The sequence below is a fragment of the Gilliamella apis genome (genome assembly GCF_002142155.1).
GTDB classification, from domain to species: Bacteria; Pseudomonadota; Gammaproteobacteria; order Enterobacterales; family Orbaceae; genus Gilliamella; species Gilliamella apis.
Genome location: NZ_NASD01000007.1, coordinates 1 through 115,343, shown reverse-complemented (window position 1 = coordinate 115,343; position 115,343 = coordinate 1). Strand labels below are relative to the sequence as shown.

Sequence of the window (115,343 nt, the reverse complement as noted above, 5' to 3'; positions counted from 1 at the left end):
GAAATTGCAGTTGTTCTGAATAAGGATAATCAAGGCATTTGTTTAGTTGACTGGCTGAGGAGGTAGTATTAGCAGTGGAGGTGTCTCCAAAGGCTTCTAGTACGCTGGGTTGTTTACCTGCATGGCGTATTTCTCTAATTAACCAAGGCTGTTCAGTATCAGGTAAAGGATGATTAGAAAGGGAAATAAACACCCCCGCATGTAACCCTATCACATCACTATCAGCTTCGGCTAATACTTGACTGGCTCTGAGTCGTTCTATTTCTATCAGGGATAGTCTATCACCTTCTTTTTTATTGAGATGCCTATTAGGGTAGTCGTAGCTTTCTAGTGAAGGTTCTGTGGCTTGGTTTTCTTTTTGACTCTGGGTTCCTTTGGCATTGCCTTCAGGGATTTTCATATTTTGAAAATTATAATTTCTAAAACTGGCTTCTGTGGTGCAACTAGATACACCAATATCAAAACGTCGAATAATGCGTTGGTCTGTATGCAGTCCTGTATCAGCTTGATACCTAATAGCTTCTGCTAAGCTAGCAAAGAAAGGATTAGCATCAGCAAAAGTTAATACATGTCGCTCTTTACTATGGGTAAAGAAATAAAACAAGCCTTCACTTTCGGCTAGATGATGAATAAAGTCATAATCCGATTGGTCATATTGGGTAGTATATTCCCTTATGGTATAAACACTACTATCTTTTAATTTAAAGGCAAAGTCTTGGCCTTCGGCTAGGCCATATTCTGATAGGATGGTGCTAATGATCTGTGGCACGGTTTTTGTTCTAAAGACGCGCTGATTGACTCTTTTTTTCAAGTGGGTCAAGGTTGGGGTTAGGATGACTTTGAAGGTGGCGTAGTGGTTGCCTACGGCGGCTCTTTTAACGGACTGCACTATTCCGTGAATACCTGTAGAACGCTCGCCATCAAAGGATAAGAAAGCAGGCTTTGAGAGTAGCTTGGTTATATCGTAACGTAGATGGTTACAAACAAGCGTGATTTCAACCGCATAATCACTAGAGATAGCTTCTAGCCCTTCAAAGGATAATACTTGCAGTTTAGCTGTACTATCTACTCCCTGTACATCAAAATAAAAGTGCGTATTATTAGCAGGTTCAAACATCCTATTAACCTCTATTATCTTTATTAAGTCATATCACAATCAAGTTACAAGCCGTTTGATTAAGCCATTTTTCCTTCTATATTGGTTCTTTTAAATTAGTTTATTAAGTTATTGGATATTTATGCTTTGAACAATTTATCACCCCCCAAAAATATTAACAAGCTTTTTGATTATTAGATAAAAATCTAATGCTTTCTATAACTGACTGTAATTGTTTAGGTTTGAGCAGCTACTTGCATAGTCCTCACGCGCACGCGCGCGTTTTTGCCTTAGATCAATAAAATAACGATTAACTAACTAGGAAAAGGGCAAGATCAAAAATAACCTAACACTATGCCTTAAATGACCAACGTTTATAAGGTTAGCTTTTAAACCTCGTTTGCTTTTTTAAGGTGTCAATTATTGTTGAAAAGTGCACCATCTAAGAACGATGTTTAAATCGATAAGAATCATTTCCCGTTTCAATAATGTCACAGTGATGTACCAAACGATCCAGTAGAGCATTTGTCATTTTTTCATCCGCAAATAAAGTAGCCCATTCCGAGAAGGCTAAGTTAGTGGTCATAATAATACTCACCTTCTCATGAAGTTGACTGATTAAGTGGAATAATAAGGAGCCTCCTTTTTGACTAAACGGCAAGTATCCCAATTTATCGAGGATGATAAGATCGTATTTAATCAGTTGGTTGGTCAATTTGTATTGCTTGGTTTCTTTATCAAGCTCTAATTTGTTAACTAAATCCAATACATTCCAGAAACGAACACGTTTACCACAAGAGGCGGCATTAATACCAATGGCTGTGGCTAGGTGTGTTTTTCCTGTTCCTGGGCCACCTACGAAGATAATATTACGTTGACTCTCAATAAACGTATTATCCATAAATAACTCGATAGCCGGTTTATTCAATGGACTTAGCTTAAAATCAAAGTCAGCTAAATTTTTAGATTGAGGGAATTTAGCCTGATTAATCCGATATTCAATCTGGCGTATCTGACGTTCTGTGAGTTCAAGCTTTAGTAGTCGATGCAAAATATCTAAGGTTGATCGCTTACGTTTAATGCCTTCTGTAACAATTTCATCAAAATGGGTACTGATAGCATTTAACTTAAGTTGATTAATAATAGCTAGACACTCAAGACGTGGCATGACTAACTCCTTTTAATAAACTGTTATAATGCTGGCAGTTGCTTTGTGGTGGATTGCTAAGGGGTATCTCTTTTGCTTTAAGTACAGGGATAGCAGGTTCTAGTAATCGACTAATAATATTTTGAACAGCTTCTACTGTGGGTATACCTTGTTCTAAAGCAATAGAAGCTGCCGTAATACCTACATCCTCTCCATGCTCATGGATCAACATAAGAAGCTCTACCATTGTTCGATCTCCTTTAGGCTTATCTTGTAAATAACGTTGTAATTGTTTTATTGGTTCTGGTAATGGCCAATCTTTAAAAGGCTCCCCATTACGCAATGCACCTGGTTTATAAAGAAGTGCTTTGAGATAATGCCAAGGATTATAAGTAGTTTTATTTTTGATAAAACTTCGCTTGTGAGAGGCTACGCAATCCTTTTGATAAATAATATGGATCTGCTCTGCTTGCACCTGCAAAGTAACCACTTTATTAGCTAAATGGCAAGGTACGCTATAACGATGATTTTCATAACAGACTAAGGATAAACGATTCACACGCATAGGTTTATCTTTATACCAAGGGTAAGGGGTAGTCGTTACTAATAGTGGTTGCTCTTTTTTTAAAGCTTGTGAAACGCTTATTGTTTTATTATCAGGATGTTTAAATTCATCCATCAGTAGTCGGCATCGTTCATGTAAATAACTGTTAAGTTCATCCATGCTAGCAAAAGATAACATAGGTTCAAAAATTCGTTTGCGAAGCGTTTTTACTTGACGCTCAACTTGTCCCTTCTCCCACCCTGAGGCAGGTGTACAAGCCACAGGCTCTATTAAAAAATAGTTCATCATGGCTAGAAACTGCTCATTAAACACTCTTTCTTTACCTATACCAATGGTCGTGACTGCTGTTTTCATGTTGTCATAAATACCACGCTTACATGTACCTCCTAAAAACTCAAAAGCACAGTTATGGGCATCAACCAGCATATCCATTCGCTGATTGGGATAGGCTTTGATAAAGAAAGCTCTACTGTGACAAAGTCTAAAATGAGCAACATTAATCTTTACCACTTCACCCGATAGTTTGATTGTCTCTATACTCCAATCAAATTGATAAGCATCGGCCTCTGGAAAATACTGAGGAATAAATACGTCTTGTCCTTTAGCTTCATATTGAGCTTTGAACTTCCTTACAAAGCAAGCAAGACTGTTGTATTGTCCTTGATAACCCTCACTACGTAATAGCTCAAATAAACGACGAACACTTAGTCTTTCATTTGCTCGCTTGGTTTGTTCTTGTGTCAAAAATGTTTCTAGGTAGGGAAGAAAGGAGCCTAGTTTGGGGTAATGATAAGATTCGCGTTGATAGGTGGGAGGGTTTAGGGTGGTTAGGTATTTTTTAACCGTTCTACGATTTAACCTTAATTGCCTAGCTATTTCTCGTACTGATAGCTTATCGTTATGGTACAGCCTTCTGATTTTTAATATTGTTTCCATGCATAGCATCCAAATTTTGCTCCGCTAAAGTCGGAGAGTTTAACAAACTACACAAGAATATAACTGGTGCATTTTTACACCATATTCTTATGTAAAACTGGTGCACTTTTACACAATATTTAACAGCTTAGAGTTTGTCTTTACCTTTGTTTTCGTTTTAGTACTCATTTTTACTTTTATTGATTTCATCCTATTTTCCCTTTTCCTAACTTGTTAGTTGCTACCGGTATTACTTACTACTCATAAAAAATAAATTATTAAAAACGATTACTACTACAATAAAACCCTCTCTGGTGTGTGCTACAAAATGACAAAGCCTCTGCTTTGTCGTTGACGATACCTATGCACCAGAGCGAAACGGTGTTGAGGTGTTGGGGTTTGGTGATGTACTCAGTACAGCCGCCTGTTATTAAAAAACAGGAAATCCCACTGGCGGTGACCAGCCGTCGGTATCGGTCAACATACTTCTAAAATAAAAGTCAACGATGACTTACGCGTCAATAGCGTAGTAAGGTGTTAACTAAGGTTAAAAAGACAAATGAGCAATCAATCTTTTTTCATTAAAAAAAGATTAACCACCCATTAAGATTGAGGATTATTAGCTTAAAAAGCTTAAAAAAAGGTGTGTCATTTATTCAATAAGCTTTAAATCGCTTGTCAGCAAAGACTTAGCTTGCGGTGTTTACGTAGCGTCACTTTCTCATGTTTCATGGTAAAGTGACGCTACGACCGTTTTTTGCTTGCAAAAAAATTGCCGTTAAGTAGCAATTTTATGTGTTAAGTGGATTGTCCATTGGCGTAAATTAACAATGGTTAACTTAGAGATGAAACGCTAACGTATGGTTTAAACGTTATCGATGTTATCGCGCAATAACCTAAAACGACGTTTCAGTGCTAAACACGTTGGATTGAATCAGGCGGCTTAAGCAAATAGGTAAACGAACTTGTCTTGCGTTAAGCAGTAGGTGTGAGTTATGTGATAGCTAGGTAAAGACCCATATAGCTAATAGAATAGGTATCTCAACTGACCAATCGGTGAGTGAGTGCAATGACATTGATTGACCGATAACGAATAAGTATTTATCGCCTCTTTTCATCAAGCCAATGTAAAATAATACAACCATGCCAATTAAGGCTAATTTTAAATCCGTGTATCCTTCACGGTGATATGGGTAACCACTGTAATCCCCCCAGCAGAACGGAATACTAAATGGGGTATTTTTCAACCTGTAGGTTCAAAGACCTACCGCCAACTTAAAGGTTGTGCCAGCCTGGGTCATGTTACTAACCACGTTAGCTAAACATGGCTTGATTATGGCGTGCCTTTTTAACAAAATCAACCTTTATTTTGGCTTCATGCGCCTGTTTGCAATGGATTAGGATAGGTCTATACACGTCAGTGGATGGCTATACGCTTCAATGGAATCAGTTAGCTTTTTTCTTTGTTATCATTAGCTATGAGAATTTATTCATTAATCCAACAATGCTTTTGCATTTTATTCAATTAATCATTTTGTTATTTAGCACTTATCTATTTATTTGCATCAATAATTGTTAATAAAATAATGAAACTATTTTTATACATATGAAACAAAACTAAGCCAACATCTAAAAAACCAGATTAACTTTGTTAAGTCTATATACTATCATTCATTCAAGCTGATATTCCGTTTGAGAGGCTATTAGCTTAGCTCCACAAGCTGTTTTCATGCCTTCAACGGCTGGGTATTTGCCATGAACAGAGGTAGACTCAACACCTTCAACGATAGGGAACGTTCCTTTGCATAACGGACATAACACCATATGAGATTTACAGGCGACAGGTTTATCATAAACCAAGTAATCCTCTATTCCCTCTATCACAGTACCGCCATGAGTTGTTTTGTCTCCTTTACGTATGACAGGTTTTAAAGCCATATGGAATACTCCTTTGTTAAAATATTTGATGCTTATATAAATACACCATAATTTTATATACCACAATATTTTTACTTGAAATAAAACTAATAGATGTTATATTAAAACTGTTGTTTATGTTGATAGAGGCTGTACGATGTAAACATATCATAATGTAATAGATTTTATAATCATGGAAAGACAGCTATGTTTAGTTCAGCCAATGAAACGCATTTTTACTTAGCAGTAGAGGGTTTAGAAAACTCCCCCCTACAAGTTCTAGCTTTTGATGGTATTGAAGGACTCAATGCTGAATATGTATTTGAGATTACGCTAGTCAGTGAGTACCTTCGATTTGACATCACCCAACTCCTCAGCAAACCTGCTTATTTGTCCTTTATCCATGATAAAACCCAAGGTGTACACGGTATTATTCATGAGGTGAAACGCAGCAATGTAGGAATTGATTACGCCGAATACAAAGTAGCCCTTGTTCCCCGCTTTACCCATTTACATAAACGCCGTAATCATCGAGCTTTTGTCGGTAAAACAGTACCAAAGATCATAAAAACTATTCTAGAAGAACATGGCATCTTAGAAACCAATGATTTTGAGTTCAAATTTAAAGACCCTAGTATTTATACGCCTCGCGAATTTTGTTGCCAATACAATGAGTCCGATGCCCACTATCTTTATCGACTCTGTGAAGAGTGTGGTATAGCTATTCATTATGAATTTACCCAAACCAGTCATAAAATGGTTTTTAGCGATGCTCAGCCATTCTTTAAAGATCTACCTAATCCTTTAACTTATCGTTCAAATACGGGCTTTGTGGCGGATGAACCTGTTTTAAAACGGTTTGATGTAGGGCTTGTTAGCAATCCACTAACGAGTTCTGAAAGAAACTACAACTTTAAAAACAAAAAAATACCCGAATCATCTTTTGATGGGATACAAAGTAGTAAGGCCAATCAAGCCTCAGAGCCAAATCTTGAACACTACCATTTTCCTGGTAGGCTTGACAATGAAGCGACTGCAAAGCAACAAGCGCAACTCTCCATTGAACGATTAAGAACCAACCAAATACTCGCAGAAGCTTATAGCGATATTCCAACGCTGCATGTTGGCCTATGTTTTACTGTAAAAGACTTCCCGGCATTAAATACGATGGCAGCTGATGAACTTTGGCTCATTAAACAAATTAAACACCAAGGCAGACAGCCCCAGGTACTTGAAGCATTAGGTAGTCAATCATCTGCAGATAGTAATTTTGAACTAACACTTCTCCCTAAATACTTTAAACAACCTATTGCTAACGAACTACAGTTCCCGTCAAAAAGTTTACAACAAGGCTATCGCAATTGCTTAATAGCGACACCTAAAAATATTGCTTATAGACCGCAACGACTACACTTCAAACACAAAGTTATCGGTACCCAAACAGCACTGATCACGGGGCCTGCTGGTGAGGAAATTTACTGTGATGAATACGGACGTGTCAAACTGCAATTTCATTGGGATCGTTTAGGCAACTATGATGAACATTCAAGTCATTGGGTACGGGTAGCTAATATTTGGGCTCACAACAAATACGGTGGTATTGAAATACCGCGTATTGGTATGGAAGTCATGGTCGATTTTATTGAAGGCGATATAGATAATCCAATTATACGCGGCGCGGTACACAATGGGGTTAACCAGATCCCTTATGACCTACCCGGCATCAAAACCCAGAGCACCCTAAAAAGTAAAGAATACAAAGGCCATGGTTATAACGAAGTCCTGTTGGATGATACAACAGGCGAAGTCAAAACACAAATTCATAGCACTCCTGGCACAAGTCAGCTAAATCTTGGATTTCTCACCCACCCGAGAAAATCAGATGGTGGAGGACAAGCTAGAGGCCATGGCTTTGAGCTAAGAACCGATGATTGGGGGGCTTTACGTGCTGGTAAAGGCATTTACCTAAGCGCGGATGAAAGAAACACCGCAAGCAGTACGCAACTGGATCTAGAAGAAGCCATTGATCAACTCAAATATGCCTTGCATATTGCCGAAGAACTGGCTAAATCAGCCCAAAAATCCGATGCGATTAAAGCCGATATTACCGACCAAAAAGAACAACTGCTCGAAGTTTATACTGACCTTAAAAAACCAGGCATACTAACCAGTGCCCCCGAAGGTATCGCCATGGTCACGCCAAAAAGCGCCCAAATAAGCGCTCAAGCTAACATAACCGTAACCTCAGGAGAAAATACTGACATCAGTGCAGTCAACGACTTTAGAGTAGCGGCGGGTGAATCTATTTCCCTTTATACCGTTAATAACGAAATGAAACTAGTAGCGAATAACGGGCAAGTGAAAGTCCAAGCTCAAGCCAATACCATGGAGCTTATTGCCGATAAAACCCTCTCGATTATCTCTACTGAAGCCAAAATCACAGCTGCTGCTGAAAAAGAAATCATGCTCACCTCAGGCGGTGCTTATATCAAAATAACTGGAGGTAATATCTTTTTACACGCGCCAGGGACTATTGAACATAAGGCAGCGGCTCATCCTCATTTGGGACCTGCGAGCACCAATTATTCCATGCCTAACTTTGTAAGAGCCCCTATCTGTATCGAGTGCTTAAAAACAGCAGCTGAAAATGCCGCTAATATGTTGGAGGCTTGATGATGGAAAAACAGCGCCTACCCAAGTTACCGATAAGTGAAAGTAAAAATGAAAAAAATACTAGCCTAAAACTTTACGCTATTATTGATTGTGCTCATTTTGATAAAGACTTTTATCAAAGCCTGATACAAAATCCTATGCTTACAGCCGAGTCATTATTTATGCGAACCCTTGATGAAGAATCGGCTGAAGCAGGGCCATTACTTATCAAACTAAATCCTGAGCAAGACCAAGACCTAATCGAAAAGCTCCAAGACATAGAACAAAAAAAGCCAGCGATAGTTTGGTTATGGAGTGACAAAAGCTTCTTAAAACTAGCTGATAACATTCTAAAACCGCTGCTCTATGGAGAGCTAGAGGATGGTCAGAAAATACTGATTCGCTACTATGACCCGAGATGTATCAAAGGCATATTAGAAGTACTCAAAGAAAATGAAGGCTCTGCCAAGAAACTAGCACATATCAAAGCGTGGGCGTTTAAATATAACGATGAATATAGTTATCTCGTTTAGGGATAAGGATATAGAAATGGCGATACAAATAACCAATGAGCAGCTAAAAAAACTTGATGAACAAGCATTTGAGTTATATGTAGGGGAACTTATTGAACATTGTGAGTTATGTTACCCAAAACGGGTTGATTATATTACCGTCAAAGAACTTAGAGTAATTTTAGCGAATGAAGTCAAGAAGATAAAACAACAAGGCATTAATCAAAGAGCATCAGTACGCTTTCAAATTGATTTAATGATTATTTTTGGTGTAGGTTTTAAAACAGACCCTCAATACGAATGGATTAACCAATGGCTAGTGCAAAATGCGCACTATAGTCAATTAGAACAAGCAGACTTTTTATTTGAGGACTGTGTGGATTATTTACAAGCAGTTTACGGCGAAAACAGCCGCAATAAGTATCTGGTGGACAGTAAATTGGAATGCTTTGATTTAACTCACTACAATCTGACTAAAGAAAATTTTGATAGAGACATTTTAGCTATTATACAAGATATTTATCCTAAAAAGGCAGAGTTAGCAGGTGATAAAGCGCTACAAAATCTTATTACTCAAGCTAAGCAAACAGCGTCTACACAATTTTCATGTACGTATATTGATCAATATGCCTATTTTATTATCGTGAGTTATTTATACGGACATCAATTTTATGATGACCCCTTCTTACCCAATCTAACATCCATCGAAAACAGCAATGACACAGAGTTTGATTATGCAAGTCATAACATAAACACAAAACAACACTATACTAATGCGATTGAGCATTGGGGTGTTTTAAAAAGTCTTTAAATATAAAAGGATATAAGTCAACGAAGGAAAGAATATGCCAAATGCCAACTTTTATAGAACAAGACCATCAAAAGTGAATCTACCCGAAGCAGAGGCAGGTCGTGCTGTCAACCAGTGTACTAAAAGCAGCGTCGTGGTTGAGTTTAGGCCGCTCAATAATTGGGATGGGGAATTTGGTTTTGATTGGCTGAGAGTCACCGAAGCAGAAGCTAGAGACATCGAACAATCTTACATCAGAAATGCTGATAATCCAACCGCCGCCTTTAAGCCTAATGATGTAACGTTTGGTTTAGTAGAGAGTGGATATGCTACACCAACAACCGATTTAGATGCTGATCCCGCACAAGCGCAAATAAAAACAGAGTATGCAGTACATCCTATTAGTGATAAAGGAAGAAATAGTAAAAGCAGGCATTTAACCTACTATGTGCCCTATTTAAATTTATATCCACAAACAGGATTAGCTCCCTTGCAAGCGTTAGCTGCTGGTCTGACTGAATATGCCGCCACAGAACCTCGTCCTTGTGAAGCGAAATTACGAATGATCGTGGATATTAAAGGCCAATCACCCGAAAGTATTGAGATTGAATTTAATAATAAAGACTTTGCTATTACCCTAAATATTGCTAATGCTGAGACTGAAATAGATGGTGATACAAGTTCATTAAAAATTCCCGTTCCTAAAAACTATACTCCTACACCTGACACTGCTGCCACTAGCCGTAAGTTAGTTGCGGGAGCCAGTGAGCTTATCGTTACAATAAGGTGTTTACGTAGTTTAACCAGTGATAAAGAGATCAATGTTTATGCTTATCATGAACAAGACGATACCGCAGCTAATAAAGACGCGAAAGATGATCTTAAAAAAAATAATGCATTACATAATAAAGCAAACCCTGGAACACCAAATGATCCAACAACCGTTATTTTAACAGAAAGAAAGTTAGCAGGTCAGTTGAAAGTTTTACAAAATGACGCACCCAAACAAAAAGAACTAAACGTCATTCTTATTAAAGTTAAAACAGAGGTTAATGTAGGTACTAGACAAACAGGATCTTATAATCCAGCAGAACTAAAAAAATTCAGTGATGTTTTACATCAGGCTCTCGTTCATCCTCGAATTATTACACAGTTAAATAATAGTGATATTATTTTAGATTTAACCAGTGATAATAATTTCAAAAAAAATTTACCCAATGCAGCAAGACCGCGTGGATTAAATAATGGCTACTATGTTTTACCCATTGGAAACATTAATAAAAATGAAGTGGGTTTTGGTGATTATATCTATAATCAATTTATTAATACGGAAATAAATACAGGCGGTACTATAACCAAACCTTATAAAAACTTGACAAGGGCTAACGGTTATTTTTTAGTTTTTATTTTTAAGGATAAAGGAAACGGCGATGGTAAATTGTTTGGCAATGTATTAAAGGATCGTACTGGCAATTTTGTAAAGAATGTGGTTTTATATCAGATACATGCAGGTGATACAGCGACTATTCCACATGAAGGATTACATGGGCTAACATTACGTCATACGCATCGTGATGAGCATCCATTAAAGTACCCTAACTGTAGATATATATTTCCTAACTCTCTTTTTTATGGGGCGGACTTAGCCACCTCGAATATTATGGGTTATAACACTAATGCAGAAGCTTATAGTACATGGCGATGGCAATGGGAGAAAATACAAGCTAATGTTTAAGAAACTACTAACAATCATTTTATGTTGCACTACTTATGCATGTTTATCGGTCAGCTACGTAAACAGTGCTCCAATACCGTCAAAGGGATCCCAAATGAACAAGCAAGAGATAAACCATTTTTTTGATATTAATAAATTTGAAAAAAATAGAAATGGTAGTGAATGGAATTTTACGATTTCCAATGGAACACAGGTTAGACAGATTAAAGAAAGTGATGGGTATACCGTTGAGATGAGACCTGTAAACTCCGCTTATGTTTATTCAAGTGGTTATAATAAAAAAGGTGAAATAACAATAACAGGTGTAAGATTTTATGGTAACGGCGTTAAAAAATGGATTTATTTTAATGATAAACAAGAAATTATTAAAGAAATTGATAATGACCAACCATACCCTTTTTCAATAGAGGCACTTGCCGAGTTATTAAAAGATAATTATGGCATAAACTTATACGACCCACGTCAAATACTGGTGATGCAGCGTTATATAGATACTACAAATACCCACAAACCTGTTTATGTCGTTTACGCTTTCCAGAAAAACTCAACGAATAAACTGGATGGTTTGTTAATTGATGGCGAAACAGGTAAGGTTCTTTTCCAAATGGAAAGCTATCTGCGTTCAGAAAGTAGTGTATACGATGAATACATTAAAACAACGGAAGAATATAAAGAGGGTCTTTACAAAATAGAAGATTAATAATTTGCACCTTTTCCAGATAGTTGCTATTTCGTTAGAAATGGCTTCTCTTAATTTAATACCCTTCCCTTTTTTATTCCTCTTATACTTTTTTCTTTTTATATCTTTTTCTTTTGTGCTTTTTAGGTGATTTGTGTTGATTAACCGCCATACCACTATTAAAATGGGTATCTAGTAAGAAGTGGTACATTTAAAATGGGTATCTAGTAAGAAGTGGTACATTAAAAGGTACATTCTTACTAGGTAGTATTTTTTAACTCATGAGATTTCAACGAGTTAGCACTAAAAACAAGAGAACGTTTCCCGCTCCAAATTCTTCAAAAATAAATAAATTCATTTAAATTCAAATAGTTAATCACGTAAATAAAGTTCTAAAATACGACTCGAATTCGGTTGTTTTTTGTTTGAATTATTACTTAATTAATTGATATTAATTGATTTATTTTTAAACCCCTTCCTTATTACCTTTTATAACCACTAATTATTTAGTCCAAAAATCAGTACATCTGGATTTAGGTAGTACATCGTTTTTTGTGCTATTTATGGCCTGATTTTTAAACCTATCGAATTTGACAGGTTTAAAATTATGTATTTCTTAATTTGCTTTTTTATCCATCAATATTATTGTAGATATATATTTTTCTTTGTCAGTTGCTAACAAGGAGCAATGATGCCATTAGTGGATAAAGTTGTGCATTTTGCAAGACCTGATAATAAACCTTATACGCTTTGTGATGGGAACGGCTTATCATTATTTGTCGCTTGTAACGGTCGACGAAGTTGGCATTTCCGTTTTTCTTGGCAAAAGAAGCAGTACCGGATCTCGTTAGGGGTGTTTCCTGAGGTGAGTCTGGAGGAAGCAAGAGCTTTGTGTCGAGACTCGAATGAGCTGCTTGGGAAAGGGATTGACCCTCGAGTTTATCGCCAACAAACTAATTCACCGGCTGCTGACAGTCGGCTATTTCGTGTGTTTGTTCGATCTTGGTTGGCATTCAAGTTGAAACGACTAGATTCAGTGTTTTCTCGGGAAAAGAAACATGTAGGTGGTCAAGTAACAGCTATCCAGATTGAACGTTCATTGAAAAGGGATATTTTACCGTTTTTGGGTGATCGAACATTAAGAGATATTTCTCGTGAAGATGTGTGGGCAATTCAGCAGCGTATTGAACAGCGAGGTACATTTGCTGTGGCTAAGAAGGTGCGGACTTGGCTTAAAGAGATGTTTGCTTATGCGGTGGCATTGGGTGAGTTAGAGTTGAATCCAGCCAGTTATTTGAATGAATTAGCATTACCTTGTTATGGCAAGCGGATGGTGAATCCTTTCTTATCTCTGGAGGAAATCCATGAGTTATTATCTTGTCTTGCCCGTTATAGAGGTAATTTGCAAACTAGATTAGCGATTCGCTTACTATTGTTGACGGGGGTTAGGTTAGCGCATTTGCGCTTTGCACAGGTGCAACATTTTGATTTCAAGCTGTCGGTTTGGCATGTTGATGTGTTTAGAGGTCGTAAGGTATTGGAGAATTCAGATAGGAGTCGTCTTATTTATCCTGCTTATGTTGTTCCTTTATCTTCCCAAGCATTAAGTATTGTGAAGAAGTTGTGTGAGTGTGCTTTTCCTGGTCAAAAGTATCTTTTGTGTCATCGTCTCGATCCCCAGCAAACAATTAGTGAAAATACATTGAATATGGCATTGAAGCGTTTAGGGATTAGTGGTCGTTTAACCAGTCATGGGATTAGAAAGATGCTTTTTGCGGCCTTTAAGGACTTGGGCTATGATGATGATTTGATTAATACACAGTTGTATCATTTTAGTTGTGAAGAGATCCGACGTACTTATAATCATGCGCTGTATATTGAGCAGCGTAGAACGATGATGCAGGAGTGGGCGGATTTATTGGATGCGTGGGAGAAAGAAGAACAATTTAAAGTAGTTTACTAAGAATTTTGGTTTATCTTAGCCAGAAGTCGAATTAATCCCTCAAAAATAACCATAATAATTAAAATATAATTCCATATGTTTTCTAAAATATTTACATTAAAAATCTTTCGACGATAACTAAATATTGAATATAGGATTATTATTTTTTTACTGTACAATATTTTCAATTATAATTTTACAGAAATTAGAGATCTAAATGAACGCGGAACAACTAAAACAATTAGAAGACGATCTATGGGCTGCTGCCGACAATCTACGAGCAAACAGCGACCTTAAATCTAGTGAATACGCCACACCAGTTTTAGGGCTTATATTCTTGAAATTTGCTGATAACAAATATGCAGTAGCTGAAAAAGCCATTCTTGATGAGTATAACAAGCTAAAAGGTACTCGCCGAGAAAAACCAATCAGTGATGTTGCTATTGAAAAATGTGGTTTTTATCTACCCGATCACGCTCGTTATGACTATTTGCTAAATCTTCCCGATGAAGAAAATGTTGCTAAAAAAATCAAAGAAGCAATGCAAGATATTGAGCGTTATAAGCCTGAATTGGATGGGGTATTACCTAAAGACGAGTATTTTCCTCTTGCCCGAACCGATAAAACATTACCTTCGCAACTATTAAAGGCATTTTCTAATATTCCTCGTGATGCAAGTGGTGATGTTTTAGGCAAAATCTATGAGTACTTTTTAGGTAACTTTGCCTTAGCAGAAGGCCAAGGTGGTGGCGAATTCTTCACACCTACCTCAGTGGTTAGATTAATGGTTGAAATAATCGAGCCCTATAAAGGTACAGTATACGATCCAGCTTGTGGCTCAGGTGGTATGTTTGTTCAATCACAGCATTTTATTGATGATCATCGCCGCGAACTTATAGCTTTAGGGCAAAGCTATGAGCAAGATCAATTATTTGTTTATGGTCAAGAAAAGACTTTAGATACTGTAAAATTAGCTAAAATGAACCTTGCAGTTAATGGATTACGTGGTGATATTCGCCAAGCTAATAGCTATGCGGAAGATCCATTTAATAGCTTCGGAAAATTTGACTTTGTGATGGCTAATCCTCCATTTAATGTTGACGATGTGCCAATTGCTACTGTAGAGAAAGATGAACGTTTTAATACTTATGGTATCCCACGTAATAAAACCAAACCTAAAAAAAGTGAAGAAGGTAAAGAAACTGTACCCAATGCCAATTACTTATGGATTAACCTATTTGCCACCTCATTAAAAGATAAAGGACGTGCAGCATTAGTTATGGCTAACTCCACTAGTGATGCACGTCACTCGGAAGCTGATATAAGACAAACCTTAATTGAAAATAATTTAATTTACGGGATGCTTACTTTACCGTCCAATATGTTCTATACGGTAACCTTACCAGCAACATTATGGTTTTTTGATAAAGCTAAACAAGATAGCCGTATTCTATTTATCGATGCACGTAATATCTTTACTCAAATTGATCGTGCCCACCGTGAATTTAGCGAAGAACAGATTCATAATATTGCCATTATTAGTAAGTTACATAAAGGTAATCGTACAGCATTTATTCGTTTAATAGACAGTTATTTTGGTAAAGGAATGCAGCTACTGCTAATAAGTGAACAACAAATTGTTCCTATCAGTGAAAAGCTACTTGAAGTATTAGGAGAACAAATAGGTAAAGATACTGTAGATGAATTAGTTGAAAACTGGCAAGAAATAGCTCAATTACAGAAAGAATATCAAAATTACCAATCCCATATAAAAGGAAAGCTTACTGATAACAAATATATTGATAAAGTAAATCAAGCACAACAAGAACTATCAAATACTTTCCAGCCGTTCTTTAAATTATTACATAATAGTTTAAAGCAACTAGATAAAAATGTACGTCAACATGAGAAAACACAACAAGATATAGCTCATGCTGAAGGTAAACGTACTACAACCGACCGAAAAACTAAGCAATTAAAAGAAGCATTAGAACAACTACACCAAGCTTTAAAAAATGCAGAAAGCTTTTTTAAGCATATTAACTGGTTACATGAACGTTTTCCAAATGCAGAATATACAGATGTTATTGGACTTTGTAAGTTAGCTACACCTGATGAAGTTAAAGAACAGGATTATTCACTTAACCCTGGACGATATGTGGGGGTAGTAATTGAAGAGGATGGGAAAACTGAAGAAGAATTTATCTCAATGCTTCTTGAAACACAAGATGAATTAGAACAATTGACTGCCGCCGCCCAGACTCTTGAAATAATCATTTCAAAAAATATTAAGGCTCTCTGCGATGAATGAAACAAAACTATTTTTAGAACAGTGTTTTGAATTTATTAATGGTGGCACATGGAATGAAAATGAATATTCCCTAGAAGGTATTCATGTTGTTAAAGTTACGAACCTAGTGAATAGTGGCGTTGAAAGAAAAAAAGATGATAGCTATTTGCCATGGTCTAAATATGAAAAATACCAAAAGCATAAATTATTTGAAGGAGATGTTGTCATTGCAACAGTAGGGTCTCATCCAACACAACAAGGGTCAGTTGTTGGACGCACATCGAGAATTCCTAAAGACTTTGACGGTTCTTTTTTAAACCAAAATGCTGTGTGCCTCAGAAATAAAGATACTAATAAAATTAATTCCAGATACTTTTTTTATCTGACAAAAACAATACTATTTAAGGGATATATTGAAGGAAGAGCAAAAGGTAGTGCAAATCAAGTAAGGATGGCTCTTAGTGATTTAAAAAAATTTAATTATTATTTCCCCCATATTTCTTATCAACGCAAAATTGCTGCAATTTTGTCTACATATGACGATCTTATTGAAAATAATAATAAACGTATTGCATTATTAGAAAAAATGGCTGAAGAAATTTATCGTGAATGGTTTGTACATTTTCGTTTTCCAGGATATCAAGATATCAAATTTGAAAAAGGTATTCCAAAAGGTTGGTCTGTCAAATCCTTGGGTAATATTTTCGATACTGCTTCAGGGGGAACACCCTCTAGAAAAGATATAAGAAATTATAATGGAAAAATAAACTGGCTTAAAACAGGAGAGTTAAAAAGCATATTCGCATTTGAAAGTGAAGAAAAAATAACCTTATCTGGATTAGAGTCATCATCTGCGAAAATTTTCCCAATAAATACTATTGTGATTGCAATGTATTGCGCAATGCCAGATATATCAATTTTAGCTGAACCTGCAGCAACTAATCAGGCTTGTTGTGCCTTCTTACCAAAATTGGATTATTTTACATATCATTATAATTATTATTTAATTAAGTATGCACAACCCCATCTTATACAATACTCTCATGGTGCGGCTCAACAAAACTTGAGCCAAGATTTAATTAAACGATTTGAAGTATTAATTGCTAATGAGTTTATTATTAAAAAATATACATCAATAGTTGATCCACTATTTCAAGAAATAAAGATTATAATGAAACAAAATAAGATTTTGAGAGAATATAAAAATATGTTACTCCCACGTCTAATCTCAGGAAAACTTTCAGTAGAAAATTTAGATATCGCATTTCCTCCTAGTATGCAGCAAGAAGAAGGTAAAGTAGATTAGATAAAAAAGGAACTACTTATGGTAAAAGGTAAAGTAAAAAACTTCATCAGTGAAGACGATATAGAACAAGCATTATTGCAAAGCCTACAACACCTTTATGGCTTTGATATATTAAATTGCTTTACACCTAACCCTGAAACATTAAATGATGGTTCTAATCGTTCTGATAAACGTGATGTAGTACTTATTGATCGTTTACGTATGGCATGCCTTACCTTAAATCCTACAATTCCTATCGATGTAATTGAGGCTCAGGTACTATCTAAAATCATTGATCATCGTAATATGATGAGCCCAGTTATAGCTAATAAAGAACTCGATAATTTTATTCGTAACGGCGTACCGGTCATATATGAAGACAGTAAAGGTATAAAACAACAAGAGTTTGTTAAACTTATTGACTATAATCAGAAAGAAAACAATAGTTACCTAGCAGTCACTCAATTATGGATTAAATCAACTGTACAAGTTCCTTTTGCTGCTTATCGTCGTCCTGATATTATCTTATATATTAATGGGTTACCCTTAGTATTTATCGAACTAAAAAACTCTAATATCAAGCTTCGCTCAGCATATGAGGATAATTTAACTAGCTATAAACACGATATTCCCCAATTGTTTAATTATAATGTCTTTTGCCTACTTTCTAATGCAGTTGAAACCAAAATAGGCAGTTTTACTGCTGGTTGGGAACATTTCTTTAATTGGTTACGTGTAGATGATGAAAAAGAAACTATTAATCGTAAGGATATTGCTGAAGCAGGTACTAGCCTAGAACGTGTTATCGATGGTTTATGTAACCCCAACCGTCTTTTAGACTATATAGAAAACTTTATTCTTTTTCATAAAGATAATCTAAAAATTATTGCTCAAAATCATCAGTTTATGGGGGTTAATCAAGCATTTAATCGCTTTTTAAAACGTGATGAACTAGACGGTAAGCTAGGAGTTTTTTGGCATACTCAAGGCTCAGGTAAAAGCTTTTCCATGATATTTTATGTACGTAAGATTTTAAGGAAAGTAACGGGTAATTTTAGCTTTGTAGTAGTAACTGATCGACAAGATTTAGATGGGCAAATTTATCGTAATTTCTTAAATACGGGTACAGTAAATGAGAAAGACGCTGCTCAGCCTGCCAATGCAGAAGAAATGCGTAAGTTTCTTGGTCAAAATAAAAAAGTGATGTTTACCCTCATTCAAAAATTCCGTTTTACTAAGGGTAAAACTTATCCTCATTTATTTGATCCCGTCAAAGAACAGCGAGAAATTATAGTTATTGTTGATGAGGCACATCGTACTCAGTATAAAGACCTCGCTGAAAATATGCGTAGGGGATTAAAAGGTGCACATTTTATTGCTTTTACAGGTACTCCTCTACTAGGTAAGAAACGGAAAACTAGTGAATGGTTTGGTGACTATGTATCAGAATATAACTTTAAGCAAGCTATGGAAGACGGTGCAACAGTGCCCCTTTACTATGAAAAACGTGTTCCAGAAATGCTTATTCAAAATGATGATCTCAGCGAGGATTTTTATACATTATTAGAAGAAGAAAAACTTGATGACGCCCAGCAAGAAAAATTAGAAAAAACATATGCTAAAGAAATACAGATAATTGTTCGAGATGACCGTCTAGAAACACTAGCTCAAGATATTGTCTACCATTTTCCTCGTCGTGGCTATCTTGGTAAAGGAATGGTTGTCACACTGGATAAGTTCACTGCTGTCAAAATATACAATAAAGTTCAATCTCATTGGAAAGCAGAAATAAAGCGATTACGTGGTTTAGTTAAAACTACAGCCAATGAGATTGAAAAAGCTCGTTTCAAAAAAATTATCGACTACATGAAGCGGGTTGAAATGGCTGTTGTTATTAGCGATCCAAATGCTGATATAGAACGCTTTGAAAAAGCAAAGCTGGATATTAAACCGCATATTAAACGCTTAGAGCAGATTGATGAGCATGGGCATGATATTGAATATAATTTTAAAGACCCTGAACATCCTTTGCAGTTAGTATTTGTCTGTGCTATGTGGCTCACTGGTTTCGATGCACCAACTTTATCAACATTATATTTAGATAAGCCAATGAAAGATCATACGCTCATGCAAACTATTGCACGGGCAAATCGCGTAGCTGCTTATCGTATTAGAGGCTATAACGGGGAATTAATCGAAAAACGTAATGGCGAAATCGTCGATTACTATAATGTATTCCGTAATATGAAAAAAGCGTTACGCGATTATGCCTTAGGAGGGGATGATACAGAACCTCCTGTACAAGAGAAATCAGTACTTTTTAGCTTATTAGATAGTGCAATTTTACAAGCAGCTACTTGGTGTAAAACCTGCGATATTGATCTTTATAGCATTATTAACACAGAAAATACTTTCAAGAATATTACTCTATTTAAACAATATGCCGATATCTTGTTAAGTAAAGATGAATGGCGAAAAACTTTTTATGTATATGACAATACTATCTCTTCACTTTATGAAGCTAGTAAACCTGAAGTATTAGATCAAGAGCAACGCCCTTTAATTGCTATTATCCAATATTTACGTGGGATTGTGGACACACATATTAACCAAGCTGATATTGATGATGTTAATGAAAAAATTGCAGAACTATTAGATGAAAGCATGGTTGTTGATAACGGTGAGAAATTTGCTGTTAGGGAACACCAAGCCGAATACAAGATAGTGCAAAAGAACCGAGTGTGGGATCTCAGTAAGCTTAATGTCGAAAAACTTAAAGAAGAATTTGCTGAGACTCAATATAAACATATTGAGATTGCAGAGCTAAAAACATTTATTGAAGATAAATTACGACGAATGTTGGAAGCTAATCATACTCGAGTAGATTTCGCACAAAAATTACAGCAAATTGTCGATCGTTATAATGCTGGTGGCTCTTCTACAGAAAATTATTATGATGATTTGATGGCATTTACTGAAAGTATGAAGCAAGAAGATGAGCGCCATATAAGTGAAGGCTTAACGGAAGATGAACTTGAACTTTATGATTTACTCAAAAAAGATAAACTAACTAAAGCTGAAGAACAAAAAGTTAAACTTGCAGCAAAAGAACTGATTATAAAATTATTAGAACGTCACCCTAGAGTTTTAGTACAAGATTGGTGGAAAGATGGTCAAACTCAATTAAAAGTAAAAACAGCCATTGAAGAAGTACTTGATCAAAATTTGCCAGAAAGCTATAACCGTCTTGAGTTCAAGGAAAAGTGCGATAAAGTTTTTGAGCTTGTTATAGAGTTTGCTGCTCATCATAAAAAATGGGCTGCATAATTTGTGAGTGTTTTAACCACACATAACTCCAACTGATATACACCTTGATATGTTAAATTATATGAAGGACATTCAATTAAGTTAATTGATAAATATGACCTTCACTAAATTGTAATGACCTTCCAGAAAAATCGGAAGATAAATGTAACTGAGTTATTATGACTCCACGCTGTTAGTACCAATTATGGAGATTATATTATTGAAATATTTTCTTTTTGTATAAAATAACTTAGTATTATTTACGACTCTTTGTAATCCATTTAAGTATATAAATAAAATTATTGTAACTAAAAGCTATTTAGTCCAGAATATAGTCCAAAGGATAGCTTGATCAATAATAAATATAACTTATTCAATAGATTGTAGAGGTAATATGGATTACGTTTTCCGCTCCAAACTCATTCCAAAGTGAAAAATATTCAAATTCGAATTATCATTTATAAATTAGAAAATTCTAAAATTATAGACTAATGACAATCTTTTTATTGTTTCTTTATACCTATCTATTTTATCGTCTTATCTACTCTTATTGAGATCAGAAGTTTGGTATCGACTACACAATTTAAAAGAAGTAAGTCCCAACTATGAACCGGTTATATTTCTACTATAGAGTCGAATAGTTTTTTTATTTAATTATATATAACCTTATTTTGTTATGCTCATATATTCTATTAAACTATCAACAAATAACCTTACATTCAGCGGTAGGTATTTGGCATACGGATATAATAAAAAAATGGCCGTGTTGCGCCATTAAATTCCGTTAATACCTCAACGGGTGTTTGGTAGAAAAATAACTAAAATTAAATAAAACTGCAAGTAATAACTATTTATATGTTATTGATTGATAAATGTATAATCTTACTGCAAAATTAGCTAATAATTTTATTTACTTGCCAATTGAGTTAGTGATGGATGCTAAGAAAACAAATATTATTAATAAATTAAATAGTTTATTAAACCATCAGGTAACTTTAATTGCGGAAGATATTGATTATTTAAGTTATCAAACAACCTCTATTCCTTGTGATATTTCTGCTTATGATTCTTATAGAATAATGACTCAATCTCAACCTAAATGGCTTAAAATATTGTTTCAGATGAGGGATTTTTTAGCCAGAATGGTAGGAATTAGAACAATAAAAGGTTTTGAACAGTTAAGTGAAAATATACCTAATATTGGTGATATAGTGCATTTTTTTAACGTGATGGAGTTAGAAAAAAATAAATTAACTTTAATCATTAGAGATCATCATCTAGATGTTTGTTTACATCTTTGTTTAATTGAAGATAATGATAAACAAAATAAATTATATGTAATTACATCAGTCAAAAATCATAATTTTATCGGCAAGTTATATATGGCACCAGTGTCTGTACTACATCCATTGATAGTTAATAGATTATTGAAAAATCTTAAAGCTAAAAAATGAATTTACTAGTAAATCCGGATTGATTTTTTGATTGCACAATTAAACATCGTTAATTTTTTATGATTAAAGATCATAATAAGCCAAACTTTTTAGTTCTGAAAAATTTAGCTAAAGATTTACCTAAATAATTTAAAATATATAAGGAATATATAATGATAATTGTAACTTTTAAGTTTAAAAAACCTTTGGAAGAATTGTTAGCTAAATTTGAAGAACATAATAAATTTTTAGATGAGTATTTTGCCAACAATAAGTTTATCGCGTCTGGTCCTTTAGAGGATAAAACAGGTGCGATTATTGTAGTAATGAGTGATTCACTTGAAGAAGTTAAAAATATGATGAAATTAGATCCGTTTTGTATTTATGATCTTGTTGATTTAGAATTTACTTTATTTCAAGCGAATAAAATTTCTTCTAACTTATTAAGTAATTAAATTTACATTATCTGATTTAATGGGTTAAAAGTAGGTTGCATTCAATGCACCTACTTAATCGAATAATTTAGGAAATATTAAAAAACTTACTTCAATAAAACTAATTTTTTCTATCTAAAAACTATCCGTAGTACGATATCCCCCACCACCTGATGAAGAGCTCGATGAATAACCATTCCCACTGGATGAGGAGCTTGAAGAACTTGATGAAGTTCGACTACTACTGGATGACCAGCTTGATGATGAGCTACTTGAGCGCCTAGAAGATGATGAACTTGAGCTACTAGATATCGACCAGCCACTATCTGTACTTGAGGAAGTTGTATTATTTCTTAGCACGCGTCTAGCTAGAAGCTCCATAACGATTTTTTCAGGAGAATCACCATATTCTATTAAATTATTTAGTAGGTTATTAAGTGTTTTTGAAGAAATTTTATATTCATAAAAAGAACTAGGTATATTATTTTGCCTAAATAAATTCAATGTTTGATTAAAGCGAATAAAAATATCTTCAAGTTTGCCAATTGATTGTTGAAAATGAGGAATACGTTGTTCAAGTTGTTTTATTTGTTTACCTAATTCAGGAATTCTTTTAAGTAATATATCATCTTCTTTGGATTTAGTTTGTAAGGTTAGCTGTTCAAGTTTTTTAAGTGACTGATTTTGCAATAATTTACCCAGTTTTGAAGATAAATTTTTAAACTGAATGCTGTCTCCTGATTGTGTGTCATTTAATGTATTATAAGCCTCTTGCTTTTGGCGCTCAGCTTTAGCTAAATCATGTTCAATTTTTGCTAATTCAGTTTTTAATTGCGGCAGCTTCAAACTGTTTTCAACGTGTTGTTCTTTGCTATTTTTTTGTTTTAATGCCAAATCGTATAATTTTTTCTGATTATCGTATTTAAATTGCGATTCTTTCATTAAGGATTCAAGTATTTTTTGGTTTTTATAATTTTTATTGAAATGAACAAAATCAGCTAGCGATTCATCCAGATGTCTAAAAATCCAACGACCCTTATAATTATCTTCGCCATAGTTTCTCTTGATTAAATAATTGTAATAGCTATTTTTACTGTACTCGGCTAATTTTTTTGAGAACTCCTTTTGGCATGCTTCATAATCTTTGGTTACTTTTTCTAAACTTTCTTGTTCGATAGTAAAACGATTAAACGATGAAACGTAATCAGGATCGCTTTCCAGTTGTAGCACCTTTTGGGTGGTAAGTTCATCTAACTTTGCAAGAGTATTTGTCAATTGCTGTTGATATTGACTAGTTTGTTTTTCTAATTTACTAAGCTTGCTATTTAAGTCACTATATAGTCCTTGCAATTGCTTAATAATATTTTGGACTTGAAAATCACCATTTTCCGGTGATTCTTTTAAATAGATGGCAGCAATTTTTTGATAAATAATAGCCTGTTCATTCTTTAAATTCAGAATATTATCAAGGGTATCTTGCCTTTCTTGATAAGCCATATCTAAAGTGACTTTAATCCCTTGTGCTTGTTCGTAAATGTTATTTTCAACTATTTTGGTCTGCATGGTTTACCACTCTAAAATCCTACCTGATTTCACTGATTTTGGACAATTGAAAATTAAACGTCCTTTCGGTTTAGCACAGAGTTTATTGTTATCAATATGCCCATCTTGCATTTTATCGGCTTTAACACTGTTATATTTTTCTAAAGTGACTTGTTGACCAAATGTATTTACCAATTTTGATTCTCCAGTTTCAATACTTTGTACCCATAATGAATCTGAATGGTTATTGGTTGTCATTGGTCTGACAATCAAGTACCAAGATTTACCGTTAGTATTGTCATGAGTACGCTCTACTCCTGATTTATAATTTGGATGATCAACAATGGTTAACGTTAAATTGGTTTGTGCCAGTTTAATATAATAAGCCATCATTTCTTGATAATGCTCGACATGCTCAAAATTCAAATTTTTTAAATCAGAACTTAAGGCATTTTGTAAAGCAATAACCTCACTCATATCAGAGTTAGGTACGTTTAATGTTTGTAGTTGTTTAGTATCAGATAAAATTTTATTTTCAAGAGCTTCAGCACGCTCAACGGAATGATAAAGTGTTTCTATTGGTTTAACATCAATATCTTGTTGTCCTTGATTAAGATTATCAAGAATTTTATCAACAGAAATTTGTAAAATAGGGTATTTTTTAGTTGCCACTATAAACTCTTCACTTTGAATTAAGTTGGCTAATTTTTTATCCTTTTCAAGTAATTCACTTAATTCTGTTATTTGTCTGGTGATCTCAGGTAAAGAAGAAGCGATTGAGTTATCAAGTTCTTTCAGATCATTAAGTGTTTTCTGATTCATCTCAATCGTTAGCGATGAAATCTGTGTTGATTCAGTAACAGGAAGATTAATCTCTTGATTGAGTAATTGAGTGATTGATTTTTTTAATTTTTTTACAGGAACTTGTGCAAAGTAAACTGGAAGTTTATCAATTTGCAAAAATTTATTGTTAAGATCATTTAAGGTATTTTTTTGAGATAAAAAATGACTATAAGTCGTATCGATATTATCATAAATTTTAAGAATATTTTTTAATATGCTGAAGTTGATCAACAATAAAATAACTAAGATCGTCCCAATAAAAGGATAAAGTATATTTCTTTTTATGTAACAAAAAGCAAAAAAACGAATTAACCAACTACGTTTAGGTGCAATAAATTGTAATCTTTTGTTAAACCAAAGATTAATTCCCTTCTCAATGATTTCATCATTAACAATTTGCCCCTTAGCTTGATAATAATTTTTTATATTTTCTGCTAAGTTTGTACGCAAAGCGTTATGATCAAGGTGCTCAAGTAATAATTGTTGCTTTTGATAAAGTTCGTCAATGATTGCCATTGCACCTAGTTGGTCACTAAGCTTAATATTTGACATTAATTATTAGCCTTTAAAATAATATTATTAAAGCGTTGTTTACCGTCTTCAACAATACGATCTATCTCTTTCGCATTATCAATTGATTCATTACGTAATTCGATAATTAACTGCTGACTTGATTCTTGATAATTGACAATTGCATCGACCAAAGCACGTAACGAATCCGCTTTAATGGTTGAGCTATATCCAGCACGTAAACTTTCTTCTAATTGCTTATTACCCGCAGAAGCAATGCTTTCAATACCTTTATTCATGCCATCTTTCATCGCTTCTAACGTTTTAGTACTTTCGCTTAAACCAGTTAAGGAAGTGATTGATGCACTTAATGCAGTAAAGACAATTTCATTGGTGGAAAAAAAGCTAACACTTTGTTGATAAACTCTTTCTTTCACTGAAGTTGTTTGTTGTATACGGGCAAAAACGGCTTCTGCTGAATTATAAGAAACGGTTAAATTATTGGCTAAATCCAATATTATTTGATAACGGTTGTCTTCTTGTTGGACATTACGTAATGCTTCATCTCGGATAAGCTCTAAACGCGCTTTTGCCACATGATCATCTTCTTTAAAATTATCCACATCGTTAATGGCTAAAGATAATTTATCTTTACATTCTTCAAGACGAGCAGTTGCTATTTGAACTAATTCTTCGGCGGTGATTTGAGCTTGTTTCAATCCAAATCGAAAGTCTTGATAAGCATTTAGAATAATATGTTCACGTTCAATTTGATTGCCAGTTTCTTGTGATACTTGTAAATATGTCTTTTTTATAAGGTTGAATCGATCAGGAATAGAACCTCGTTGTAGTTTCATCCAACCTATTTTTATTTTTTCAAAAAAATCTAATCGACCATCATCCAGCCAACCTAGCATCTTTTCCATATCCGTTCGGATACTATCAAAATGATTAACAATTTTGGTATAACGTTGTGAAACTTCAACGCCATCAATTTGTTCACGAACTACTTGGTTAAAAGCACTTTGTTGTTGTAAAGTTCGTGCTATTGCTATAACTCGATTTTTATCAATCTCTGCAACATTATCCAATAACTTTAAAATTGGGGCATCGGCTTGTGGTTTAATAATAATTCCGATTTTATTTAATAATTGTACTGCTCTATCAATATAAGGTATGACCTGACTAGACATTTCTAAATCCTTTAATGTTTATTATTACATCGGCAAATTGGCTAAATTATATCTTAATATATTGTTTACAACAATTTATCTCAATGACCTTTTAGATTATTAAAATAACCATCAAAGACGATAGTTTTAAATATAAATGGCCATTAATCATGATTTAGTTTACTAGATGTGAAGGGTTTTCTTTTGCCTGATTTTCTATTTTGATTTTTACGTAGCGTTATTGATTTCGAATTCAAGTTATTGCAAGTGGCTAAAATTTCACCTAACTTATTAAATAATTAAGTTTATATTATCTGATCCGAGCAGATAAAAGACTGTTGCGTATAATAGATTGAATAATTTAGGAAATACTAAAAAAATTCACTCGTATAAAACTCATTTTCTTTTTTAGACGCATTAATATATTTTATTCTTTTAATTGCCAATTTACCTACTATGTGGTAAAAATGGCACTCTATTCCCGTCAGTTTTCTTTTTGTAAAATTTAAATTATTCATAATATAGTTTTTCTTTTTCTTTTTTAATTATTTACTAATTTAGTCTTATTGTTATTGATAAATTAAGTCTTTTTTTATTTATTCGAAATTTTGCCCGCTCCACAGTTGTATTGATTTCTTAGCTGTAATAAGCAAATTGCCATGCACTTAATAGCACTACTTAAAAATTCTCTATTAGATTTTTCAAATAAAAATGTTGTTTTACCAATATAGATTTATTTTGGAGAGGAAATAATGAATAAAGTATTTAAGTTAGTTTGGAATGCACAACGTCAAGCCTACATCGTTACATCAGAAAAAGCACAATCTAAAAGTCGATTATTTTTACTTAATTTATTACCAGCTATCAGTTTAATATTAGTTATGACACCAATGAGTTATGCTCAGTGTGATAATTCATTACTCGTTAATAATTGCAGCCGAAAAGTTACTAATAAGATTGCCAATAAAAATTTATCTAATAATCAATTATCTAATAAACAAATCAATGCTTATATTAACTCACTTTTTGGTGCCACTAACTTTAACAATCCAGTAGAAATATTACTATCCAGTCATATTGAATCTGATGATGATGGTTATAACTATACTGGTGATAATAGTGTTAGTGACATTACTTTATATCAATCTGCTGGAGATATTATTGGTGGCAAAAATGGTATTAATATTAACCATAATGGTAATGGTTCAACAGGTATTACGATTTCTAGTGATGTCACGGGTAAACAAGGTGATGGAATAAGAACTATAAATAGTACCTCTACTCAAGATCTAAACATTACCGAACTTGTTGGTGCTAATGTTCATGGGCAAGCCAATGGAATTAACGCCGTAAATAATGGACATGGTATAACAATAATTTCAACTGCGGACTCGGTTATCGGTGATGAACTTGATGGTATTTCGGCGGTAAACGATGGTGATACTCAAGGTTTAAAAATAATTCAATCAGCAGGTAATATTCATGGGAAAAAAAATGGTATTAATGCTGATAATAGAGGTAAAGGAAGAACAAATATTACTACCAATGGAGAAGTGGCTGGTGATGAAAATGAAGGTATTAATGCCGTTAATGAACAAAATGCCGGTGATTTACTGATTTCACAAAATGGTGGTTCTATTACTGGTGGACTTAATGGTATCAAAGCTAATAATCAGGGCAATGGTTCTACCTCAATTACGGTTACAGCTAATATTATTGGTCAACAAAATGATGGCATCAATGCCAATAATAGCAGCAATACGCATGATTTATCGGTAACTCAAAATTCAGGGGTTATTAATGGTAAATTAAACGGTATTAATGCTGTTAATAATGGCAATGGATCAACTATTGTCACAACTTCAGGCACAGTTACTGGTAATGAAAAAGATGGGGTAAATATTACTAATCAAGCCAATACTAATAAATTAACCTTTAATCAATTAAAAGGTGAAATTACGGGTAAAGAATACGGCATAAATATAGTTAATAATGGTAATGGTATAACTTCGATTTCAAGCCATGGAGCGATCGAAGGACAACAAAAAGATGGTATACAGGTTACGGGTAGAGCCAACACAACTGATCTAAACGTTAATCAAACCGATGGTAGTATAAAAGGTGCACTTAATGGAATGAATTTGACTAACCAAGGGACAGGTTCAACTTTAATTACTACTAATGGTGAAATCAGTGGACAACAAAATGATGGCCTTTATGCAATTAATCAAGCTAATACCCACGACATGACGGTTAATCAATCGGCAGGGACTATTTTGGGTCAATCTAATGGTATTAATATTCACAATGGTGGCAATGGATCTTCTATTATTGGTAGCTCAGGTAATATAACCGGAGAAACTAATTATGGTATTGTCGCTGTTAATGAGACTAATACCAAAGATCTTACAATTATCCAATCATCAGGTAATATTAATGGTAAACAAGATGGTATTAATATTGAACATAAAGGGACTGGGTCTACAACGATTTCAACTGCAGGACAAGTATTAGGCTATCAAGGTAATGGTATTTATGCTGTAACTCAAACAAACAGCCAAAATTTAACTGCAAAACAATCATCTGGCCGTATCTATGGCAAAAAAAGTGGTATTAATTTTAATAATAATGGTAATGGATCTACATATGTTAATACTTTTGGTGATGTCATTGGCGAAGAGAATGAAGGGATCTTAGTCAATAATGACATTCATAGCCAAGATGTCAATGTGATGCAGACATCAGGCCAGATTAAAGGTAATGCTAATGGGATTAATATTACTAATAAAGGTAGAGGTAAAACAACAGTAACTTCATCAGGTGATATTATCGGTAGTCAATATAATGCCATTACATTACTCAATGATCAAAATAGCCAAGATATCACGGTGTCACAATTAGATGGTAATATGCAAGGGGAGTCATACGGCATGTATATTACTAATAATGGCAAAAGTACCACCGCGATCACAACTTCAGGCAATGTAACTGGTGATCAGAATGATGCAATCCGTGTGATTAACAATAATAGTGCTACGGATTTAAAAATCAATCAATTAAAAGGTAATATTACTGGTAATCAAGATGCTATAAATATAGAAAATAATGGCCAAGGATTAACCAATATTACTACTTCAGATAACGTTATCGGTAAACAACGTGATGGTATAGCAGTGAAAAATGGTACTAACTCTAAAAATCTTACTGTTATCCAATCAGCAGGTGAAATTAATGGTAATCGCTACGGAATATATGCAGTCAATAGTGGTCAAAACTCAACGGTAATTAGTATTGCAGGTAAAGTCATAGGTAATAATAGTGACGCTATTTTTGCTGTTGCAGAGTCTGCTACTTATAACTTACTTTTTAGTCAAAATAGAGGTAGTGAGATTAATGGTAAGCTCAATAGTGTCAATCTTACCAACAATGGTCAAGGTTCAACGAATATTAAAGTTGCAGGTAAAATCATTAGCCAAACATTAGATGCTATCATTGTAGCTAATGATGCCAATACTAGTAGTCTATCCTTTAAACAAGAAGCGGATAGTAATATTCAGGGAGAGATAAATGGCGTTAATCTCACCAATAAAGGACGAGGGTTAACTAATGTTATAGCTCAAGGAGTTATTAGTGCTAATCAAGGTTCAGGCATATTAGCCGCTAATGGTGATACCGCAACAGATTTATTTGTTAAACAATCCAATGGCATCATCAGTGGTTTTGATAACGGTATTATGATGACCAATAATGGTACAGGTATGACTGAACTTGATATATCAGGAAAGGTAGTTAGCCAAAATAATATCACGGGTATAGGTATTAATACTTCTGGTAAAGAAGGTCTTAAAACTTATATCAATTTAAATCAGGGTGCTGATGTATCCTCGGCTAGTGGTATTGCGATTAAAAATGAAACAACTGATTCAATTATTTACCTTAATAATGGTTCTAAAGTTAGTGGTCAAATTAGATTGGGTACTGGCAATGATACCTTATTTATCAATGAGGGTGCAGATATATCACAATTGACAGTCGTTGATGGGGGCAATAAATTATTTCGCGTAGATGGATCGTCTGATGTTGATAGCCTTAACCTTAATACTCATCTTATTGGTTCATCAACCTCTAATGGTTCGATAGGTGATGTGGCTATTATTGGCTGGGAAAATATTAATCTTAGTAGTATTGCTAGACTAACACTCACTGGTGATTTAAATACTGATAAATTAACTATTAATTCAGGTGCTATGGTGGATCTTAAATCTGGTCTGCACCAATCTAATATTAGTGGTAGTGTTTATAATAGTGGTGTGATTACCCTCGGTAATCAATTTGCCGGTGACCGTTTAACGATTAATGGTGATTATATTGGGGATGATGGTAAGTTAATTTTTGATACAGTTGTACAAAATAGTGATAGTCCAACTGATCGATTATTTGTACAGGGTAATGTTTCGGGTAATACTTTTATAGAGATTAATAATATTGATGGTTTAGGTGCTGATACTAGTAATACAAATGGTATTGAATTAGTGCATGTTGATGGATCAAGTAGTAATGATGCTTTTAAAATGCGACAAGAGCATCTAGATGTGGGTGCATATGAATATTATTTACATAAAGGTGATCTTAACAATCAAAATAATAACTGGTATTTGCGTTCTTACTTGCCAAATAATCCCAATAATCCCAATAATCCCAATAATCCCAATAATCCAAATAATCCAAATGATCCCAATAATCCAAATAATCCAAATGATCCCAATAATCCTAATAATCCCACAGACCCAACTCATCAAAGTGATCCACAAGAACCTACAGATCCAACTATAAATCCCTTTCCTGAACCAGAAAAACCAGCCAGAATAAAAACTTATCGTAAAGAAGTATCGATGTTTGGTGCAATAGCTGAACAACTTCGTTTAGCAGATAACCTTATGCAAAGTAATTTACATCAACGTATTGGTAATGCGCCATTGTTGGATTCATCAATAGGGTGGGGAAGAATTATCACTAAACGTATTAATGTAAAACAGAATGGTACAGCAAATGCAAACAGTAAAGGCAACTACTCAGGTTTCCAATTGGGTAGTGATATTTGGCAAAATGACGATTGGCGAATTGGGGGATATTTCGGTTATCTACATGGTAATTTAAGTGTTGATGGCTTTGCTAGTGGTAGATATGGGCGTGTAGGTAGTAATGGTATTAATTCATACTTTATGGCTGCTTATGGTACCTATATGCAAAACGATGGAGGGTATTTCGATATGGTCTTACAAGCTGCTCGTCACCGAGCTGATGTAAATCCAAATAGTAATAAAAATAGCAAACAAAAAGCAAATAGTTTGAATGCCTCCATTGAAACGGGCAAACCATTTGGGTTATTCGATAGTAATTGGAAAATCGAACCTCAAGCACAAGTGATTCATCAATTGTTAAACTTAAAAGATAGTCATATCAATGGTAAAACTACAGTAAAACATAGTGATAATAATGCTTTGCTATTGCGTATTGGGGCTAGATTTGAAGGTGACTATAAAGTTGATAATGAATTATGGCGCCCTTATGCACGGGTAAACCTTTTCTATTCACCAAGTGGTGCTGATCATGTCACTTTTGCTAGTAAAAATGCTACTACTAAGTTTAGTAATGGGGTTAAATCATTTAGTTCTGAATTAGCCATTGGCGGTAGTTATGAAGTTAATAATCAAATTAATGCATATAGTGAAATTGGTCACACATTGACTCATGGTGGCGATGCCAGAGTTAAAGCTCCAATTAGTGCTTCTGTAGGTATACGAGCTAAATGGTAAGTGTAAAAAAATCACAATAAATTTGTAAAGCCGATATTGTATGTTAAGTATCGGCTTTGTTTAGATTTTTCTATATATAGTGAATTTTTTAAAACTAAATATTTGGTCGACGTTGAGTCAACCACTCTACAATGGCCGGATCGCTATGTGAAAAAAATGCACTGGTTGCAGTATCAATCGCGGTGATATCGATCATATCCTTATCTGAAAGTTGAAAATCAAATAGATTAAAATTCTCCATCATACGCTCTTTTCGAACTGATTTAGCCAAACTGACAATTTGCCGTTGAATTAACCAACGTAAAATAATTTGACCTACCGACTTATTATATTTTTGGCCAATTGCGGTTAAAATTGGATGATTGAAGATATCATTCTTTCCTTCAGCAAATGGTGCCCATGCTTCCGGCTGAATAGTCTTACTTTGCATCCAAGGGGCTGCTTGTAATTGTTGATTAAAAGGGTTAACTTCAATTTGATTTACGGCCGGTTTTATTTTATTAAATGCCATTAAATCGGCTAAACGATCCGGACTAAAATTACTAACACCAATTGCTCTGATTTTTCCTTGCTCATAAAGTTCTTCCATCGCATGCCAAGCGCCATGAATATCACCAAAAGGTTGGTGGATTAAATATAAATCAATATAATCTAGTTGTAGTAAATTTAATGATTGTTCAAATTGGATTTTAGCACCTTCATAGCTAGCCCGATTTAACCAAAGCTTGGTAGTAATAAAAAGATCTTTTCGGTCAATTCCACTAACTTTAATCGCATTTCCGACTTGGCGTTCATTTTGATAGGCCGTTGCGGTATCAATCAGACGATAACCAACATCAATTGCATCCAACACCGCTTGCTGACACTGCTTTTCATCAATTTGATAAACACCAAAGCCTAGAATAGGCATTTCAATGCCATTATTTAATTTTGTGCTTTTCATAATGGGCACCTCTAACATTAGAATTAACTGAAAATATTAACGGTTGTCTTTTTGAATGATTATTTATTAATCTCAATATCAAGTAAAGCGGAAATGTTATCTCATCAGTCAACAAATAACCTGTTTTATAGTAGTTTTTCAAGCTATTTACCTTTATGTTTATCTTTAAAAAACCCCTTTCCTCAAAATTTTTTTACTATTAAGTAAATTATTATGAGTTATTAAAGTGATTATTATTTGAATAAACTTTAATCATTTGATAAGCGTATAAAATAAGATAGATGGATTATAAGTGGAAAGATAACAGTGTTAGTTGCCCAATTATAGTGCAATGGTGATTTAAATTAATTTACAAATTATTATAAAAATAACTATCTTTGAAAAAAATATAATATTTATTTTTAAATTATTAGTAATTATTATTTAGTTTTTTGCTAACTTCATTAAGTTATAGCATGATTATTAAATGATTTTAATTATCTCTATAAGTTTATTCTTTGCACATCATTAATCATTATAATTTTTTTTAATTAGTTTTTTGTTAAAAAAATAGTAATTATATTTGCTATTGTTTTTTGAAATATGTTAGAAATATTGGCATAGTAATTGCATATATTGATATCAGATTAATCATAATTATAGAGAAGTTTAGTAAAGAGGAACATGCGTATGGAAAATCATAGCAGCAGTACCGTTGCTTTTGTAAAAAATAGGCGAGCATCGCTGATTAGTGCAATCTTTTTGATGGCAACTTCGGCAATTGGTCCTGGTTTTATCACTCAAACAGCTACTTTTACCGTGACACTTGGCACTGCTTTTGGTTTTGGTATTTTGGCCTCTATCATTATAGATTTTGTGGTTCAGCAAAATATTTGGCGAGTAGTTGCATTAACAAAAATGAACTCATCAGATATCGCTAATAGTACTATACCTTTTAGTGGCTATATATTAGCAATATTAGTTATATTTGGTGGTTTAGTTTTTAATATAGGCAATATCGCTGGAGCCGGTTTAGGTTTAAATGCATTAGTTGGCCTTGATCCTAAGTGGGGAGGAGCAATCAGTGCTCTAATGGCGGTTTATATATTTTCATCACGTAAAGCGAGTAATTTTATTGATCGCCTAATGATTGGTTTAGGTTTATTAATGATCATTTTGACGCTCTTTGTTGTCTTTGCTTCTCATCCACCTGTCGGCGAGGCTTTAAAAGAGACTGTTATACCATCAAAAATTGATTTTGCTTCAATTACAACTATTGTTGGTGGTACTGTCGGTGGTTATATCTCCTATGCTGGTGCTCATCGCTTACTTGATAAAGGTATGGTTGGCGTAGAACATATAGACTATGTATCTGGTGCAGCAACAAAAGGGATCATGGTTGTTGGTTTAATGCGTTATATTTTGTTTTTAGCCATTTTAGGTGTAGTAGCCAGTGGTGTTAAAATCGATATTTCGAGTTATGCCGCTAATCCTGCATCACAAGCATTCCAGGCGGCTTTAGGCGAATTAGGTTTGCGTATTTTTGGTTTGATATTATGGGCAGCTGCCATCACGAGTATTATTGGTGCCGCTTATACCTCGATGACTTTTATTACGCCGTTTAAACGTAATATCAGTGAAAAGCAACGCCAATTTGCGACTATTGTTTTTATTGTTGCCTCGTTGGCGATTTATTTAATTATGGGTACCGCTCCGGTATCATTGCTGGTTTTTGCTGGTGGGTTTAATGGTTTAGTATTACCGCTTGGTTTAACTATCTTTGTTTACATAGGATGGAAACGGGCTGATTTAATGTCTGGTTATCATTATCCTAGATGGCTATTGTGGTCAGGACTTTTGGTCTGTGCTATTACATGGTATATGGGAGCAATGTCTGTTTTCACTATTTTTAATTATTTAAAATGAAGGGCATCATGACTACTAATAAGATTATTGATTTAAACAGTGATCTTGGCGAAAGTTTTGGTCAATGGCAAATGGGTAATGATGAAGCAATGCTAAAAGTTGTTAGCAGTGCCAATATTGCCTGTGGTTTTCATGCCGGTTCGCCAGAAGGGATTTTAAAAACATTAAAAGCAGCCAAGTTAAATAATGTAAGTATTGGTGCTCATGTTGGATATCCTGATTTAGTTGGTTTTGGCCGACGAAATATGGATATTAGCTCTGAAGAATTAATTGCTGATGTTATTTATCAGATTGGCGCATTAACTGGATTAGCAAAATCTATTGATGCTAAAGTTAGTTATGTTAAACCGCATGGTGCTTTATATAACACGATAGCGCATGATAAGCGCCAAGCAATGGCAACGATTGATGCTATTCGACTGATTAATCCTCATCTTGTGTTAGTTGCTTTGGCTGGATCACCATTAATCAGCTGGGCTAAAGAAAGTGGCTTGAAAGTTGTTGCTGAGGCATTTGCTGATAGAGCGTATCATACCGATGGTACATTAGTCTCTCGTAAGGAGGCTGGTGCAGTCTTACATGATCCAGATATTGTTGCCAATCGTATGTTACAACTTGTTAATGAAGGCGGTTTGATATCAATTGAAGGCGAGTTTGTTGAGATTGATGCTGGATCAATTTGTGTTCATGGTGATAGTATGGGCGCTTTAGCGATGGCGCAAAGAGTTCGCCAACAATTACAAAATAATGGCGTTAAAATTGCTTCATTTACCGATGTTATTAATGAGTAATTTGCAGTAGGTATTGCAACAATATAATTCAATTATTTGCCGTAATTTTCAAATAAAGATTTACTTATAATCAATCTTTTTTGCGGTGTTTAGAGGTGTATAATGCGTTTTTTACCAGTTAATATTGATGCTCTGCTTGTCGAGTTAGAGACTCTAGAACAAGTGATGGCATTAACTGATGCATTACAATATAAAAAAGATGTATGGAATATAAATGAAATAATACCAGCCGCTCGGACTGTGTTAGTTCGATATAATTCCATTATTATGGATGGAAATAAATTAGCCCAATATATAGCGCAATTAGATGTATCTTCAGGGGAATTAAGATCAGGTGAATTAGTTACCATTCCAGTTAGTTATAATGGTGAGGATTTAGGCTTTGTAGCAGAATATTTAGGCATTAGCGTTGCTGATGTTATTTCTAGACATACAAGTAATGAATATCAGGTTGCTTTTTGCGGATTTGCACCTGGTTTTGCTTATATGGTAGCGAAGGATATTCAGCTTAACGTTCCTCGCCGTCAATCTCCCCGGGTTCGTATTCCAGCTGGCTCTGTAGCCTTAGCTGGTGAATTTAGTAGTGTTTATCCACAAGCAAGCCCCGGTGGTTGGCAACTGATTGGTGTTACCAACGTTAAAGTCTGGGATATTTATCGTGACGAGCCAGCACTCTTTAAACCAGGTACACGAGTAAATTTTATTGATGCAAGTAAGACTGCTACTAAATATAGCTTACCACAATCGAAAAAAGTAACTCTACCGGTTGAACAACAAGAGCAATCGCAAGATATTGAGATATTAGCCACTGGAATTCAAACTTTATTACAAGATAATGGCCGCATAGGACAAGCTGAATTAGGTATTTCAGAATCAGGTGCAATGGATAAAGCAGCTTTGCATAGTGCCAATCGTATACTAGGTAATCCAACTAATGAGGCTGTTTTAGAAATAACTCAAGGTGGTTTTAAAGCTCGTATTAATAGCGCTATGTTAATTGCTGTGACAGGGGCGTCATGTGAGATTAAAGTTACTACAATTAGCGGTGAAAGCTATTTTGCTAATATGTATCAACCGATCCAGTTAGAACAAGGTGATATTGTTCATTTAGGTAACGTACAGTATGGCGTACGTAGTTATGTTGCTGTGCGTGGCGGTTTGCAAGTTCAGCCGATCTTAGCTAGTTGTTCTTTTGATACTTTGGCGCAAGTCGGTCCGAGTCCGCTAAAAGTTGGTCAAACATTGACCATCAAGAATGGTCAAACTTTTAACGCGCTTTCTTTAACAGAAACTCCCGCTATCTCTTATCCATGTAAAGATGATGTTGTCGAATTGGATATAATGTTTGGCCCTCGTACCGATTGGTTTACACAACAAGCTATACAACAACTAACTTCACAATTGTGGCAAGTGACCCCGGCATCAAATCGTATTGGTTTACGTCTTTTGGGTGAAATTCCTTTAGAGCGTGAAAAACAACAAGAATTACCAAGTGAAGGCACTTGTATGGGGGCAATACAAATTCCTGCTAATGGTCAACCGGTACTATTTTTAAATGATCATCCTCTAACAGGTGGTTATCCGGTTATTGCAGCAGTATGTAATTATCATTTGGACTTGGCTGGTCAAATTCCAGTTAATGCCAAAATAAAATTTAATCCGATTGGAGTTTTTAAAGAATTTGAAGGGAGCCATGTTAATCATGTCTGAAATTAATAAACAAGTTGCACACAAAGTATTGATTGCTAATCGTGGTGAAATTGCCGTTCGGATTATTCGTGCTTGTCGAGATATAAATTTCGCATCAATAGCGATTTATGCCGATGTTGATATGGATGCACTGCATGTGCAAATGGCTGATGAAGCTTATGGATTATCAGGTAATACTCCGAGTGATACCTATCTAAATATTGATAAGATTATTGCGATTGCGCAAAAATCTGGAGCAACAATGGTTCATCCCGGTTATGGTTTTTTGTCTGAACGAGTTGAATTTGCCAAAGCGGTACAAGATGCTGGTTTAATTTGGATTGGTCCTAAACCTGAAACAATAGCTATTTTGGGCGATAAAGTAAAAGCGAGACAACTTGCTGTCGAAGTAGGGGCACCACTGGTTACCGGTACGGATAAGCCTGTACAAAATTCCAAAGAAGTTGTTGAATTTGCGCGTAAGCATGGATTACCAATTGCAATTAAAGCCGCATTTGGCGGAGGAGGTCGAGGACTTAAAGTTGCTTGGCAAATGGATGAAGTAGAAGAACTCTATGATTCAGCTGTGCGTGAAGCAACGGTAGCATTTGGTCGTGGTGAATGTTTCTTAGAACAATTTTTACATCATCCTCGACATATTGAAGCACAGGTTATCGCTGATGCACATGGTAATGTTGTTGTAGTTGGTACTCGTGATTGTTCTTTACAGCGTCGTAATCAAAAGTTGATAGAAGAATCACCAGCACCTTTTTTAGATGAAAAAATAGAAAAACAAATAGTTAAAGCATCAATCGATATCTGTGCTAAAGCAAATTATATTGGCGTTGGTACCGTTGAATTTTTACTGAGTCAGGATGGTAAACTGTCTTTTCTAGAAGTAAATACTCGATTACAAGTTGAACATCCAGTGACCGAAGAAACAACAGGAATTGACCTCGTTATTGAACAGTTACGAATAGCGCAAGGATTACCTGTTAGTATTAAACAAATGCCTCAACCGCGAGGGCATGCTATTGAATTTCGCATAAATGCAGAAGATGCTGCTAATGGTTTTTTACCTGTGGCCGGAACGATAACTCATTTTGATATACCGACAGGTCCAGGTGTTCGCTTAGATAGTGGCGTTAATGCAGGATCAGTGATCCCTGCTACATTTGATTCGCTCATGGCTAAACTTATTATTGTTGGTAATAATCGCCAACAGGCTTTGGCAAGAGCTCGTCGTGCATTAGCTGAGTTTACCATTGAAGGAGTTGCTAGTGTGCTACCATTTGATCGAAAAGTGATAGACCATCCTGATTTTTGCCAGCAGTTTAATGTGCATACTCGTTGGATTGAAACGGATTTTAAAGCAGAACTTGAACCAGCAAAAAGGCAACTTCCGCAGCAAGAAGATTTACTGACCCATACCTTTATTGAAATTGATGGTAAACGTTGTAAGCTTGGTTTACCAGCGAAACTATTTTCTGGATTATCTATCAGCCAGACCAATAGTGAAGCCCAATCAGTTGTAACCACTAACACAAATCTTGATTTAATTGTTCCAGCTCCAGTGTCTGGCAATTTGTTTAAATGGTTGGTTGAGGATAATCAAAAGGTTGAACAAGGTGATATGATTGCAATTATCGAGGCAATGAAAATGGAAATTCAAGTAATAGCTCATCGTGAAGGTATTTTGAAACATTCTCATATCGAAGGTACGTATGTTAATGCTGATGATCCTATTGCTGAAATTATTTAGTATTAAAAATAATTTATAAATTAATAATAACAATATGTTTTATTAGATTCTTGCAGTTGGTAAAACATATTGTTTTTTATATTAAGATTATTAGTATTGCCTTTTCGAAACAGTTATATCGGCGATTAATATGTAATTTAAATTTTTGATATTAACTTCCCTAATCTTATTGTTGAGCTCTTAACTTATAAATTAAACGATATAATCACGAATATTCATCTCGAATTTGAATTAATTATCCAATGCTATTCTCGTTTTATCATTCTCAAAAACCCCTTTCCTCAAAATTTTTTATTGAATGATAATAGTTATTGGCGACTCTTTCTAACCCTTATATAGATTCAGGATAATAATTAAACTTAATAATTGAACAAAGTAATATAAAAAATAGTTATCATGATAATTTTTTTATAGTTTTAGTTTTAATTTATGATAAGGTTGCCGTTTTGTATTTTATACATAGGGAAGCTCTATGACACATTCAACCAATAAATTGGTTCGTTTTTATTTCAAAGTAGGATTAATACCACAAATTATTTTGGGGTTAATCTTAGGTATTGCTTTAGCGGCAATTTCAAAAGATGTTGCATTAGATATGTCCTTTATTGGATCACTTTTTATTAATGCTTTGAAATCAGTAGCCCCAATCTTGGTACTTATTTTAGTTATTGCTTCAATATCAAATCACCAACATGGTAAACGGGCCAATATGGGAGAACTATTGGCTCTTTATTTTGCAGGGATGATGTTAGCGGCATTATTAGCAACTGTTGCCAGTTTTATTTTTCCTTCTGATATCTCTTTAGGTGATACAGCTAATCAAACTAAGTTAACACCGCCTGGTAGCGTTATTGAAGTATTAAAAACTTTATTTTACAAGATGATCGACAATCCAATTAATGCGCTGGTTAACGCTAACTATATCGGTCTTATTATTTGGGGTGTTGGTATTGGGATTGCATTAAGACATTCAAGTGAAACCACGAAAACAATGATGAATGATCTTTCTGTAGCTATTTCATTTATCGTTAGAATTATTATTCGTTTTGCGCCATTAGGTGTATTTGGTTTAGTCGCTTCAACGCTTGCAGAAACAGGATTTGGTGAATTACTTAAATATGCCCATTTAATTCTTGTGTTGGTATCTTGTATGTTAGTTGTGGCATTGATCATTAATCCTTTATTGGCGTATATGGTCATGCGTAAGAACCCGTATCCATTAGTTTTAACTTCATTAAAAGAGAGTGCTATTCCAGCTTTCTTTACTCGTAGTTCGGCAGCAAATATACCGGTTAATATGGAAATTTGTCGAAAACTAAAAATGGATGAAGATACCTATTCCGTCGCAGTACCACTAGGGGCGGCCATTAATATGTCAGGTGCAGCTATCACTATTACTATTTTAACCTTAGCAACTGTTAATTCATTACATATAGAAGTTGATGTCCTTTCTGCGGTATTGCTTTGTATTGTAACGAGTGTTTGTGCTTGTGGAGCATCGGGTATCGCTGGTGGTTCATTACTGTTGATTCCTGTTGCTTGTAGTATGTTTGGCATACCTAATGAAATTTCAGCAAAAGTTATTGGTATCGGTATTGCAATTGGTGTAATTCAAGATTCAGTTGAAACTGCACTTAATTCATCTAGTGATGTGGTATTTATTGGCGCTGTTTCAGAGAAAGTACAGCGTAATAAAGCAAAATAGAATCAATTTATTCGTTAGCCAATTTATAATGACTATTAAGCCTGATAGATATCAGGCTTTTTTTATGAATTGAAAACACAATCAATAGCTCAATGATTGCATTTACGCTAATGACTATTTATCATGATTTATATATTAAATACATCAAGGAATTATCATGTCATTCAATGCAATTATATTAGGGAAAGATGAGGTTACTGGATTTTCAAATTCCTTAAAGACAATTACTAAACAGCAGTTATTGCAGCAGCCGGGAGATACTTTAGTTCAAATCCATTATTCAAGCATCAATTATAAAGATGCATTAGCCTTGACAAATAAAAGTCCTATAGTTCGACAATGGCCAATGGTGCCGGGTATTGATGGTGTGGGTACCGTCATTGAGAGCCATAGTGGCCGTTATCAAGCAGGTGACTTAGTTATTTTAAATGGCTGGGGTTGTGGAGAAACTCATTGGGGATGTTTAGCACAATATGCCTATCTAAAATCAGATTGGTTAATCCCTTTACCTAATAACCTTACTACTTATCAATCAATGGCTATGGGTACAGCCGGTTATACCGCTGCACTTTGTGTAAAACGCATTATTGATTTTGGTATTAAACCACAAGATGGCAAAATTTTGGTAACCGGTGCTAGTGGTGGTGTCGGTTCTGTGGCCATTTCCTTATTGTCTAGATTGGGTTTTAACGTTACAGCATCAACAAGTAAAACTTCTGATAAAGAGTATTTATCAAAACTAGGTGCGGTTGATATTATTGATAGTCAATCATTAAAAACGCCGAATAAACCGTTACAAAAAGAGTTATGGTCAGCTGCAATAGATGTCGTTGGTTCAAACACATTAGCTAATATTTGTGCTCAAACTCGATATGGTGGCATAGTCGCATGTTGTGGTTTGGCGCAAGGTATGGACTTACCTGCAACCGTGGCACCATTTATTTTACGCGGCGTAACACTATCGGGAGTTGATAGTGTGATGGCAAGTTATGATAAACGGGTTGCAGCTTGGCAATTAATAGCAGAAAACATGGACGAGCAACTGTATACTCATATAGCTAAAACCATTACATTAGATCAATGTTCTGAGATAGCAAATAAGATGATTGCTGGTGAAATTAAAGGACGTTTTGTGGTTGATGTGAATAAGTGATTTCATATTAATTAGCATCACAATATATAGCGGTGTAAAAATACACCGTTATATAAGTGTCAATATTAATTGAGATGAAAATTAATACTATCAATTGCGTGATAATGCTTGTATTTCGGGTAAAATAAGGCTAAATTCAATCCAACTTAACTATTTTTCAGTGATGTTCGCAATTACCAATCAAAGTTATCAATAATCTGTGATTAATTTCGAGGGGGAATGTGATATGCCATATCAAACAAGAGAAGATTTACCTGAATCAGTCCGACATGTTTTACCTACCCATGCTCAAGATATTTTTAAAGAAGCTTTTAATAGTGCCATAAAAGAGTATCAAGATCCGAAAAAACGACGCGATAAAAGTGATGCCGAACAAGTTGCTTTTCGTGTTGCTTGGTCAGCGGTTGAAAAGGTCTATCATAAGGATGAGCATGGCAAATGGGTAGCTAAATAAAACTTAAAACATTATAGATAGCTTGTTTTATTATTGAATAATGTTATAAATAATAAGTAAGAATAAACGCTAAGCCGACATGGATAGTCGGCTGAATTAACTTTCATTTCCGCATCGGTTAGAGCAGGGGCAACTATGGCTCATGGTTTATTAGCAACGCGATTATTGCACAAAAAAATGGTTAACACTTTAGTATTATTGTTTAACTGACAGTTATTTAGTTATAAATTAGCTGGCAAATTTTTATTTTCTTAAGTTTAAATTTACAACTCCCTGTTTTCTTCCTAATTCTCTTCGTTATCCAAATTTAAGATAAATTTTCCTTATTCTATTTACAATTTTCCTTATCAATACGGAAAAAGTTGGTTAGTAATTATTTATTTTTCCTTTTATACTAAATTTGAATCATCAATAAACATAGGTAATTGATTATGAATAATAAAGGTTTACCAAAAGATTTTTTATGGGGCGGTGCTGTTGCTGCTCACCAATTGGAAGGTGCTTGGCAAGTTGGCGGCAAAGGTATGAGTGTTGCTGATGTGATGACAGTCGGATCGCCGAAAAGTTATCGCAAAATCACTGAAGGTATTATTCCTGGTGAGTATTATCCTAATCACGAAGCTATCGATTTTTATCATCATTATAAAGATGATATTAAGTTATTTGCTGAAATGGGGTTTAAGTGTTTTCGAACTTCAATTGCTTGGACGCGAATTTTTCCAAAAGGTGATGAGCTTGAACCAAATGAAGAAGGTTTGAAGTTTTACGATGATTTGTTCGATGAATGTTTAAAATATAACATTGAACCTGTAGTCACTCTTTCACATTTCGAATTACCTTATTATTTAGTAACCGAATATGGTGGTTTTCGTAATCGTAAATTAATTGATTTCTTTGTTCGTTTTGCCGAAGTCTGTTTTGATCGTTATAAAAATAAAGTTAAATATTGGATGACCTTTAATGAGATTAATAACCAAGCTAATTTTAACGAAGATTTTGCTCCTTTTACTAATTCTGGTATCTATTATAAAAAAGGTGATAATCGTGAGGAAATCATGTATCAAGCCGCTCATTATGAATTAGTGGCTAGTGCAAAAGCAGTTCAAATTGGTCATGCAATTAACCCTGATTTTCAAATTGGCTGCATGATTGCATTAGTGCCAATCTATCCTGAAACTTGCAAACCAAGCGACATCCTAATGGCACAAAAAGTTATGGAACGTAAGTACTTCTTTACTGATGTTCATGTGCATGGCAAATACCCAAATTACATTAAAAAATATTGGCAACGTAAAAACATCAAGCTAGATATTACTTCGCAAGATTTAGAAGAGTTAACAAAAGGAACCGTAGACTATATTGGCTTTAGTTATTACATGTCGAATGTGGTTAGACACAATAAGGGTAATGACCATTTTGATTATAATGAAAAAACTGATTTAGTCGGCAATCAGTATGTCAAAAAATCCGATTGGGGCTGGCAAATTGACCCTGAAGGCTTACGTTATACATTAAATTGGTTAACCGATACTTACCGTTTGCCACTTTTCATTGTTGAAAATGGTTTTGGTGCCTATGACAAAGTTGAGTCTGATGGTAGCGTTCATGATAATTATCGAATTGAATATTTACGTGAACATATAAAACAAATGAAGTTAGCAGTTATTGAAGATGGCGTTGACTTGATGGGTTATACACCATGGGGTTGTATTGATTTAGTTTCAGCCGGTACCGGCGAAATGGAAAAACGTTACGGTTTTATCTATGTAGATAAAGATAATAAAGGCAATGGTACCTTAAAACGTAGTCGTAAAGATTCTTTTGCTTGGTATAAAAAAGTCATTGAGTCAAATGGTGAAATTTTATAACGATTTAAATTCATTAGGAGAAATTATGAAAAAAGCGTTAATTATTTGTGCAGCAGGTATGTCATCATCACTTATGGCTAAAAAAGTTACTGAATTTTTTGCTAGCCAAAATAAAGCCATTGAACTTGATGCGGTATCAGCAACTGAAGGTAGTAATAAGATTAAAAATAGTGATTTTTCACTGTTCTTAATTAGCCCTCAAACCATGATGATGTTTGATAAATTAAAAGCGTTGGGCGATGAAGTAGGAAAACCAGTGGTGAGTATTCCTTTTCAAGCATATATCCCAATACCGTCTGGTATTGAACAATTAGCTAAATTAGTCGAGGATAATATTAACTAATATTCAAGAAAATCTTTGTTCTACCGATCTTAATATGATGCGAATCTTTTATGAAGGCTCGCATCATAAAATGGCTTAAGTTTAATATTGCCATTTTAGTAACTTAACCCTTTGGATAAATTTCATTAATAGTTAAGGTGTAGTAGATAATGATAAAACAAAAACAACGAGAACTAATTAGTTTACTTGTTCGTTCTAAAAATGAATATAAAAGTAGTCAAGAACTAGCTACGCAATTATCGTTATCTGATCGTACCGTACGTACCTACCTTAAAGATTTAAAAACTATAATTGAAAGTAATGGCGGCAATATAATAAGTAAACAAGGTTACGGTTTTCAATTACAAATTGAAGATCGAAATGCATTTAATTTATTTTTAATTGAACACCATTTATTAGATAAAAATGTTGAACAATTTCAATGTCGAGAAGCGAGTGAACGAAAACATTATATTTTGAATTTATTGTTATTAGAGAGTCAAAAAATTGATGTTGAAGCATTATCAGAACAACTATTTATCAGCTCATCTCAATTAAATAAAGATATTGCCGAAATTAAATCTCAATTACTTCCTTATGAACTAACGATTAAAAAGAATCGTTCTCTAGTTTTTGTTGATGGTGAAGAAAAAGCTAAACGTCATTTTATAATGAGTTATTTTTTTCATGAAGATTCAATTAATTTTCTACATCATTTGTCCTATTTTAATCAAGCTTGTGAAACCATTAGTTTTGATTCATTAACTATTATTATTTTAGATGAATGTCGTGAGGCAAATATTAAATTATCAGATGTGATGATACAAAATATTGTCTTGCATTTATCATTAAGTATTAAGCGTTTACAATCGGGACTTTCTATTCAAAATCTTGATTTGCCTGTTTCAACAAATTCGTCACTTGAATACCAAGTTGCCGAGCGAATTATCACTCGCATTGAATCGATTATTGGTTTTCATTTTCCTAAAGAAGAACAGATGTACCTTACTCTACATTTGATGAGTAAATCTAATTTAATCCAAGATGATCTGGATGATGATTTGGGTTCGTCACTAACAAATTTGCTATTAAAGATCCAACAAGAAACAGGCTATCCTTTTTTGCATGATGAACAATTAAAAAATGGATTAATCCAACACTTAAAACCAATGTTAGTACGTTTACAACAGAATATTAAATTAGATAATCCATTAATAGAGGAAATCAAACACCAATACTGTGAGGTCTTTGGGTTAGTTAAGCGTTATTTCAATCAATTACCCAATTTACAACAATATGAAGTGAATGATGATGAATGGGGATATTTAGCACTGCACTTTTTAGCATCACTAGAAAAACTAAAAAATGAACAGAAAGCCAAAGTGTTAATTATTTGTGCAACCGGTCTTGGTAGTGCTCAATTACTTAAAAATCGAGTAGAAAGTGAATTTGATGAAAGAGTGAAAATTGTGGCAACGCGGGGGTATTATGAAATTGATCCAGAAATGTTAAATGACATCGATTTTATTATTTCTTCGGTCGATTTATCGTCAAAAATATTTAAAGTTCCAGTATTTCATGTTTCAGTATTTTTTTGTGAAGAAGACGTACAAGCGATTCGCCGTTATCTTTCCCATAGACAAAAACCTAATTCATTGCCAAAAAATTCATTTGTGACAACATTTGATGATAAACAGCAAAATCATTCGCATTATATTAACCAAATCTTTGATGATATTGCCGCAGATTATTTTTATTTGTGCTCAAACAAACCATCTAAACAAGCTGTTTTGGATCATTTGCTTGATCTCTTGTCTATTAATGAGGCAAAAAGCTTTAAACGTGAAATGCAAAAGCAAATGGAAAAACGGATGGTTATTGGTGAAATACTTTTTAGTCCAACTATCGTGGTTCCTCATCCAGCCATTCCAGTAGGTAAAATAGCTAAAATAGCGATTGCCATTATTCCAGAAGGGCTTTGTTGGGATGAAAACTACCCAGATGTAAAATTCGTTTTTATGATTTCACCGTCAATTTATCAAAATTCTCATTTAGCAATGATGACTAAAGCAATTGTCAATTTAATCGATGATTCGGTCATGCAACAAGCCATGTTAAAAGTTGCAAATTTTAACCAGTTTAAATCACTTTTTATCCAACTTATTGAAAAAGGAGCGTAATAATGAATGACCAAATGAGCTCAGAGGATATTCAAATTACCGCATTTAATATTATTTTACATAGTGGTAATGCCAAAACCAAAATTCATGCTGCTTTCAAAGCAATGAGAAACGCAGAATTTGATACAGCAAATCAGCTCTTAGAAGAGGCCAATGAGGAGATATTAGAAGCACATAAATCGCAAACCGATCTTCTACAATCTTATGCTAATGGTTGTAAAATTGAGATGGAAATTATCATGGTGCATGCTCAAGATCATCTAATGACAACAATGACGTTACGCGAAGTTGCCATTGAGATGTGTTATCTCTATCAAAAAACCTATCAGTTATCAAATCAATAAAGAGGTTAGCGATGAATACTCCACTAGAAAGCCAACTTAAAATGCATAAAAAAGTCAGTTTGACTAATCTTTATTTTAATCGCTTTTTAGCGGTTCGTTATGCGACAGCCTTCTTTCTATTTATTAACCTTTATTGGGCTGTCTTTCTGTTGGGGAGCTTATCAATTGCTATAGTACTACCACTGTTGCTTATCGTGATGGCTACATTAACCAGTTTTGAACAAATTAAGCTTTATCGTAATCATAAAAATCATTTACGTTATGCCAGTTTATTGTACCGAACATTATTAATATCCATTATCGTGTTAATGGTTTTGATTTATACCCCATTGTTTCACTTTTTCTTTCCATTTCTAAAAAATTCACCGGAGGCGGTAAATATTATATTAGGCATTTTGGCAGCAAGTTTAGTTTTTACTATTTTTATACTGATAAAACTAAAAAAAATTGAGCGTAATGAGGATAAACATTTTAAAAGAATCCAAGCTTATCAAGAAATCATCAATTGAATGAGGAAAACAAAATGAATACCGGATTTGTGTTGTTACAAAAGTATCTAATGACTCCGATGGCTAAAATATCGCAGTTTAAGATTGTTCGAGCAGTAATGGCAGCTGGAATGGCGTCAGTGCCTTTTTGTATAGTTGGATCGATGTTTTTGGTGTTTAATACTTTGCCGATGACATTTACTGGCTTAGAAACAGTATTTGAAAATACTGTTTTCAAAGTAAGTGATCTTTATATGATAGCAAATACGGCGACAATGGGGATATTAGCACTCTATTTTAATATTGTTGTCGGTTATGAATTAACTAAAATTGAGGAAGAAGAAACTGGTTTAAAAGTAAATGCACTTAATGGTGCTATGTTATCGGTATTTGCTTTTGTTATGACTTTACCAGAATTGGTAATGCAAAGCGGTGCAATGGTTTTACTTAATGACCAAAGTGAATTAGTTTTTAACGGATTACGTTTAAAGCCGTTTGTTTATCGCTTAGGTACATCTGGTATCTTTATTGCCATTGTTATGGCGATTATTGCAACACAGTTGTATTTCCTCTGTGTACGTCGTAATTGGGTGGTTAAAATGCCGGAAACCGTTCCATTAGGCGTATCCCGATCATTCACTGCATTAATTCCAACTTTTGTTATTGCATTCACAATTCTTATTCTAAACGGAATTTTGGTGTATTTTGGTACGGATATATTTGATATTATCGGTGTTCCATTTACCTTTGTAACCAATTTAACTAAAAGTTGGCTTGGTATAATGGTGATTCTATTCTTAATCCATGCGCTTTGGGTTGTTGGTATTCATGGTGCTAGTATAATTGGGGCATTTATTACGCCTATAATGCTTAGTAATATGAATGAAAACGTTGGCGGCGCACATATTCCATTTGCTGGTGAATTCAATAATTCATTAGTAATTTTAGGTGGTTCAGGTTCAACGTTACTTATGACATTCTTTATTGCTTTTTGTGCTAAATCGAGTCAATTAAAAATTTTGGGTCGAGCTTCAGCTGTCCCGGCAATTTTTAATATCAATGAGCCAATTATTTTCGGTATGCCGATAGTGTATAACCCATATCTTGCCTTACCGTTTTTATTAGCACCGATGGCATGTGGTACTTTAGGTTACTTTGCGATTAGTAGTGGGTTTATGAATCCAATTATTGCATTAATACCATGGCCATCACCAATGGGATTAGGGGCGTTTATTGGTACTGGTGGGGACTATCGAGCTATGTTTGTTGCGATACTTTCAGCAATTTTAGCGTTAGTAATTTACCTACCTTTTGTCAAAATGTACGACAACAAGCTTTATAAAGAAGAACAAGTTAAATCTGAAAGCAAAAGTCAAACAGAGGAATAAATTGCAGGTTGGTGTCGAATCTATTCTTATTTAGGCCAAAAACAGTAAAAACATAATAGATTCTTGAGGTAATAAAAAACCCGTTATAAAAACGGGTTTTTTGTTACTGTTATTTGATGATTATTCAGGAATAATATCAACAATAACTTTTGCAAAAGCTTCGCTGTGTACTTGGAATAACACTTCGTGTTCACCAGTAGTACGCAATACACCATTTGGTAAACGAACTTCGCTTTTTGATACTTGAATACCACGAGCTTTAACTGCATCAGCGATATCACGAGTACCAATTGAACCAAATAAACGACCTTCATCACCTGCTTTAGAAGTAATAGTTACTTTACCTAAAGCATTGATTTCAGCAACGCGTTGTTCAGCTGCTTTTAATGTTTCAGCTAATTTTGCTTCTAATTCAGCACGACGAGCTTCGAAGAATTCAATATTCTTTTTAGTTGCTGGTACTGCTTTACCTTGTGGAATCAAAAAGTTACGAGCGTAACCCGCTTTAACATTAACTTGATCACCTAAGCTGCCTAAATTAGCAACTTTATCGAGTAGAATAATTTGCATTATATGTTCCCTCTGTTGCTAATTACTGATGATTGTCAGTATATGGTAATAATGCCAAGTAACGAGCGCGTTTGATAGCGCGAGCTAGTTGACGTTGATATTTTGCGCTAGTACCAGTAATACGGCTTGGTACGATTTTACCACTTTCTGTGATATAGCTTTTTAATAAAGAAACATCTTTATAATCAATTTCTTTAACGCCTTCTGCTGTAAAACGGCAGAATTTGCGACGACGGAAGTAACGTGCCATTTGGCTATTCTCCTAATAGTTTAACTTGGTCAGCATGTAAAACTATTTGACTGGTTTTATCTCGTTTAGTATGTGTACTAATAAAGCCACTTACCAAAACTTTGCTGCCTTTTTTAATACTGTAACTTAACTCTTGTTGTCCACTGACAATAACCGGCATTATGCACCATGCTTGTCTTGGGAGTCCTGCTTCAATTTGTTCAGAAACATGTTCTAAATAAAACTGACAGTGTGATATCCCACTTGGACTCATTTTTTTAATCGGGGTTTTGGTAACCAATCCCGATAAAACTAAACGATTATTCTTCCGAATCATCGTCCATGTTTGCATCGCTAAAATCTTCTTCAGAACTACGACGTTCATCTTTAGCTTTTAGCATTGGTGATGTTTCAGTTACAGAATGTTTAGTACGCATAATTAAACTGCGAATTACTGCATCATTAAAACGGAAGTTATCTTCAAGCTCATTTACTGCTTCTTGAGTAGCTTCAACATTCATTAACACATAATGTGCTTTATGCAATTTTTCGATAGGATATGCTAATTGACGACGACCCCAATCTTCTAAACGATGGATTTTGCCACCATCAGTGGTTAACGTACCAGTATAACGTTCGATCATACCAGGTACTTGTTCACTTTGATCTGGGTGAACCATAAATACAATTTCGTAATGACGCATTATCGCTCCCTACGGATTAATCAGCTTTCTGTCGGGGCAACCGCAACCCATTGAAAGCAAGGAACATGAAAATTAAGCGGTTGAAATCGACGGCGCATTATATATCAAAATAATTACTTTAACAAATGAATAAATATTAAAAGTGTTATTCGTTTTTTATAATAAAAATAATCTGTTAATCATAACTAAAAATTTTAACTAAAAATCGATTATAAATAGAATAAAAAAACTTTTCGGCAAAGTTTTTACTTGAATAAGTGAATTAGGTGTAAAAATGTAACGATATCTATACATCTTTGTTATTAAAATATGTTATTCTTTATAAAATAAAAGTTTAATGTTAATAGCTATTTTTAAAGGAGTGCTTATATGGCTGAAGAAACCATTTTTAGTAAAATAATTCGCCGTGAAATTCCTGCTGATATTGTTTTTCAAGATGATCAGGTCACAGCCTTTCGGGATATTTCTCCTCAAGCCCCTACACATATTTTAATTATTCCCAATAAATTGATCCCAACCGTAAATCATATTGCAGAGTCTGATGAAGCTCTGCTTGGTCACATGATGGTTGTTGCGGCTAAAATTGCCAAGCAAGAAGGGATTGATGAAAGTGGTTATCGTTTAATAATGAATTGTAATAAAGATGCAGGACAAGAAGTCTTTCATATTCACATGCATTTATTAGGTGGTAAAAATTTAGGGCGATTAATAGGTTAACTTATATGAAACAGTTTAAACATATCGTTGGAATGGGTATGCTTGCTTTTAGTTTAGCTGGATGTCAACTTCTTGGTTATAATCAAAAAACTGAAGTCAATCCGCCAGTAGAAATCCCCGATAACACTGGGGTGGTAGATACTCCGCCACAGATAGTTAAAACAACTGATTGGAATGATATATTATCTCCAGTTGTTAATAAAATATTGCAATCTTCATCAGCAATTGAAGGTAATAAACTGTTGTTAATTAGTGATATCCAAAATCGTAGTGGCGATTATTTAGCAACAAATCAGATTGATACAACGTTACATAATATACTGAATAAGCAAAGCATTTTCTCTGTGGCTGATAGACAATCGATCAGTCAAGCTAAACAAGCGTTAGGTATTTCTGTTGATGATAAACTTGTTTCTCGCAGTAAAATGATCGGTTTGGCTAAGTCAATAAATGCAGGCTATGTGCTTTTTACCACACTTTATAAGTTACCAACCGAAAATGAAGATGCCAATTTATCTATGGAGTTACTTTCAACCCAAACGGGTGAAATTTTACAACGTGTAACAACAAAAGATATCCAATCCAAAAATTCTGCTAATCCTGATAATGCTCAAGGAGCTGCTGAATAATGGGGCCTTTATTGATCGATGTACCAAGTACATCATTAACTAATGATGATATGGCGCTTTTAAAAAATCCAATGGTAGCAGGGATTATTTTATTTAGTCGTAATTATCAGTCGCCTGAGCAATTGACTGACTTGATAAAGCAAATTCGTTCGGCGACATCAGAACGTTTATTAATTTCGGTTGATCATGAAGGTGGTCGAGTTCAACGTTTCAAACAAGGTTTTACTCTTATTCCTCCTGCGCAATCTTTTGCTTTGCTTAATGATTTAGAAAAAGCGAAATCATTAGCATTTGACGCGGGTTGGTTACTAGCGATGGAATTGATTGCCTACGACATTGATTTAAGTTATGCGCCTGTACTTGATTTAGGTCATGATTGTTTAGCCATTGGTAGTCGGTCATTTCATCAAGATAGTTATATTGCTTATCAAATTGCATCGTCAATGATTGATGGTATGCATTCGGCAGGCATGAAAACAACTGGTAAACATTTTCCTGGTCATGGTCATGTTATTGCTGATTCTCATAAAGAAACACCAATTGATTATCGTTCGAAAGAACTCATTGAAAATGATATGCAGATTTTTGCTAAATTAATCGCTGAAAAGAAACTTGATGCCATTATGCCTGCTCATGTTATTTATCCTGAATTTAATGATAAACCTGCCAGCGGGTCAGCGTTTTGGCTAAAAACAGTGTTACGTGAAAAGTTACATTTTGATGGTGTTATATTTTCTGATGATTTATCGATGGAAGGTGCATCTGTTTTGGGTGATCACGCTGAACGAGCTAAAGCAGCGCTTAATGCTGGTTGTGATTTATTATTGGCTTGTAATAATCGAAATGGCACATTAGCTATTTTAGATGCATTAACTCGTTTAAATGAGAAACAGCCATTATTAACCGATAAAGCAAAACTACTATTAACTAATAACAAAGTAAATTATGCCGATTTGATAAAGAGTCATGATTGGCAGAATCGTCATCAAAATTTAATGAAGTTGAATGAAAAGTGGGAAGATTATCATGCAAGCAGCCATCATTAAAATCGACAATAATACACAATTAGTTGCTTATAATGATGCAGCAAAAGCATTATTTTCTAGTAATTTATTAAGCTTAGATCAGCCATTTGATTATCGAAATGCATTTAATTTAGATGCAACATTCGATTTATCCGAACATGATGATACGATTATTGTATTAAACTCGCAGTATTTTTTATTGCAAAAAATTAATGAATCATCCCTTATTACCTTTGTTTTGCAACCAGTTGAATATCTAAAAAAACGGTTAGCAAAAATTAATGTTGTTGGACATCATGCTTTTGATATTTTTGCTGTTAAAAGCCAACCAATGCAAAAATTAATTGCTCAAGCTAAAGCTTTTTCAATGCAAAGGGAGCCACTATTGATTACCGGTGAAACTGGCACAGGTAAAGATTTGTTGGCTAGTGCATGTCATCAATATAGCCCTAGGGGGGATCAAACCTTTTTAGGTCTTAATTGTGCTGCTATGCCTGATGATGTTGTTGAAAGTGAGCTTTATGGCCATGCCGCAGGGGCTTATCCAGGAGCACTTGAAAGTAAAAAAGGTTTTTTTGAGCAGGCTAATGGTGGTTCTGTTTTGCTTGATGGCATTGATGAAATGTCATTTCAAATGCAAACCAAATTATTGCGTTTTATTAACGATGGCTTTTTTAGACGAGTCGGCGATGATAACGAAGTTTATGTTGATGTTAGAATCATCTGTGCAACTAAAGTTGATTTAGCTGAATTGGTGGAACAAGGAAAGTTTAGGAAAGATCTTTATTATCGCTTGAATGTGTTGTCCTTAAATTTACCTTCACTACAAGAGCGTCAGGATGACATTGCGGCACTGACAAATATTTTTATTAATGAATTTGCTAATAAGCAGGGCATTGATGCGCCAACCGTGAGTCAAGATGTTATTGCTTATTTGACTCAGTACTCTTGGCCGGGTAATGTAAGACAACTTAAAAATGTACTTTATTCTGCATTAGCTCAGTTGACATCTTCACAACTAACGGTAAAAGATATTGTTCTACCAGCGATAACTTCAACTCAGATCTCATTGATTAGCGATATTGACAATAAAACGCTAGATGAAATGACTAAAAACTATGAAAAAGAAGTCCTAAAAAGTCTCTATGTCAAATATCCAAGCTCAAGAAAACTTGCCAAAAGATTAGGGGTATCACATACTGCAATTGCGAATAAGCTTAGGGATTATGGAGTATATAAATAAATACAATTATCTATTTGAGTGGAATTAACTAAATTCAGATTGAAAATAAAATTATATCTACGAATTGAATTATGTATTATAAACATTTTAAGTTTTAGAATTAGAAAATTATTCTGTTATAATAAGTAAAAAAATAACAGACAAGAAAATTATGAGAGTGTTATCAAGTATTTTTTTATTATTGGCTTCGAGCAATGTTATTGCCGAAATGACATTGATTGCGCCTATTGCTATCATTTGTTGATATGAAATCTGATGGTAATTTTCTAATTAATCTTGAATTTTTGTTGTTATATTTTTATTCTCGGAAATCAATTAGCTATAAAGTTAAAGCTGATTAATTAAGTAATAGGTATGGATGTTATGTTAAAAGTATTGATATGTACAAATCATATGGCAAGTATTGGTGGTTCAGAAATAGTTGCATTGGAAGTCGCAGAATTTTTCAAGAAGAATAACTATTTAGTCGATATTGTGGCCAATTATATAGGTTATCCAGTAACTGAAATTGCTAAAAATTCGGGTATTAATCTATTAACAACTGATGAATTACCAAACCCATTCAATTATGATATAGTTTGGTCTCAACATCAAGTATTACCTATTCTTGTTAACCATTATATAGAAAGTTTTAATAATAAAACTTTTTTTGTATTTACACACCTATCCCCATATGAACATTTAGAAACTTTTGGATTATATACAGAAAGATTGTTAGCTAATAAAATTTTCTTTAATAGTGAAGAAACTTATAATCATTTGAGTGATTTTGGAGTTCCTACCAATATTAGTGAAATTTTTTATAATGCAGCTCCATCAGAGTTTATTTGTGAAAAAGATTCTAAAAATGGAGATTTAAAAAATATACTTTTGGTTAGTAATCATCCACCTCAAGAAGTGTTAGATGCATTGGAAATTTTAAAAAATGAACATGGATTGAACATAATAAACATAGGTGTTAGAGGAAAGGTAAGCAGATTAACCCCGAAAATGGTTGAAGAAGCTGATGCTGTTATCACAATTGGAAAGACAGTCCAATATGCAGTTGTTGGTAATACTCCTGTTTACTGTTATGACCATTTTGGTGGAATAGGGTGGTTATCGATTGAGAATTATAAAAATGCAGAACAGTTTAATTATTCTGGAAGATGTTGTTTGAGGCGTATATCGGCAAGTGAAATTGTTGAAGAAATAATAACTGATTTTCCAAAAGCTAAATGTAATATCTCAAAAATTAAGAGTGAAACTTTGGCAAAATACAGCTTAGATAAATATATTACAAATATAATTAATAATTCTAAAGAAAATATACCAAAGAAAGTTCTAACTTTAGATGATCGTCAAAAGATAAGATCTGAATCAGAAATCGTAAAATCTATTAAGCAATATTATAATGCGTACAATAAATTATTATTAGAGCATAAACAATTATCGAATAATAATAACGAAATAATTATCAAAAATACTGAGCTAACTTCTAAACTTCAAGAGATATCCGGTAATAATGAAATGTTAATAGCGGAAAAGGTATCTATATCAAACTCACTTGGTCATTTAACTGAAGAATATAATCAATTAGTTAATTCATATAATAAGCTAGAAATTCGATATCAGAAATATAAAAACACTTTTTTTAAACGATTAGCAAGAAAAATTAAAAGTTTATATAACAAAAAAATTTATTGATATCGATTATAAAACCAATCTTTCAATTAAAAGCAAATAGTGAAAGATTGGCTTACATTACAGTTGACAATTTAATAAAGCTATATTTTTGAAGCTTCATTCCATAATTTATCTATGTTCAAATTTAGTATAAAATCTGAAAGGCCTCTTGGATTATGTATCAACAATGGATCTAACTTAACAACCCAGTTATGATCTTTTCCTCTTTCTCCTTGCGCACCAATATCAAATACTAATGTAGGTATTTTTAATGCTAATGCGATTGATAATGTATAAGAGAAAGTTTCTTCCCATATACTTGGTAACAATATTAAATCAGGCGAAATCTCTCTAAGGGTATTAATACATTCTTCATCATTTTGATATCGGCCAGTAACTTTGACATTATTGGTTTGCATTACATGTAGATCGCCAGAACTACAATAACCTACTAAAAAATAGGATAATTTCAAATCTCTATTTTTTGCATCAATAGCTAATGAGGTTAATACTTCTGATCCTTTTTCAATACTTAATGCGCCTATTGATGCAATTTTTATTTTATCTTTATTTTTATTTCTCTGTGCCGGAATAATATTATTGAACACATTTTCATGTGGAATAACATCAATATTTATTTCAGGAAAATCATGTAATATGATATCACGAGCTCGATAAGATGGAGCTTCAATTTTAGAACATCTATTTAAGAATAAACTATAAGCTTTCTGCTTTGAAAAAGCATCTGAAATATTAATTTCATAATCAGTGGGCAGAGATCTTCCATTATTCCAAATATTCCTTTGCGTTAGAGTTGGTATTCCTTTGTAAATATATTCGGGACTCAGCAGCTTATAATCATATGACATGCATGCATAATCATGAATGATAAATTTATAATTCCAATCTGATGATGCAAAATAATACAATAGTTTTTCATGGTGATGCCAATCAAGACCAGCAAAACTATTGATGTGTATTAAATCAGGTTGAATTGTTTTAAAAAATAAATTTAATAATCCAAAATCACAACTTAAAGATAAATTTTGTAAATTAGGTATTTCTAAGTGATAATTTTCAGGGACTTCTATTGAATAATATTTTTTATCATGAACTTTTAAGAGGATACAATCAATATTTTGATTTCTATATTGTTTTACTATTTGTTTAAGATAGGTATTGATACCTCCTTCCCATGAATGAGATACAATCACAATAGTTTTTTTGTTTTCTAGTTTCAATTTTAATCTTGCAATATCTAAATTACTTCTAAGCATTAAAATTGGATCAACATTTAAAAAGTGATGTACCATGTTTAAATAATTTGGATGCTTCAGTTTTAGGGCATTTTCCCCTTTTTTCATATTTTCGGCTTTAATAGCTGAAAAAGAGACTGAACCAACATGAAAGACAAATACATCACCAATAATAATATTTTTGAAACCTGCATGAAGTGCTCTCATACAAAAATCATTTTCTTCACCATATCCAACTTTGAAAGCATTATCATCTAACATGCCTATCTTATTAATAACTTCTCTCCTCATATAAAAACAAAAACCAACACCAGTTGGTGTTTCTATATATTTCCCTTTATTTATCTTAGACGCTAATTGATCTAATTCAGAAGGAGAGACTTCAAGAACCCTATTGTTGTCTTGGCATGTGAATGGATAACTACAAATGGTTGCATTATTAGACATTGGTGTAATTGTTGCTATTGATTTATCATTATCTGCATAATCAATCATTCTTTCAAACCAACCATCAAACACAAAAGCATCAGAATTTAATAATATTACGTCTAGATTATGAGATAGGTTACTTATGGCAAAATTTATAGTTCTCACAAACCCAAGATTTTCTTTATTTAGGTGATAATCAAATAAACCTTTTTGAGAAAGTTCATCAAGCTTCTGGTTTAATTCTTGATCCGGACCTGCATCATTAATAACTAATAAACTATATGCATCGGTTGTTTTACTTTTTAGTGCATGATAAATAGAACATAAAGATTCATCTAATCCTTTATAAATAGGTAGTATCACAACACATCGTGTGTTAGATGAATATTTGGCTGGTTGCAACTCATCCCATAGATGATCTTCAGGAGATAAGGGAGTAAACCATAATTTTTTTGGTAAATTGGATTCTATTTCCGAATTATTACCCGAACTAAGATTATCAGAATTTAATATACTAGTTTTTGCTGGTAACTTTTTTGATAAGATATTTAAACCAAGAAAAGTTATTTTCTTATAACCATTATTGCGTTTTATCACAAGAACTTTTTTTAAAAAAAATTGTTCATTTGATATCAATTTTCTTTTATAAATAGTTATCCCTAAACATTTAACTTTTATCGTTGAGCTAGATTTAATTCTTTTTAACATATGTTTCCACACTATTTATCATTGCAAACCTTATTAGAAATTATAACGCTATTTTTAAGTAAACTAAACATTTAGTATCAATTTATTTACATTTAATTAATCATACTGGTATATTTCATTTAACTTCAAGTTAAAGCATGATAAAATATATTATTAATTATATTTAGTTAAATTAATCATTTCGGATTTTAATTATGAAAATAATAGTTACTGGAGGAGCTGGTTTCATAGGTTCTGCTGTTGTCCGCTATATTATAGATCACACCTATGATGAAGTATTAGTTATAGATAAATTGACTTATGCAGGAAATTTAGAGTCTTTAGATAAAGTATCGAAAAGTAATCGATTTCATTTTAAGCAAATTGATATTTGTGATAGAAATTCCTTAAGAAAAATGATAACAGATTTTAAACCTGATATTATTATGCATTTGGCTGCCGAAAGTCATGTCGATCGTTCTATTGATAATCCATCCATGTTTATAGAAACTAATGTAATAGGTACTTTTTCTCTTTTAGAAGAGTCTTTAGCATACTGGAGAAATATAGACTCTTCTAGAAAGGCAAATTTCCGTTTTCACCATATTTCGACAGATGAAGTTTATGGTGATTTGCATGGAACAACAGATTTATTTACAGAAAAAACTCCTTATTCACCAAGTAGTCCTTATTCAGCTTCAAAAGCATCAAGTGATCACCTTGTTCGAGCTTGGCATAGAACTTTTGGATTACCAACCGTCATAACTAATTGTTCAAATAATTATGGCCCTTATCACTTCCCAGAGAAATTAATTCCTTTAATGATTTTGAATGCATTAGAAGGGAAACCTTTACCTGTTTATGGTAATGGTCTACAAATAAGGGATTGGTTATATGTCGATGATCATGCCAGGGCTCTTTATTTAGTCGCGACTAAAGCAAAAGTTGGAAAGACCTATAATATAGGTGGGCATAATGAGCAGAAAAATATTGATGTTGTTAATATTATTTGCGAATTACTTGAAGAATTGATGCCAAATAAGCCTTATAATATTAAATGTTATAAGGATCTTATCACTAATGTTGCTGATAGGCCTGGTCATGATCAACGTTATGCTATTGATGCATCTAAAATATATTATGATTTAGGCTGGAAACCACAAGAAACCTTCGAGAGTGGTATGCGTAAAACAGTTGAATGGTATTTAAATAATCAAGCTTGGTGTGATCATATTAAAGATGGTTCATATACCAGATCTAGACATGGTATTATTAAATAAAATAATAGGTTGAATTATGAAAGGAATTGTACTTGCAGGTGGTTCGGGGACACGTTTATATCCTATAACTCGTGGTATTTCAAAACAATTACTCCCTATATATGATAAACCGATGATCTATTATCCGTTATCTGTTCTTATGTTAGCCGGTATCCGTGATATATTAATTATTTCAACACCGGATGATTTGCCTTTGTTCAAAAGATTATTGGGAGATGGTTCGCGATTTGGTATTCAACTTAGTTTCGCGGAACAACCAAAACCTGAGGGTTTAGCTCAAGCATTTTTGATTGGTGAAGAATTTATCGAAGGTCAGAATTGTTGTTTAATTTTAGGGGATAACTTATTTTTTGGAGAGAGTTTTGGTAAAAAATTAGAGAAAGTTGTATCACAAAAGAATGGAGCAACAATTTTTGGTTATCAAGTTGTTGATCCGGAACGTTTTGGTGTTGTAGATTTTGATGAAAATTTTAAAGCATTATCTATTGAAGAAAAGCCAATTAAACCAAAATCAAATTGGGCTGTTACAGGGCTTTATTTTTATGATGAAAATGTTGTTGAAATGGCGAAACAAGTCAAACCATCTAAGAGAGGAGAGTTGGAAATAACAACACTTAATCAAATGTACTTAGACGCAGGATTATTGAATGTTGAGATACTTGGTAGAGGATTTTCTTGGCTTGATACTGGAACTCATGATAGTTTAATTGAAGCTTCATCATTTGTTCAAGTTATAGAAAAAAGGCAAGGTTTAAAAGTAGCTTGTCTTGAAGAAATCGCCTATCGTAATGGCTGGATAAGTTTTGAACAAGTAAAAGAAGAAGCTGTCTGTTTAGGCAAAACATTATATGGACAATACTTAGCCAAATTGATAAATCATTAGAGGTTCTAATGGAAGTTATACAAACAGAAATCCCAGAAGTGAAAATAGTTAAACCTAAAGTATATGGAGATGAAAGAGGTTTTTTTCTAGAAACATTTGAGCAAAAGCGTTATCAGAAAATGTTAGGTATTAATTTAAATTTTGTGCAGGACAATCATTCTCGTTCACAAAAAAATGTATTAAGAGGTTTGCATTTTCAAAAAGAAAATCCTCAAGGGAAGTTGGTTAGAGTTGTCAGGGGTGAAGTATTTGATGTAGCTGTAGATATTCGCAAGGATTCATCCACTTATGGTAAATGGGTTGGTGTTATTCTTTCTGAAGAGAATAAAAAGCAATTGTGGATTCCCCCAGGCCTTGCTCATGGATTCTTAGTTTTGTCTGATATTGCTGATTTTGAATATAAATGTACAAACTATTATGATCCTAACTCTGAAGGATGTTTAGTTTGGAATGACTCAACCGTAAATATTAATTGGCCTATATCAACGCCAACTTTATCCGAAAAAGACAAATTAGGCAAAACATTACAGGAGCTATAATAAATCATATGAAAGTTTTATTAACTGGAGCTAATGGGCAACTAGGTAATTGTATTGTTGATATTTTCCCAGCAAAATGGGAACTAATTAAGACTGATGCTGAACAACTTGATATTACTGATGAGAATGCGGTAGATAGTTTCATTGCTAAATATAAACCTGATGCAGTTATTAATGCTGCTGCATATACTGCGGTTGATAAAGCGGAGGATGAGCCTCAGCTAGCTTACAATGTCAATGTTATAGGGCCTAAAAATTTAGCCATTTCATCAAAAAAATATAATGCGAAATTTTTTCATGTTTCGACTGATTATGTCTTTGATGGAACAAATAATATTCCTTATACCGAAGAGGATATAACTAACCCGGTTAATATCTACGGCAAAACAAAACGTGAAGGTGAAATAGCGGTTTTAGATAATGCTCCATCGGCAGTTGTCATTAGAACATCTTGGGTATTTAGTCCTTATGGTAATAATTTTGTTAAAACAATGTTGAGATTAGCTACTGAAAAACAACAATTATCCATAATTGAAGATCAACTTGGTAATCCAACTTATGCAGGCGATCTCGCTCAAGTTATTCTTTATTTGCTTGATAAAAAAATAGATGGAGGTATCTATCATTTTTGTGGTGATAGTTCAACATCGTGGTTTTTGTTTGCTAAAAGAATTTTTGAAATAGCCTTAACCCTAAAAGTGATAACCAAATCTCCAGAAATTATTCCAGTTAAAACTCACGCATTTCCTACGAAAGCTAAAAGACCAAAATATTCGGTAATGAGTGTTGAAAAATTAATTAAGTATGGTTTATTCGCCTCAGATTGGAATAAAGGTTTGATTCACAGTATTACTAAAATTAAATCTGATAATTAACCTAAATAATATAATATGTTATGACTATTTATTTTGCAGAATGGAATGCTGATTATGAAAAGTATATGATCAACGCCTTAAAACATGAGTATGATGTTATACTTTATAATAAATTAATGAAGCATTTTAGGGATATCAATTTTTCTTTAGAAAGAAAGAATTTTCCTCGGCAATGGTTTATCAAATTAAATCAATTAATAAAATTAAGAAAATTAAAGCCTGATGATATTTTATTATGTAGTGGTTTTGCTATATCTGGATTTATAGATTTAGTTAAAGATGTGAATTGCCATCGAGTTTTAGTTTTAAGAGATACTATTGATGTCTTAAATAATAGTATGAAAAATAAGAAAAAATGGCTACTTCAAGATGAAGACTATATAACCAAAATTACTCCTCATTTTGATAAAATATATAGTTTTGATTTTGATGATTGCAAAAAATATAAATTTACCTATTTAAATCAATTTTTACCTTTTACTATCTTCGAAATGAAAAAAATCAGAGAAGAAGTGAATTATAATGTAGCAACGAAAAGTTGTTTTTTTATTGGTGAGTATTTGAATAATCGAGTAGAAGTAATAAATAATTTAGCTCCTATTTTATTAGATAATAATTATAAAACCGATTTTCATTTAATTAATTATAATTTACTTCCAAAAAAAACTGAGTTAAATTTCAAAAAATCAGATTATTATAGCTTAGGATCAAAAATTGGTTATTTTGACAATATTGAAAAGGTAAAACAAAGTGATATTATTTTAGAAATTGGTCAATTAGGTCAAACAGGAGTGACTTTAAGGGCAATAGAAGCAATATTATTTAATAAAAAATTAATTACCACAAATAAATCTATTAAAGAATATGATTTTTACAGCCCAGAACAAATCTTTATTCTTGAAAAGGAAAATTATACAAATATTTCAGAATTTTTACAGACAGATTTCTTACCTATTCCATTAGAAATTTTGTATCAATATAGTGCCGATGAAATGTTGAAAACAATTAACAGTGCATTTATAACATCTAATTAAGTTCATTTATGTTTAGTTAATTTTTTAAGACAATAGATAATGTTACAGATTATACCAGAAAAATATTTTTTCTGATGTATTTTATGTTTAGAACAATATCTCATTTGATTAGCTGTAACAGCTGATAAAAATGGTATTGATTTTAGCGGTGATTGTTCTTTAGCATTTACAAAATATTGTGAACACTTATAATCTTTAGCCCAATTATGCCACGGTTTTGTCGGTCCGATATAATGAATCAATATTGTTTGTTCTAAATCAGGTGAATAAATTTTATATTTTAGTTCATAATTTATACTAACTTGTTGGTTGTATTTGTTATCAAGATATTTAACTTTTTCGAGAAGTAATAAATTTAATACATCTTGATCAAGATGTGTAAATTTTGGAGATTTATTATTATCTGATAGAAGTTCCAATGCTTGGCTATTTATATTATTTTCATACCATTTGTTTAAATCTATTAGCAAAAAACCTGCATTAAAATAAGCATTTGATAATCGATTTTCATCTAGTCGAAAAGCACATTTTTTCCACCAAATGGAATCTTTGTCTTTAACAACATATGCAATATTGTTATCAAATTGTAATTCAAATAACTCTTCTAACGATCCATTACATATGATATCAGCATCTATATAGAGAATTTTATCAATTTTTTGATAAAAATAATCAGCTATTATAAATCTAAAATAGGTTGCGATAGTCCAATTCTTTGTAGTAGGAAGTTTCGACAAACTTAAATCATTAACTAAATATAATGTTATATTTGTTTTATATTCTTCAGATAGTAACTTAAAATTTTTTTCAAAATCTTCTGGTAAATGGTTAGTAAATATGTGAAAAGAAAAATTTAGATTAGGATTAAATATTAAAATAGAAGAGAGCGAAACAGCACAACCTAGAAAAAAATTTTTATCTATTCCGTAGGCTATATTCAGCTGATTATCATTGTTACTATTATTGTTATAAAATGTTATTTTTTTTGTAATAATGTGGTTGACATCGAGATACATTGTTTATTTCCTATTTGTAATAATTTACAAATAAACACATTTAATTAAAAAGCTACGGTTGTTGTAAATTTTTAACTTAACGTACAGATTAAATTAAATTTGAACTTTAATTTTATAGTTATTATATAGATAATACAAATTATTTCTAGTTGAAAAAGAATTGAAATAAAATATTAAACAATACAGTTTATATAGTATAATTAGTATTTTGATTAATTGTTCTCTTTTATGAAAAATAAATATAGTTCATTAAACACAATTAAGCAATTGTGGCCATTTATTTCTCCAAATAAAAAAGCTTTAATAGTTGCTATTATTGCTCTTTTGTTAAATGCAGCAACTGACGCAACATTAATTTCACTAACTAAACCACTATTAGATAATGGCTTAATGGATAAAAACTATGATATTCTGGTCCTTTTTTCTATAGGTATTATTGGGCTGATTGCTTTACGTGGATTATCCAATTTCTGTTCAACTTATTGTCTTTCATGGCTTTCTGGTAAAGTGGTAACTAAATTCCGTCAATTAATTTTTAATCATTTAATCAAAAGTCCAACTAGTTTTCTTAATAAAAATCCGATTGGAGAACTAGTGACAGTAATAACTTATAACACCCAATTATTATCGAAAGCATCATCGGATGCCTTGATTATACTCGTTAGAGAAATCGCATATGCTATTGGTTTAGGTATAGTAATGTTCTATGGAAATTGGAAATTAGCTTCAGTATTAATTATTGTTGTACCTGTAGTTATTTTTATTGTTCAATTTATCGCAAAAAAATTTCGTCATGCACTGATTTCCATGCAAAAAGGAATTGGTACCATAACGACAGCTGCCGATGAGATGATGAAAGGGCATAAAGAAATTCTTGTCTATAATGCTCAAAAATATGAAAAAGAAAACTTTTATACAATTAACAAAATTTTTAGGCAAGGTCTATTGAAGATTGTTTTAGTTTCTGGATTATCCTCACCTATTATTCAATTAGTCGCTACAACCGCTTTAGGTTTAATATTATTTCTTGTCGCAAATCAAACTTTGGATATTACACCCGGTTCATTTACTGTTGTTTTTTCTTCAATGGTTGCTATGATGAGACCATTAAGGGAGTTAACCAGTGTTCACCTTGAGTTACAAAAAGGTTCTGTTGCTTGTGAATCGCTATTTGCTCTTTTAAATACTCCTTTAGAAGAAGATAATGGGAAAATTGAATTAAAAGGTTTGGAATATGATATTGTTTTTCATCATGTCACTTATACCTATCCAACAAATAGTTCCCCATCTTTAAAAAATATCAGTTTTACAATTAAGCAAGGTGAAACGGTAGCTTTAGTTGGTCGTTCTGGCGCAGGCAAATCAACAATAGCAAGTTTATTACCAAGATTTTATGATATTCTCAAAGGTGAGATATTAATTGATTCTATCGATATCAAGCAATATACGTTAAGATCATTGCGAGACCAAATAGGATATGTATCTCAACAAGTTCACTTATTTAATGGAACTATTGCTGATAATATTGCTTATGGAGCTAAAAATAGGTATACCAGACAAGATATTATCGAGGCTGCTAAGCAAGCTAATGCAATGGAATTTATTGATAAATTAGAAAATGGAATTGATACCGAGATTGGTGATAATGGAATTTTATTATCTGGTGGACAACGTCAACGAATTGCAATTGCACGAGTTTTATTAAGAAATAATCCAATTCTTATTTTTGATGAAGCTACATCTGCGTTAGATAACGAGTCAGAAAGATTAGTACAACAAGCAATTGAACGTTTACAGAAAAATAGAACTTCAATTGTCATTGCTCATAGGTTATCAACAATTGAAAAGGCAGATCGTATTCTAGTTATTGATGGAGGTCAACTTGTAGAGGATGGGACTCACCAATCTTTGTTATCCCAAAATGGCCTTTATGCCTCAATGTATCAACTACAATTTAACTCTTAATTAAAATTATATTATGAAAAAAAATAGTAAAAAGATAAATAATGATATAGATCGAGATTTTTCAACGTTACATACTTTTTTTAAGTTATGGCCATATATAACTAAACATAAATTCCTGCTTTTTTTTGCAATAGTATTATTAATTATAAGTGCATTTGCAGATACATCACTTATTGGAATACTGCAACCTTTACTAGATAAAGGTTTTGTTGAAAATGATCAGCACTTTTTATTTATGGCACCAATTTATATTTTTACCTTAGTTTTTCTTCGCGGTGCTGCAAATTATGGGTACTCTTATTTTTTATCTTTAATTTCAACTAAAATTGTCCTTAAAATTCGTCAACGACTTTTTAATCATTTTGTTGATGCTCCAGTGAGTTTTTATGATAAAAATTCAACTGGACGATTATTATCGCGTATAACGTATGATACTGACCAAGTAGCCTCTTCTTCCTCAGATGCTTTAATTACTATAGTACGTGAATCAGCATTTATTTGTGGCTTATTTTATACAATGTTTATTAATAGTTGGCAATTATCTTTATCTTTGATTTTTATTACACCTATAGTGATTGGTTTAATTACATTTGTTTCAATAAAATTTCGAAAAATGGCCAAAACTATGCAAAACTCAATGGGTAATGTTACTATGTCTGTTGAGCAAATGTTAAAAGGTCACAGAGAAATTATTCTTTTTGGTGCTCAAGATGAGGAATCGAATCACTTTGCAAAAGTAAGCAATAGATTTCGAAGAGATACGATGCGTTTAGTCTCTATATCTGCTTTATCTACACCAATTGTTCAACTAATTATATCGTTTGCTATCGCTTTTGTATTATTAATGGCGAGTAACCCAGATTTAAATATAACTCCAGGGCAGTTTACCGTAGTCTTTTCTTCACTAGTTGCTTTAATGCAACCGATAAAAAGTTTAACGAGTGTTAATGCTGACTTTCAAAAAGGGATGGCGGCATGCCAAACTTTATTTTCGATATTTGATCAACCTATTGAGAAAGACAATGGAAATTTAACTATTGAACGGGTAAAAGGTAATATTGAATTTAAACATGTTTCTTTTACATATGAAACTAGACAAGAACCAGCATTAAGAGATATTAATTTTACAGTAGAGTATGGTAAAACCATTGCTTTAGTTGGTCGTTCAGGTTCAGGCAAAACAACTATAGCGAGCTTACTTACTCGTTTCTATGATATAAATGAAGGCGAAATTTTAATTGATAATTATAATATTCAGGATTTAACTCTATATAGTTTACGAGACCAAATTGGCTTAGTTTCTCAAAATGTACATTTATTTAACGATACAATTGCAAATAATATTGCTTATGGGCAAATAGGTGAATATTCTCTAAATCAAATTGAAGAAGCAGCTAAAAAAGCTTATGCCTATGATTTTATAAAAGAGCTAGAAAATGGTTTTGATACTGTAGTTGGTGAAAATGGAATACTATTATCTGGTGGTCAACGACAGCGTATTGCTATCGCTAGGGCTTTATTACGTGATAACCCAATTTTAATTTTGGATGAAGCTACATCAGCACTTGATTCGGAATCAGAAAAAGCAATACAAAAAGCATTAGAAGAATTACAAAAAGGTCGAACATCAATTGTCATTGCTCATAGGTTATCGACAATTGAAACAGCAGATAAAATTTTAGTTATTGATGGTGGTGAAATTGTTGAACAAGGAAATCATCATGAATTAATATCTCAAAATGGTATATATTCAAAATTATACAAAAGTAACTTATCAAATTAAAACTTAATATTTTATTTATAAAAAGATATTTTGAATTATAGGAAATTGAAAGGAATATGGTAAACAAGTTACTTAATTTTATTAAACATCTAAATAGACAACGAAATTTAAAAGTTAAACCTTTAAAATTAGCTATTAAATTATACTTATTAAATCGAAAAAAAAAAGTAAGATCGTTATTAACTCCGCAGGATTATTCTTCTGTAGCTATTTTAATGAATGACCAAGGTATAGGTGATGCAATAGTCACCTCTTACTTAATTGAATCATTAAGGAAAAATGCTTTTAAAGTTTTTGTAGTAGTAGAAAAACGAATTGCATTTTTATTTGATGAATTTATCTCAGTTGATGGTATTATTTTTTATGACAGAAAGAAGAAGACAGAATTGATAAAAGAGTATTTAGGTAATACTGAAATTGATGTTGTTATTGATCTTGTTGATAAGGGGCCGAATAGTGTTCGACGTTCACAAATAATTAAAGCACTTAATCCATTACATACGATAGGTTTTAATCAAGAAAAATATAAGCTATATGATACATCTATTGATTACCATGATTATACCTCTCATATTTCAAAACGAAGTCAGAAAGTATTGGATTTAATGAACATTAAGGTTGATAGAGTAAGTTATTATCTTAATATCCCTCCTTGCAATGAAAAAGCCGTAAATGATTTTTTGAAACCTTATAAATCATTAGGAAAAAAAATTATTATCTTTAATCCATTTGGTTCTAATTCAGCAAGAAGTTTTTCAAATTCTCAAATTGAAATCATTTTGTCTTTTTTATCACAATATAGTAACTTCATTACAATCGTGGTAGGTGAGCCAGATAAAATTTCAAATATAAAATCTACAAATAATATTATCATAAATCAAATGGCATCTTTTTTTTGTACGGTAGCACTGGTTAAACATTCAGATTTTGTGATTACAGTTGACACGTCAATTGTGCATTTAGCCTCGCATTATGATAAGAAAATGGTTTGTGTATATAATAATAGAATGATAGATAATAAGTTCATTAATAATTTTGTATGGGGACCAAATTATGCTAATGCAATTCAGGTTTTCACTGACGAAAATGTTAATACAGGACTTGGTGATTTAATATCTAATTTTGATATTAATATAATGTTAAAACAATTGGAAAATGAGTTACATAAATTATAAGATAAATGGTAAAAAGGAATTTTTTTGATAAGAATGAAGAGAAAAATAAAGCAGTTAAATTGGAAACGTAACTTAATAACAAAAAAAATTAAATATTTTATTTTTATGAAATTTCTGTCATTTATTTTCTTTTTTGTAAAAAGACGAAAGGAAATAATTAATCCCGATACAGTAAAAAAAGTGCTGATTATTAGAAATGATTGTATTGGTGATATGATTGTTACTACACCTTTTATTCGTTGTTTATCTAATGCTGGGTATAAGGTTTATATTTCATCAAGAAAAAGTAGTTTAGATATTCTTGATGGTAATCCGTATATTAGCGATTGTTTTTTATATCAGGATAGAAAGCTAAATAATTTGGTTGATTCTATTCGAACAATAAGAAAACATCAATTTGATTTATCCATTGATGCAAGATTTCATCGAAGATTAGACCTAAAACACCTAATTTTTTGTTGTTTAATTAAAACAAATATTTTATTGAGTTATAATAAAAGTAATATAAAAGCCTTCAATATCTCTTTGCCATATTATAAAACGAATGATCATGTAACAAATCAATTAAAATACTATTTAGATAATCTTAATATTAAACATGACTTATTCAATTACGATATTTATATTAATCCTTCACAAAATCAGAATGTTACTGATTTTATAAACCGATACATTTATCCTAATAAATTTGTTGTTATTAATCCATTCGGCGGTTCAGAATATCGGTGTTTATCAGGCTCTCAACTTCAAGGGATTTGTGATTTATTTAAGAAACATTATCAGGATTATAAAATCGTACTAATTGGTGAAGGTAAGAAATTTGAAAAATTATCATTGCTAGATACAATTAAATTTAAGTCTGAGACAATTATGGATGTTACTCCATTGATTAAAAGAGCTGATTTAGTGATAAGTGTTGATACATCGATTGTACATATAGCATCGGCATTTTCTACGAAATGTATTTCCATTTATATGGAACCTTTAGCACCAAATTTAGTAAATTTGAAGTCCATATATAGTAGGGAATATAGTGATTACAAATATTTAAGACAAGATTTATTTCTCGATGGAAAATATATAAAAAAATACAAACCTAGACTTGAGTTTCAAATAAATAAAGATCTATGGGCACCAAATAATATTAATGGTAGACAGCTTGTTTATGATGCTAATAGTATCGAATCAGTAGAAGTGCAAAAATTATTGGAATCAATAAAAAAATATATTTAATTATTTTTTTGTCTACCCCGTAATTTATAGATTAAATAAAGAGTATAATATTTCATACCATTAATAAATTTCTTTTCTTTAAAGCTAGATTTTGCATAAATTCGATAATCATTTACTCGCATTTTAGGTTTATAACTTTTTAAATTACAGTTAGCCCAAGGAGTAAAATGTTTATAAAAACAATAAATATTTTGGGCTATACCTGTATGTTCTTGATACCATATTTTTCTTGGACCTGTAAAATGCACAAAATAAGGTAACGATTTTTTATGATGAAAAAAAGATTCTTTTTCTTTTTCATTCATCCAAGTAAATAAATAATTCCATTTAACATCAACAAAAACAACACGTTCTTGCAAAACAATGTTTAAAGCATCTTGGTCTGGGTAGATTAAATTATAATTCTCTGGTGATAATAATGTTTGGTTGGCTTTATTTTCTATGTCAAATTTTTTCCAATTCTGAGTGTTAATATATAAAAAACCTGAATTAAAATATTTTTTATTTCCTAACGATAAACGATTTGCATTTGCTAAAAGATTATCATCATTTAAAGAATCAGCTGTTACCGCACAAACTACTGAATCAATATTGATATTTAAAACAGGAGAAATGTCGCCAAAACATAAGATATCAGCATCTAAGTAAATAAACTTATCAATATAATCAGGTAATAGTCTTGGAACAGATAAGCGAATATACATTGAACGATTGATATGTTTTACTTTTTCATTCTTAATTTCAATGTATTTATTTAGCTCATCAATAGGAATTGAATAAAGCGTAATTGCGGAGTTAATTTCTTTTAGCTTATTTTTTTCTTCGTCTGAAACATCATACAAAAAAATATGAAAATGAATATTATTACTTTTATTATTGAGTATGATCGAAGTAATAGAAACACCAACATGTTCTAGATAATTGGAATCTGTACAATATACAATATTAATAATACTATTATTCATTTCAAACACTCATTAATACAATTTGTTAAATATATCATAGCTATTTATGTATTACAAAATAGTTAAATAAATATGAAATGGATAGTTAATTTTTTTTATAATAATTAGTTATGTTACAATAAATCAAATTTCAAATTCTCAGTATTACTAGAACATGTTAACAGCAAATCTTTTTATTAGTAAGATTACAACTTTATTTAGTCATATTATTGAATCACAAGAAACAGTGCATATTGCATTTTGTTTCGATGATAATTATGCAATGCCAGCAGGTATTGCTATGTCATCAATTATTATCAACAACCCCGATAAAAATCTTTTTTTTCATTTATTTGCTAATAAAGTATCTAATAAAAAAATTGAAGACTTTAATCAACTTAGTCAGAATAATACCACAATAATCTGTTATGAAGTGAGCGATGATTTCTCGATAAATCCTGATACTTTAGTACTACATGTTTCGGCATCAACGTGTTTACGTTTTGTCGTACCACAAATACTAAATAAAATAACATCCAGAGTGTTATATTTAGATTGTGATATTCTTTGTACTAACAATCTGAATCATTTAATCAATACCGACTTATCCGATAAATATGCCGCTGTAGTGCCTGATGTAGAGAAAACTCAAGAAAAGCAATGTTCAGCCTGTGATATTCCATATGGCGAATATTTTAATGCGGGTATGATTTATATCAATACTGATATGTGGGTAGATAATAATCTTACCGAAAAAGCTTTTGCAATGATTAATAGTGGTAAAGTTTACAAATTTGCCGATCAGGATGTTCTGAATATATTAATGCAAGGTAAAACTCAGTTTCTACCTAAGATATTTAATCAACTTACATCGCTTACAGTTGGTGGAAAAGAAGATAGCGGTTTAAGTGATGATACGGTTATAATTCATTACGTAACTGGCAATAAACCATGGTACCAATTATATTTAACCCCCCTTTATCAACGCTATATTGCTACTTCACCATGGGCTAATCAAAAATTATTATTAGCTAACGAGAATGCCCCATCAACTACAAGGCGTTATGCAAAACTGTTAGCTAGTAAACATCAATATTTCAAAGCTTTTAAATATTATCTTTTATATTTAAAGCACAAAGTATTTAGAAAGTAATTTATTCTAACAAATAGAATAATGGTTTTAGTTGTATGGAAAATGATATGCACTATAGTGATAAATTTTTAAAAAATATATTAGTTTTAAATAAAAATGTACAGGTTACTGAAGGATATCATATTGCTTATTGTTTCGATGATAATTATGCAATGCCAGCTGGCTTATCTTTGATGTCTGTTATTGAAAATAATCCGAATATTGCGATTAATTTTCATTTATTTACTAATAACCTTTCTAAACAAAATTTAGCTCATTTTGAAACATTAGCGAAACAATTTGATTGCTCTATAACTTGTTATGAAATAGATAGCAATTTTTCAGTAAATTCTGATACATTAGTTTTAGGAATATCAATTGCAACATGTTTAAGATTTATTGTTCCTGAAGTTTTAGAAAAAATAACAAGCAGAGTTTTATATTTAGATTGTGATACCTTATGTGTGGGGAATTTAGAAGGGCTTTTTAATAGAGACTTAACTAATAAAATAGCCGCGGTAGTACCTGATATTGAAAATATGCAAAATACCCAAGGTAAACGTTATGGAATCCCTTATGGTGAATATTTTAATGCAGGTGTTATATTTTTTAATACATTATTATGGAATCATAACAAATTAACAGAAAAGACATTTCAACTTATTAATGATGGGAATGTATATACATTTGCAGATCAAGATGTTTTGAATATTGTTATGAAAGAAAATACATTATTATTAACTTCGGATTATAATAATCTAACAGCATTGACTGTAAATGGAAATGAGGACGCTAAAGTTAATAAAACAACTAAGATTATACACTATATAACTAAAAACAAACCTTGGCATCAACCTTATCGAACTAATTTATTTGATTATTATTTTACTAACTCACCTTGGAAAGATATGTTATTACCTTTCTATAACGATAACAAAACTTCTTCAATTAGAGCTTATGCAAAATTAATGTTTAAGCAAAAGAAATATCTATCAGGAATAAAACATTATATTATTTATTTAAAAACTAAATTTAAAAAATAATATTCGGTCAATGATCTTGTTGCTTTCAAGCTTATTTAGTTAATAGATTAGAAAAATTTTAATCTATTTCTAACTAAGCTATTTATAGTTAAAGTTCATGTGTATATTTCTAACGTGGTTATTGATATAGTATACTTCGTTTTTTTTGATGGTTAATTATCCAATTTAATGACTATTGTTTCATGCCGATTTTATGAGGGCGTTATATTTTACTAACGTTAATTATTTCTTTAACAAATTTTCTAAAGTATATAAATAGGGCTTATCTTTTGATTAGGTGTATTTTAAGTGATTGATGATTTTGCAGAAAATGGTTTACTTGCGACAGCTATTGATGGCTTTGTTGCAAGAACGCCACAAAAACAGATGGCAAACAAAGTCACTAAAGCAATACAAGCACAACAATCACTGGTGGTTGAAGCGGGAACCGGTACAGGTAAAACCTTTGCTTATTTAGTTCCAGCATTACGAAGTGAGAAGAAAGTCATCATTTCAACTGGCTCGAAAAATCTACAAGAACAGTTGTATAGTAAAGATTTGCCGATTATCAAAAAAGCTTTGAACTATACCGGTAAAATTTCACTTCTTAAAGGTCGAGCCAATTATCTTTGTTTAGAGCGTATGTATCACCAATATGCGGCAGCAGGCGATTTAGATAAGAATTTACGTACAGATCTTGTCCGCGTAAAAAATTGGTCGATTAAAACTAAAGACGGTGATATTAGTAAATGTACAACGGTAACCGAAGATAATCCAATTTGGCCAATTTTAACTAGCACTAACGATAATTGTTTAGGAAGTGAATGCGAGCACTATAATGATTGTTATGTGGTTAAAGCTCGTAAGCGAGCGTTAAATGCTGATATTGTTGTGGTCAATCATCATCTGTTTTTAGCTGATGTAGTAGTAAAAGATACTGGGTTTGGTGAACTGATTCCAAAAGCTGATGTAATGATATTCGATGAAGCTCATCAACTGCCAGACCTGGCATGCCACTATTTTGGGGAACAGCTAACCAGCCGACAACTGTTTGATTTAGCCAAAGAGATAAATTTAGCTTATCGAACCGAAGTCAAAGATATGTCTCAGTTACAGCAATGTGCTGATAAACTGCAAAAATGTACCCAAGACTTACGATTATTAATAAATCAGCAAAATAATAAAGGCAACCTGCGTTATCTATTTAATCAAGCTAACATTAAACAAGAATTATCTTATTTATTTGATGCTCTTGATTTTTGCAAAGAAGTACTTTTATTAGCGATAGGGCGCTCTACCACGTTAGATAATTGTTTTGATCGTGTTAACCAGTATCAATTATTATTGAAGCGTCTAACAGAAACACATGTATCTGGTTTTAGTTATTGGTATGAGAGTTCATATAGTTCTTTTCTTTTCGCATTAACACCATTGTCGGTAGCTGATAAATTTGCAGAGTTATTAATCGAGCGCAAAGGAAGCTGGATCTTTACATCAGCAACCTTATCAGTCGATAATCAATTAGATTATTTCACCAAACGTTTAGGGTTAACTAATTCTGACTCATTGATTTTAGAAAGCCCTTTCGACTATAACAACCAGACAATATTGTGTGTGCCACGTTATATACCATCACCAAATGAGCAAGGTAATGCTGAAAAATTAGTTAATATTCTATTACCTGTTATTGAAGCTAACAAAGGACGCTGCTTTTTCCTCTGTACTTCATATGCCATGATGAATGCTTTAGCGACACAATTTCGAGAATTGACTAAATTACCTGTGTTAGTTCAAGGTGATACCAGTAAAGTAAAATTATTGGAGCAATTTATTCATAGTGGTAACGCTCTATTAATTGCAACTAGCAGTTTTTGGGAAGGAATCGATGTTAGAGGCGACACACTTTCTTGTGTTATTATAGATAAATTACCTTTTACTTCACCTGATGATCCTTTAATTAAAGCTCGAATTGAAGATTGCCAAATGCAAGGTGGTGATGCATTTAATGAGGTTCAATTACCCGAAGCTGTTATTACCTTAAAACAAGGAGTAGGGCGATTAATTCGTCATCACAATGATCGTGGCGCAATTATTATTTGTGATAATCGATTAGTCATGCGACCATATGGCGCAACATTTATTAATAGTTTACCACCTTCGCCAAGAACGCGAGATATAAATAAGGTCATCAATTTTTTATTATCTAACAGTGAATCGATAACTGATAATTTGGAAAGCAAATGAGTACTATTTTAGCCATTGATACTTCAACAGAAGCTTGTTCAGTCGCATTATTTTATCAAAATGAAATCACTCATGATTTCATTATTTCAGAGCGAGATCACACCAAAAAAATCTTACCCATGGTGGATAAAATTTTGCATCAAGCCGGGTGTAGTCTTTCACAACTAGATGCCATTGCTTTTGCTCAAGGTCCTGGTAGCTTTACTGGAGTGCGAATAGGGATTGGAGTGGCTCAAGGTTTAGCGCTTGGTATTGATGTTCCAATGATAGCTGTATCGACATTGCAAACTTTAGCACAAGGTGCTTATAGAACTAAACGTGCAACTAAAGTTATTCCAGCAATAGATGCTAGAATGGGAGAAGTTTATTTAGGACAATACCATTATCAAGATCAACAATGGCAAGCGATCATTCCTGAATGTGTGATTAAACCTGAGGATGTGGTAACTAAAATCCGACATATTGATAATGATGATTATTCGGCTGGCACTGGTTGGCAAACTTATCCTAATATGTTAGCAATGATTAAATCAAGTGAAGTGTTATTACCTGAAGCACAAGATTTGGTGGTTATCGCCCAGCAAAAATGGTTAAGAAAGGAAGTGGTTAAAGTTGAAGATGTTGAGCCAACATATTTGCGCAACGAAGTTACATGGCAAAAATTACCAGGTCGATAACAGCAGATAAGCGATCGAAATGCGTTATCTGCTGTGAAATTAGGTTTACTGCTTATTCTTGAAATAATCCCAAATTAGCTTTGGCATAGGCTTCAAAGTCAGTGCAACCACCAATTGGTTTTTCATCGATAAAAATTTGGGGTACGGTTTCGACCGGTTTACCAACACTTTTTGAAAGATCTTCTTTGGTAATACCTTCAGCATTGATATCAACGTAACGATATGAAAAGTCATCTCGTTCTTGTGATAATTTTTCTGCTAACTCTTTAGCTCGCACACAATATGGACATCCTTGACGTCCGAAAATTACAGCATACATAGTTCACCTCTAATAGTTAAATTTAATTGTTGGATTAACTATACTTCAGTTTTAAATAAAAAAAAGTAGTTAAATCTAGTTGATATAATAGATTATACCTATTGACATTACGCTTGCAAAGTTAGCAAGGTATACGTTTTAATCATTTAGATACTTTATCGAGTATTTTGTCTGTTATGACAAAAAAATTTTGAGGAAAGGGGGTTTTAAGCCTCAAAAATAGTGCTAATTTGATATTACTCGCTATAATTTTAATTTTAACCATTAAATGGATGTCAGTATGTTAAAAAAAATGATATTTATTTTGTCATTAACTTTATCGATAACCACGTTTGCAGCACAAAAAGAGTGCCCTGTAAAACCAAGTTACGATATTGTGATAAATAAAGACAGTATCCATATATATAATAAATCAAATGATTTATCTATTATGAATGATGGTCAGGTGATATTAAATAAAAAAATAATATCACCAAATCCATCATTGCGAAAAAAACTTGATCAGTTTGAGAAAGGTTTACGCTCACAATTACCTCAACTAGAGCAGCAATCATTAAGCTTATTGTCTGAAGTAAAAGTTGCTTTTGATCAGGCAATCACCAAAAAGTTGAGTGATGATCGTGAACTGCATAGCGAATTAAATAAATTATATAAAAGATTAGTGAAATTATTACATGGTTCCCTTATTAGCGAGAATGGCAGTACAAAATTTTATTATCAAAATTTTAATAAATTAAAAAAAGATGGGCACGATATTGGTGAACGTATTTTTTATAATGTTATTGGTGGTAGTATTTTAGATTTTAATTTGTTTAAAAACATAGCTGCGATTAAAGATATTTCGAAAAATGAATGGAAGGCTCAAAAACCAAAACTTAAAGCCTTTGATGCTCACATTTGCTCGGTTATTACGGATGTGGATCACCAATATCAACAGATTTTAACAGAACTTAATCAATCGGCCGACAAGTAAATAGACAATAATCAAAACTTTTGCGAAAATATCTTATCTACAATCATCAGGTAAAAGAAGTAATCAGCTTATGACAGCGAATATAATTGATGGCAAAGCGTTAGCATTGCAAATACGCAATGAAATTGCTCAAAAAGTAAAAAAACGTAATGAACAAGGTTTATCTGTTCCCGGATTGGCTGTTATACAAGTTGGTTCGGATCCAGCCTCGAAAATTTATGTAAAAAATAAACAAAAAGCTTGCGATGATGTTGGTTTTGCTTCTTTTGCGTATGATTTTCCATCGTCAACCACTGATGAATTATTAGCATTAATTGATGAATTGAATCAACGATCCGATGTTCACGGTATCTTAGTTCAATTGCCTTTACCGGATAATATTGATAAAACTAAAGTGCTAGAGCGTATCGATCCGCGTAAGGATGTCGATGGTTTTCATCCTTATAATATTGGTCATTTATTACAACGAGATCCAATACTAAGACCATGTACACCATATGGTGTCGTTAAAATGTTGGAATCAACCGGTATTAATTTATCGGGGTTAAATGCAACAGTTGTTGGGGCGTCGAGTATTGTTGGTCGTCCTATGGCATTAGAGCTATTACTTTTAGGATGCACAACCACAATCACCCATAGTCGAACAGTGGATGTAGCAAAGCATGTCAGTAATGCAGATATTGTTGTGGCTGGTGTCGGTATACCTAATTATGTCAAAGGTGAATGGATAAAACCGGGTGCTATAGTGATTGATGTTGGTATTAATCGTTTGCCTGATGGGAAATTAGTTGGTGATGTGGAATTTGATGTTGCTAGCCAACGAGCCGGCTGGATCACGCCAGTACCTGGTGGTGTTGGGCCGATGACGGTAGCAATGTTAATGAGTAATACATTAGAAGCATGTGAACGATTTAGTGAGTAAGCATATTAAAAGATATTGCTCACCTTTTTAACAATTTTTACGTAATAGAATGAAATTAAGGAACATTTTATGATTATATTTCATACTTCATTAGGCGATATTAAGATTAATACTTTTGAAGACAAAGCTCCAGAAACAGTTAAAAATTTTGTTGAATATTGCCAAGAAGGTTTTTATAACAACACCATTTTCCATCGTGTCATTAATAATTTTATGATTCAAGGTGGTGGTTTTGAACCAGGTATGAAACAGAAAAAAACTAAATCGCCGATTAAGAATGAAGCTGATAATGGTTTAAAAAATAATCGTGGTACATTAGCCATGGCGCGTACCAGTGATCCTCATTCTGCAACAGCGCAATTTTTCATCAATGTCGTTGATAATGATTATTTAAATTATCGCTCATCAGATATCAATGGTTATGGTTATTGTGTTTTTGCCGAAGTTGTCGATGGTATGGATGTGGTTGATAAGATTAAAGCGGTTAAAACTGGCCGTAGTGGCATGCATTCTGATGTTCCTGTAGAAGATATCATAATTAAGAGTGTAACGGTTGAATAATCCGGTTCGCTTTTTTATTGCAGATATTCATCTTGCAGACAATCAGCCTGCTGTAGATCATTTTGATATAACAGCAGGTTTTTTATCTTTTCTAAAACAATTACCTAATCAATGTGAGCTTTATATACTTGGTGATTTGTTCGATTATTGGGTAGGTGATGATGTACAGTCAATACTACACAATCAAATCGCTGATGCCTTAAAAGAGCTCTCGTCACGCCATATTAAAAAATTCTTTGTACATGGCAACCGTGATTTTTTAATTGGTAAGCATTACGCTAAACGCTGTGAAATGACTTTGCTAGGCGATATTAATTGTTTGTTGAATCAAAATAAAAATATTGTATTTTTGCATGGTGATTTGCTTTGTATTGATGATCCTCAATATCAAAAATTCCGCAAAATCATGCATAAAAAATGGCTACAAAAATTATTTCTATTACTACCATTAAAAATACGTTTAAAAATTGCCACTAAATTACGTAAAGAGAGCAGCCAGCATAATCAAATCAAATCTGAAACTATTATGGATGTAAATCCAAAAGCTGTCATTGATATGATGATTGCCAATAACGCTAGTATTATGGTTCATGGACATACTCATAAACCTGCTACACATCATCTTTATATTAATGGCGAGCCTGCGACTAGAATTGTGTTAGGAGCTTGGCATGATGGCATTTCGTATATAAAACAAGAAAAAAATAGCACCACTTTAGAACTTTATAACCACTCTTTCAAATAATCACTTTGTAGAATTTGTTCAGTATCACCATAGATTTGTAATTTCCCTTGCTCTAAAACTGCTACGTGTTGTGCAATGCGTTTAACTTCATTGATATTGTGCGTTACATAAACAATAGGGATATTTAGATCATTTACTAGTTTATCAATATAGCTTAATAGCTCTTTTTTACGGGGCATATCTAAAGCTGAGAGTGGTTCATCCATTAGTAATAATTTTGGTTCTGCTAATAGCGCTCGACCAATGGCAATACGTTGTTTCTCACCACCCGATAACATTGCTGGATAACGATTGAGAAGTGAACCTATGTTGAGTACCGAAACTATTTCGTCAAATCTTTCTGTATTCAATGATTTTGCACCATAAGTTAAGTTTTTTATTACTTTATAATGGGGAAAAAGCAATGCATCTTGAAAAACAGTACCAATTTGTCTTTTTTCTGGCGTTGTAAAAATTCCTTTTTCAGTATCAACCAAAGTAGTTTGATTTAGTTTAATACAACCGATATCTGGTTTAATCAAACCATTAATAAGGTTAATCAGAGTTGATTTTCCTGATCCGGAGACACCTAAAATTGCCGTCACGCCATGACAGGGAATTTCATGTTTAAACTGGAAAACAAACGAGGCGAGTTTTTTGCTCACATTTATATTTAACATGATGAACTATCCTGTTAACTTCTTTTTATGCCAACGATTAAGCATTTCAGATAAAAATAAAGCAATTAATGATAATAGTATCGAAACAATGCAAAGCCGTAATGCACCGGATTCGCCATCAGGGATCTGTAATAAAGTATACATAGCTAAAGGAATTGTACGAGTTTCACCTTGAATATTTGAAACGAAGGTAATTGTTGCGCCAAATTCACCTAGACAACGCGCGAAACCAAGTACGGTTCCCATTAAAATGCCCGGAAATGCTAATGGTAAAGTAATGGTCATAAAAACACGAAATGGTTTAGCGCCAAGGGTTCTTGCGACTTTTTCTAATCTTGAATCAATTGATTCAATCGCTAATCGAATCGATCTGACCATAAGAGGGAATGCCACCACAGCAGAGGCTAAGGCAGCACCTTGCCAATTAAAACTGAAACTGAGATGGAAATAGTTATTTAACCATTCGCCAATAATACCATGACGTCCCATCGTTAAAAGTAGTAGATAGCCTAAAACAACAGGCGGTAAAACTAATGGAAGATGAACAATACTATCAAACAATGATTTACCTATGAATTGACATCTTGCTAAAATCCAAGCAGTTAATATCCCTAGTGGTAGGCTAAAGATTATTGCTGCTCCAGCTATTTTTAAGCTTAGCAGCAATGTTTGCCATTCAAATTCAGTTAATATCATCTTTTCAAAATACTAATTAATTAAAAAACCATATTTTTGGAAAATATTTTGTGCTGTTGGTGAATTTAAATATTGATAAAAATCTTTCGCTTCAGGTTTCAATAATGTTATTGGATACTCAATAGCTTTGAATGTATCGGCAGGAAAACTACCAACGATCTTCACTTTATCACTTACTTTTGCATCAGTGCTATACACAATCCCTAATGCAGCTTCATTGCGTTCAACTAACATTAACGCATCACGAACATTACTTGCTGGAGCCATTTGTGGTAACAATTTATCAAATACGCCTAAATTAGTTAAAGACTCTTTAGCGTAAAGTCCCGCAGGGACATGGTCAGGATCACCTACAGCTAACCTTTCGCCTTTAGGTAAAATTATTTGCCAGTTGGTCTCTGCATTAATGTCTACTTTGTCTAATTTAGATTGTTTTGGCGCTATTAAAACTAAGCCATTTTTTAACAAATTTTGTTTTTCTGTTGTAATTTTATGTTCAATAAGATAATTCATCCATTTTTGATCTGCTGACATAAATATATCTGCAGGAGCACCTTGTTCAATTTGTTTAGCTAATACAGAAGAAGAAGCAAAGGAAAATACGATTTCGGTATCTTTATGCTCTTTTTTATAACTAGTTGCGATATCTTGCATTGCATTAGTCAGCGATGCTGCGGCAAATACTGTGATTTTTTGACTGGCTGTTGCAGATAAACTCACAAATAAAGCTGTTAATATTATTATTAATCCAGTGATTTTTTTCATATTATCCCTTATTTTCGTTATATAAAATAATGCATAACGATGCTATCAAACTTTACCAATAATGTACAATTAATCTTTACTTGTTAGCGAAATTTTATTGTTCATAAAGAGATATGATTACAATTTTTGGTGGAAAATAAAAAAACGTCTACAATAGAATAACTTTACCATTAATAATGGTTTATTTAATCTAATAAGGCACAAAATAATGCTGTCAGCAGAAATTTTATTAACTTTAAACTTAAATCAGCAATTATTTACTGATCCACGGCGCATTGCCCTACTAAAAGCGATAGAGCAAACAGGCTCATTAAGTCAAGCGGCCAAACAAATCGGTATAAGTTATAAAACTGCATGGGATGCGATTAATGAAATCAATAATTTGGCTCCAACCCCTTTTTTGATTACCGCTACAGGAGGAAAAAATGGTGGAGGTACCAAACTTAGTGCTTACGCTGTAAGATTTATACAACTTTACGATCTATTAACTCAGCTACAATATAATGCATTTAATATTTTAAATGATGACAATATTGCGCTGGATGATATTTTAAAAATTACTGCTAAATTATCGTTGCAAACCAGTGCTCGTAATCAAATTTATGGTAGTGTTGCAAGTATTGAAACCAATAATATTGCCGGATTTGTAAAGGTTAAATTAAATGATAATCAAACGGAACTAAAAGCTTATATAACTCAGCAAAGTATTGAACGTTTAAAAATAGATGTTAATAAAACCGTGCTTTTACTTATTAAAGCCCCTTTGATTGAATTGAATAATTTAAATGAAAATCAATTAACGGTTAAAGTTGAAAAAATAATCACTGATGGTCAGTTATCTGAAATTTCATTTTCATTGCCATCAGGTATGATACTTTACGCAAGCAAATTAACCAGCGAAGTTAATCGTGTAAAGTTAATCGAAGGTCAGCAAACAACCATATCTATCGATCCTCAACATATTATCATTGCTACATTAGTTTAGTCATTTGAGGTATTTATGTTACAAATTGAAAATACAATATATAAAATTAGTGATTTCCGCGTTTTTACTATCGAGTCTTTGACGATTAATGCTGGCGATATTGTTGCTTTTGTCGGCCGAAATGGATCGGGTAAGTCAGTATTAGCTAAAGCGTTAGCTGGTGATCAAACAGTATTATCAGGGAAAGTAATTAATCGTTTTAAATCTATCGCGCATATATCCTTTGAGCACTTACAAAAGATCATCGATGATGAATGGAAACGAAATAATACTGACATGCTAAGTGATAAAGAAGATGATACTGGATTAACTACGGCTGAGATCATCCAAGAACATAATCAAAACCAAGCGCTTTGTGAAAGTTTAGCACTACAATTTGGTATAGCAGATCTTTTAAATCGTCGTTTTAAATATCTTTCTACCGGAGAAACTCGTAAAACCTTAATTTGTCGCACATTAATGAGTGAACCTGAACTATTAATTTTAGATGAGCCTTTTGATGGTTTAGATGTTGCATCTCGAGCTAATTTAGCTGAAACACTCAGCCAACTATCAAAACAAAATATTACTATTGTAATGGTATTAAATCGTTTTAATGAGATTCCTCCATTTGTTAAATATATTGGATTACTGGCTAATTGTCAGCTATTGAAATATGGCACAAAAGACACCATATTAAATGACGTAGCTGTGAAACAACTTACTAATTTAGAACATTTATCTAATTTTACTTTACCAGAGCCTGATGAAGTTTCTGTGCCATTACCCAACGATTTAGATCGGATTATTTTAAATAATGGGTTTGTTCAATATGATGGTAAAGCAATTATTAATGGATTAAGTTGGCGTGTCAAAGCTAATGAAAATTGGCAAATTATTGGCCCTAATGGAGCAGGTAAATCCACATTACTCAGTTTAATAACAGGCGATCATCCACAAGGCTATAGTAATGATTTAACACTATTTGGACATAAGCGAGGCTCTGGTGAAACTATATGGGACATCAAGCGTCATATTGGCTATGTAAGTAGTAGTTTTCATCTAGATTACCGAGTTAGTTTAAGTGTGGAAAATGTATTGGTATCAGGTTATTTTGATTCAATTGGCGTATATCAAACAGCTAGTGATAAACAATTAAAATTAGTTAAACAGTGGTTGCAATTATTAGATTTAACCGAATTAGCTGAGAAACCGTTTCAATCACTTTCATGGGGGCAGCAACGTTTAGTCCTAATTGCTAGGGCTTTAGTTAAACACCCAACGCTACTGATTCTAGACGAACCATTACAGGGACTCGATTATTTGAATCGTGAATTGGTAAAAAATTGGATTGATAATTTAATTGATAAAGGTAATACACAATTATTGTTTGTTTCGCATCATGTAGAAGATGCGCCAAAATGCATCACTCATCGATTAACTTTTGTGCCTAATGAGACTGTTGGCTATCAATATAAAATAGAAGGTATTAAAAAATTGTTTAGATAAAAGCTATTAAATTAAGTTTTAAAAATAGGAATAATCAATAAAAAAAGTTTTTTAAATAGCTCAAAATTTAGTCAAAATCCGGAAAAAAGTTTATATTGATTATACTTAGCAAGTTATCCCCTATGCCTGTGGATAAGTCTGTGAATAGTTGATTGAAAAGTGTGTTAACCTCAATGCTCATCAGGTTTTTGTTTGATTTGATTACAACTTAATCATGATTTTGAATATTTATATATATCAATTGGTTATCATAAATCAAGGGTTGTTTGTTAAGGCGGCTTTACATTCTTTTAGCTTAACTGAACAAAAAATATAACATTTCTAAAGGTCAAGTGTTTTTTGGGGATAATTTTTATTAATAGGTAAAATTTTAGGTTGCGAGTAATGAGAAAATTCAAATTATGTTCTGATTTTAAACCTGCTGGTGATCAGCCTGCGGCAATTGATCGGATAAATCAAAATCTTGATGATGGGATTGCGCATCAAACATTATTAGGTGTTACGGGCTCAGGTAAAACATTTACTATGGCCAATGTTATTGCCAAGCATAATCGCCCAACTATTATTTTAGCACCTAATAAAACTTTGGCAGCGCAGTTATATGGTGAAATGAAAGCATTCTTTCCTGATAATGCGGTGGAATATTTTGTTTCTTATTATGATTATTATCAACCAGAATCATATGTGCCTTCTACTGACACATTTATTGAGAAAGATGCCTCAATTAACGAGCATATTGAGCAAATGCGTTTATCGGCTACTAAATCGTTATTAGAACGCCGTGATGTAGTGATTGTGGCTTCAGTGTCTGCTATATATGGATTAGGCGCGCCTGAAACTTATATGTCCATGATTTTACATTTGGCAAGAGGTACCATCACTGATCAGCGTTCAATCTTAACGCGTTTAGCTGAATTACAATATACCCGTAATGAAATTGGTTTTAGTCGTGGTACGTTTCGGGTACGAGGTGATGTTATTGATATATTTCCTGCTGATTCTGATGAACTAGCTGTACGTGTTGAGCTTTTTGATGACGAAGTTGAACGGATAGTTATGTTTGATCCATTAACTGGTAATGCGATTAATGAAGTACCTCGTATTACTATTTATCCCAAAACGCACTATGTAACCCCAAGAAATATTATGGATAATGCGATTGCTGAAATTAAGCAAGAGCTTCAAGAACGCCAAAAAGTTTTGTTGGATAATAATCGACTTTTAGAAGAACAACGATTAACTCAGCGTACTCTATTTGATATAGAGATGATGACCGAACTTGGTTACTGTTCTGGAATCGAAAATTATTCAAGATATTTAGCTCAACGTAAAGCAGGAGATCCACCCGCAACATTATTTGATTATTTGCCGGCTGACGGCTTATTATTTATCGATGAATCTCATGTGGCAATTCCGCAATTGGGGGCGATGTATAATGGTGATAGATCACGGAAACTTAATTTAGTTGAATATGGTTTTCGTTTACCATCAGCATTAGATAACCGACCACTAAAATTTTCAGAGTTTGAAAACATAATGCCACAAACAATTTATGTTTCAGCAACACCAGCTAAATATGAAATTGAAAAATCGAGTGGAGAAATTATCGAGCAGGTTGTTAGACCTACAGGTTTATTAGATCCGATTATTGAAGTTAGACCGGTTGCTACTCAAGTTGATGATCTATTATCTGAAATTAAAGTGAGAATAAATCAAGATGAGCGAGTATTAGTCACTACTTTAACTAAACGTATGGCTGAAAACTTAACTGATTATTTATCTGAACATAATGTTAATGTTAAATATTTGCATTCGGATATTAATACCGTTGAAAGAATGGAAATTATTCGCGATCTTCGTCTCGGTAAGGTTGATGTGTTAGTTGGTATCAACTTATTACGAGAAGGATTAGATATCCCTGAAGTATCATTAATTGCAATTTTAGATGCTGATCGTGAAGGCTTTTTGCGTTCAGAAAGTTCATTAATCCAAACGGTTGGTCGTGCAGCTCGAAACGTGAATGGTAAAGCGATTTTATACGCCGACAAAATCACACCGGCTATGCAGAAAACGATCGACGAAACAGCGCGCCGTCGTAAAAAACAGGAAGATTTTAATGAAGCTCATGGTATTACGCCAAAATCAGTACGTAAAGAAATTAAGGATGTTTTAGATGCTGGTTTAAGCACGAAAAAAGCTACGGCTAAAGTACAAGCTTTTGAACCTGGTGGACAGTATAATTATGTTTCGGTCAAAGAAGTTCAAGCAAGAGTCAAAGAACTTGAAGCCATGATGTATGAAGCTGCCCAAAATCTAGAATTTGAAAAAGCAGGTGTTTTACGTGATGAGATCAAAAAATTACGATCTGATTTTATCAAAGTATCTTAATAAAAAGTTTTTAAGGAAAATATAATGACAATTACTCGTATAGATCCCGAAGATAGATGGTCGGAAGCGGTGATCCATAATAATGTGATCTATTATACAAGTGTGCCAACAGATTTACGTGATGATGCTTATACGCAAACCCAAAGTGCCTTAGCTGAAATAGATAAAATTTTAGCAAGAGCAAATAGTGATAAAAGTCGTATTTTAGATGCGACCCTTTTTTTGGTAAATAAAAGTGATTTCCCTGCCATGAATAAAGCGTGGGATGAATGGGTAGCAAAAGGGAAAGCTCCAGTTCGTTGTACTGTTCAGGCAGGATTAATGAAAAAAGAGTATTTGGTTGAAATTAAAATCGTTGCTGCGGTTAATCCATAAATTTATATTATTATCCGCCATATATTGGCGGATTTAATAACGTTATATTATGAGATTAGCTGTTTTATTTATATATTAGCTTAAATTGTCCGAATATTCAGTTTAACTTATTGATAAGAAGTCATACTTCTTGCTATCCCATTTATCAAATTTTAGTGTATACTTTCGACACTTAATATTTACATCTCCTTATAATCATCTATGCATACTCAACCAAAAATTGCCATTGTAATGGGTTCGAAAAGTGATTGGGCTACTATGCAGCATGCTGCTGATATTTTAGATACTTTAGCCATTACTTATCATGTTGAAATTGTTTCTGCTCACCGTACTCCAGATAAATTATTCGAATTTGCTGAACATGCTAAAACAAAAGGTTTTGATGTCATCATAGCTGGTGCTGGTGGTGCAGCTCATCTACCTGGTATGTTAGCGGCAAAAACCTTAGTTCCTGTTTTAGGTGTGCCAGTTCAAAGTGCTGCATTAAGTGGTGTGGATAGTCTTTATTCTATCGTACAAATGCCAAAAGGCATTCCTGTAGGAACTTTAGCTATTGGTAAAGCTGGAGCCGCAAACGCAGCCTTATTAGCTGCGCAAATTCTAGCATTACATAACCAAGAAATTTATCAACGTTTATCGAATTGGCGATTAAGTCAAACTGATGAAGTTTTAAATAATCCTGATCCGAGAGTAGCGATATAATATGACAATTCGATCTGTTTGTGTGTTAGGGAATGGCCAGTTAGGGCGTATGCTTCGACAGGCAGGTGAACCATTAGGTATTCATGTTTATCCTGTAGGACTAGATGTTGAACCGGCATCGATCCCTTATCAAAATTCTGTTATTACTGCTGAAATTGAACGTTGGCCTGAAACGCAATTTACGCAAATTTTAGCTAGTCATCCTCAGTTTGTTAATCGAGATGTATTTCCTATTATTGCGGACCGTTTAACTCAAAAACAGTTATTTGATGAACTGAACTTACCAACAGCTAAATGGTTTGCTGTTAATAATCAGCATGATTGGCCGAATTTTTATGAAAAATTAGGTGATTTACTAATTGTTAAGCGTCGAACCGGTGGTTATGATGGTCGTGGGCAATGGCGACTTTCTGTCGATGATGACATCACTGTGCCAAATGACGTTTATGAAAATGCTATTGTTGAACAAGCGATTCCTTTTGAAAAAGAGCTGTCGCTGGTTGGGGCTCGAAATGCCAAAGGGGAAACTGTTTTTTATCCTTTGACTAATAATTTGCATCAAGATGGCATATTAAAAATGAGTGTTGCTATCCCATGTGAAAATGAGACATTACAGGCAAGCGCTGAGCAGATGCTAGCAAAGATTATGCATAAACTTAATTATGTTGGTGTTATGGCAATGGAATGTTTTGTCATTGGCGATAGCTTATTAATTAACGAATTGGCTCCAAGGGTACATAATAGTGGTCATTGGACGCAAAACGGTGCTTCTATTAGCCAGTTTGAATTACATTTACGGGCTATTTTAGATTTACCATTACCTAAGCCAGATGTTTTTTGTCCATCAGTGATGGTGAATTTAATTGGTACCGAATTCAACATTAATTGGTTAGCGGTAGATTTAGTTCATTTGCATTGGTATGAAAAAGAAGTAAGAGTAGGGCGTAAAGTTGGTCATATCAATTTAAGCCATCAACATCGCCCAAAATTGATTGATGCATTAAATCAACTTGCTTCTATGTTACCAGCAGAATATGGTTCACCAATCGAGTGGGCAAAACAGAAATTATAGCTGATTGAACTTCAGGTTGCGATATGATCGATTTTAATAAAAAAATTAATTATCAACGATATGCCAGTAAACAACGTCAAGCGTCGGATGAATATTCTGTCTTGCGCTTTTTTGAAAGTGATCGGGGTCGCATCCTTAATTCAGCAGCGATACGGCGTTTACAGCAAAAAACACAAGTATTTCCTTTAGAGCGTAATTCTGTTGTGCGAACTCGGCTTACTCATTCAATGGAAGTACAACAAGTTGGTCGTTATATCGTCAAGGAGATTGTTAATCGTCTTAGTCTCTCTGGAAAATTAAAGACGTTTGGCCTAGATAAATCCGTCATGTCTATAGAAAGCTTAGTTGAAATGGCTTGTTTAATGCATGATATTGGTAATCCACCATTCGGCCATTTTGGTGAAGCAGCGATCAATCAGTGGTTTACTGCGCGTTTGGGAATTGATAATGATTCAAGCTATCCAATACTTAATATTAATGAGACCGATAAGCAATCACTCAAATCATTAAAATTAAAAATTCGCCAAGATCTTGCAAACTTTGAAGGTAATGCTCAAGCAATTCGATTGGTGCATACAATTCTTCGACTTAACTTAACTTATTCACAAATCGCTTCAATTCTAAAATATTCCAAACCTGCTTATTGGTCTAATGATATTCCAGATGAATTCAGCTATTTGATGAAAAAACCTGGATACTATTTGTCTGAAGAATCTTTTGTTAATGAATTATCACAGCAACTGGATATCCAACCATTTCATCGCTATCCACTTACTTATATTATGGAAGCGGCGGATGATATTTCTTATTGTATTGCTGATCTAGAAGATGCTGTAGAAAAGAAAATTTTAACTGTGCAACAGCTTTACCACTATTTAAAAGATGCATGGGGCCCAGTTAAAAAAGGTGATTTATTTGATGAAGTTGTTAATAAACCTTATGACAATTTGAAAAAAAATGAATTTGAAGCGATAGGCATTGACCAATTCTTTATGTATTTACGGGTAAATACTATTGCTAAATTGGTACCTCATGCGGCAGAACGATTCATTGAAAATATAGAAACAATCTATCATGGTTCATTTAATCACGCTTTACTTGAAGATCATGAAGCTGAATATAAATTACTGAATATATTTAAAACAGTTGGATTTGAACATATATTTAATCATGAGATGGTTGAAAATATTGAATTACAGGGTTATCGAATAATCACTGGTTTATTGGATATTTATAGTCCACTGCTAAATATGGCAACAGATGATTTTATTAACTTAGCCAAAACAAGTAATCATAAAAACTATCCTATTGAAACAAGGTTATATCATAAATTATCGGCAAAACATTGTGTCGCTTATCAACAAGCTATTGCATTATTGGACAAAGAGCATTCTAGCTTTAAATGTTGGGAATTCTATTATCGTTGCAGATTAATTCAAGACTATATTAGTGGTATGACTGATCATTTTGCTTATGACGAATATCGCAAACTAATGGTAACATTCTGATTATTAATATCTATCGGCACCAAAAATAGGCATAGGCACCAAATTGGTGCGATTGAAAGCCTATTTTTGTCATTAAAAACCCCTTTCCTCAAAATTTTTTTCTTAATAATAATTACCAACTAATTTTAAAAATATCAAATATTTCAATGGCTAATCATTCTATGCTAATTTTGGCATGTTCCTTGCATTAACTTAAATAACATTAATAGTAATAAGGAGTAATGGATGAAATTTGTCACCGTAGTTATAAAACCTTTCAAATTAGAAGAGGTCAGAGAATCACTATCCAATATTGGAATTACTGGTTTAACCGTTACTGAAGTTAAGGGATTTGGTCGACAAAAAGGTCATGCCGAGCTGTACCGTGGGGCAGAATATAATGTCAACTTTTTACCTAAAGTTAAAATTGAGCTAGCAATTAGTGATGAATTGGTTGATGAGGTAATTAGTACCATCAGTAAAGCTGCTTATACGGGAAAAATAGGGGATGGGAAAATTTTTGTTACTCCGCTAGAACATGTCGTTCGTATTCGTACCGGTGAAACTGATGAGTCAGCACTGTAATTATCAATAAGGATATCATTATGTTGAAAAAATTTATTCTCTGTTTCGGATTGGCTTTAGCTAGTCCAGTGTTTGCCGATGAAGTCGCAATTGCAGATAAGGCTGACAATGGTTTTATGATGATTTGTACCGCATTAGTTTTATTTATGTCAGTGCCTGGTATTGCACTTTTTTACGGTGGCTTATTAAGATCTAAAAACGTTTTATCCATGTTATCGCAAGTATTAGTGACATTTTCGTTGATTGCGGTGTTATGGATAGCTTATGGCTACTCTTTAGCCTTTGGTGAAGGTAACTGGTTTTTTGGTAATTTTAACCATTTTTTATTGGTTAATGTCGGTATTACTGATGTTTCTGGTTCGATCTATGAAATGATTTGGATTGCATTTCAAGGTTCTTTTGCTTGCATCACTTGCTGTTTAATCTTGGGGGCTTTTGCAGAAAGAATTCGTTTTTCAGCAGTTCTTATCTTTATGGTGTTATGGTTCACTTTCTCATATATTCCGATGGCTCATATGGTTTGGGGCGGTGGAATTCTTGGTGATGAAGGTGCATTGGATTTTGCTGGTGGTACTGTGGTACATATTAATGCTGCTGTTGCTGGTTTACTCGGTGCTTATATGCTTAAAAATCGTATTGGTTACAATCGAGAACCATTAAAACCGTTTAACTTACCTTATGTTTATTTAGGTGCAGCCATATTATATATCGGTTGGTTTGGTTTCAATGCCGGATCGTCAACACATGCAGATGAAATTGCTGGTTTAGCTTTTATTAATACCGTTGCCGCAACTGCTGCCGCTGTTTTGGCGTGGTCATTTGCCGAATGGATATTACGTGGTAAACCATCATGTTTGGGCGCAGCATCAGGCGTGATTGCTGGATTAGTTGGTATCACTCCAGCAGCTGGATTTGTTGGTGTCGGTGGAGCAATGTTAATCGGTCTTATTTGTGGGGTAGCTGGAGTTTGGGGAGTTTCATCTTTAAAAAGGATTTTAAAAGTTGATGATACCTGTGATGTATTTGGTGTACATGGTGTATGTGGTATTGTTGGTTGTCTATTAACTGGGGTCTTTGCTTCTGAGTCATTAGGCGGAACAGGTTATGCCGATGGCATCACTATGACAAGTCAAGTGGGTATACAGTTAATGAGTGTTATCACTTGTGTAATTTGGACGGCAATCATTGCTTATATTGCGTATAAAATTGCTGATTTTAGTGTTGGTTTACGGGTATCTGAAGAGCATGAACGTGAAGGACTTGATATCAATAGTCATGGTGAAAGTGCATTTAATAGTTAACATTATTTAGAAGATCTAAATTAAAAATCTACAGTATGTCTATACTGTAGATTTTATCTTATTAATTATTGTTAAGTTTTTTTTAGTCATCCCAAAGCATAATAGTATTATCTTCAGTTAAGACTAAGGGTGGAGCGAAAAGGTAATCTTTAAATCTGGTTGGTAGGGATTGAACATTGTTCAAGTTAAATTGTATTTCAGGGTAAAACTTGGCAAATTCCTTTAAACGATCATTCAGCAATTTCTTTACTCTATTTGATTCTTTGGCAATTAAGATCTCATCTTTTAACATACCGATTTGTTTTTTATGATGTTCTGATTCAAATATTTCTTGAAAAATAAAAGAAAAACCTGACTTATTATTTTGTTTATCATCATGATATTCCCTATATTCAGAATGGTGAAGTTTCAATTCCTTAATACGTAAATTAATAATTTCATCAATATGATCTGTATAATCATTTAATGTTGGGTCAAGATACGCTAAGGTTTTATGCTCAGGTATAGCATCATTGCTATGCACTAAGGTAAATAATGGTTTTTTATATGTCTTCATTCTGTAACTTCCTTTTAATTCAGGGTAAAAATAGAACAATAAATTTGACAATAAAACAGTGTTAATACTCATTATTGTCAAGGCATATCTGTTTAACTTTATGTTTACACATACAAAACAACTAAGACTGTTACTATACTGCTATTTACTACTGACTATTAAAACCAATGATTTAAGAAAAAATCATCTTGTTACGATATAAATAAGACTAACATGCTATTTAATAGCTTGTTTTAAACCTACTATTTTGCTGTGCCTCCTGTTATCTAAATATTATTAAAATACATAGCTTTGGTTAATATTTACTATATCTATAATATATATAGTAATAACTATGTAGCTTTTATTAATTGGTTTAAGATAAATTAGAGAAATCTTAATATGCTTGTTTATTAAGTTATTAATCTATAATAATAAACTGCATGTCTTAGGATGATGATTTAGATTTGAGATATATTGATACCTCGAATGCCAATCATTGGTTGATATAAGTCCATTTTAGAAGTATCAAATCTTCTGGAAAACGTTCACTAAAAAAAGGATAGACTTTATTAAATTATCATTTCGGACTTAATTTTATGTTATTACGCTACTAAAAATATCTTTTGAAAAACAACTTATTCTTATCAAAGCAACGCTAATCATTCTTAATTTAGAATATCAATTATGATATTGAGACGATCAATAAACTTTTCAATACCTACAGATAACATTACTTCATTTGTGTCATTTTACTAAATGTACTAAATAACAAATTATATCAACCACGGTAAAGACTTTATTTTATAGATATTAAAACTTATAAAAAATATAGATTACTTTTCTCTAATGCCTTAGCTAATACTACACTTTTTACAGTAATAAATACTAGTATTTTTTGTTTTTTTTGTCTAGTATTTGACAAATGATCTATTGTTAACTTTGCATGAGCTAAATTGTTGCAACATAGACGTCACATTAACCTGATAAAAAATAGTGGCTTTCCGAACGGTAATAGATTAGATTAGTCGAATGATCTTTTATAGTGTTCTTTGGGATCACTGCAAATGAATAGTGAAGATAAAGTATCAAATAGTAGCCGTTTTATTAATCGTTATCAATTATCGAAGTTACATACGTTTGAGTCTGCCGCTCGCCATTTATCTTTTGCTTCTGCCGCTGAAGAACTCTGTATTAGTCCTAGTGCTGTGAGTCATCAAATTAATAAACTTGAAGAAGAACTCAATTTTAAATTATTTAACCGATTTCACCGAAGAATAACTTTGACCAATGATGGTAAGAATTTATTTGCTGTGGTTAAAAAATCATTAAGTATTTTAAATCAAGAAATTGTCGATATTAAAAATAAGGATGTTACCGGCGCTATCACGATCTACTCTTGTCCCTCTTTTATTCAAGAATATTTGATCCCTAAAGTATCGCAATTTACAGAATCTTATCCGCATATCAATTTGAATATGATATCAGGAAATACACCTATTAATTTCAACCAATATCCAGTTGATTTAGCAATCTATTATGATTCTTTGCATTATGATGAATTAAATTGTGAACATTTAATTAGTGAAACACTTATTCCGGTATGTACCCCTGATTATGCTAAGCAATTTAATCTACTTTGCAATATCGAAAATTTAAAAAAATGTATTTTATTACATTATAATTCAGGTGATATGCTAGATTTTAGTTTTGATGAATGGTGCACATGGGCAAATTACTTTTCGTTATCTTTTGATTTTATTAAAATGCAAAATTTGTTATTCGATCGTTCAGACCATGTCATTGCTGCTGCAATCAATAATGCAGGAATTGCCATTGGTAGAAAGCAGACTATCAAAAAATATCTTGAATCGGGTCAGCTGATAGCCCCTTTTTTAGATATGGAAGCACCATGTGCACAGCGTTATTATATTTGCCGCTCACATGAAAGATATAATCCTAAAATAGATGTTTTTGTACAATGGCTTAAAAGCCATGTACAAGAGTAATTATGATAAAGACAATTAAGTGCAGTAATTTTATTACTACACTTAATACATTGCAGGATTATTATTTTTTCAGGTGTTTTAAATTAGGTAAGGCAATTGCCAACAAAATAATGATCACCCCAATCCATTGGTTTAAATATACCGATTCTCTCAAATAGAAATAAGAGCATGTTACCGCAACGGGAAGTTCTGCCGCTGATAAAATAGCACTTAATGAGATGCCAATTTTTGGAATACCTACCGAGAATAAAAAAGGTGGTAAGACAGTACCTAATAATGCCAGTAAGAAACCTAATTGGTAAATTTTATCATCAATATTTAATTCAAAGAAAAATAGTGGTGGAAAAATAATAAAGGTGACAATACAAGCTCCGGTTATCATGAGTGCACTTTTTTCTAATTTTGGTAATTCGTTACCAATATTGCTACTAGTGGTAATAAAAAGCGAATACATTAAAGCAGCTAAAAAGCCAAATAAACAACCCGTTAAATTCAACTTAATGGTCTGATTGAATATACCTGCTGCTAAACAGCTTCCAATGATAATTGTAATGATAGTCACTAACTGAATAGGTGTTGGTTTATTTTTAAAAATAACAAAATCAATAATTACACTTATCCATAAATATTGCATAAGCAAAATAATAGCAATAGATGCTGGAACCAATTGCACGCATTGATAATAACAAATCCCAACTAAACCGGGAAATATACCAACGGCACATACATGCCATTTTTTAGTTGAGCTTTTTTTGTGTTTATTCGTTGCTTTATTTTTATTGGTAGCTTTTACTATAAAATGGATCCCCCATAATATCAGCATACCTAAGAAACATTGAACTCCGGTCACTTGGCCAAGTGTATAACCTGATTTATAAGCGGTCTTGACAATAGAAGAGAGAACGCCGAAGCTACAAGCGCCTAAAAAAACTAATAAACCACCTAAAAATTTTTCTTTCATAACTAAATCTCATTACTTTTAAAACTATATGTGCCGTCAATTATTGGCACATAAAAATTATAACCAACAAGAAATATCTTGTGGCTTTATGTCACTATTTTTACGGTATGGGAATACTCAAAAAACAGAGGATAAATAAGGGATGGGTTATCCCTTATTTATATTGATAAGTTATTACTTCGCAGATTCGGTTTTATGTTGATCATAATTAAAGGTAAAATAAAATACTATACCTAAAACTAATGCGTAAGCAGCAAAACTTAACCATATTGAGTGCCAATCTTTTAATCCATCATGTGTATTGATATCAACCACAATACCACTAATAAATGAACCTATAATCGCACCGATACCATTAACCATGGTCATAAATAACCCTTGGGCACTAGCACGTATATTAGCATTAACTTCTTTTTCAATAAAGATGGAGCCTGAGATATTAAAGAAGTCAAATGCACAACCATATACAATCATTGATAGCATCAATAATACAAAACCAAATGGTGTTGGATCACCATAGGCAAAGAAGCCAAATCTAAGTGTCCAGGCAATTAAGCTGATCATTATGACTTTCTTTATGCCAAATTTGTTAAGAAAATATGGGATAGTCAAAATAAAAGCAACTTCAGCCATTTGCGAAACAGATAATAATATCGCTGGATGTTGAACAATTATGCTGTCTTGAAATTCGGCAATTCTGCCAAAATCTTTTAAAAACGCACCACCAAAGGTATTAGTGATTTGTAATATAGCACCTAACAACATCGAAAACAGAAAAAATATCAACATTACTGGTTTTTTAAATAACACAAATGCATCTAAACCTAAACGTGAAATCCATGATTGTTGTTGGTTTTTGGTGATTTCAATATTGGGTAATGTCGCACTATAGATAACTAAAATAATGGAAGCCCCACAGGCAATATAGAGCTGAGCATTGCTTATATCGAATTTTAGTAAACTGATGGTCCACATTGCGATAATAAAACCTACAGTTCCAAAAACACGGATTTTTGGGAAAACCGTAACAGTGTCTAAATTACTTTTATCTAAACAGTGATAACTTAATGAATTAGATAATGCTATAGTTGGCATAAAAGCCATTGCATTAACCAGCATCACCCAATACAGTTGGTTGGGTGTTGTTACTGAGGCTGCATAAAATAATGCAATAGCACAAATAGTATGACAAAGCATAAATAAGTATTTAGGTGGAATAAATTTATCGGCAATAATACCAATAATAAATGGCATAATTAATGCAGCAAAGCCTTTAGTACTGTAAACCAAACCAACGTCATAACCAGAAAAATTCAACGTATTGATCAAATAAATACCAAAAGTTGTTAACCAGCTTCCCCAAATAAAATATTGGAAAAACATCATGACTTGTAATCTATGTTTTATGTTCATTATTTATATCCAAAATAAAGTGAACTGCTAATATAAAATTATAAAAAATTACTTTTTAGAATGACTTATTAAAAACTAAAAACGAGCAATTGTTTTAGTAATCAATTGTAAGAAAGTTGATTTAACTCGTTCAGCGGTTTCAATAACTTCTTCATGACCTAAAGGTTGATCTAAAATGCCACAAGCCATATTGGTTAAACATGAGATTCCGATGGTTTTAATACCTGAATGATGAGCAATGATTGCTTCTGGAACGGTTGACATACCTACAGCATCAGCACCTAATACTCTGATCATTCTAATTTCTGCTGGCGTTTCATACGTTGGGCCTGTCCACCATGCATAAACACCTTGTTGTAACGTGATATTAAGTTCTTTAGCAACTTCGCTAACTGTTGCGCGTAATTGTTTATTATATACTTCGCTTACATCAAGAAAACGTACGCCTAATTCTGGATTATTTGGCCCCATTAATGGATTATTAGCGGTCAAGTTAATGTGATCTGTAATTATCATTAAATCACCAGGTTTAAAGCTGGTATTAACTGCACCACAGGCATTGGTAATGATAAGTTTTTCTACGCCAAGCATTTTCATTACCCGAACAGGGAAGGTAACTTGATCCAATGAAAAACCTTCGTAATAATGAAAGCGCCCTTTCATGGCAACAACGGTTTTATCGCCACAGTTACCAATAACTAATTCATTAGCATGACCGACAGCAGCAGATTTGGCAAAATGAGGGATATTGTCATAAGGAATGTGTACTGCATCTTCAAGAGTATCGGCAAAAGGGCCTAAACCAGATCCAAGTATAATTCCAATTGTTGGTTTTTTATTAGTTTGTTGTTGAATATAGTTTACTGCTTGTTGTATATCTACTGTTTGATGCATGACACTATCCTTTCAAATTTAAGTATACGCTTAATTGATAACACGATTAAAAATCATTATGATTATTAATCAGTTATGTAAAATTATTTATAATATCAATAACTGATAATTGATTAAAAATAGAACAATCATTTAAAAAAGAATATATAATAAAAACAAAGTTGTTCTTATTTTCGGCGTATATTATGATGATCTTCGATAAATAAAGAAAGGTGTGAAATAATATATATTGAATTAAATTTATTTTTATATGAAAAATCAATAAATTGAATGGTTAATTATTTTATTGATTATGTAAAATAATTGTTCAGTCTGAATTTATTATTGATAGACTATTTCTCAGTGATTCGTTGACTATCGGTATAAATTACTCCTTGGGTGTTTCTAAAAAAACCAACTAAAGTTAAATTACTTTGTTTAGCTAGTTCAATTGCCATTGTCGTTGCGGCTGATACGGCAAATAGAATTTCTATGCCACAACGAGCTGTTTTTTGTACCATTTCATAACTAGCTCGGCTTGAAACAAGAATTATTCCTTGTATGTTTTGCTTAGTTTCTTGTTGTATTTTTGCTCGATAACCTAACAATTTATCTAATGCAACATGTCTGCCAATATCTTCAAATCCAGCAATAAAATTACCAGTTAAATCCAACCATACAGCCGCATGTGTACAACCGGTTTGTCCTCCAACAGTTTGTACTTTGGTTAGATAATCAAGGGCATGATGAAAATCAGATAAACGGATTTTATTGTTTGATAAAAGAGGGGGAGTAAATTGACAAACTTGCTCTATTTGTTCTGTACCACAAATACCACAACCAGTACGACCAGTTAAATTGCGACGCTTTTCTTTTAATTGCATAAAACGTCTTGACGATAGTTCAATATGGACTTCAATACCTTGTACTGTTTCAATAATATCAATGCCATAAATTTCACTAACTGATTCTATAATTCTTTCAGTTAATGAAAAACCAATAGCAAAATAATTGAGATCTTTCGGGGTTGCCATCATGACGACATGAGAAATACCATTATAAATTAGCGCCACTGGTTTTTCTGTGGCTACAGTATCATCTTCAGACGGCTGTAATTGACCATGTTTAAATTTATTTACATTAAAGCTTTTAATGCCCACTGTCATGGTTTATCTCGAAATAATTGTTTGACTAAATCTAGCTATCATTTTAAATATAATAACTTAGCTTAGCAGCAATAAAAAGGCCAATATTTAGGTTGGTTGACTTTGTTAGATTCTACCAATGATTAGTCCAATTAGAACTATCATATATTTGTTGTGTTAAAATAAAGCCTATCTAAAATAATTATGGTTGACAACTTTATGTCATTAAATGAAATTACGCATACTATTATGCAATTTATTGAAACTCATCAAGTGTGGTCGCTGCCAATTATTTTTTTATTAGCATTTGGTGAATCACTAGCTATCATCTCTTTACTTGTTCCTGCTACCGCAATTTTATTAGGAGCCGGAGCTTTGATTGGAACTGGGGTGATTTCGTTTGTTCCTGTTTTGATTGCTGCATCATGCGGGGCTATTATCGGCGATCTAATATCTTATTGGTTAGGCAAACATTATCATCAACAGGTAATAGCTTCATGGCCATTGAATAAATATCCGAAAATGGTATTTCGTGCTGAACAGTTTTTTCAGCGTTATGGGACTTTTGGGGTGTTTATTGGCCGATTTTTTGGTCCTTTGCGAGCAGTCGTTCCTTTGATAGCTGGTACCATGCATATGCCAGCAACAAAATTCAATATTGCCAATGTGGCTTCTGCTCCTATTTGGGCATTTGTCCTATTGGCACCAGGAGCTTTTGGGGTGCCATGGTTAGAAACAATTTTTGGCTAAACTGTGCCAATAGTATAATTTCGGCGACCACTTTTACGACCAAGCGCTTCTAAGTTTGTTTGCAATGGTGGGAATGGTAAGGTCAGGTTATGACGTCGATAAGCATCCAGAATGAGTTTATGTATGGCACTGCGTAATTTCATTCGATGTCCCATTTCTGCCGCAAATACGCGTAATTCAAACAGCTGGATTCCTTCTTGAATATCAACTAAAAAGACTTGTGGTTCTGGATCGTTAAGCACAAATTCACATTCTTCAGAAGCTTGTTGTAAAAGCTTCATAACCAGTTCACTATCTGCATCAATGGTTGCTGGTATGGTTAATACTATACGAGTGATTGAATCGGATAATGACCAATTGACTAATTGTTCGGTGATAAACGCCTTATTCGGCATGACAATTTCTTTACGATCCCAATCGACTATAGTAATAGCTCGTGTACTAATTTTAGTGATATTACCAGTTAAATCTCGAATCGTAACGGTATCGCCAATCCGCACTGGTTTTTCAAACAAAATAATTAAACCGGAAATAAAATTAGCAAAGATCTCTTGTAGACCAAAACCTAAACCAACACCAAGTGCAGCAATTAACCACTGAATTTTAGCCCAATCTATACCAATGAATGAAAAAGCAATCATACAACCTATCATCAAAATAATGTACTTCGATACCGTGGTAATTGCATATCCAGTACCCGGCGCTAAATCTAAATGTTGTAAAATGCCTAACTCAAGTAATGCAGGTAGATTTTTAACTAATTGAACAGTAATGGTCATGACTAAAATAGCGATACACACCGCACCAAGTGTAATATGTTGTTCGATCTCATTACCATTGATAATGGTACTTGTGCCCCAAAGCTTTATATTATTCATAAAAGCAAAAGCCGAATGAAGTTCAGACCAAAGTAAGATCATACTAATTAAGGCTATTAGCATAATAATCGATCTGACTAATTGTAATGACTGAGCACTAATCGCATCTAAATCAATAATAGGTTCATCAACATTATCATTGATTGCAGTTATATCTTCTTCTATGCCTTTGGCGCGTTGCATTCGTTCTAATCGGCGCTGTTTAGTCCGTTCGAATTCAATACGACGTTTTTGTATCCACATCCAACGACGAATCATAAAATAAATAACTAATAAGCCAAACCAGATTATGACTGAGGCTTCTAATCTGCCCAGTAAAACTTCTGCTGTCGACAAATAACCTAAACAAGCAGCAATGATGGCTAGCCAAGGTGCACTTAATAGCATAAACCACAAAATATGACTTAATAAGTTATCCCCTGAACCTTTTTTATCAATATAAAGAGGGACGCCAGCTCTATGAATTGAATTAGTCATAAATACTAAAGCAAAACAGAGGATAATAAAGGCTATACGACCAATAGTTGCAGCAAATTGGCGATTACTAAACTGATCAAAACTCATCACAATGACAACTAATGGGATCACGACCCAAACAGATAGTTGATAGTATTTCATTGCGTGACGAACATTTTGTTTTGCCCAACCAAAGTGAGTGATAAACAATCCATTTGGGGAAGCAAAGTGTGCCGTAATAATGAATACCCACAAAATAGGTGCTGCGGCATTGACACCATAGCCTAAAGCAACTGCAACAGGGTAATCCCAATTAATTTGTAGTGCATAACCTAATGCAGCCCACAAAATAGGTACAGGTAATGCCATTATCAATGAAAAAATAATGACTTTTAAAGTCAGAGAATAACTGTCTTGGGTGACTTTACCGACTCGAGTAGCTGATTTATTTAAAAATGTGTTGTATTTGCCACGCATTTTAAAATGCACATATACAAACATTATTGATAATACTAAAAAGAATAGTGGTTTTGGTGCGCTAAGCACTTCTAAACTAGCATTGTAGAGTTGTGATAGTGTATCAATTGAAACGGTGACATAAACCACATCTTTGGCTAAGTCTAAAGGAAAACTAAGTGAAATAGGGTTAACATCAGCAACCCAAAAGAAGTAACGATGAGCGGCATCATTAACTTCATCAATGGCATTGGTTAATTGTTTATTGGAAATTTTTAATTTAGTTAATTCAAGGATCGTGGTATCGGTCCCTGAAATTAATGTTTTAAGTAGTTCGCTTTGTTCGCGTAATAATCGTCGGTATTGGCTGGCAGATTTAAGATTATTAAGAGGAATACTTAATGTTGGGTAATTCTCTAATCCGTTTAAGGTATTTGAATAATTAAGTTGTTGAACTTTTGCTTCAGCGATTTCAGCATCAAGTGGTTGTGACTTAGGTTTTTCTGGTAATCGCAATAGTTGTTGGCGCAAAGTTTCACCTAACGCCGTTGAAAAACTTAACCATTCACCTTGTTCTGCAAGGGTTGCAAGGGTATTTTGAACATGTGAAATTTGGGTGTTAATATTATTTTGTTCATTAATAATGCTGGTTAAATGTGTTTTTTGGTACTCCATATTCTGACGAAGATCTTCATTCTTTTCATCGAGTTTAGTGATCACTTCTGCAAGTTGATCTTCATTATCAATAACAGGTATTGATTCTTCAGCTACAGCAAAGCATGAAATAGCCAGTAATATCCAACACAAAAAACCACGCATCAACATAGATTAGATCCTTTCGGCTAGTTTTTGACCTACTCGGGTAATATCACCATGTTTTAGATGGCTATCAAATTCAATAGCGTTGGAGGCAAATAAGGTGATAACGGTTGAGCCTAATTTAAAGCATCCCATATCTTGGCCTTTTGCTAATTTAACTTCACCAGCATAAGTCCAACGTTTCATCACTCCATCACGAGGTGGTGTAATTATACCAGCCCAATTTAATTCAATACTACCAACGATAGTCGCGCCTACCATAATTTGAGCCATTGGTCCAAATTCGGTTTCAAATAAACAAATTACTCGTTCATTTCGGGCAAAAATATTTGGAATGGTTTCAGTTGTTGCTTGGTTAACTGAAAACAGAGAGCCTGGTACATAAATCATTTCACGTAATATACCATCACAAGGCATATGAAAACGATGATAGTTTTTAGGTGATAAATAAGTGGTAGCAAAAGAGCCATTTTTAAAAAACTTTATCATATCTGGATGACAAGCAAGTAAAGATTCTAATGAGTAAAAATGGCCTTTAGCTTGTAACAATAAATTATCTTGAATATTACCGAATTGACTAATTACACCATCTGCTGGCATGACAATTGAACTTGCCGCAGGATCAATAGGTCTCGCATCTTCATTGAGTTCACGAGCAAAAAAATCGTTAAATGTTGGATAATCTTTAGCATCAGTTAACTTCGCTTCACTTAGATCAATTTTGTATAGCTTACAAAAACCAATAATCATCCATGTTGTGACTTTTCCTAAACGTTTGTTGGCTAACCAACCCAATATAACGGTTAATAACTGTTTAGGTAAAAGATACTGAATTATTGCTTTTAATTGATTTAACATAAATAGCTCTCAATTTATTTACTAAATGAACCATTATATCAACATTTATTATGAAAGTATAAAAACACCACCTTTGTTCTTATTTTGTGGTATAGATCACAAGCATTTTAAAAATTTTGCCAAACTTATTTAACAATGGCCATCGATTAAAAGTGTAAATCAAAATAGTTCACTAGACTGTCTTCATTAGTAAAAGTGAGGGTAGTTATAATGGCAAATAGATATATTGCTGCAATCGATCTAGGCGCATCAAGTGGCAGAGTCATGTTGTCGAGTTATCGATCTCAAACAGGAAAATTAACGCTAACTGAGATACATCGATTTAGTAATGGATATAAAAGTGATGGTAAAAATTTTTGTTGGGATTTGACGTACTTAGAACAAGAAATCATAACCGGATTAAACAAAATTATCCAACAAGATATCAAACTCGATAGTATCGGTATTGATACATGGGGGGTTGATTATGTGTTGCTTGATAAACAAGGTCAAATTGTCGGCCCTACTTACTCTTATCGAGATCATCGTACTGACAACATTATGTCAAAAGTACAAGATGACATTGGTCTAGAAAATATTTATCAAAAAACGGGAATTCAGTTTTTAACCTTTAACACACTTTATCAACTTAGGGCAATGATGCTTGAATCACCAGAATGGTTATCACGAGTAACCGATTTTGTCATGATTCCTGATTATCTGATTTACCGATTAACCGGTGTATTAAATCGAGAATACACCAATGCAACCACCACACAACTTGTCAATGTGACGACTCAAGATTGGGATAAAGATTTACTTGATTATCTTGGTATACCACGTAAATGGTTTGGTGATATCAGTAAGCCTGGAAATCAAGTTGGATATTGGCAAAGTGCCAAGGGTGATCATATCCCTGTAATTGCAGTCGCAAGTCATGATACTGCTAGTGCGGTTATTGCTGCACCAATCATCAATTTACATAGTGCTTATTTATGTTCGGGTACTTGGTCATTAATGGGATTGGAATCAAAACAACCACTGATAAGCAAACAAGCATTAAAAGCCAATATTACCAATGAAGGTGGTGTAGATGGTAATTATCGAGTATTAAAAAACATCATGGGATTATGGTTATTTCAACGGGTTTGTGCTGAAAATAACGTTAAAGATATTATTGAATTAATCGCATCGGCAAAACAAGAACAACCTTTTACGTTTCTTATAAATCCCAATGATCCACGGTTTTTAAATCCGGACTCCATGACAGAAACCATTAAACAGGTTTGTTTAGAAAACAGTGGTCAAACGCCTAACAACCTCGCTCAATTAGTCAGATGTATTTTTGACAGCCTAGCTCATTTATATCGAGATGTATTACACGAATTATCGACACTGAGTGGTAATCCCATTAAGACATTACACATTGTCGGTGGAGGTTGTCAAAATGCTTTTTTAAACCAGTTATGTGCTGACTTATGCAATGTTAATGTCACCGCTGGACCTATTGAATCTTCGGCATTAGGAAATGTTGGCTATCAGTTAATTTCATTAGGTGAAATTGCGGATATTGATGCATTAAGACAGTTAATTTCACAGAATTTTGACACCAAATTTTATCAACCAAATTGTATTGAAAATTTTTATATTAATTAAGGAGTGCTACATGAACACTATTGAAAATGCTTATCAGATCGCTAAAGCAAGATTTGCTGAAATTGGGGTAGATACAGATGCTGCAATAGCAGCAATGGCAAAATTACCGATTTCAGTTCATTGCTGGCAAGGGGATGATGTTGGTGGTTTTGAAAAGCAAGAAGGTGAATTAACTGGTGGTATTCAAGCAACTGGTAATTATCCTGGTAAGGCTCGTACAGCTGATGAATTAAGAGCAGATTTAGATAAAGCCTTTAGCCTTATACCAGGCCCTAAACGACTAAATCTACATGCTTCTTATTTAGAATCAGATCAAAAAGTCGATCGTAATGAAGTTAAACCGGAACACTTTGCCAATTGGGTCAAATGGGCTAAAAAACATCAAATCGGTTTAGATTTTAATCCAACTTATTTTTCACATCCTTTAAGTAATGAAGGCACTTTAACCCATGTTAATCCAGAAATTCGTCAATTCTGGATAGAACACGGCAAAGCATGTCGTAAAGTATCAGAATATTTTGGTAAAGAATTAGGTACACCTTCTGTTATGAATATCTGGCTACCTGATGGTATGAAAGATATTACTGTCGACAAATTTAGTCCTAGACAACATTTAGTTGAATCATTGGATGAAATTATTCGTGAAAAAATTGACCCAAAATATCATATTGATGCGGTTGAAAGTAAATTGTTTGGTATTGGTCTGGAATCTTATACCGCTGGTTCAAATGAATTTTATCTAGCTTATGCGACATCACGTAAAACTGCATTATGTCTAGACGCAGGGCATTTCCATCCAACGGAAGTGATTTCCGACAAAATTTCTGCAGTTATGCCGTTTGTTGAACATCTATTACTTCATGTCAGCCGCCCTGTTCGTTGGGATAGTGATCACGTGGTGCTTTTTGATGATGAAACACAAAATATTGCAAGTGAAATCATTCGAAACAAACTATTTGACCGTGTGCATATTGGTCTAGATTTCTTTGACGCTTCTATTAACCGTATTGCAGCATGGGTAATTGGTACTCGTAATATGAAAAAATGCTTATTAAAAGCATTATTAGAACCAACAGAAAGATTAAAAAAATATGAGCATGATCGTGATTTTACCTCACGGCTAGCATTACTAGAAGAACAAAAATCATTACCATGGCAAGCAGTTTGGGATCAGTACTGTTTATTGAATGAAGTCCCAGTTGGTAGCCAATGGTTAGATGAGGTTCGTCAATATGAAACAACTGTCTTAACTAAACGATCTTAAGGAACATAAAATGCAACAGATTCTTTCTTCTTGGTTTGTAAAAGGAATGATCAAAGCCACTTACGATATGTGGCTTAAAGGCTGGGATGAGCGTAATGGTGGTAATGTCAGTTTAAGATTACTTGAAAGTGATGTGATCTCTTTTCAAAATGATTTTTATGAAAAACCACGCCATGTATCTTTGACGCAAGATGTCACTAAACTTGCTAACCAGTACTTTATTGTCACTGGTTCCGGTAAGTATTTCCGCAATGTCATATTAGATCCTGCTGATACGTTAGCTATTGTTAAAATCGATGAACAAGGCAAAGGTTATTACATTATGTGGGGATTGATAAATGGTGGTTTACCAACGTCTGAACTAGCTGCTCATCTTCAATCTCATATTGTAAGAATTGAGCAAAGCCAAGGAAAAGATAGAGTCATCATGCACTGTCATGCAACTAATTTAATTGCTTTAACATATGTCCTAGAGCTTGATACTGCGGTAATAACCAGATGGCTGTGGGAAATGAGCACCGAATGTTTAGTTGTATTTCCTGATGGTGTTGGTGTGGTGCCTTGGATGGTTCCGGGTAAAGACGAGATTGGTTATGCCACTGCAAAACAGATGGCAAAACATAGTTTAGTTTTATGGGCTTTTCACGGTGTATTTGGAACAGGTCCAACCTTAGATGAAGCTTTTGGCTTAATTGATACAGCTGAAAAATCGGCGGAAGTTTTAGTCAAAGTGTTATCAATGGGAGGAAAACGTCAAACTATCACCTCGGAAGAGTTCAGATTGTTAGCTGAGCGTTTTGGTGTCACTCCATTGGAAGATGCTATAAACAGTAAAAATTGCTAATAAAAATATAAGGATAAGGATATGGGTAGTTCAATTATTTTAGGCATATTCTGGCACTTTGTTGGTGCTGCTTCTGCTGCTTGTTTTTACGCACCACTTAAAAAAGTAAAAAACTGGTCATGGGAAACCATGTGGTCAATCGCAGGGTTATTTTCTTGGATTATATTACCATGGTCAATAAGTTATTTTTTATTACCAGACTTTTGGGCTTATTATGGTTCGTTTGGTTCAGACATATTAATTCCGGTCTTCTTATTCGGCGCAATGTGGGGAGTCGGTAACATTGGTTATGGCCTAACAATGCGTTATTTAGGTATGTCGATGGGAATAGGTATCGCTATTGGGATAACCTTAATCGTCGGCACTCTTATGACCCCAATATTACAAGGTAAATTTGGTGAATTATTGGCCTCGACTGGCGGTAAAATGACATTATTAGGCGTAGTCGTTGCGGTTATTGGGGTTGCTATAGTAACTTACGCCGGCTTATTGAAAGAAAAAACCTTAGGTGTACAAGTTGAAGATTTTAACTTAAAGAAAGGCCTTCTTCTTGCCATCATGTGTGGTATTTTCTCGGCTGGTATGTCATTTGCTATGAGCGCTGCAGTACCTATGCATGAAAAAGCGGCTGAGCTTGGTGTGGATCATTTATACGTGGCACTTCCAAGTTATGTCATTATCATGGGTGGGGGGGCAATTATTAATCTCGGTTTCTGTATAAGTCGACTCTGCGTTAAAAAAGACTTATCCTTCAAAAAAGATATCTCTGTTGCCAAAGCCTTATTAATTAGCAATATTCTTTTTGCTATCTTAGGTGGTGCAATGTGGTATTTCCAATTCTTCTTCTATGCTTGGGGGCATGCAAATATTCCAACAGAATATGGCTTTATGAGTTGGATGTTACATATGAGTTTCTATGTACTTTGTGGTGGGATTGTTGGTTTAGCACTAAAAGAGTGGTTTGGTACCGGTAAAAAACCAGTACGTATTCTTTGTATTGGTTGTTTAGTAATCATTGTTGCTGCCAATATTGTTGGTTTAGGAATGACTAGTTAATTAAAAGGAAAACATTATGGCTTATAGAATGATTTTAAATGAAACATCTTATTTTGGTGCAGGCTCAATCAGTCAAATCGTAGATGAAGTTAAAAAACGTGGTTTTAAAAAAGCGTTAGTAGTTACAGATAAAGATCTAATCAAATTCAAAGTAGCAACTAAAGTAACACAATTACTAGATAACAATGGTTTTTCTTATCAAGTATTTGATGAAGTTATGCCAAATCCAACCATTAGTATTGTTCAAAAAGGGGTTGAAGTTTTCAAACAATCTGGTGCAGATTATTTGATTGCGATTGGTGGGGGGTCACCGCAAGATACCGCAAAAGCTATCGGCATTATCATCAATAATCCAGAATTTGCGGATGTTCGTAGTCTTGAAGGCGTTGCGCCAACTAAAAAACCAGCCGTACCTACGATCGCAATTCCTACGACAGCAGGTACAGCTGCCGAGGTGACCATTAATTACGTAATCACAGATGAAGAAAATAAACGCAAATTTGTCTGTGTTGATCCACACGATATACCGGCTGTTGCAATTATTGATTCAGATATGATGACAAGTATGCCTGCTAGTTTAAAAGCAGCAACTGGTGTTGATGCCTTAACTCACGCGATTGAAGGTTATATAACTAAAGGGGCGTGGGAATTATCAGACATGTTCCACTTGAAAGCGATTGAAATTATTTCTCGCTCATTACGTGACTCGGTAAGCGGGATCGCAAAAGGTAGTGAAGATATGGCATTAGGGCAATATATCGCAGGTATGGGGTTTTCAAATGTGGGTTTAGGATTAGTTCATGGAATGGCACATCCACTCGGAGCTTTTTATGGTACACCTCATGGTGTGGCTAATGCCGTCCTTTTACCTCATATAATGGCTTACAATGCTGAATTTACTGGTGAGAAATATCGCGATATCGCTAAAGCAATGGGAGTCGCTGCGACGGAAAACATGACAATCGAACAAGTTAGAAAAGCTGCTGTTGATGCAGTTAAACAACTTAACGTTGATGTTGGTATTCCTGCAACATTAAAAGAGATCGGCGTAAAATTAGATGATATTCCTGCGCTAGCCCAAGCTGCTTTTGATGATGTTTGTACCGGAGGTAATCCTCGCGATACTAACGTAAGAGAAATTGAGCAACTATATCATTCTATTTACCAATAAAAATGACACAATGAAAGTGAAATAGGTTAAACACAAAGTTAACCTATTTCAAATAAAAAGGAATTATTATGATAAGAAAAGCGAGTATTATGCAGGTTCATCCTGATAAACATGCAGAGTATAAGAAGCGGCATGATGAAATATTTCCTGACTTAGTGAAGGAACTTAAAGCTCATGGAGCTCACAATTACTCAATCTTTTTAGACAGCAAAAGAAATCTACTTTTTGCCTATGTCGAAATTGAATCTGAGGAACGTTGGGATGCTATAGCTAAAACAGCTGCTTGTCAAAAATGGTGGGCTTTTATGCAAGATATCATGCCAAGCAATTCTGATAACAGCCCGATTAGTGAATCATTAACTGAAGTTTTTTATTTATTGTAAAATATTCCTCTCTTTAATACACATAAAAGAGAGGAAACTAAATAAATAATCATTTCTACACACTCAATTATCACTTCTTATCGTTAAATTGGGCTCGATATTCGGAAGGAGTCTGATTGGTCAGCTTTTTAAACACAGATGAAAAATAGTTACTATCATCATAACCACATTCTGCCGCAATCATACTAATCGAATAATCAGTAGTTCTAAGTAAAGACATTGCATCACATAGACGTCTTTTTTGTAAGTAGCCAGTAATAGTCATCCCTGTTTGACTTTTAAATAAGCGACTAAGTGAACGGCTTGCGATATGATTTTCTTTGCAAAAAACATCGATATTAAATGGCGTCGCAATACTGTTATGAAGAGCTGTGAACAATAAATCCAATTGATGAGTAGCAGTAGGTAGAGCTACCGTTGGAGCTTGTTTAATCCGATCTAACAAAATAACCAACTGTAAAAAAAGAGCCTCAGATAAATGAACGGAGGCTAAATTGTTTTTCTTAGACTCAACATCTAACTGTTCAATAAGTGGTGATAAAAGTTTAAGGGATGAAGGTTGAATACGCCAAGAACGTTCATTATGTCTAGCAGTCACTTTAGGTAAATAAGACTCAATAGTGGATGATAAAAATAGTGATTCTCTCAAATATAAAATATTATCCAATCTAAGGTCATTAACAGATTCATAGCCATGCACATCTTTCGGATTAATATATAAAATATCACCACTGGTAATAGGATAAACATATTCATTCCAATGATGCAGCCCATTACCAGAACAGACAATCACAATTTCATTAAAATCGTGGTTATGCAAAGGAAAGGGTTGTTGATGATCACGTCTTTCGACAGTAACAGTATTTATCTCCGAAATAAAATAGTCTTGTTTATATAAACGTAAACATTTTTCCATAGACTGTTCCTGATTGATTAATGATAACGTTTATCTGGATTATTACGTAATGTTTGTGGCGAAAACGTAAATTCTTGTTTAAAACAGGTTGAAAAATAAGCACTGTCATTAAAACCACACTCTTGTGCAATAGTTGTGATGGATTTATTGCTGTAAATTAACTGTGTGTAAGCATTAGCCAACCGTAGCTTTATTAAATATTTTTGTGGTGTGATACCAATTTCATTCTTTATATGTCGATGAAAAGAGCGTAATGATAATGAAAATTGCTCAGTTAATTGTGCCCAATTAATTGGCTCCTTAAAATTGATTTGTAACCAACGTAGAAGTTGTTTAACGCGATTATCATAGGAACCAGAACCCTGATTAACATAAAGATTATTATTAAAAATCAAAAGTAATTGTAAAAATAAACTCTCCTGAATAGCATTTGATTGATTTGGCGTTAATTGCTTAATAATCGATTGAATATTTTCATAAGATTTTTTATCAAAAAAGTAATGCGATTGAATTGGATCAGGATTGGGGATTAACTGGTTTATCCCATTGATAAAATGAAAATTTTCAGGGTCTCTAAACAAAATATTGGTCAAATGCAAATCATCAACGCTTTCGTATAAATGACAGTCGGAAGCCTTAATATAAAACATCATGCCTGGATATAAATCAAAAAGTCGCCCATTCAATATGTGTTTACCGTATCCGCTAGTTACAATAACGATCTCATTGAAATTATGGGTATGTTCAGGATAAACAGGTTGTGGTGTTCGAGGCTCAATGGCGATATTTTGATCGCTAGACGAGAAAAAATCTTTATCAAGTAACATCTCAATCATTCTGAACCTCACTTCTTTTTAAAACTTACCACCACATTCTAAAAAGTAAATCGAAATCTCACCTTTAATATTTGGACAGCTAACCTAATATTTTGGCTATAAATTATAGCTATGCAGGACTTTTTATTAAAAATGTGCGAAGCTTCACATTTTTAAAATTTTTCCGTTTAAAAGTTCATCAGAACACGACTGAATACCAAGCAGTTGAAGTTTTTTATAGAATAAAATTCTAAAATTTTTATTTGTTCCGATAACGTTAGTTATGATATTTTTTGTCTTTCTGACTTGGTGAGGGTATTTTTTATACAAAATAGCAGAGCATTTTTAATTATCATCAAAACTTTCAGGTATATCTGTTTCTTTCAAAATGCAAAAAAATAATTAACCGTGAACTAAAAAACTACTCCAGTTAATCTGACTTATTATGGAAGCGCGTATTTTTTTAGTTATAGTTTATATAGCGATATTAGCAAAGATAATAAAAGAGAAAAAACACTTAAGGGAAGCCAACAGAAAGAGCTGTTGAATGTTAGCCTATCATAGTTACCTACACAAATTCATTGATGTTGCAATTGAAATTTATCTTAATTGTTCATAACGAATAATGGAACATTTACAATACAAAAAATACCAAATTATCAATAATAAATATTGGAATTAAAATCCCTATTGACCATTTCATATAGCCAAAAAAGCTTGGCATATTAATTTTATGTTGTGTGGCAATACTTTTAACCATAAAGTTAGGAGCATTACCAATGTAACTTAATGCGCCCATAAATACGGAACCCATTGAAATTGCCAATAGTGTGTCTGCATAAGTGGTCATTAAATTAGTTGCATTACCGGATGCTAAATTAAAAAACACCAGATAAGTTGGTGCATTATCTAAAAATCCTGACAATAATCCCGATAACCAAAAATACATACTGTTTATTGGTGTGGTTTGTTCACTGGTGACCAATGATACTACTGAACTCAACGCACCATCATTGCCAGCACGTAAAATTGCCAGAACGGGTACTATAGTAATAAAGATACCAATAAACAATTTGGCAACTTCTTTGATTGGATCCCAATTAAATTCATTGCCAGCTCGTACTTGCTTTGGCGTGATCAGTATTGAAAGAATCGTTATAGCAATAAAAAGACCATCACGAACTAGATTTTCTAATTCAATTTGTGATCCTAATAGCATGAAATTTATCGCTGGATGCCAAATACCAGATAAAAGCACACTAGCAATTATCGCCATTAGCAAACCGATATTTTTTAGACCGTATAATTTAACTACTTCTGACCTTTGAGAAAGGGGAATATTGCCATATTGCTTAAAATAATAATATCTATCGATAACATAATAGATGATGAGTAATAAACCTGATGTCAAAATAACTGGCAATAACATATGGTTAACAGTCCAGAAAAAATCCACTCCTTTTAAAAAACCAATGAATAATGGTGGATCACCTAACGGCGTCAAACCACCACCAATATTGGCGACTAAAAAGATAAAGAAAATTACTGTGTGAACTGAATGGTGTCGTTGCCGATTAGCTCGCAGTAATGGCCGAATCATTAACATCGCTGCGCCAGTTGTTCCCATAATTGAAGCGAATACAACACCAATGGCTAATAAAATAACATTTGATTTTGGCGTACTTATTTTATCGCTTTTGATAAGGATACCACCAGAAACAGTGAACAATGCCAACAGTAATAATATAAAAGGGATATACTCTTCAATAATGGCATGAGCTGTTAATTGAATTGTGGTAGATAAGCCAAAAGAAAATAATGCAGAGCCTAGAAATAGTAACGTCCAAACCAAAACAATTTTGCCATAATGATGATGCCACAGTCGGGCTAAAAATAGTGGACATAATGCGATAGAAAGCAAAATTCCAACAAATGGGATAGCCCAAAATAACGATAACGCCTGCCCATTAAACTCGCTTGCATGTAGTTGAAAAGAGATTAGCATTAAACTAATAAATGGTATTATTGATAATTTGGATAGACGTTTCATTGCGTTATTATGTGAATTGAAAGTGGCAGATTATAACAAATCCACAATTAATTTTCGAATTAGTTACACTTAAATAAAATTTAGTTTAACAGTAATAAAAAATTTGAGGAGAGGGGTTTTTCAACCTAAAAGCTTTGGCTATTTTCGCTTATTTGCGTAAAAAGGCTATAATAGTCGGCAATTTTTCATATCGGATTATTCATGCAGACAACATCGCCAATGATTAATAAAGATGTTTTACATCGACGTAATAAGCATATTAATGGTTACCCATTTGATTTACTTATTAAAACGTTACCAGCATTATCTAACTTTGTTAAACCTAACCAATATGGTCGGGTAACGATTGATTTTTCTAATCCTGTTGCTGTGAAGATGCTAAATAAAGCACTTTTATTGCACTATTATCGACTCTCTTATTGGGATATTCCAGACGATTACCTATGCCCTCCAATTCCAGGGCGAGCAGATTATATCCACTATTTGGCTGATTTATTAGCTCAAGATAATCAGAATAAGATCCCAACAGGTAAGAGAATTAGCATGTTAGATATTGGGGTTGGTGCCAATGTCATTTATCCAATTATTGGTTGTGCTGAATATGATTGGTCATTTATAGGTAGTGATATCAATCCAACATCAATCAAGGTTGCGTCGTTAATAGCAAAATCTAATGAACTATTAAAAAATAATCTACAATGTCGTTTACAACCGAACAGCGAGGCTATTTTTGCAAATATCATTAAGCCGAAAGAATTTTACTTGGCAACTTTATGCAATCCTCCTTTTCATAATTCAAAGCAACAGGCTCAAGCGAGTGCTCATACAAAACTACAAAAATTGGGTAAATTAAGTTCAGAAAAAGATCAAGTTGTGCTTAATTTTGGTGGGCAACATGCTGAACTTTGGTGCAAAGGAGGAGAAAGTGCATTTATAGCCAAAATGATTGCTGAAAGTGTTAACTATAAAACACAATGTTTATGGTTTACTTCGTTAGTGTCGAAAAAAGAATCGCTGACAAGGATAAAACAACAATTAAAAAAAGCATCCGTAACTGAATACCAAATTATACCCATGGCTCAAGGTCAAAAAATAAGCCGTTTTGTTGCGTGGACGTTTTTTGATCGAGAACAACGACAAAAACAGATCAAAAAGTTTTGAGGAAAGGCGAGAACTGTAATAAGAGTTTTTTAATTGTAAAATGAATAAATTGTCCATCAATGTAAAGTATTTCATTAACAAATTTTTACATAAAAAGTTATTACAAATCTAATATTTTACTTTACTATGTAACAGATGTATTTTTTACATTCACCATTTAGAATAATATTATTTTTTTTATGATATTTAATGTATGTGTTTGAAAATTATATGTAAATTATAGCAAGGATTAGCGAAAATATGTTAAAATATGGTCTTAATCGGGCATCGGGCATCGGGCATCGGGCATCGGGCATCGGGCATCGGGCATCGGGCATCGGGCATCGGGCATCGGGCATCGGGC

The 115,343-nt window shown here is 33.2% G+C and carries 93 protein-coding genes and 1 pseudogene (1 of these 94 running past the window's edge); 65 read left to right on the top strand and 29 right to left on the bottom strand.

The genetic code is table 11. The features are described from left to right. The 4 genes from B6C84_RS05180 to B6C84_RS05165 form a co-directional block, all read right to left on the bottom strand. Window positions 1-1,117, bottom strand: the 5' portion of a protein-coding gene (locus B6C84_RS05180; protein WP_086319996.1) for a type VI secretion system Vgr family protein. It extends 989 nt beyond the left edge of the window; only the first 1,117 of its 2,106 coding nucleotides appear in the window; it begins with the start codon at window positions 1,115-1,117; the stop codon falls past the left edge of the window. Window positions 1,118-1,538: 421 nt separating this feature from the next. Continuing rightward, window positions 1,539-2,264: an IS21-like element helper ATPase IstB gene (gene istB, locus B6C84_RS05175; protein ID WP_086319995.1), complete on the bottom strand. Its 726-nt coding sequence runs from the start codon at window positions 2,262-2,264 to the stop codon at window positions 1,539-1,541. Then, a complete protein-coding gene (gene istA / locus B6C84_RS05170; RefSeq protein ID WP_086319994.1) occupies window positions 2,251-3,753 on the bottom strand; it encodes an IS21 family transposase in 1,503 nt (500 codons plus the stop codon). The genes istB and istA overlap by 14 nt, the downstream gene beginning before the upstream one ends. A 1,641-nt stretch (window positions 3,754-5,394) precedes the next feature. Next, window positions 5,395-5,661 carry a PAAR domain-containing protein gene (locus B6C84_RS05165; RefSeq protein WP_086354230.1) on the bottom strand — a complete coding sequence of 89 codons (267 nt, stop codon included), beginning with the start codon at window positions 5,659-5,661 and terminating at the stop codon, window positions 5,395-5,397. A gap of 186 nt (window positions 5,662-5,847) precedes the next feature. Between B6C84_RS05165 and B6C84_RS05160 the strand changes: the two genes are divergently transcribed. The 11 genes from B6C84_RS05160 (at window position 5,848) to B6C84_RS05110 (ending at window position 22,719) form a co-directional block, all read left to right on the top strand. After that, window positions 5,848-8,313, top strand: a complete 2,466-nt coding sequence (locus B6C84_RS05160) for a type VI secretion system Vgr family protein (RefSeq protein ID WP_086354231.1) — start codon at window positions 5,848-5,850, stop codon at window positions 8,311-8,313. Beyond that, window positions 8,313-8,825 (top strand): DUF4123 domain-containing protein, encoded by a 513-nt coding sequence (locus tag B6C84_RS05155; RefSeq protein ID WP_086319900.1) that lies wholly within the window; start codon window positions 8,313-8,315, stop codon window positions 8,823-8,825. The genes B6C84_RS05160 and B6C84_RS05155 overlap by 1 nt, the downstream gene beginning before the upstream one ends. 16 nt (window positions 8,826-8,841) lie before the next feature. After that, window positions 8,842-9,615, top strand: coding sequence for a hypothetical protein (locus tag B6C84_RS05150; RefSeq protein WP_086319901.1), 774 nt, complete (start codon window positions 8,842-8,844; stop codon window positions 9,613-9,615). 34 nt (window positions 9,616-9,649) lie between these two features. Next, window positions 9,650-11,329 (top strand): hypothetical protein, encoded by a 1,680-nt coding sequence (locus B6C84_RS05145; RefSeq protein WP_086319902.1) that lies wholly within the window; start codon window positions 9,650-9,652, stop codon window positions 11,327-11,329. A gap of 94 nt (window positions 11,330-11,423) precedes the next feature. Continuing rightward, a complete protein-coding gene (locus B6C84_RS05140; protein ID WP_086319903.1) occupies window positions 11,424-12,029 on the top strand; it encodes a hypothetical protein in 606 nt (201 codons plus the stop codon). A gap of 667 nt (window positions 12,030-12,696) precedes the next feature. Further along, window positions 12,697-13,971: a tyrosine-type recombinase/integrase gene (locus B6C84_RS05135; protein ID WP_086319904.1), complete on the top strand. Its 1,275-nt coding sequence runs from the start codon at window positions 12,697-12,699 to the stop codon at window positions 13,969-13,971. Between the two features lie 196 nt (window positions 13,972-14,167). Next, entirely contained in the window at window positions 14,168-16,261 is a 2,094-nt protein-coding gene (locus B6C84_RS05130) for a type I restriction-modification system subunit M (RefSeq protein WP_086319905.1), read from the top strand. Then, window positions 16,254-17,546 (top strand): restriction endonuclease subunit S, encoded by a 1,293-nt coding sequence (locus tag B6C84_RS05125; protein ID WP_086319906.1) that lies wholly within the window; start codon window positions 16,254-16,256, stop codon window positions 17,544-17,546. Before B6C84_RS05130 ends, B6C84_RS05125 begins: the two co-directional genes overlap by 8 nt. An 18-nt stretch (window positions 17,547-17,564) precedes the next feature. Then, window positions 17,565-20,852 (top strand): type I restriction endonuclease subunit R, encoded by a 3,288-nt coding sequence (locus B6C84_RS05120; protein ID WP_086319907.1) that lies wholly within the window; start codon window positions 17,565-17,567, stop codon window positions 20,850-20,852. 851 nt (window positions 20,853-21,703) lie between these two features. Then, on the top strand, window positions 21,704-22,285 hold the full coding sequence (locus tag B6C84_RS05115) for a DUF2867 domain-containing protein (protein ID WP_086354232.1): 582 nt from the start codon (window positions 21,704-21,706) through the stop codon (window positions 22,283-22,285). A gap of 152 nt (window positions 22,286-22,437) precedes the next feature. After that, the gene (locus B6C84_RS05110; protein WP_086319863.1) at window positions 22,438-22,719 is read left to right on the top strand and encodes a YciI family protein; all 282 of its coding nucleotides are present in this window, start codon (window positions 22,438-22,440) and stop codon (window positions 22,717-22,719) included. 114 nt (window positions 22,720-22,833) lie between these two features. Here B6C84_RS05110 and B6C84_RS11630 read toward each other — a convergent pair whose 3' ends face one another. The 3 genes from B6C84_RS11630 to B6C84_RS05095 are packed head-to-tail and all read right to left on the bottom strand — an operon-like array spanning window position 22,834 to window position 26,786. Then, window positions 22,834-24,261, bottom strand: a complete 1,428-nt coding sequence (locus B6C84_RS11630; RefSeq protein WP_086319865.1) for a coiled-coil domain-containing protein — start codon at window positions 24,259-24,261, stop codon at window positions 22,834-22,836. A gap of 3 nt (window positions 24,262-24,264) precedes the next feature. Then, window positions 24,265-25,635 (bottom strand): DUF6384 family protein, encoded by a 1,371-nt coding sequence (locus B6C84_RS05100; RefSeq protein ID WP_086319867.1) that lies wholly within the window; start codon window positions 25,633-25,635, stop codon window positions 24,265-24,267. Next, on the bottom strand, window positions 25,635-26,786 hold the full coding sequence (locus tag B6C84_RS05095; protein ID WP_065579346.1) for a merozoite surface protein 3b: 1,152 nt from the start codon (window positions 26,784-26,786) through the stop codon (window positions 25,635-25,637). The genes B6C84_RS05100 and B6C84_RS05095 overlap by 1 nt, the downstream gene beginning before the upstream one ends. A 731-nt stretch (window positions 26,787-27,517) precedes the next feature. On the opposite strand from B6C84_RS05095, the gene B6C84_RS05090 reads away from it, so the two are divergent. Continuing rightward, complete coding sequence (locus B6C84_RS05090) at window positions 27,518-32,581, top strand: autotransporter outer membrane beta-barrel domain-containing protein (protein WP_086354355.1); 5,064 nt, start codon at window positions 27,518-27,520, stop codon at window positions 32,579-32,581. Between the two features lie 94 nt (window positions 32,582-32,675). On the opposite strand, the gene B6C84_RS05085 is transcribed toward B6C84_RS05090, so the two are convergent. Then, window positions 32,676-33,524: an aldo/keto reductase gene (locus B6C84_RS05085; protein ID WP_086354349.1), complete on the bottom strand. Its 849-nt coding sequence runs from the start codon at window positions 33,522-33,524 to the stop codon at window positions 32,676-32,678. A 669-nt stretch (window positions 33,525-34,193) separates the two neighbouring features. Here B6C84_RS05085 and B6C84_RS05080 point away from each other — a divergent pair. From B6C84_RS05080 to celB, 13 genes are all read left to right on the top strand, one after another. Continuing rightward, a complete protein-coding gene (locus tag B6C84_RS05080; protein ID WP_086354350.1) occupies window positions 34,194-35,429 on the top strand; it encodes an NRAMP family divalent metal transporter in 1,236 nt (411 codons plus the stop codon). Between the two features lie 8 nt (window positions 35,430-35,437). Then, the gene (locus B6C84_RS05075; protein ID WP_086354351.1) at window positions 35,438-36,220 is read left to right on the top strand and encodes a LamB/YcsF family protein; all 783 of its coding nucleotides are present in this window, start codon (window positions 35,438-35,440) and stop codon (window positions 36,218-36,220) included. Window positions 36,221-36,322: 102 nt separating this feature from the next. After that, entirely contained in the window at window positions 36,323-37,930 is a 1,608-nt protein-coding gene (locus B6C84_RS05070; protein ID WP_086354352.1) for a 5-oxoprolinase subunit B/C family protein, read from the top strand. Next, a complete protein-coding gene (locus tag B6C84_RS05065; RefSeq protein WP_217332115.1) occupies window positions 37,923-39,671 on the top strand; it encodes an acetyl/propionyl/methylcrotonyl-CoA carboxylase subunit alpha in 1,749 nt (582 codons plus the stop codon). Before B6C84_RS05070 ends, B6C84_RS05065 begins: the two co-directional genes overlap by 8 nt. Window positions 39,672-40,143: 472 nt before the next feature. Next, complete coding sequence (sstT, locus tag B6C84_RS05060) at window positions 40,144-41,376, top strand: serine/threonine transporter SstT (protein WP_086354353.1); 1,233 nt, start codon at window positions 40,144-40,146, stop codon at window positions 41,374-41,376. A 157-nt stretch (window positions 41,377-41,533) separates the two neighbouring features. Next, window positions 41,534-42,529, top strand: a complete 996-nt coding sequence (gene acuI, locus B6C84_RS05055) for an acrylyl-CoA reductase (NADPH) (protein ID WP_086319945.1) — start codon at window positions 41,534-41,536, stop codon at window positions 42,527-42,529. A 226-nt stretch (window positions 42,530-42,755) separates the two neighbouring features. Beyond that, window positions 42,756-42,983, top strand: a complete 228-nt coding sequence (locus B6C84_RS05050) for a ChaB family protein (RefSeq protein WP_086319946.1) — start codon at window positions 42,756-42,758, stop codon at window positions 42,981-42,983. A gap of 431 nt (window positions 42,984-43,414) precedes the next feature. Further along, window positions 43,415-44,851: a 6-phospho-beta-glucosidase gene (locus tag B6C84_RS05045; RefSeq protein ID WP_086319947.1), complete on the top strand. Its 1,437-nt coding sequence runs from the start codon at window positions 43,415-43,417 to the stop codon at window positions 44,849-44,851. 25 nt (window positions 44,852-44,876) lie between these two features. Further along, the gene (locus B6C84_RS05040) at window positions 44,877-45,194 is read left to right on the top strand and encodes a PTS cellobiose transporter subunit IIB (RefSeq protein ID WP_065613497.1); all 318 of its coding nucleotides are present in this window, start codon (window positions 44,877-44,879) and stop codon (window positions 45,192-45,194) included. A gap of 149 nt (window positions 45,195-45,343) precedes the next feature. Further along, window positions 45,344-47,353 carry a BglG family transcription antiterminator gene (locus B6C84_RS05035; RefSeq protein WP_086354354.1) on the top strand — a complete coding sequence of 670 codons (2,010 nt, stop codon included), beginning with the start codon at window positions 45,344-45,346 and terminating at the stop codon, window positions 47,351-47,353. Window positions 47,354-47,355: 2 nt separating this feature from the next. Beyond that, window positions 47,356-47,697: a PTS cellobiose transporter subunit IIA gene (locus B6C84_RS05030; RefSeq protein WP_065613416.1), complete on the top strand. Its 342-nt coding sequence runs from the start codon at window positions 47,356-47,358 to the stop codon at window positions 47,695-47,697. A gap of 11 nt (window positions 47,698-47,708) precedes the next feature. Further along, the gene (locus B6C84_RS05025) at window positions 47,709-48,206 is read left to right on the top strand and encodes a hypothetical protein (protein ID WP_065613415.1); all 498 of its coding nucleotides are present in this window, start codon (window positions 47,709-47,711) and stop codon (window positions 48,204-48,206) included. 14 nt (window positions 48,207-48,220) lie between these two features. Continuing rightward, window positions 48,221-49,573, top strand: coding sequence for a PTS cellobiose transporter subunit IIC (celB, locus tag B6C84_RS05020; RefSeq protein WP_086319950.1), 1,353 nt, complete (start codon window positions 48,221-48,223; stop codon window positions 49,571-49,573). Between the two features lie 120 nt (window positions 49,574-49,693). Here celB and rplI read toward each other — a convergent pair whose 3' ends face one another. The 4 genes from rplI to rpsF are packed head-to-tail and all read right to left on the bottom strand — an operon-like array spanning window position 49,694 to window position 51,076. Then, window positions 49,694-50,143: a 50S ribosomal protein L9 gene (rplI, locus tag B6C84_RS05015; RefSeq protein ID WP_065579335.1), complete on the bottom strand. Its 450-nt coding sequence runs from the start codon at window positions 50,141-50,143 to the stop codon at window positions 49,694-49,696. Window positions 50,144-50,165: 22 nt separating this feature from the next. Further along, window positions 50,166-50,393, bottom strand: coding sequence for a 30S ribosomal protein S18 (rpsR, locus tag B6C84_RS05010; RefSeq protein ID WP_025314965.1), 228 nt, complete (start codon window positions 50,391-50,393; stop codon window positions 50,166-50,168). Window positions 50,394-50,397: 4 nt separating this feature from the next. Beyond that, on the bottom strand, window positions 50,398-50,709 hold the full coding sequence (gene priB / locus B6C84_RS05005) for a primosomal replication protein N (protein ID WP_065613412.1): 312 nt from the start codon (window positions 50,707-50,709) through the stop codon (window positions 50,398-50,400). After that, the gene (rpsF, locus tag B6C84_RS05000; protein ID WP_065579333.1) at window positions 50,693-51,076 is read right to left on the bottom strand and encodes a 30S ribosomal protein S6; all 384 of its coding nucleotides are present in this window, start codon (window positions 51,074-51,076) and stop codon (window positions 50,693-50,695) included. The genes priB and rpsF overlap by 17 nt, the downstream gene beginning before the upstream one ends. 369 nt (window positions 51,077-51,445) lie before the next feature. Here rpsF and B6C84_RS04995 point away from each other — a divergent pair, with 369 nt between their 5' ends. The 5 genes and pseudogenes from B6C84_RS04995 (at window position 51,446) to B6C84_RS04975 (ending at window position 56,376) form a co-directional block, all read left to right on the top strand. Beyond that, window positions 51,446-51,793 carry an HIT domain-containing protein gene (locus tag B6C84_RS04995; protein WP_065579332.1) on the top strand — a complete coding sequence of 116 codons (348 nt, stop codon included), beginning with the start codon at window positions 51,446-51,448 and terminating at the stop codon, window positions 51,791-51,793. A 5-nt stretch (window positions 51,794-51,798) separates the two neighbouring features. Then, window positions 51,799-52,422 carry a penicillin-binding protein activator LpoB gene (locus tag B6C84_RS04990; protein WP_065613411.1) on the top strand — a complete coding sequence of 208 codons (624 nt, stop codon included), beginning with the start codon at window positions 51,799-51,801 and terminating at the stop codon, window positions 52,420-52,422. Beyond that, complete coding sequence (gene nagZ, locus B6C84_RS04985; protein WP_086319899.1) at window positions 52,422-53,468, top strand: beta-N-acetylhexosaminidase; 1,047 nt, start codon at window positions 52,422-52,424, stop codon at window positions 53,466-53,468. The genes B6C84_RS04990 and nagZ overlap by 1 nt, the downstream gene beginning before the upstream one ends. Window positions 53,469-53,820: 352 nt before the next feature. Further along, window positions 53,821-54,690, top strand: a pseudogene (locus B6C84_RS04980) (sigma 54-interacting transcriptional regulator); the annotation flags it as partial. Window positions 54,691-55,053: 363 nt separating this feature from the next. Then, the gene (locus B6C84_RS04975; RefSeq protein WP_086319895.1) at window positions 55,054-56,376 is read left to right on the top strand and encodes a glycosyltransferase family protein; all 1,323 of its coding nucleotides are present in this window, start codon (window positions 55,054-55,056) and stop codon (window positions 56,374-56,376) included. Window positions 56,377-56,456: 80 nt separating this feature from the next. Here B6C84_RS04975 and B6C84_RS04970 read toward each other — a convergent pair whose 3' ends face one another. Further along, window positions 56,457-58,748, bottom strand: a complete 2,292-nt coding sequence (locus tag B6C84_RS04970) for a glycosyltransferase (protein ID WP_086319893.1) — start codon at window positions 58,746-58,748, stop codon at window positions 56,457-56,459. 185 nt (window positions 58,749-58,933) lie between these two features. Between B6C84_RS04970 and rfbB the strand changes: the two genes are divergently transcribed. Genes rfbB through B6C84_RS04945 form a run of 5 tightly spaced genes read left to right on the top strand, consistent with a single transcriptional unit; the run spans window position 58,934 to window position 63,338 of the window. After that, complete coding sequence (gene rfbB, locus B6C84_RS04965; RefSeq protein ID WP_367642620.1) at window positions 58,934-60,007, top strand: dTDP-glucose 4,6-dehydratase; 1,074 nt, start codon at window positions 58,934-58,936, stop codon at window positions 60,005-60,007. Between the two features lie 16 nt (window positions 60,008-60,023). Continuing rightward, on the top strand, window positions 60,024-60,890 hold the full coding sequence (gene rfbA / locus B6C84_RS04960) for a glucose-1-phosphate thymidylyltransferase RfbA (RefSeq protein ID WP_086319889.1): 867 nt from the start codon (window positions 60,024-60,026) through the stop codon (window positions 60,888-60,890). 8 nt (window positions 60,891-60,898) lie between these two features. Beyond that, complete coding sequence (rfbC, locus tag B6C84_RS04955; RefSeq protein ID WP_086319877.1) at window positions 60,899-61,429, top strand: dTDP-4-dehydrorhamnose 3,5-epimerase; 531 nt, start codon at window positions 60,899-60,901, stop codon at window positions 61,427-61,429. 8 nt (window positions 61,430-61,437) lie between these two features. Further along, window positions 61,438-62,304 (top strand): dTDP-4-dehydrorhamnose reductase, encoded by an 867-nt coding sequence (rfbD, locus tag B6C84_RS04950; protein ID WP_086319875.1) that lies wholly within the window; start codon window positions 61,438-61,440, stop codon window positions 62,302-62,304. A 20-nt stretch (window positions 62,305-62,324) separates the two neighbouring features. Further along, entirely contained in the window at window positions 62,325-63,338 is a 1,014-nt protein-coding gene (locus tag B6C84_RS04945) for a WaaS/CpsH family glycosyltransferase (RefSeq protein WP_086356623.1), read from the top strand. Between the two features lie 2 nt (window positions 63,339-63,340). Here B6C84_RS04945 and B6C84_RS04940 read toward each other — a convergent pair whose 3' ends face one another. Then, window positions 63,341-64,354, bottom strand: a complete 1,014-nt coding sequence (locus B6C84_RS04940; RefSeq protein WP_086354371.1) for a glycosyltransferase — start codon at window positions 64,352-64,354, stop codon at window positions 63,341-63,343. A gap of 228 nt (window positions 64,355-64,582) precedes the next feature. Between B6C84_RS04940 and msbA (B6C84_RS04935) the strand changes: the two genes are divergently transcribed. From msbA (B6C84_RS04935) to B6C84_RS04920, 4 genes are read left to right on the top strand one after another with little or no spacing between them, the layout of a single operon-like run. Continuing rightward, on the top strand, window positions 64,583-66,319 hold the full coding sequence (gene msbA / locus B6C84_RS04935) for a lipid A export permease/ATP-binding protein MsbA (RefSeq protein WP_086319775.1): 1,737 nt from the start codon (window positions 64,583-64,585) through the stop codon (window positions 66,317-66,319). 13 nt (window positions 66,320-66,332) lie between these two features. Further along, a complete protein-coding gene (gene msbA, locus B6C84_RS04930; protein ID WP_217332114.1) occupies window positions 66,333-68,102 on the top strand; it encodes a lipid A ABC transporter ATP-binding protein/permease MsbA in 1,770 nt (589 codons plus the stop codon). A gap of 56 nt (window positions 68,103-68,158) precedes the next feature. Then, a complete protein-coding gene (locus B6C84_RS04925; RefSeq protein ID WP_086319777.1) occupies window positions 68,159-69,277 on the top strand; it encodes a glycosyltransferase family 9 protein in 1,119 nt (372 codons plus the stop codon). A 33-nt stretch (window positions 69,278-69,310) separates the two neighbouring features. After that, window positions 69,311-70,510 carry a glycosyltransferase family 9 protein gene (locus tag B6C84_RS04920; protein WP_086319779.1) on the top strand — a complete coding sequence of 400 codons (1,200 nt, stop codon included), beginning with the start codon at window positions 69,311-69,313 and terminating at the stop codon, window positions 70,508-70,510. Here the strand turns inward: B6C84_RS04920 and B6C84_RS04915 are convergent. Then, window positions 70,507-71,475 (bottom strand): glycosyltransferase family 8 protein, encoded by a 969-nt coding sequence (locus tag B6C84_RS04915; protein WP_086354370.1) that lies wholly within the window; start codon window positions 71,473-71,475, stop codon window positions 70,507-70,509. The two genes, B6C84_RS04920 and B6C84_RS04915, sit on opposite strands and share 4 nt — an antisense overlap. 154 nt (window positions 71,476-71,629) lie before the next feature. On the opposite strand from B6C84_RS04915, the gene B6C84_RS04910 reads away from it, so the two are divergent. The 4 genes from B6C84_RS04910 to tsaB all read left to right on the top strand — a co-directional run bounded on the left by B6C84_RS04910 (window position 71,630) and on the right by tsaB (window position 76,529). Next, window positions 71,630-72,607, top strand: a complete 978-nt coding sequence (locus B6C84_RS04910; RefSeq protein WP_086319699.1) for a glycosyltransferase family 8 protein — start codon at window positions 71,630-71,632, stop codon at window positions 72,605-72,607. 35 nt (window positions 72,608-72,642) lie between these two features. Next, a complete protein-coding gene (locus B6C84_RS04905) occupies window positions 72,643-73,629 on the top strand; it encodes a glycosyltransferase family 8 protein (protein WP_086319701.1) in 987 nt (328 codons plus the stop codon). A gap of 288 nt (window positions 73,630-73,917) precedes the next feature. Further along, on the top strand, window positions 73,918-75,852 hold the full coding sequence (gene yoaA, locus B6C84_RS04900; RefSeq protein WP_086320273.1) for a DNA repair helicase YoaA: 1,935 nt from the start codon (window positions 73,918-73,920) through the stop codon (window positions 75,850-75,852). Beyond that, the gene (gene tsaB / locus B6C84_RS04895) at window positions 75,849-76,529 is read left to right on the top strand and encodes a tRNA (adenosine(37)-N6)-threonylcarbamoyltransferase complex dimerization subunit type 1 TsaB (RefSeq protein ID WP_086320272.1); all 681 of its coding nucleotides are present in this window, start codon (window positions 75,849-75,851) and stop codon (window positions 76,527-76,529) included. The genes yoaA and tsaB overlap by 4 nt, the downstream gene beginning before the upstream one ends. A gap of 52 nt (window positions 76,530-76,581) precedes the next feature. Here tsaB and B6C84_RS04890 read toward each other — a convergent pair whose 3' ends face one another. Next, entirely contained in the window at window positions 76,582-76,848 is a 267-nt protein-coding gene (locus B6C84_RS04890) for a GrxA family glutaredoxin (protein ID WP_065579308.1), read from the bottom strand. A gap of 280 nt (window positions 76,849-77,128) precedes the next feature. On the opposite strand from B6C84_RS04890, the gene B6C84_RS04885 reads away from it, so the two are divergent. From B6C84_RS04885 to B6C84_RS04870, 4 genes are all read left to right on the top strand, one after another. Next, a complete protein-coding gene (locus B6C84_RS04885) occupies window positions 77,129-77,821 on the top strand; it encodes a DUF2884 family protein (RefSeq protein ID WP_165754894.1) in 693 nt (230 codons plus the stop codon). A 70-nt stretch (window positions 77,822-77,891) separates the two neighbouring features. Then, window positions 77,892-78,743: a bifunctional methylenetetrahydrofolate dehydrogenase/methenyltetrahydrofolate cyclohydrolase FolD gene (gene folD / locus B6C84_RS04880; RefSeq protein WP_086320270.1), complete on the top strand. Its 852-nt coding sequence runs from the start codon at window positions 77,892-77,894 to the stop codon at window positions 78,741-78,743. A 69-nt stretch (window positions 78,744-78,812) separates the two neighbouring features. Then, window positions 78,813-79,304 (top strand): peptidylprolyl isomerase B, encoded by a 492-nt coding sequence (ppiB, locus tag B6C84_RS04875; RefSeq protein WP_065613375.1) that lies wholly within the window; start codon window positions 78,813-78,815, stop codon window positions 79,302-79,304. Beyond that, window positions 79,297-80,049, top strand: coding sequence for a UDP-2,3-diacylglucosamine diphosphatase (locus tag B6C84_RS04870; RefSeq protein ID WP_086320269.1), 753 nt, complete (start codon window positions 79,297-79,299; stop codon window positions 80,047-80,049). Before ppiB ends, B6C84_RS04870 begins: the two co-directional genes overlap by 8 nt. Here B6C84_RS04870 and modC read toward each other — a convergent pair. Genes modC through modA form a run of 3 tightly spaced genes read right to left on the bottom strand, consistent with a single transcriptional unit; the run spans window position 80,028 to window position 82,169 of the window. Next, window positions 80,028-80,708, bottom strand: coding sequence for a molybdenum ABC transporter ATP-binding protein (modC, locus tag B6C84_RS04865; protein WP_086354369.1), 681 nt, complete (start codon window positions 80,706-80,708; stop codon window positions 80,028-80,030). The genes B6C84_RS04870 and modC overlap by 22 nt on opposite strands. A 6-nt stretch (window positions 80,709-80,714) precedes the next feature. Then, a complete protein-coding gene (gene modB / locus B6C84_RS04860) occupies window positions 80,715-81,404 on the bottom strand; it encodes a molybdate ABC transporter permease subunit (RefSeq protein WP_065613372.1) in 690 nt (229 codons plus the stop codon). A 12-nt stretch (window positions 81,405-81,416) separates the two neighbouring features. Further along, window positions 81,417-82,169: a molybdate ABC transporter substrate-binding protein gene (gene modA, locus B6C84_RS04855; protein ID WP_086320266.1), complete on the bottom strand. Its 753-nt coding sequence runs from the start codon at window positions 82,167-82,169 to the stop codon at window positions 81,417-81,419. 208 nt (window positions 82,170-82,377) lie between these two features. Between modA and B6C84_RS04850 the strand changes: the two genes are divergently transcribed. From B6C84_RS04850 to amtB, 9 genes are all read left to right on the top strand, one after another. Beyond that, entirely contained in the window at window positions 82,378-83,154 is a 777-nt protein-coding gene (locus B6C84_RS04850; protein WP_086354368.1) for a TOBE domain-containing protein, read from the top strand. 15 nt (window positions 83,155-83,169) lie between these two features. Continuing rightward, entirely contained in the window at window positions 83,170-84,642 is a 1,473-nt protein-coding gene (modF, locus tag B6C84_RS04845) for a molybdate ABC transporter ATP-binding protein ModF (RefSeq protein ID WP_086354367.1), read from the top strand. Window positions 84,643-85,026: 384 nt separating this feature from the next. Next, a complete protein-coding gene (uvrB, locus tag B6C84_RS04840; RefSeq protein WP_065579298.1) occupies window positions 85,027-87,030 on the top strand; it encodes an excinuclease ABC subunit UvrB in 2,004 nt (667 codons plus the stop codon). Window positions 87,031-87,054: 24 nt separating this feature from the next. Further along, window positions 87,055-87,405: a RidA family protein gene (locus tag B6C84_RS04835; RefSeq protein WP_065613362.1), complete on the top strand. Its 351-nt coding sequence runs from the start codon at window positions 87,055-87,057 to the stop codon at window positions 87,403-87,405. Between the two features lie 201 nt (window positions 87,406-87,606). Further along, window positions 87,607-88,107, top strand: coding sequence for a 5-(carboxyamino)imidazole ribonucleotide mutase (gene purE, locus B6C84_RS04830; protein ID WP_065579296.1), 501 nt, complete (start codon window positions 87,607-87,609; stop codon window positions 88,105-88,107). A 7-nt stretch (window positions 88,108-88,114) separates the two neighbouring features. Then, window positions 88,115-89,179: a 5-(carboxyamino)imidazole ribonucleotide synthase gene (gene purK / locus B6C84_RS04825; protein ID WP_086320274.1), complete on the top strand. Its 1,065-nt coding sequence runs from the start codon at window positions 88,115-88,117 to the stop codon at window positions 89,177-89,179. Between the two features lie 23 nt (window positions 89,180-89,202). Continuing rightward, window positions 89,203-90,687, top strand: a complete 1,485-nt coding sequence (dgt, locus tag B6C84_RS04820; protein WP_086320263.1) for a dGTPase — start codon at window positions 89,203-89,205, stop codon at window positions 90,685-90,687. 225 nt (window positions 90,688-90,912) lie between these two features. Next, entirely contained in the window at window positions 90,913-91,251 is a 339-nt protein-coding gene (glnK, locus tag B6C84_RS04815) for a P-II family nitrogen regulator (RefSeq protein ID WP_065613358.1), read from the top strand. Between the two features lie 20 nt (window positions 91,252-91,271). Further along, window positions 91,272-92,552, top strand: a complete 1,281-nt coding sequence (gene amtB, locus B6C84_RS04810; protein WP_086320262.1) for an ammonium transporter AmtB — start codon at window positions 91,272-91,274, stop codon at window positions 92,550-92,552. Window positions 92,553-92,634: 82 nt separating this feature from the next. On the opposite strand, the gene B6C84_RS04805 is transcribed toward amtB, so the two are convergent. Further along, window positions 92,635-93,108 (bottom strand): hypothetical protein, encoded by a 474-nt coding sequence (locus B6C84_RS04805; protein WP_065613356.1) that lies wholly within the window; start codon window positions 93,106-93,108, stop codon window positions 92,635-92,637. A gap of 1,046 nt (window positions 93,109-94,154) precedes the next feature. On the opposite strand from B6C84_RS04805, the gene dsdC reads away from it, so the two are divergent. Then, the gene (gene dsdC, locus B6C84_RS04800) at window positions 94,155-95,096 is read left to right on the top strand and encodes a DNA-binding transcriptional regulator DsdC (RefSeq protein WP_065651816.1); all 942 of its coding nucleotides are present in this window, start codon (window positions 94,155-94,157) and stop codon (window positions 95,094-95,096) included. 61 nt (window positions 95,097-95,157) lie between these two features. Here dsdC and B6C84_RS04795 read toward each other — a convergent pair whose 3' ends face one another. From B6C84_RS04795 to fdhD, 4 genes are all read right to left on the bottom strand, one after another. Continuing rightward, window positions 95,158-96,057, bottom strand: coding sequence for an EamA family transporter (locus B6C84_RS04795; protein ID WP_086320261.1), 900 nt, complete (start codon window positions 96,055-96,057; stop codon window positions 95,158-95,160). A gap of 174 nt (window positions 96,058-96,231) precedes the next feature. Next, the gene (locus tag B6C84_RS04790; RefSeq protein ID WP_086320260.1) at window positions 96,232-97,470 is read right to left on the bottom strand and encodes a nucleoside permease; all 1,239 of its coding nucleotides are present in this window, start codon (window positions 97,468-97,470) and stop codon (window positions 96,232-96,234) included. Between the two features lie 75 nt (window positions 97,471-97,545). Continuing rightward, window positions 97,546-98,364, bottom strand: a complete 819-nt coding sequence (locus tag B6C84_RS04785) for a purine-nucleoside phosphorylase (RefSeq protein ID WP_065613350.1) — start codon at window positions 98,362-98,364, stop codon at window positions 97,546-97,548. Between the two features lie 332 nt (window positions 98,365-98,696). Next, on the bottom strand, window positions 98,697-99,509 hold the full coding sequence (gene fdhD, locus B6C84_RS04780; protein WP_086320259.1) for a formate dehydrogenase accessory sulfurtransferase FdhD: 813 nt from the start codon (window positions 99,507-99,509) through the stop codon (window positions 98,697-98,699). 198 nt (window positions 99,510-99,707) lie between these two features. Here fdhD and B6C84_RS04775 point away from each other — a divergent pair, with 198 nt between their 5' ends. Continuing rightward, on the top strand, window positions 99,708-100,238 hold the full coding sequence (locus B6C84_RS04775; protein WP_086320258.1) for a DedA family protein: 531 nt from the start codon (window positions 99,708-99,710) through the stop codon (window positions 100,236-100,238). On the opposite strand, the gene mscM is transcribed toward B6C84_RS04775, so the two are convergent. Together mscM and asd are read right to left on the bottom strand one after the other, a co-directional pair. Beyond that, window positions 100,235-102,853 (bottom strand): miniconductance mechanosensitive channel MscM, encoded by a 2,619-nt coding sequence (gene mscM, locus B6C84_RS04770; protein WP_065613347.1) that lies wholly within the window; start codon window positions 102,851-102,853, stop codon window positions 100,235-100,237. The genes B6C84_RS04775 and mscM overlap by 4 nt on opposite strands. A gap of 3 nt (window positions 102,854-102,856) precedes the next feature. Then, entirely contained in the window at window positions 102,857-103,705 is an 849-nt protein-coding gene (gene asd / locus B6C84_RS04765) for an archaetidylserine decarboxylase (protein ID WP_086320256.1), read from the bottom strand. A gap of 210 nt (window positions 103,706-103,915) precedes the next feature. Between asd and rhaB the strand changes: the two genes are divergently transcribed. From rhaB to rhaM, 6 genes are all read left to right on the top strand, one after another. Further along, window positions 103,916-105,340 carry a rhamnulokinase gene (gene rhaB / locus B6C84_RS04760; RefSeq protein WP_086354402.1) on the top strand — a complete coding sequence of 475 codons (1,425 nt, stop codon included), beginning with the start codon at window positions 103,916-103,918 and terminating at the stop codon, window positions 105,338-105,340. Between the two features lie 10 nt (window positions 105,341-105,350). Then, window positions 105,351-106,604, top strand: a complete 1,254-nt coding sequence (locus B6C84_RS04755) for an L-rhamnose isomerase (protein ID WP_065579282.1) — start codon at window positions 105,351-105,353, stop codon at window positions 106,602-106,604. Window positions 106,605-106,614: 10 nt separating this feature from the next. After that, on the top strand, window positions 106,615-107,448 hold the full coding sequence (rhaD, locus tag B6C84_RS04750) for a rhamnulose-1-phosphate aldolase (RefSeq protein ID WP_065579281.1): 834 nt from the start codon (window positions 106,615-106,617) through the stop codon (window positions 107,446-107,448). Window positions 107,449-107,469: 21 nt separating this feature from the next. Beyond that, window positions 107,470-108,504: an L-rhamnose/proton symporter RhaT gene (gene rhaT, locus B6C84_RS04745; protein WP_065579280.1), complete on the top strand. Its 1,035-nt coding sequence runs from the start codon at window positions 107,470-107,472 to the stop codon at window positions 108,502-108,504. Window positions 108,505-108,520: 16 nt separating this feature from the next. Beyond that, window positions 108,521-109,675, top strand: coding sequence for a lactaldehyde reductase (fucO, locus tag B6C84_RS04740; protein ID WP_065651827.1), 1,155 nt, complete (start codon window positions 108,521-108,523; stop codon window positions 109,673-109,675). Between the two features lie 68 nt (window positions 109,676-109,743). Next, window positions 109,744-110,058, top strand: a complete 315-nt coding sequence (gene rhaM / locus B6C84_RS04735; protein ID WP_086354401.1) for an L-rhamnose mutarotase — start codon at window positions 109,744-109,746, stop codon at window positions 110,056-110,058. 70 nt (window positions 110,059-110,128) lie between these two features. Here rhaM and B6C84_RS04730 read toward each other — a convergent pair whose 3' ends face one another. The 3 genes from B6C84_RS04730 to B6C84_RS04720 all read right to left on the bottom strand — a co-directional run bounded on the left by B6C84_RS04730 (window position 110,129) and on the right by B6C84_RS04720 (window position 113,839). Continuing rightward, window positions 110,129-110,974, bottom strand: coding sequence for a helix-turn-helix domain-containing protein (locus B6C84_RS04730; RefSeq protein WP_034903780.1), 846 nt, complete (start codon window positions 110,972-110,974; stop codon window positions 110,129-110,131). Between the two features lie 17 nt (window positions 110,975-110,991). Then, a complete protein-coding gene (gene rhaS, locus B6C84_RS04725; protein ID WP_086320252.1) occupies window positions 110,992-111,810 on the bottom strand; it encodes an HTH-type transcriptional activator RhaS in 819 nt (272 codons plus the stop codon). Between the two features lie 613 nt (window positions 111,811-112,423). Then, a complete protein-coding gene (locus tag B6C84_RS04720) occupies window positions 112,424-113,839 on the bottom strand; it encodes a sodium:proton antiporter (protein WP_086354400.1) in 1,416 nt (471 codons plus the stop codon). 201 nt (window positions 113,840-114,040) lie between these two features. Between B6C84_RS04720 and rlmF the strand changes: the two genes are divergently transcribed. Then, a complete protein-coding gene (gene rlmF / locus B6C84_RS04715; RefSeq protein ID WP_086354399.1) occupies window positions 114,041-115,000 on the top strand; it encodes a 23S rRNA (adenine(1618)-N(6))-methyltransferase RlmF in 960 nt (319 codons plus the stop codon). The last annotated feature ends 343 nt before the right edge of the window (window positions 115,001-115,343 follow it).

Excerpts from the sequence above, each read along its gene's own strand:
- celB (WP_086319950.1), top strand. The coding sequence starts at position 48,221 with ATGAATACCGGATTTGTGTTGTTACAAAAGTATCTAATGACTCCGATG.
- B6C84_RS05070 (WP_086354352.1), top strand. The coding sequence starts at position 36,323 with ATGCGTTTTTTACCAGTTAATATTGATGCTCTGCTTGTCGAGTTAGAG.
- B6C84_RS04990 (WP_065613411.1), top strand. The coding sequence starts at position 51,799 with ATGAAACAGTTTAAACATATCGTTGGAATGGGTATGCTTGCTTTTAGT.
- uvrB (WP_065579298.1), top strand. The coding sequence starts at position 85,027 with ATGAGAAAATTCAAATTATGTTCTGATTTTAAACCTGCTGGTGATCAG.
- B6C84_RS04795 (WP_086320261.1), bottom strand. The coding sequence starts at position 96,057 with ATGAAAGAAAAATTTTTAGGTGGTTTATTAGTTTTTTTAGGCGCTTGT.
- B6C84_RS04940 (WP_086354371.1), bottom strand. The coding sequence starts at position 64,354 with ATGTATCTCGATGTCAACCACATTATTACAAAAAAAATAACATTTTAT.
- B6C84_RS04945 (WP_086356623.1), top strand. The coding sequence starts at position 62,325 with ATGACTATTTATTTTGCAGAATGGAATGCTGATTATGAAAAGTATATG.
- acuI (WP_086319945.1), top strand. The coding sequence starts at position 41,534 with ATGTCATTCAATGCAATTATATTAGGGAAAGATGAGGTTACTGGATTT.
- B6C84_RS05025 (WP_065613415.1), top strand. The coding sequence starts at position 47,709 with ATGAATACTCCACTAGAAAGCCAACTTAAAATGCATAAAAAAGTCAGT.
- B6C84_RS04910 (WP_086319699.1), top strand. The coding sequence starts at position 71,630 with ATGTTAACAGCAAATCTTTTTATTAGTAAGATTACAACTTTATTTAGT.
- msbA (WP_086319775.1), top strand. The coding sequence starts at position 64,583 with ATGAAAAATAAATATAGTTCATTAAACACAATTAAGCAATTGTGGCCA.
- rhaT (WP_065579280.1), top strand. The coding sequence starts at position 107,470 with ATGGGTAGTTCAATTATTTTAGGCATATTCTGGCACTTTGTTGGTGCT.
- B6C84_RS05090 (WP_086354355.1), top strand. The coding sequence starts at position 27,518 with ATGAATAAAGTATTTAAGTTAGTTTGGAATGCACAACGTCAAGCCTAC.
- fucO (WP_065651827.1), top strand. The coding sequence starts at position 108,521 with ATGGCTTATAGAATGATTTTAAATGAAACATCTTATTTTGGTGCAGGC.
- priB (WP_065613412.1), bottom strand. The coding sequence starts at position 50,709 with ATGATTCGGAAGAATAATCGTTTAGTTTTATCGGGATTGGTTACCAAA.
- rplI (WP_065579335.1), bottom strand. The coding sequence starts at position 50,143 with ATGCAAATTATTCTACTCGATAAAGTTGCTAATTTAGGCAGCTTAGGT.
- rhaS (WP_086320252.1), bottom strand. The coding sequence starts at position 111,810 with ATGATTGAGATGTTACTTGATAAAGATTTTTTCTCGTCTAGCGATCAA.
- B6C84_RS04905 (WP_086319701.1), top strand. The coding sequence starts at position 72,643 with ATGGAAAATGATATGCACTATAGTGATAAATTTTTAAAAAATATATTA.
- B6C84_RS05100 (WP_086319867.1), bottom strand. The coding sequence starts at position 25,635 with ATGTCAAATATTAAGCTTAGTGACCAACTAGGTGCAATGGCAATCATT.
- B6C84_RS05115 (WP_086354232.1), top strand. The coding sequence starts at position 21,704 with ATGTATAATCTTACTGCAAAATTAGCTAATAATTTTATTTACTTGCCA.
- B6C84_RS05035 (WP_086354354.1), top strand. The coding sequence starts at position 45,344 with ATGATAAAACAAAAACAACGAGAACTAATTAGTTTACTTGTTCGTTCT.
- B6C84_RS11630 (WP_086319865.1), bottom strand. The coding sequence starts at position 24,261 with ATGCAGACCAAAATAGTTGAAAATAACATTTACGAACAAGCACAAGGG.
- B6C84_RS04805 (WP_065613356.1), bottom strand. The coding sequence starts at position 93,108 with ATGAAGACATATAAAAAACCATTATTTACCTTAGTGCATAGCAATGAT.
- B6C84_RS05130 (WP_086319905.1), top strand. The coding sequence starts at position 14,168 with ATGAACGCGGAACAACTAAAACAATTAGAAGACGATCTATGGGCTGCT.
- nagZ (WP_086319899.1), top strand. The coding sequence starts at position 52,422 with ATGGGGCCTTTATTGATCGATGTACCAAGTACATCATTAACTAATGAT.
- purE (WP_065579296.1), top strand. The coding sequence starts at position 87,607 with ATGCATACTCAACCAAAAATTGCCATTGTAATGGGTTCGAAAAGTGAT.
- B6C84_RS04835 (WP_065613362.1), top strand. The coding sequence starts at position 87,055 with ATGACAATTACTCGTATAGATCCCGAAGATAGATGGTCGGAAGCGGTG.
- folD (WP_086320270.1), top strand. The coding sequence starts at position 77,892 with ATGACAGCGAATATAATTGATGGCAAAGCGTTAGCATTGCAAATACGC.
- glnK (WP_065613358.1), top strand. The coding sequence starts at position 90,913 with ATGAAATTTGTCACCGTAGTTATAAAACCTTTCAAATTAGAAGAGGTC.
- B6C84_RS05110 (WP_086319863.1), top strand. The coding sequence starts at position 22,438 with ATGATAATTGTAACTTTTAAGTTTAAAAAACCTTTGGAAGAATTGTTA.
- modF (WP_086354367.1), top strand. The coding sequence starts at position 83,170 with ATGTTACAAATTGAAAATACAATATATAAAATTAGTGATTTCCGCGTT.
- B6C84_RS05095 (WP_065579346.1), bottom strand. The coding sequence starts at position 26,786 with ATGTCTAGTCAGGTCATACCTTATATTGATAGAGCAGTACAATTATTA.
- B6C84_RS04915 (WP_086354370.1), bottom strand. The coding sequence starts at position 71,475 with ATGAATAATAGTATTATTAATATTGTATATTGTACAGATTCCAATTAT.
- B6C84_RS05045 (WP_086319947.1), top strand. The coding sequence starts at position 43,415 with ATGAATAATAAAGGTTTACCAAAAGATTTTTTATGGGGCGGTGCTGTT.
- B6C84_RS05050 (WP_086319946.1), top strand. The coding sequence starts at position 42,756 with ATGCCATATCAAACAAGAGAAGATTTACCTGAATCAGTCCGACATGTT.
- rhaB (WP_086354402.1), top strand. The coding sequence starts at position 103,916 with ATGGCAAATAGATATATTGCTGCAATCGATCTAGGCGCATCAAGTGGC.
- B6C84_RS05125 (WP_086319906.1), top strand. The coding sequence starts at position 16,254 with ATGAATGAAACAAAACTATTTTTAGAACAGTGTTTTGAATTTATTAAT.
- amtB (WP_086320262.1), top strand. The coding sequence starts at position 91,272 with ATGTTGAAAAAATTTATTCTCTGTTTCGGATTGGCTTTAGCTAGTCCA.
- dsdC (WP_065651816.1), top strand. The coding sequence starts at position 94,155 with ATGAATAGTGAAGATAAAGTATCAAATAGTAGCCGTTTTATTAATCGT.
- B6C84_RS04755 (WP_065579282.1), top strand. The coding sequence starts at position 105,351 with ATGAACACTATTGAAAATGCTTATCAGATCGCTAAAGCAAGATTTGCT.
- tsaB (WP_086320272.1), top strand. The coding sequence starts at position 75,849 with ATGAGTACTATTTTAGCCATTGATACTTCAACAGAAGCTTGTTCAGTC.
- rpsF (WP_065579333.1), bottom strand. The coding sequence starts at position 51,076 with ATGCGTCATTACGAAATTGTATTTATGGTTCACCCAGATCAAAGTGAA.
- B6C84_RS04785 (WP_065613350.1), bottom strand. The coding sequence starts at position 98,364 with ATGCATCAAACAGTAGATATACAACAAGCAGTAAACTATATTCAACAA.
- sstT (WP_086354353.1), top strand. The coding sequence starts at position 40,144 with ATGACACATTCAACCAATAAATTGGTTCGTTTTTATTTCAAAGTAGGA.
- dgt (WP_086320263.1), top strand. The coding sequence starts at position 89,203 with ATGATCGATTTTAATAAAAAAATTAATTATCAACGATATGCCAGTAAA.
- B6C84_RS04720 (WP_086354400.1), bottom strand. The coding sequence starts at position 113,839 with ATGAAACGTCTATCCAAATTATCAATAATACCATTTATTAGTTTAATG.
- rlmF (WP_086354399.1), top strand. The coding sequence starts at position 114,041 with ATGCAGACAACATCGCCAATGATTAATAAAGATGTTTTACATCGACGT.
- rhaD (WP_065579281.1), top strand. The coding sequence starts at position 106,615 with ATGCAACAGATTCTTTCTTCTTGGTTTGTAAAAGGAATGATCAAAGCC.
- rfbD (WP_086319875.1), top strand. The coding sequence starts at position 61,438 with ATGAAAGTTTTATTAACTGGAGCTAATGGGCAACTAGGTAATTGTATT.
- B6C84_RS05135 (WP_086319904.1), top strand. The coding sequence starts at position 12,697 with ATGATGCCATTAGTGGATAAAGTTGTGCATTTTGCAAGACCTGATAAT.
- modA (WP_086320266.1), bottom strand. The coding sequence starts at position 82,169 with ATGAAAAAAATCACTGGATTAATAATAATATTAACAGCTTTATTTGTG.
- B6C84_RS05065 (WP_217332115.1), top strand. The coding sequence starts at position 37,923 with ATGTCTGAAATTAATAAACAAGTTGCACACAAAGTATTGATTGCTAAT.
- B6C84_RS05150 (WP_086319901.1), top strand. The coding sequence starts at position 8,842 with ATGGCGATACAAATAACCAATGAGCAGCTAAAAAAACTTGATGAACAA.
- B6C84_RS04775 (WP_086320258.1), top strand. The coding sequence starts at position 99,708 with ATGTCATTAAATGAAATTACGCATACTATTATGCAATTTATTGAAACT.
- rfbC (WP_086319877.1), top strand. The coding sequence starts at position 60,899 with ATGGAAGTTATACAAACAGAAATCCCAGAAGTGAAAATAGTTAAACCT.
- rfbA (WP_086319889.1), top strand. The coding sequence starts at position 60,024 with ATGAAAGGAATTGTACTTGCAGGTGGTTCGGGGACACGTTTATATCCT.
- fdhD (WP_086320259.1), bottom strand. The coding sequence starts at position 99,509 with ATGACAGTGGGCATTAAAAGCTTTAATGTAAATAAATTTAAACATGGT.
- B6C84_RS04925 (WP_086319777.1), top strand. The coding sequence starts at position 68,159 with ATGGTAAACAAGTTACTTAATTTTATTAAACATCTAAATAGACAACGA.
- B6C84_RS05165 (WP_086354230.1), bottom strand. The coding sequence starts at position 5,661 with ATGGCTTTAAAACCTGTCATACGTAAAGGAGACAAAACAACTCATGGC.
- modC (WP_086354369.1), bottom strand. The coding sequence starts at position 80,708 with ATGTTAAATATAAATGTGAGCAAAAAACTCGCCTCGTTTGTTTTCCAG.
- B6C84_RS04885 (WP_165754894.1), top strand. The coding sequence starts at position 77,129 with ATGTTAAAAAAAATGATATTTATTTTGTCATTAACTTTATCGATAACC.
- B6C84_RS05040 (WP_065613497.1), top strand. The coding sequence starts at position 44,877 with ATGAAAAAAGCGTTAATTATTTGTGCAGCAGGTATGTCATCATCACTT.
- B6C84_RS05160 (WP_086354231.1), top strand. The coding sequence starts at position 5,848 with ATGTTTAGTTCAGCCAATGAAACGCATTTTTACTTAGCAGTAGAGGGT.
- B6C84_RS05140 (WP_086319903.1), top strand. The coding sequence starts at position 11,424 with ATGAACAAGCAAGAGATAAACCATTTTTTTGATATTAATAAATTTGAA.
- B6C84_RS05080 (WP_086354350.1), top strand. The coding sequence starts at position 34,194 with ATGGAAAATCATAGCAGCAGTACCGTTGCTTTTGTAAAAAATAGGCGA.
- B6C84_RS04850 (WP_086354368.1), top strand. The coding sequence starts at position 82,378 with ATGCTGTCAGCAGAAATTTTATTAACTTTAAACTTAAATCAGCAATTA.
- B6C84_RS04970 (WP_086319893.1), bottom strand. The coding sequence starts at position 58,748 with ATGTTAAAAAGAATTAAATCTAGCTCAACGATAAAAGTTAAATGTTTA.
- mscM (WP_065613347.1), bottom strand. The coding sequence starts at position 102,853 with ATGTTGATGCGTGGTTTTTTGTGTTGGATATTACTGGCTATTTCATGC.
- B6C84_RS05085 (WP_086354349.1), bottom strand. The coding sequence starts at position 33,524 with ATGAAAAGCACAAAATTAAATAATGGCATTGAAATGCCTATTCTAGGC.
- modB (WP_065613372.1), bottom strand. The coding sequence starts at position 81,404 with ATGATATTAACTGAATTTGAATGGCAAACATTGCTGCTAAGCTTAAAA.
- asd (WP_086320256.1), bottom strand. The coding sequence starts at position 103,705 with ATGTTAAATCAATTAAAAGCAATAATTCAGTATCTTTTACCTAAACAG.
- B6C84_RS04730 (WP_034903780.1), bottom strand. The coding sequence starts at position 110,974 with ATGGAAAAATGTTTACGTTTATATAAACAAGACTATTTTATTTCGGAG.
- rpsR (WP_025314965.1), bottom strand. The coding sequence starts at position 50,393 with ATGGCACGTTACTTCCGTCGTCGCAAATTCTGCCGTTTTACAGCAGAA.
- istA (WP_086319994.1), bottom strand. The coding sequence starts at position 3,753 with ATGCTATGCATGGAAACAATATTAAAAATCAGAAGGCTGTACCATAAC.
- rhaM (WP_086354401.1), top strand. The coding sequence starts at position 109,744 with ATGATAAGAAAAGCGAGTATTATGCAGGTTCATCCTGATAAACATGCA.
- B6C84_RS05155 (WP_086319900.1), top strand. The coding sequence starts at position 8,313 with ATGATGGAAAAACAGCGCCTACCCAAGTTACCGATAAGTGAAAGTAAA.
- B6C84_RS04995 (WP_065579332.1), top strand. The coding sequence starts at position 51,446 with ATGGCTGAAGAAACCATTTTTAGTAAAATAATTCGCCGTGAAATTCCT.
- istB (WP_086319995.1), bottom strand. The coding sequence starts at position 2,264 with ATGCCACGTCTTGAGTGTCTAGCTATTATTAATCAACTTAAGTTAAAT.
- B6C84_RS04920 (WP_086319779.1), top strand. The coding sequence starts at position 69,311 with ATGAAGAGAAAAATAAAGCAGTTAAATTGGAAACGTAACTTAATAACA.
- ppiB (WP_065613375.1), top strand. The coding sequence starts at position 78,813 with ATGATTATATTTCATACTTCATTAGGCGATATTAAGATTAATACTTTT.
- B6C84_RS05120 (WP_086319907.1), top strand. The coding sequence starts at position 17,565 with ATGGTAAAAGGTAAAGTAAAAAACTTCATCAGTGAAGACGATATAGAA.
- B6C84_RS05075 (WP_086354351.1), top strand. The coding sequence starts at position 35,438 with ATGACTACTAATAAGATTATTGATTTAAACAGTGATCTTGGCGAAAGT.
- B6C84_RS05145 (WP_086319902.1), top strand. The coding sequence starts at position 9,650 with ATGCCAAATGCCAACTTTTATAGAACAAGACCATCAAAAGTGAATCTA.
- B6C84_RS04975 (WP_086319895.1), top strand. The coding sequence starts at position 55,054 with ATGTTAAAAGTATTGATATGTACAAATCATATGGCAAGTATTGGTGGT.
- msbA (WP_217332114.1), top strand. The coding sequence starts at position 66,333 with ATGAAAAAAAATAGTAAAAAGATAAATAATGATATAGATCGAGATTTT.
- B6C84_RS04890 (WP_065579308.1), bottom strand. The coding sequence starts at position 76,848 with ATGTATGCTGTAATTTTCGGACGTCAAGGATGTCCATATTGTGTGCGA.
- B6C84_RS04790 (WP_086320260.1), bottom strand. The coding sequence starts at position 97,470 with ATGAACATAAAACATAGATTACAAGTCATGATGTTTTTCCAATATTTT.
- B6C84_RS05030 (WP_065613416.1), top strand. The coding sequence starts at position 47,356 with ATGAATGACCAAATGAGCTCAGAGGATATTCAAATTACCGCATTTAAT.